Genomic DNA, 112,653 nt, shown 5'->3' on the forward strand with positions numbered 1-112,653 from the left:
GAACCGCGACCTGGCCGACCTGCGGGCGCAACTGGAGGCGGCGCGTGACGCAGGAGCGCGCTTCATCGTCATCGTCACCGACGGCGTCTTCTCAATGGACGGATACATCGCCCCGCTCGCGGAGATCTGCGACCTGGCGGACGAGTTCGGAGCCCTGGTCTTCGTCGACGACTCGCACGCGGTCGGTTTCGTCGGGAAGCACGGCCGCGGCACGCCCGAGTTCTGCGGGGTGTCCGACCGCGTCGACATCTACACGGGCACCTTCGGCAAGGCGCTCGGCGGCGCGTCCGGCGGCTACGTCTCGAGCCGCCGCGAGATCGTCGACCTGCTGCGGCAGTGCTCGCGGCCGTACCTGTTCTCGAACACCCTCGCGCCGTCGATCGTCGCGGGAACCCTCGCTGCGCTCGACCTGCTGGAGCAGTCCGACCATCTGCGGGCGCAGCTCGTCACCAACGCGGAACTGTTCCGGCGGCTGATGACCGAGGCGGGATTCGAACTGCTGCCTGGGGCGCATCCCATCGTCCCTGTCATGTTCGGGGATGCCGCGCTCACCGCGCGCATGGCCGACGAGATGCAGCGCCAGGGCGTCTACGTGACGGCGTTCTCCTACCCCGTGGTGCCGAAGGGCCGCGCGCGCATCCGCGTGCAGCTGTCGGCCGCGCACACGGAGGAGGAGATCCGCCGCTGCGTGGATGCGTTCGTCGCGTCGCGGGAGGCCGTCGCCGCGTAGGACGAGATTTGCGCCAAATCTCCGTTATGAGCGACGGATAACCGAGATTTGGCGCAAATCGTGAGGGGGTGGGCTCAGTCGTCGAGCGACGCGCGCGGCCGGCGCAGCGTCACACCGCGGCGGGCGAAGAACAGGCCGAGCGTGATGATCAGGAACACCGCGAGCACCGACAGGTCGACCATCGCGACCGTCCCGCCGACCGCCGCCGCCTGCGTCAGGCCGCACGCCCGGCCGGTCTGGTCCGCGGCACACAGGAACCGGTCTCCCTGGCCTGTCGCGCCGGTCTTCACCCACGATCCGATCAGCTGGTTGTAGCCGGTGGCCAGGCCTTTCACGAGGGTCGGACCGGAGTGGCCTTCGCCGGGCACGGCCCAGTAGGTGACCTTCCAGCCGGCGTTCTCGGCGGCGGTCGCGGTGTCTTCGACCTGCTGGCGGAAGTGCCGGTCCTCCGCGCCGGCCACGAAGATCCCGACCGTCGGCCGGGGGTAGTCGTTGGCGGCGAGGACGTTCGCCGGCCAGGTCTTCTCGTACGCCACCTGGTCGCCGCCGAAGTAGCGGTCGCGGGTGACGGTCGGCCGGTACTCGCCCGGCTTGTCGGGCCCGGAGACGTCGATGACCGCACCCCACGTGTCCGGGTACTTCGCGCCCAGGTACGCAGCGCACTCGCCGCCGTGCGAGAAGCCGGCGATCACGCGGTCGGCGCGGTCCGGCGACGCGGGGAGGTTCGCGTCGATCCACGCGGGGACATCCTGCGACAGGTACGTGTCGAGCTTGCCCGCGGAGGTGTCGGCGCACGGCGGGTTCTTGTCGACGGCGCCGAGCTGGTCGACGACGAGCACGAACGGCGCCTGGTCGAGCCGCTGCTGCCCGAGGCTGTGCAGGGCGTCGAGAGTGGCTCCGAGCGTCGGGTTGCCGGGCTGCCCCATCATCATCTCGACGACCGGACGCGTGCCCGACGGGTCGCGCAGCCACCCGGGCGGCACGAACAGGTGCGCGGCCCGCGCCTCGAAGCCGGAGCGGGTGGCCGGGATGCGCACCGCCAGCTGGTAGCCCTCGGCGAGGGTCTTCGCCGTGACGGGGATGCTGCGGCCGGCGACGATGGGCCGGGCCAACGCCGGCTGCACGGTGACACCGACCACTCCGACCGTCAGTACGGCTGCGACCGCGGCGACAGCGATGCGCGCACCCCGCTGCCCGGCCGACTGCAGCACATCCCCGATCGCCAGCGGCAGCACGGTCGCGGCGAGCAGCACGGCGAACCAGCCGGCACCGGTCAGATCCGGGCGGGGCAGCAGTACGACGCCGAGCACGACGAGGGCGAGTCCGACGAGCTGCCCGGCGATCACCGCGATGACCGTCGCGGTCGCACGGAACCGCCAGGCCCGGCGGGCGAACCGGTACGTCGGGTACGCGCCCACCACGACGAGGGCGGCGGCGAGCCAGGCGAGCGCGGACATCCTTGTCAGTCTAGGTGCGCCCGTGTCCGTGGTCCGGGAGGAGCCTGCGTCGGGCGTACGGTTGCTCAAGAAGGAGGCGCGATGATCGTCGACAACGCCGTGTACGTGGACGGCGTCCGCACCGAACCGCCGTCGCTCGAGGAGACCAGCGAGACGGTGCGCGACCGCGGAGGCTTCGCCTGGATCGGGCTGTACCGGCCCAGCGAAAGCGAGCTGTCCGCCGTGGCGAAGGAGTTCGACCTGCCGGCGCTCGCCGTCGAGGACGCCCTCTCCGGTCACCAGCGCGCCAAGATCGAGAAGTACAGCGACATGCTCTTCGTCGTCCTGCGGCCGGCGAGCTACGTGGACGAGACGGAGAAGGTCGAGTTCGGCGAGGTGCACGTCTTCCTCGGCGACGACTTCGTCATCACCGTCCGGCACTTTGAGACCCCCGATCTGGCGCGGGTACGCAAACGGCTCGAGGGGGACGCCGCGCTGCTGGCGCACGGTCCGATCGCGGCGCTGTACGGCATCCTCGACGAGATCGTGGACGAGTACGCGCCCGTCGTCGCGGGCCTCGAGGACGACATCGACGAGATCGAGGACCAGCTGTTCTCGGGCGACCGCGGTGTGACACGGCGCATCTACGAGCTGTCGACCGAGGTGATGCATTTCCAGCGCGCGGTCGACCCGCTGAAGGATGTGCTGCGCAGCCTGCGCGAGGGCCTGATCGCCCACGAGGCGGACGAGGGCCTGCGGGATAGGTTCCGCGACGTCGAGGACCACGTGATCCGCGTCACCGAACGCGCGGACGGCTTCCGTCAGATCCTGCAGAACGCGCTCACCGTGCACACGGCGCTCGTGGGCCGACAGCAGAACGACGAGGTGAAGAAGATCTCCGGCTGGGCGGCGATCCTGTTCGCCCCGACCCTCGTCGGCACGATCTACGGCATGAACTTCCGCGTCATGCCGGAACTGCACTGGGCCTTCGGCTACCCGTTCGCGCTCCTGCTGATGCTCGGGATGGGCGTCGGCCTGTACGTCGTCTTCAAGCGGAAGGGCTGGATCTAGCCCCGCGTCATCCCACCGGCATGCGCACGCGTTCGTAGCGCACACGCAGGCCGTCGAGCAGGGCGGTGAGCCCGATCTCGAACGCCGCGTCCGCGGGCGCCGTCGCGCCGAGCGCCCGGTCGCGCGCCGCGTAGGCCGAGCCGAACGACGGAACCTGGTCCTCCGCTCCGGACGGGTCGAACATGTCGGCGGGTGCGATCGCGTCGAGCGCCGAGCCCAGGATGAACGATTCGACCGCGACGATCGTCGGCAGCACCTCGGGTTCCGGCCACCCGGCGCGCACCATCGCCTGGACGACCGTGTCGTACATGTGCATCGTGCGCAGCGCGCCGGTCAGCGGCAGGGTGGCGAGGAGGGCGATCGTCGGGGGATGCGTCGCGAAGGCGAGGCGATACGAGTGCGCCCAGTCGAGCATCGCGGCATCCCACGGCAGGGTCGCGAACGCGCTGACGTCGATGCGGTCGGAGATGAGCTCCCGGACGCCGGCGATGACGTCCTCCTTACCGTCGACGTGGTTGTACAGGGCGCTGGGCCGCACGCGGAGGGCCTGCGCGAGCCGCGCCATCGTGAAGCCCTCAGCGCCCGATTCGTCGAGCAGGCGGAGGGCGGCCTCGGCGATGAGATCGCGGGTCAGCACCGTCGTCTTCGGGCGCCCCACCCGACGCGCCGGGCGATCGATCTCGGCCATGCTCTTCCCCTCCGGCTCGATCACACCCTAGTATCTGACGAAATAAAAGAACGCCGTTCATTTTTCTGTAACACGGAGGCTGTATGAGCACGACCGTCTTCACCGGTGGCACCATCCTGAGCAGCTATCGCTCCGACGCCGTCGAGCACGCCACGGTCGCGGTGGAGGACGGTCGGATCATCGCCATCGACGCGGAGGCCCGCGGCCTGAGCGCCACGGCGGACGAGACGGTCGACCTGCTCGGCGGTGTGCTCGCTCCCGCCTTCGGCGACGGTCACGCGCATCCCCTGCAAGGTGGGCTGGAGAAGCTCGGCCCCCAGGTGCGGAGCTGCACATCGGTCGAGGAGATCGTCGCGTGCGTCAAAGCGTGGGCGGACGCGCATCCCGAGCAGGAGTGGATCTACGGCGGAAGCTACGACGCGACCCTGGCGCCCGACGGGATGTTCGACGCGCGCTGGCTGGACGCCGCCATCCCCGACCGCCCGGTCGTGCTGCGGGCGTGGGACTACCACACGGTGTGGGTGAACTCGGAGGCGCTTCGGCGGGCCGGGATCGACGCGAGCACGCCCGAGCCGGCGCTGGGCCGCATCCCGCGCCGGTCCGATGGATCTCCGCTCGGCATCCTGCAGGAGCCCGGAGCGGTCGACCTCCTGATCCCGGCCGAGCCCGGGCGGACGCACGACGAGCGTGTCGAGGCCCTGCGACTGGCGACCGCCGAGTACGCGGAGCTCGGGATCGCGTGGGTGCAGGATGCCTGGGTCGAGCCGGCCGAGGTGGAGGCGTACCTCGAGGCGTCCACGCGAGGTCTGCTGTCGACGCGGGTGAATCTGGCCCTCCGCGCCGACCCCGTGCGCTGGCGCGACCAGGTACCCGAGTTCGTCGAGTCGCGCCGCCGCGTCGAGGAGCTCGGCGATCCGCTGCTGACCGCAGCCACCGTGAAAGTGTTCGTGGACGGCGTCATCGAGAACCACACGGCGGCCATGCTCGCCGACTACACCGATACCCCGGGCGACCGCGGACTCCCCAACTGGGATGCGGCCGAGCTCACCGCGGCGGCCGTCACCTTCGACAAGCTCGGCTTCCAGCTGCACCTGCACGCGATCGGCGACGCCGCGACGCGCACCGCCCTCGACGTCTTCGAGGCGGTCGAGAGCACCAACGGCGCGCGCGACCGCCGTCCGGTGATCGCGCACGTCCAGGTCGTCGACCCGGTCGACCTGCCCCGCTTCGAGCGCCTCGGCGTCATCGCCAACTTCGAGCCGCTCTGGGCGCAGCTCGATCCGATGATGCTCGACCTGACCATCCCGCGCCTCGGCCCCGAGCGCGAACGACTGCAGTACCCCATCCGCACCCTGCTCGAGTCGGCGAGCGTCTCCTTCGGGAGCGACTGGCCGGTCAGCAGCGCCGACTGGCGCCCCGGCGTCGCGACGGCGGTGACCCGCCAGACCGAGCAGCGGGTTCCGGAGGCCGGATGGACCCCTGCCGAGCGCATCCCGCTCACCGACGCGCTGGAGGCCTACTCCTCCGGCGTCGCCCGCCAGGCCTTCGCGCAGCGTGCGCGCAGCGAGCTGCGTCCGGGGTCGTCCCCGGACCTGGTCTGGCTCGACACCGACCCGCGCCACGTGGACCCGCACGACCTGCGATCCGTCCGCGTACTCGGAACCTGGGTCGCCGGCGTCCGCCGCGCGACCACCGTACGGAGCTGATACCCACCCCCGATTGCACCACTCCATCCCAGAGAGGCAGCACCACATGACCACGACCGACCTGCCGCCGCAGCCGCGGCTCAAGAGGGCGCTCGGCCCGACAGCCCTCGTGCTGTTCGGCCTCACCTACCTCGCCCCTGTCACCGTCTTCACGACCTACGGCATCGTGACCCAGTCGACCGACAACCACCTGCCGTCCGCCTACGTCGTCGCGCTGGTCGCGATGCTGTTCACGGCACTCAGCTACGGCGCGATGGCGCGTGCGTTCCCGGTGTCCGGTTCGGCGTACACGTACACCCAGCAGACATTCGGCGGCCACATCGGCTTCCTGACCGGGTGGACGCTGATGCTCGACTACCTCTTCCTGCCGATGATCAACTTCCTGCTGATCGGGCTGTACCTCAACACCCAGTTCCCGGACATCCCGGGCTGGGTGTTCGCCCTGGCGTCGCTGCTGCTCGTGCTGCTCTTCAACGTGCTCGGAATCACCCTGGTCAACCGGCTCAACGTGGCGATCGTGGCCCTGTCGGTGCTTCTCGTCGTCGTGTTCGCGGTGCTCGCCATCAAGGAGCTGCTCACCAACCCGTCGTCCGAGACGCCGAGCCTGATCGAGCCGTTCCTGCCCGGGAAGGGCGGCCTGGGGCCGATCTTCGCGGGCGCCGCCGTGCTCGCCCTGTCGTTCCTCGGCTTCGACGCGGTCTCGACCCTGTCGGAGGAGGCGAAGAACCCGAAGCGCGACATCCCGCGCGCCATCCTTCTGACCACTCTCATCGGCGGCGCGATCTTCATCGTCGTCTCCTGGCTCGGCGCCCTGGTGTACCCGGACTGGCGCGACTTCGCCCAGGTCGACTCGGCCGGCGTCGACCTGATGGCCAAGGTGGGCGGCACGTTCCTGACGTCGTTCTTCGTCGCCGTCTATGTGGTCGGCGCGTTCGGATCGGGGATGACGACCCAGGTCAGCGTCTCGCGCATCATCTACTCGATGGGCCGGGATGGCGTGCTCCCGCGCATCTTCGGCACCCTCCATTCACGGTTCCGCACCCCGTGGGTGGCGGCGCTCGCGGTCTCCGTCGTGTCGCTGCTGGCCCTCGTGCTGACGCTCGATCAAGCCGCGACGATGATCTCGTTCGGTGCGCTGGCGGCCTTCTCGATGGTCAACCTCTCGGTGATCAAGCACCACCTCTTCCCGAAGGGCGGCCGCACCGCGCCCTCGGCCGGGGAGTGGGTGCGCTACGGCGTGCTGCCCGCGATCGGTTTCGTCCTCACCGTCTGGCTGTGGACGTCGCTCACGGCCACCACGTTCATCGTCGGGCTCTCGTGGATGCTCGTCGGCGTCGTCTATCTCGCCGTGTTGACCCGCGGGTTCCGTCGCAAGCCTCCGATGATGGACTTCTCGGAGAAGGAGGAACTGGAGGAGGAGGCCGCGCGGGCCTCCTGAGCTCCCGGCCACCGCATCCCTGCGGATGTCACCCCCTCCGGTCGCCTCTGATTGACTGGAGGGCGTGACCTCCGCAGCCTCCGACTTCCCATACGACCGCCTCCGGCGGCGTCCGGACGTCGAGGCGCCGAACCTGTTCGCCGCGGACGCCGCCGACCGCCTCCTGGCCGACATCGCCGGCGATGCGCTGCAGCAACCGGGTCTGGTGGTGATCGGCGACGGCTACGGAGCGCTGACCCTCGCGGCCGCCGCCCGTGGTGCGCGCGACATCCGCGTGCACCAGGACGCCCTGACCGGCGAGCGCGCCCTCGACGCGAACGCCGCCGAGCTGGGACTCACCGGCACGTACGAGCACCGGCCGCTCGACGAGACGCTCGTGCGCGGTGCGCGCACCGTCCTGCTCCGACTGCCCCGCAGCCTGGACGCCCTGCAGGAGATCGCGACACTGATCGCGGAGCACGCGAGGGCCGATGTCGTCGTCTACGCGGGCGGGATGCTGAAGCACATGACGACGGCGATGAACGACGTGGTCGGCGAGGTCTTCGGCTCGGTGGAGGCGTCCCTCGCACGGCAGAAGGCGCGCGTGCTGACCGTGCGCGCCCCCCATCCCGCCGCCGCCACCGTGCTCGACCGCTGGCCGGAGCGCGCCCGCGACACCGCCACCGGGCTGTGGGTGTGCGCGCACGGCGCGGCGTTCGCGGGGACGTCCATCGACATCGGAACGCGCTTCCTGCTCGGCGTTCTCGATGCGGCCGTCCCGGAGGCGCGCACGGCGATCGACCTCGGCTGCGGGACGGGCGTGATCGCGTCGGCGCTCGCCGTGGCGCGTCCCGGCCTCCGCGTCATCGCCACCGACCAGTCGGCGGCCGCGGTCGCGTCGGCCGCTGCGACCGCGACGGCCAACGGCGTCGCGGAGCGGGTCACCGTCGTCCGGGATGACGGGCTGTCGTCGCAGCCCGACGCGTCCGCGGACCTCGTGGTGCTGAATCCGCCGTTCCACATCGGGGGAGCCGTCCACACGGGGATCGCGCAGCGGCTCTTCGCCGACGCCGGCCGGGTGCTGTCCCCGGGCGGGGAGTTATGGACGGTGTGGAACTCGCACCTCGGCTACCGCGCGGCGATCGAGCGTGCGGTCGGCCCGACGCGGCAGATCGCCCGCAACCCGAAGTTCACGGTCACCGCGTCGCGCAAGCCGGCCTGACGGAACGACTCAGCTGCGCAGGACCTCGCGCACGCCGGAGACGACCATCCCGCCGGCGCCCAACCCGAGAGCTTTGTCGGCGGCCGCACGCGACGGGACGATGTGCGCGAGCACCGGCTTGCCGCTCCCGATGAAGGTCCGCCAGGCATCCTCGCCGCCGTTGTAGTCGAGCCCGAGCCAGCTCCAGCGCTCGGCGGTGGAGGCGAACAGCTGCGGGTCGGAGGCGAGTTCCGCCCCGTAGTAATACCCCCAGGTGCGGAAACCGCGGCCGCGCGCATCCACGGGCCACTCGCGTGCGGTGCAGTAGCCCTTGGCGACGAACGTGTTGGTCGGGTGGTCGACCGTCGCCATGAGCGCGAACAGCTCGCCGAAGTGCTCGACGGGGACCACCTTCGGGTCGACGAAGATCGTGTGCGTCGCGGCGTAAGCGGCGATGAGCTCCTCGAATCGGAGATACGGCTGGGCAGGCTGGCGTGGATCGTTCGTCTCGGCGGCCGAGATGCGGTGCTGCCGGACCTCCTTCCAGGTGTGCTCCGCCGCGACGAATCCCGAGGTGCCGGAGGTGCGGTCGAGCGTCTCGTCGTGCAGCCCGAACCAGACGCCGTCCGACGTGCGGGCCAGCGAGATCTCCAGGGCGTTGACTCCGGCCGCCACCGAGTTCCGGTACGCCTCCATCGACATCTCCGGCCAGTCGAGGGAGCCGCCGCGGTGGGCGACGGTGAAGCCCTTCCGGTCGGTGAGGCGGTCGACCAGGAGGCCGTCCTCCGCTCCGCGGAAGATCCGCGGCACGACATACGCACCGCCCGCGACGGCCGCCGCGCCGAGGATGCCGCCGGCGACCCCGCCGATGAGGGCTCGCCGCGAGATGCGTCGGGCAGGCGGGGCGGCGGTCTCCTCGTCGTCGGGCATGCGCAACCCTAGGCATCCCGGTCGTCCCCGATCAAGCGACCCGCTCGGGGGTGGAGCGTGGCGTCCGGCATGCGTGGCAACCCGTTCCGTTGCGGATATGGATATTCACAACGTTTTCAGGGCGCAATCAGCAAATCGGCAACCGAATCCGTCGTCATTCGCTTGTCCTTCGGGCCGGATGTTGCTAACGTCCCCCTGTCGCACACCGACGTCGCGCCCCCGCCCGTCGACCCGCGACCCTCGAAGCCAGGGAGAGCAATGACGCAGACCAGTTCCCGGCCGGATGCCTCGCACGAAGGCGGCGCCGACCAGCACCGGGGAGACCACCACGGCCTAGCGGCCGATGGCGTGAGCGCCGCCGGGTCCATCGTGATGGCCGTCGCGGGCAGCGCACCCGCCTACTCGATCGCGGCCACCACCGCGACGCTCGTGGGAGCAGCCGCGCTCGGCGCGCCCGCCGCGCTCCTGTGGTGCGGCATCCCGATGCTCGGCATCGCCTGGGCGTTCCTGTACCTCGGACGGCTCGACGTGAACGCCGGCGCCGCCTACTCGTGGGTCGCGCGGGCGCTCCACCCCATCCTCGGCTTCCTCTCGGGCTGGGCGCTGGTCATCTCGGCGACGATCTTCATGGTCGCAGGCGCCCTGCCCGCCGGGGCCATGACGGTCACGCTGTTCGCTCCGGAGCAGGCCGAGAACGTTCCGCTCATCACCGGTGTCGGCGCGCTCTGGTTCCTCGTCATGGCGGCGTGCGTGCTGTTCGGCGTGCACGTCACCGCGCGGGCGCAGTGGATCATGTCGGTCATCGAGGTCGGCATCCTCGTGCTCTTCGCCGTGCTGATGATCGTGCGGGCGGCGACGTCCGCCCACGCCGGGCCGTCGTTCTCGTGGGATTGGCTGGGCTTCCAGCACCTCACCGGCCAGGGCGTCTTCGTGTCGGCCGCGCTGGTCGCGGCGTTCTACTTCTGGGGCTGGGATGTGTCCGCCAACCTCAACGAGGAGACGAAGGACGGCCACAAGAACGCCGGGTCGGCGGGCATCATCGGCGTCATCATCGTCTTCCTGCTGTTCGAGATCTTCACGATCGCGACGCTGGTGATCCTGCCGCAGAAGACGATCGAGGAGCACAGCGCCAACGTGCTGTCCGTGCTCGGCGACGCCGTGTGGCCCGGCATCGGCGGAAAGGTGCTGGTGATCGCCGTCGCGCTGTCGACCATCGCGACGCTGGAGACCACGCTCATCCAGGTCACCCGGACGCTGTTCTCGATGGGACGCGACAACACCATCCCGAAGGTCTTCGGCCGCATCCACCCGAAGTGGCGCACGCCGGCCTTCGCGACGCTCGTCGTCGTCGGAGTGTCGATCGTGCTGTTCGTCGGATCGAACTTCGTCGGCAATGTCGGCGAGATCATGAACAACGCCATCCTGTCCATCGGCATCCAGATCGCGTTCTACTACACGCTCGCCGGGGTGGCCGTGGTGGTCGCCTACCGGAAGGTGCTGCTGAAGTCGGTGAAGAACTTCCTCCTCATCGGGCTCTGGCCGGCGGCCGGTGCGGTGTTCATGGGGGTGATGTTCGTGATGGGGATCATGCAGAACTTCCAGGACGACGCGATCGTCGTCAACATCCTCGGGCTCGGGCTGATCGTCCTCGGCGTCGTGCCGATCGCGCTCTTCTACCGCAAGGCGCGCGGCTACTACACGCGCCGCCCGCTCGAGCTCCCCGACGAGCTCGACGCCGCCGCCCCCGCGAACGTCGACGACCGCGACCCCGCCGCTCGCTGACCCGTCCCGCCCCCCGTCGAGTACGCACAAATTGCACGTCCCCGGAGCCGGGAGCGTGCAATTTGTGCGTACTCGACGGTGGGGGTTAGGCGGGGGCGACGGTGGGGGACGGGAGGGGACGCGGGCGGAAGGTGAGGATGGCGGCGGCGGCCAGAAGTGCCGCGAGGGTGATCGTCCAGCCGGCGGCGAGGAAGACGCCGTCGGGGCGGACGATCGACTGGCCCGCGAGCGCTTGCACGGTGACGAGCGCGAGCACGGCCCCGTAGGCCGCGGTCGCCACGACGACGAGGCGCGTGCGCACCCGGTCGTCGGCCAGCGGGCGCCAGCGCCGGCCCAGCCAGCCGAGCAGCACCGCGAGCAGCGGCAGCAGCTGCAGGGCGTGCATCCCGATGAAGTGCGGGATGCGGAGGTCGCCGCCGACGGTGCTCCACCCCAGCACCGGGAGACCCGGTCCGCCGTCGGCGAGACCGACCGTGTGGGCGCCGGCGATGCCGCGGAAGTCGGCCAGCTGCGCCGCCGTCGGCCCGGTCATCAGGTAGGCGAGCCCCATCCCGGCCAGCGCGATCACGGCGCCCGCGCGCACGGCGAGGGTCGTCGACCGGGTGCTCAGCCGCAGGAAGAACACGGCGATCGTCGTGAGGAAGGTGCACACGTAGAGCGTGGTGATCGAGATCGCCATGACGCCCCAGACCGCGCTCGCGAGCGGGGACGAGACGTTGAAGTGGCTGGTCGTCCCCGCGGCCGCGGCACCGATGATCAGCACCTGCTCGACGATGAGGGCGACGGCGACGACGGTCCCCGCGGCGTGGGCGATCCGGTGCCATTTCGGCAGGTGGGCGATGAGCCACGCCCAGGTCACGCTGTACAGCAGGATGGACAGGGAGAACTTGAGCGGCTTGGCCCACGCCTCCATCCCGGTGATCTGACGCGGGTCGACCAGCAGCCCGACCAGGCAGACGATCGTGCTGACGATCATCAGGGCGGCGACCGTCATCAACGGACGATGCCAGGCGAAGACGGTCTTCATGAGCTTCTTCTTCTTTCTTCGGTGACGACGGCCTGAGCCATGCGTCGCAGTCCGAGCGAGAGGGTGTCGCCGAGCACGGTGCCGATCACCATGAGCTCGGTCATGCGCGACGGGTCGGGCAGGGTGGCGACCGCGCCCAGGTCGGCTTCGGCGTGGATGCGCGCGGCGGCGGCGTAGCGGTCGAGATAGTCGTCCGGGAGGGGGAACCCCGAACCGGCGAACGCGTCGATCACGCGCGCGGCGATCTCGCGGCCGATGTTGTCGTCGCAGTCCGTCCATCCAGCGCGGGCGGCCGCTGCATCCACTCGCGCCAGTGCCTCGGGTGTCGGTTCGGCGACGTCCGAGACGGCGGAGCGCGAGAGCGCCTGCTGGGCGACGTCGAACGTGTGGGCGATGGGGGCGCCCGGCTCATCCAGTGCGTTCAGGATGGTCTTGACGGAGGCGATGGACAGCTTGCCCACCTCGAGCATGGCGCGGATCAGCCGCAGCCGACGCTCGTGCTCCTCGCTGTAGATGGTGCGGTTGCCGCCCACGCGTTCGCCCGCGGGCAGCAGCCCTTCCCGCACGTAGTACTTGATCGTGGCGGCGGGAGTCGAGGAGCGTTCGGCGAGTTCGGTGATCAGCACGCGCTGATAGTAACACTACCGGTAGCATCACTACCAGTGCTTTATCTGCTCGACCGCTAGCGTAAGGGCAGCGAAAGAGGAGGGGCATCGTGGGCAAGACCGTGCTGTACGCATCCGTGTCGGTTGACGGCTTCATCGCCGACGACGGCGACCAGCCCGGTCCGCTGTTCGACTGGCTGCTCGGCGGCGACGTGCCGCTGGACGACAGCGGCGTGCTGAAGGTGTCGCAGGCCTCGTACGACTACGTCCGGCCCTACTGGGATGAGATCGGGGTGACGATCGTCGGCCGCCACGTCTTCGACATGACCGACGGGTGGGACGGGACGCCCCGGGCGGCGTCGAGCACGTCGTCGTCGTGACCCACCGGGGCAGGCCGGAGGGCTGGTTCCCCGACGCTCCGTTCACGTTCGTCGACGGCATCGAGGCCGCGATGCGCACTGCTCAGGAGCTCGCGGGCGACCGCGTGGTCGAGGTCGCAGCGGGAGATGTCGGCGGCCAGGCGCTCGCCGCGGGTCTGATCGACGAGGTCCGGATGGATGTGGCACCTGTCGTGCTCGGCGCCGGGAAGCGCTTCTTCGGGTCCGTCGCAGCGCAGCACCTCCTCGAGGGGCCGGAGGAGATCGTCCAGGGGGACGGCGTGCTCCACCTGCGCTACCGCGTACGCCAGTGACGCTGCGCTGACCCGGAGCCGGACGCCCCCGTCACGCCTCGTCGTGCTTGCGGCGCGACGGCGAGTCGAGCAGGGACAGGACGAAGAGCAGCGCCAGCAGGGCGAAGATGCTGAGTGCCGCGATGAGGTCGCTCCAGGTGAAGGGGATGAGCGCCCCGTCGATCGAGAGGACGAACACCGTCTCGACGACCCCGAACGCGACGAAGAACAGCCCGAGCAGCACGCGGGTCGTCCGGACGTTGTGGCCGCGGCGGTGCACCTCCACGCGCCGCAGTTCCACCATCAGGGTCAGCAGCAGGAGCGGCAGCACCTGGGCCAGGGTCGCGGCCGTCTGGCTGTCCATCAGCACCACGCGCAGGTCGGCCGGATCCACCATGGCGACAGGCTACCGCTCCGTGGGTGTCGCGGCGCCGGGCTGAGGCACCATCACGGGCGCGCATCCCGCCAGGATGCGGTCGATCGCGTCGTGCTCGGCGGGCGCGACCCACAGGTGGTACCGCGCCTTGACGGCGACCTGCGCCGCCACGTACTCGCATCGGTACGGCTTCACCGGCGGCAGCCAGGTGGCGGCATCCCCGTCGGATTTCTTCGCGTTCGTCGGGCCGTCGACGGCGACGAGGTTCAGCGGGTCGTTCGCGAACTGCCGGCGTTGCTCGAACGTGAGCTGCTGCGCGCCGGTCTGCCAGGCGTTCGCGAGCGGGACGCGGTGGTCGATCTGCACCTCGGCCGAGGTCGCGACGCCGCGGCGGAAGCTGATCGTCTTCCCGGTGTACGGGTCGTGGAGGGTGCCGGAGGTGACCTTGCAGGGGCCGTCCCGGACGATGTCGGTCAGGTCGCGGGCGAGGATGAGGTCCCGCGTCGAGCAGGCCTGCCCGGGCAGATCCCACGCCGGCCCGAAGTCGCCGACCCGGTCGTAGCCCGTCTTCGGCGCCTTTCCCTTGACCGGGAGCGTGGCCAGCAGGGTTCGGGCGTCGATCGAGCCGGCCGGTGCCGCCGACGCTGGCACGGTCGCCGGCGAAGACGCAGGCGGAGTCGCGACCGTGCTCGCCGGCTCCGCGGCGCTCACGACGACCGAGCATCCGGCCAGGAGCAACGCGGCGACCACAAGCGCGGCGGCGGACAGCCTCCGCCTCGTCCGTTCCTGATCCGTCTGGCGCACGAGATGCGATCCTATGCGCCGCCTCCGACACCGGACGGAGGCACGCCAGGGGCGGACGCGAAGCCTTTGCCGTGCCAGAATGCGCGGCATGGATGCCGAACCAGCAGAGGACCGCGCGGTCATCGAGGAGCGCTACCGGCACTACCTCGACCGCTGCAACGAGCACCGCTTCGGCGAGTTGGATGCGTTCGTCGCGCCGGACGTTCACGTCAACGGCGTGCGCGTCGGCATCCACGTGTACGGCGGGGGGCTGGCCGGCGGACTCATCGCGGAGGCCTGGGGAGACCTCGACCGGTGGCGCCTGGACGCGGCCCCGGATGCCGGTGAACCGACGAAAACAGCCTCCTGAACCGGAATATCCCCTCGCCAATCAAAGTTGAGCCTAGTAGACTCAAGTTTGCCCACAGAGAAATGGGAAAGGAACCACATGGCGAACATGCAGGGTGCGCCCTCCACGCAGGAGGAGGCGAAGAGCGCTCTCGAACAGTACGGCGTGAACCTCACGGAGATCGCCAAGAGCGGCAAGCTCGACCCGGTCATCGGGCGGGATGCCGAGATCCGTCGTGTCAGCCAGGTGCTGACCCGGCGCACCAAGAACAACCCCGTGCTCATCGGCGAGCCCGGCGTCGGAAAGACCGCGGTCGTCGAAGGCCTCGCCCAGCGCATCGTCGCGGGGGACGTGGCCGACTCCCTGAAGGGGAAGCAGCTGGTCGCGCTCGACCTGTCCGCGCTCGTCGCCGGCGCGATGTACCGCGGCCAGTTCGAGGAGCGGCTGAAGGCCGTCCTCAAGGAGATCAACGACGCCGAGGGCCAGATCATCACCTTCGTCGACGAGCTGCACATCCTGATGGGTGCCGGCGGTGGCGAGGGGTCGGTCGCGGCCTCCAACATGCTGAAGCCGATGCTCGCCCGCGGTGAGCTGCGCCTGATCGGCGCGACCACGCTCAACGAGTACCGCGAGTTCATCGAGAAGGATGCGGCCCTCGAGCGCCGTTTCCAGCAGGTCTACGTCGGCGAGCCGTCCGTGGAGGACACGGTCGCGATCCTCCGCGGTCTGAAGGGCCGCTACGAAGCCCACCATGGGGTGACCATCGAGGACTCCGCGCTCGTCGCCGCGGCATCCCTCTCGAACCGGTACATCACCGCCCGGCAGCTGCCGGACAAGGCGATCGACCTGATCGACGAGGCCGCTTCCCGGCTGAAGATGGAGATCGACTCGGCCCCGGTCGAGATCGACACCCTGCAGCGCCAGGTCGAGCGCATGAAGCTGGAGGAGTTCGCCCTCAAGAAGGAGAAGGACGACGCCAGCAAGGAGCGCCTCGCGCAGCTCCGTGAGCGCCTCCACCAGCAGGAGGACCAGCTGGAGGAGCTGCAGGCGCGGTGGCGCGCCGAGAAGGCGTCGCTCAACCGCGTCGGCGAGCTGCGGTCGCAGCTGGAGGAGGCCAAGACCCGGCGTGACGTCGCGCTACGCGACGGCCGGTACCAGGAGGCGTCGCGGATCGAGTACGAGACCATCCCGGGCATCGAGCGAGAGCTGGCGGAGGCCGAGCAGGCCGAGCACGAGCACCCGCGCATGGTGAACGAGCAGGTCACGGCCGACGACATCGCCGCCGTGGTGGCGGCGTGGACCGGCATCCCCGTCGACCGCCTCACCCAGGGCGAGACCGAGAAGCTGCTCAACCTTGAGCACGAGCTGGGCCGCCGCATCATCGGCCAGAAGAAGGCCGTCCAGGCGGTGGCGGATGCGGTCCGCCGCACCCGGGCCGGCATCTCCGACCCGGGTCGCCCGACCGGCTCCTTCCTGTTCTTCGGGCCGACCGGCGTCGGCAAGACGGAGCTCGCGAAGGCCCTCGCGGCGTTCCTGTTCGACGACGAGAAGGCCATGGTCCGCATCGACATGAGCGAGTACGGCGAGAAGTTCTCCGTCTCGCGCCTCGTCGGTGCGCCTCCCGGGTACGTCGGCTACGAGCAGGGGGGTCAGCTGACCGAGGCTGTTCGTCGCCGTCCGTATTCGGTGATCCTGCTCGACGAGGTCGAGAAGGCGCACCCGGAGGTCTTCGACGTGCTCCTGCAGGTGCTCGACGACGGCCGGCTGACCGACGGCCAGGGCCGCACGGTCGACTTCCGCAACACCATCCTGGTGCTCACCTCGAACCTCGGCAGCCAATTCCTCGTCGACCCGACGCTGACCCCGACCGAGCGCGAGGAGGCGGTGCTGCAGATGGTGAGGCAGGCGTTCAAGCCGGAGTTCGTCAACCGTCTCGACGACATCGTTGTCTTCTCCGCGCTCACGCAGGAGGAGCTGGGCGAGATCGTCGAGCTGGGCATCGACCACTTGATGCAGCGCCTCACGGAGCGACGGCTGGAGCTGGCGGTCACCCCGGATGCGCGGGCGTGGCTGGCCGAGCGCGGGTACGACCCGATCTACGGTGCCCGCCCGCTCCGCCGGCTGATGCAGCGCGAGATCGAGGACCGTCTCGCCACCGCTCTGCTCGCCGGCGAGATCCGTGACGGCGACCTGGTCCGGGTCGACCTGGACCGCGAGGCCGACCACCTGACGGTCGCCGCCGTCCGCGAGTAGTCCGCACGACGAAGGGCCCCCACCCGATCCGACGATCGGGTGGGGGCCCTTCGCGTAGGCTCGAAGCATGCGTGCTGCTGTCATCCACGGAGAGCGCGATGTGCGCCTCGAAGACGTCCCCACTCCCACCCTCTACACAGGCTCCGGGTCCGACGGCCTCGACGCCGTGGTCCGCGTCGTCGCCGCGTGCGTCTGCGGCAGCGACCTGTGGCCGTACCGGGGCGTGACCCCGACCGACGAGCCGCGGCGGATCGGCCACGAGTTCGTCGGTGTGGTGGAGCAGGTGGGCGAGAACGTCCGCACCATCCGGCCCGGCGACTTCGTCATCGCCCCGTTCTACGACTGCGACATGACGTGCGTGAACTGCCGCAACGGCGTCAGCACGTCGTGCCTGCACGGCGGCTGGTGGGGTTCGCAGGACCGCATCGGCGGCTTCGCCGACGGCGGCCAGGGCGAGTACGTGCGCGTTCCGCACGCCGACGGCTCCCTCGTCGCGACCCCGGAGTACCCGCGCGCCGAGCTCATCCCGAGCCTGCTGACGCTGTCGGATGTGATGGGCACCGGCCACCACGCCGCGGTCTCCGCCGCGGTCACCGAGGGGAGCACGGTCGTCGTGGTCGGCGACGGCGCAGTCGGACTGTGCGCTGTGCTGGCCTCTGCCCGGCTGGGGGCGTCGCGGATCGTGGCCATGTCGCGGCACGAGACGCGCCAGGCGCTCGCCCGCGAGTTCGGCGCGACGGACATCGTCGCCGAGCGCGGCGACGCCGGTGTCGCCGCCGTGAAGGAGCTGTTCGACGGGATCGGGGCGGACTGCGTGCTCGAGGCCGTCGGAACCAAGGAGTCGATGGATCAGGCCATCCGCTCGGCCCGCCCCGGCGGCATGGTCGGCTACGTCGGCGTGCCCAACGGCGGCCCAGAGCTGCCGGTCCGCCCGCTGTTCCAGAGCAACATCGGCGTCAACGGCGGGGTCGCGCCCGTGCGGAACTACGTGGAGGACCTGCTGCAGGACGTCTGGTCGGGCGCCATCGAGCCGGGTCGCGTGTTCGACCTCGAGGTGCCGCTGACCGACATCGCCGAGGCGTATGCGGCGATGGACGAGCGCCGCGCCATCAAGACGCTCGTGCGGCCGTAAGGGTCGACGCAGACAGAACGGCGCCCGCCGGGGGATGAACACATCCCGGCGGGCGCCGTGTCGTTCGCGGTCCGGAGCGGATCAGCCGTGCACTTCGGCGATCTCGTCGAGCGGCCGGCGGGTGCGCGGCGCGGCCTCGCGCGTCCGCAGCGGCTCAGGCAGCGTCTCGGCGTCGCCGAGCACTCCCAGTGCGGTGACGGAGACCGGCACGAAGCGCTCGCCGAGCTGGAAGGCCTCACGCAGTGCGTCGGCGTCGAATCCGCCCATCTGGTGCGCGTGGAGCCCGTCGTGGTGCGCCTGGATCGTCAGGTGCGCGACGGCCTGACCGAGGTCGTAGGTCGCCCACCGGCGCTCCTTGCCCTCCTCGTCGACGACCTCGGCGGCCGCGACGATCAGGACGGAAGCGGATCCGGCCCACACGGTGTTGAAGCCGGCCAGGTTGGCGACGATCGTGTCGAAGGCCTCGGTGCCGCGCCGGGCGACGATGAAGCGCCACGGCTGCGTGTTCGCGGCCGACGGCGACCAGCGCGCCGCCTCGAGGGCGGAGCGCAGCGTGATGTCGTCGATCCCGATCGACGGGTCGAAGGCACGAGGGCTCCAGCGCTCGGCGAGCGCGGGCAGCAGCGGGGCGGACGTCTCGGCGACGCGCGCAGTGGCTTCGGCGATGGACATGGAACTCCTCCGGGGTGTAGGTACGGGGTCTACCGGCTCCATTGCCTGGCTATACGCATGTAAACGCATCGGATTCGAGGAAATTCCCGCTGTCTATCCGCGACGACGCAGCGCACGCGATGCTGTGCTCGACCGCAGGTTGGGTGGTCCAGATCGAGAGGTGGATGCGATGTCCGAGGTGCAAGTCCGTTCCGGATGGGTGGGTTGGGCGCTGTTCGCAGCGGTGCTCCTGCTCATCGCCGCGATCCTCGATGTGTTCTACGGGATCGTCGCGCTGCTCGGCCCCTCGACCGGCTATTTCGTGTCGTCGTCGGGCATCCAGACGTTCAGTCTCACGGCGTGGGGCTGGTGGTCGATCGTGCTCGGTCTGCTGATGCTGATCGCCGGCCTGTCCCTGATGCGCGGTGCCCTGTGGGCCCGCATCTTCGCGGTGTTCGTCGCGGCGCTGCACGCCATCGGGCAGCTGATCGCGTTCCCGGCCCAGCCGTGGTGGTCGATCGCGATGGTGACCGTCGACCTCCTCATCATCTACGCGGTGACGGTCCACGGCAGGGAGCTGCGGCGCGACTGACCCGGGGGAGACAGGGGGGGAACGCCCGTCGGCACACAGGTGCCGACGGGCGTTCCGTGTGAACGGCACATGTCGCACGTGTAAAAGTTCGTAACATTCAGAGTGCCCCCCAACGCCCCTCCTCCGGGGTACAAGATTCGAGCATCCCGGGCGTGCCGCGCTTCACCCTGGGGTGAAGTCGAGTTGCATGCATTTCTGTCCTCTGATCGGCCTCTCTGCCTCGCGCCTCCCGTCGAGACGCGCTCATCCCGCATGCCATTCCGGCTGTCCGCGTGTCTGCGGACACCACCCCGAGGGGGACGGCGCGACACGCTGAGGATGCCCGTTCCACCCCCACTTGCGGGGGCGCTCCCACGCCCCGTAGAACTGACCTCACCCGAACCCGACCAGATCCCCAGTGCTGTGGATGCCACCCCCACCCCACCGTGAGAGGTCCCGTCCGTGTTCATCTTCCTGTTGCAGCTCCGCCACATGCTGGGCGGGCATCCCGAGTTCTACCTCTTCGCGATCTACTCGGCACTGATCTGGGTCATCTGGATCGTCAAAGTGCTCATGTCCCGCCGCTACCGCGCCTACACCGGCGAGTTCCACGGGACGACCAGCGTGGTCGTCCCGGTCGTGGACGAGCCGCTCGACCTGTTCCGCGACGTCCTCGGCCGCATGGTCGAGCAGAAGCCCGGCGAGATCATCGTCGTCATCAACGGCGCCCCCAACCCCGAGCTCGCCGAGGTGTGCGAGGAGTTCGCGCCGCTGGTGCGCTGGGTCCACACGCCCATCCCGGGCAAGCGCAACGCCGTCATGATCGGCACCAAGATGTCGACCGGCGAGATCACGGTCCTCGTCGACTCCGACACGATCTGGACCGAGGGAACGCTGGCGGAGCTGGTCAAGCCGTTCGCGGACGACCGCGTCGGCGGCGTGACCACGAAGCAGCGCATCCTGGAGCCCACCCGCAGCTGGATCACCCGCTGGGCGGACTGGCTGGAGAACTCGCGGGCCCTCTACTCGATGCCCGCGCAGAGCGTCGTCGGCCAGATCGGCTGCCTCCCCGGCCGGACCATCGCCTTCCGCCGCTCGATCCTGATGCGGGTCATGGACAAGTTCATGACCGAGAAGTTCCTCGGCGTCTTCCTCGAGGTCTCCGACGACCGGACGCTGACGAACCTCACGCTGAAGGAGGGCTACCGCACCGTCTACCAGCACACCAGCCTCGTCTACACGGACGCCCCGCTGAAGGTGAAGAAGCTCTTCAAGCAGCAGCTCCGTTGGGCGCGAGGCAGCCAGTACAACACCCTCCGCATGCTGCCGTGGATGCTCGGGCACGCCCCCGTGCTGGCGTTCTTCTTCGTGATGGACATCATCCTTCCGTTCATGCTGGCCGGCGTCATCGGCGGCTGGATCTACCGCTCGATCACCGGCGGCGGCTACAACTTCTACGAGGGCTTCCTGAAGTCCTACGGGATCGAGGGCGGCATCCTCACCGTCGTGGCCCTGATGGTCGCTTCCTCGGTGATCAGCATGTCCATCCGGCAGATCCGCCACCTCTCCGAGAAGCCCAGCGACTTCTTCCGCCTGCCGGTGTTCATCATCGTGTCGACGTTCTTCCTCATGCCGATCCGCCTGATCGGGTTCTTCCGGATGGCGCACGCCAGTGGATGGGGCACCCGCGCCGGTGCTTACGCCGGCGGTCCGGGCGAGATCAGCTCCGAGGAGGAGATCGCGGCGCACGCCACCGCGGGCGCTCCGTCGGGTCATACGCCCGCCGTACTGCCGGACTCCGTCGGCGGCATGACCACCGCGACCGCGCTGGCCACCCGCACGCAGCTCGCGACGCGGGCCGAGGTCAAGGCGGCAGCCACCGCTCCCGCCCCCAAGGCCAAGAAGGCCAGCCGCCGCAAGCTCAACCCGCTCGCCGCCATCCCGTATCTGATCGGAATCGCGATCCTGACCCTGGAGGCTCTCTTCCTTGTCTGACCAGACCGCCCCCGCACGGGCCGCCGCCTGGTGGTCCCAGTCCAAGTCCCGCTCGCAGGCGACCGCCGTGGCCGCCCTCGTGCTCACGGCCGTCCTCGTCGGCATCTCCGCCTACGTCTGGGTCTCGCCGACCGGTGCTCCGCTCCGCAAGGCCGTCGACCAGGCGGCAACGGCCGTGACGCCCTTCGCGGCCCAGAACGCCGAGCTCAAGCGCAACCTCGACAAGGCCACCGAGACGATCGCCTCGCAGAAGGGCAAGCTGACCGCGCTGCAGAAGGCGACGCTGGCGGCCCAGGCCGCTGCAGCCAAGCAGCTCGCCACCGCCCAGCAGAAGGCCGCCGCAGCCGAGAGCCAGCTCGCGAGCGTGAAGGCGCAGCTGTCCGCCGCCCAGGCGAAGGGCACCTCGGGCTCGACGGCGTCGGGCTCCACCGCCTCCGGCCACAGCGGCTCCGGCTCGTCCGGGTCGTCCGGCGGGGACGCCGCCGCGCCGATCACCGCGCCGGCCCGCGCCGACCTGCTCAATCCCGCCAAGCGCTACTACGGCATGTACACCGAGCAGGCTCCGTTCAACTGGGCCACCTTCGACGCCACCAGCTCGAAGGTCGGCGTCTCGCCCAACATGGTCGGCTACTTCAGCGGCTGGGATGAGACCTTCCGTGCCAACGCGGTCACCCGTTCCTGGCAGCAGGGCCGGATGCCGATGATGACGTGGGAGTCGCGTCCCATCGACGCGGGCAACGACACCGTGGATGCGCCGGCGTACTCGCTGCCGAACATCATCCGCGGCGACTTCGACTCGTACCTGCACCAGTACGCCAAGGACATCGTGGCCACCGGACTGCCGCTGGCGATCCGCCTCGACCACGAGATGAACGGCGTCTGGTATCCCTGGTCCGAGACCGACGGCCAGGGCAACTCGATCAACGGCAACAGCGCGGGCGACTACGTGAAGATGTGGCGTCACGTCCACGACGTCTTCCAGCAGGAGGGCGCCAACAATCTGGTCGTCTGGGTCTGGGCGCCGAACATCGTCAACAATCTGCCCGCCACGCACAAGGCGCCCGGCTACCTCGAGTCGCTGTATCCGGGCGACGCGTACGTCGACTGGGTCGGACTCTCCGGCTACCTGCGCCCGCCGTACAAGCCCGACAACGACTTCAGCTTCGACTACACGTTCAAAGCGAGCCTGAACGAGCTGCGCTCCATCACGAGCAAGCCGATCATCCTCGCCGAGGTCGGGGCGTCGGAGACGGAAGGCCACAAGGCCGCCTGGATCACGTCCTTCTTCCAGGCGCTCGCGAAACCGGAGAACGACGACATCATCGGCTTCTCCTGGTTCAACCTCGCTGTGACCAGTTACGTCGAAGGCGTCCGCGCCACCAACGACTGGCGCATCGACTCCCGGGCGGACTCGCTCTCCGCCTTCATCACCGGCCTGACCAGACCTGAGGGCGACTTCGCCCTCACTCCCGCTCCCTGACCACCAGAAAGGACGATCGCCATGACCGCTCCCAAGAAGTCCAAGGACCAGCCCGCTCCCCGCATCAGCGTGATCGGCACCGGCTACCTCGGCGCCACCCACGCGGCCGCCATGGCCGAGCTCGGCTTCGACGTCGTCGGCGTCGACACCGACCCGCGGAAGGTCGAGGAACTGAAGGAGGGACGCGCTCCGTTCTTCGAGCCCGGCCTGCCTGAGCTCATCCGCCGGAACGTCGCCGCAGGGCGCCTCACGTTCACGACCGACCTCGCCGAGGCCGTCGCCGTCTCCGATGTGCACTTCATCTGCGTCGGAACGCCTCAGCAGTCGGGCTCGTTCGCGGCCAACCTCTCCTACGTGGAGGCTGCGGCCCGCGGCATCGCCGAGAACCTCACGCACGATGGGCTCATCGTGGGCAAGTCGACGGTGCCGGTCGGGACGGGCGCGCGGCTCCGCGCGATCATCGCGGACGCCGTGCCCGCAGGGATCGACGTCGAGCTCGTCTGGAATCCCGAGTTCCTGCGCGAAGGCAAGGCGGTGGACGACACCCTCTCGCCCGACCGTCTCGTGTTCGGAGGGACCTCCGCGAAGGCCGAGGCCACCCTCCGCCGCATCTACGAGAAGCCGATCTCCGAGGGCTGCCCGGTCCTCGTGGCCGACCTGCCGACGGCGGAGCTGGTGAAGGTGAGCGCCAACGCGTTCCTCGCCACGAAGATCTCGTTCATCAACGCGATCGCCGAGGTCTGCGACGCAGCCGGGGCGGACGTCTCGCTGCTCGCGGACGCCCTCGGTCATGATGTGCGGATCGGCCGCCAGTTCCTCAACGCCGGCCTCGGCTTCGGCGGCGGGTGCCTGCCGAAGGACATCCGCGCTCTCATGTACCGCTCCAACGAGCTGGGAGCGCACGCCGCGGTCGGCCTGCTGCAGCAGGTGGACGAGATCAACATGGGTCGCCGTCAGCGGGTCATCGACCTGGCGCTGAAGGCGCTCGGGGGTTCGGTGCTCAACCGTCGTATCGGCGTGCTGGGTGCGGCCTTCAAGCCGCACACGGACGACGTGCGCGATTCGCCCGCCCTCAACGTCGCCGCCGCCCTGCACCTCCGCGGTGCGCAGGTCGTCGTCTACGACCCGCAGGCCCGCGAGACCGCCCAGCGGCTCTATCCGACCCTCGGGTATGCCGACTCGATGGACGAGGCGCTCACCGGAGCCGACCTGACGGTCGTGCTGACCGAGTGGGACGAGTTCACGACTGCCGACCCGGCCGCCCTGCGCGAGCTGGTCCGGGGCCGGACGGTCATCGACGGCCGCAACTGCCTCGACGCCGCCGCCTGGAACCGCGCCGGCTGGAGCGTGCTCGCGATGGGCACCGTGCCCGAGCTCGCCCCGCTGGCCGACGACCTCGCCGCCCTCGCCCCCGTCCGCTGACCCGACCTCGCCCCCACCTTTCGTCGAGGTGCACGTTGTTGCGCAGTCGCACGGCGTGTCGGCCACAACAACGTGCACCTCGGCGAGGAAGACAAGGAGAACGACCAATGACCAGTTACGTGACGAAGGCGGTTATTCCGGCGGCGGGATTGGGAACGCGCTTCCTGCCCGCGACCAAGGCCATGCCGAAGGAGATGCTCCCGGTGGTCGACAAGCCGGCCATCCAGTACGTCGTCGAGGAGGCCGTCACCTCGGGCCTCAACGACGTGCTCCTCATCACCGGCCGCAACAAGAACGCGCTCGAGAACCACTTCGACCGCAACGCGGAGCTGGAGGACGCCCTCGAGAAGAAGGGCGACCGCGACAAGCTCCTCAAGGTCAGCTACTCGACCTCCCTCGCCGACATGCACTACGTACGGCAGGGCGACCCGAAGGGCCTCGGTCACGCGGTGCTCCGCGCCAAGATGCACATCGGGCACGAGCCGTTCGCCGTGCTCCTCGGCGACGACATCATCGACGCGCGCGACCCGCTGCTCGCGCGGATGCTCGAAGTGCAGCACGCGCTCAACACGACCGTCGTCGCCCTGATGGAGGTGCCGCCGGAGTCCATCCACCTCTACGGCGCCGCCGCGGTGGTCGAGACGGACGATGACGACGTGGTGCGGATCACCGGCCTCGTCGAGAAACCCAGTCGCGAGAACGCGCCGTCGAACTACGCGGTCATCGGGCGGTACGTCCTGCGGCCCGAGATCTTCGACATCCTGGAGAAGACGGAGCCGGGCAAGGGCGGCGAGATCCAGCTGACGGATGCGCTCGAAGGGCTCGCGACCGCTCCGGCCTGGACGGGCGGCGTGCACGGCGTCATCTTCCGCGGGCGCCGTTACGACACCGGCGACCGGCTCGACTACCTGAAGGCGATCGTGCAGATGGCCGTCGCCCGCGAGGATCTCGGGCCCGAGCTGCTGCCATGGCTCAAGGAGTTCGCCACGAACGCGGGGCCGGCCGAGACCGCGCCGATCCCGACGTTCCCCGCGCTCCCGGTCGCCGTCCCGGCACCCGCGGCCGCCGCAGCCGCGACGCCCAAGCCGCGGGTGAAGACCGCGGCCGCCAAGGTCGCGCCGACGCGCGAACTGGTCCCCGCCCCCGTCGCCTGACGGCCGAGGGCGCCTTCGTACCGGCCCGAGTCGTGACCAGCTGTCACGACTCGGGCCGAGTCGCGACGGGGTGTCGCACTTCGGCTAGTCGAGGCCGAGCCGCTTGAGCGTGTGCTTCTCGCTATGCCCCGGGTCGGTCTCGATCTCGTCGATCGCGATCGGGATGCTGGGCCCGACGGCCAACCAGACGAATCCGTCGCGGTGCAGCAGCGGGACGAGATCCGTCGTCCCGTCGCGAAGCAGGGTGCGGACGCGCTTAAGCAGCGCATAGCCTTCGGACGGCTTGGTCACGTAGGTCTTGCGCCGGTAGTGGATGACGTGGGCGACGGTCTTCGCGCTCAGCCCGGCGATCTCGCTCTCGGTGAGTGGTTCCGCGGCCGGGCTGTCGGCCGGGGTCTCGGTTCGGGTGTCGGTCATGCCGCGCACGGTACGCCGCCTGCGCTAGCGTCGACAGGTGCTCCTGCCTGACGCCGCCTCCCTCGACCGCCTCGCCGACCACGGCTGGCCGGCGCTCGAGCGCGAGCAGGTGGACGGGTGGACGCTGCGCGCCTCCTCCGGCGTCACCAACCGAGCGAACTCGGTGCTGACCTCCGGTCCCGTCGACGACCTCGACTCCGCGGTGGATGCCGCTGAGCGCTGGTACGCGGCGCGCGCTCTCCCTCCGGTGTTCCAGGTGAGCCCGGCCTCGCATCCTTCGCTGACCGATGCACTCGGTCGACGCGGGTATCGCGACCACTCGCCGACCGACATCCTCGTCGCCGACCGTGCCGCCGCCGCGGTGGCCGCGGTCGATCCCGCGGTGCGGATCACCGGTCGTCCGGACGACGCGTGGCTCGGCACCTGGTGGTCCGTCGACGGCCGGGGCGGAGCCGCCGAGCGCGATGTCGCCGCGCGCATCCTCCGCGGCGGACCGGCGCTGTACGCCGCCCACGGCGAACCGGCCGCGCCGGATGCCGTCGCGCGGCTCGCGCTCGTGGGCGAGTGGGGAGGGCTCTACGCAGTCGCGACGCGCCCGGAGGCCCGCCGCCGCGGGCTCGCCCGCGCGCTCGTCCAGACGCTCGCCGTCGCATCCGCCGAGCACGGCGTCAGTGGCCTGTGGCTGCAGGTGCTCGCGGGCAACGCCGCGGCCCACGGCCTGTACGCGTCGCTCGGCTTCCGGCCGGCATCGCACTACTCCTACTGGTCCTGACCCGAAGATTCGGCACGAATGTGCGGTATGGCCGCGGCTACCCGCACATTCGGCACGAATCTGCAGGGGCAGGGAGGCGCTACACCTCCGCCGCGCGCTCCGGGCGGTAGGAGGCCAGGAAGGTCCCGGCGTACAGCGCGGCCGCGACGAGGAAGCCGACGGCCATCACGTACGAAGCCCAGTCGCTGCCGATCGCCATCGTGAGGACACCGGCGAGGAACGTGATCACCATCACGATCAAGCCCCACAGAGCGAGACGTTCGCCGACGCCGGCCGCCCGGGCCGCGAGCAGGACGCGGATGCTCACGACGACGAGCCCGATCGCGATCAGGATGTGCAGGATGACGATGATCGTGTCGACCACACGGACGAAGGTGCTGTCCGGCTCGCCGATCAGGTTGGCCGCCATGCCGAGCAGGTACTGAACGGCGAGGGCCGTCAGTGCCTCGCGGGAGCGGCGGCGGAGGTGCGCGGCGGGAGTCACCGCTGCGGCGGATTCGGACATGAGCGCTCCTCGAGGAGAGACGGTTACGGCGTCGGCGTCATTCTGCTCTTCCCCGGCCCCGCGGCACCAGGGGCGGTCACGCGCCGAAGATCGCCCGCAGCTCCTCGATCGGCGCCTTCGGCCGGCGGTCCTCGAAGACCAGTCCGTTCGTCTCCTGACCGGTGTCGGCCAGCTGCGTGTAGCAGTAGCCCGCGAGGGGAGCGGACGACCGCACCGCGCCGACGAGGGCGCGCAGCCGCTCCACCAGGTCCGCCGCGCTGGTCGCCGTCGAGTAGCCCCAGGCGTCCTCCGGCCCGTTCTCGGTGTACGAGATGCCGCCGAACTCCGTCAGCATGATGGGGGCGTCGAGCCGCTGCTCAGCGTCGACCACCAGGCGACGGCCCGGGAGGGTGAACGGCGCGCCGAGGATGCCCTCGCGCGTCGCATACCGCTCGCGGACCCGCTCCGGATCGTGGTCGTAGTCGTGGATGGACAGGATGTCGGACGCCGCGTGCTCCCAGCCGTCGTTGGAGATGACCGGCCGGCTCGGGTCGACCGTCTTCGTGAGGTGCACGAGCGCCTTCGCGTACGACACCATCCGGGGGTCGTGGGCGAGGTGCTGCACGCCCCAGCTCTCGTTGAGCGGCACCCAGGTGACGATCGAAGGATGCGACCGGTCGCGGTCGAGGATTGCCGACCATTCGGCGAAACTGCGCCGCACGGCCTCCGGGCTGAACGCGTACGCCGCCGGCGCCTCGCCCCAGACGAGCAGACCGAGCTTGTCGGCCCAGAACAGGAAGCGGGGGTCCTCGTACTTCTGGTGCAGGCGCGCCGCGTTGAAGCCGAGGTCGAGGATGAGCTGGGCCTCTGCCCGCAGGGCGTCCGCGCTCGGCGCGGCCGAGTGCGACTCCGGCCAGTAGCCCTGGTTCAGTACGGAGCGCAGATAGAGGGGACGGTCGTTGAGCAGGAACCGGCCGCCCTCGACGGCGGTCGAGCGCAGACCGAAGTACGACGCGACGACGTCGCCCGCGCCCTCCGCGTCGTTCAGCGCGACGGTCGCATCCAGCAGCGTGGGATGCGCCGGCGACCACAGCAGCTCCTCGTAGGCCTGCCCGTTGGTCTGGCGGTGGATGCGGAACGGGATCTCCACCTCCCGCCCCGCGATCGCGGTCTCGACGCTCGCGAGCGGTTCGCCGCCGAGCTGCACGGTGATCCGCGCGGTCGTGCCCGCAGGCGCCGACCGGCTCAGGCGGAGCTGCGCCGTGACCTCGCCGGCCGGCACGTCGGTCAGCCAGTGCAGCTGCTCGACCCGTAGCGCGGGCGCGGCTTCCAGCCACACCGGCTGCCAGATCCCGGTGGTGCGGTGGTACCAGATGGAATGCGGGTGATGCCGCCAATCCTGCTTGCCGCGCGGCTGCGCCACGTCGGCGGGGTCGTCCTGCGCGCGGACGGTGATGGAGAAGTCGCCGTCGCCGATGAGGTCGGTGATGTCGAGGGCGAAGGGGGTCGAGCCGCCTTCGTGCCGTCCGGCCGAGCGTCCGTCGATCCAGACCTCGCAGGCGTGGTCGACCGCGCCGAAGTTCAGCAGCAGACGCTCGCCGGCCGGGACCTCGTCGCGCAGGACGGTGCGCTGGTACCAGACGACCGGATGGAAGCCGGTGTCGCCGACGCCCGAAGCGTCCGACTCGAACGGGAACGGCACCTGGATGACACCGGCCAGCGACCGGGACGACTCCCAGTGCTCCCGCAACCCGCGGTCGTCGTCGTCGAACGCGAACGTCCACGGACCGGAGAGGTCGAGCCAGTCGGCCCGGACGAGCTGCGGCCGCGGGTAGCGGCCGTCCTGGGCGGTGGCCGCATCCGTGCGGCGTTCCTCGGTGAGCATCCCATTAGCATGCACGATTCGTGCAGCGCTGTAAAGTCGGAAATCCGCTGCTTCAGGGGAGGGCGGGCGCGCTCTCCCGGGTGACCAGCGAAAAGGGCGCCAGCTCGTGGCGACCCATGCCGTCGAAGCCGCCGACGCGCTCCAGGAGCATCTCCACCGCCCGCGACGCGAGCCCGCGCATGTCCGGCGCGACCGAGGTGATCGACGGGTAGGTGACCGCCGTCATCGGCGTGTTGTCCCATCCCGTCACCGCGACGTCGTCTGGCACGTGGATGCCGCGCTCCTGCAGGGCGCGCAGGGCGCCGATGGCGGCGAGGTCGTCGCGGCAGACCAGGCCGTCGAACCGCAGTCCGGCGTCGAGGGCGGCGCCGACCGCGCGCACCGCGTTGCCCGCCGAAACGGCGATGCTCGAGATCAGCAGCTCCGGCTCCGGCGTGATGCCCGCATCCTCGAGCGCCTGCTGGTAGCCGGCGATGCGGAGCTTCGACGTCCGCGTCGGGCGCGCGCTCTCGTGGCCGGCGAACGCGATCCGCTTCCGGCCGAGCGACAGCAGGTGCTCCGTCGCCGTCCTGGCGGCCTCCACGTTGTCGATCATGATGCGGTCGACGGTCAGCGGGGCGGCGTTCTCGCCCAGGACGACCAGGGGGATGTCGGTGCGCGACTGCGCCAACTCGGCGGAGTTCATGACGCTCGGCTGGAAGATCATTCCGTCGACCAGGCCGGACTCGCCCGCGGAGACGACCGCACGCTCGCCCTCGATCGTCCCCTCGGTCTGCTCCAGCAGCACGCGGTAGCCGCGGCGCTCCGCCTCGTCGGCGACCACACGCGCGAGCTCGGCGAAGTAGGGCAGCGTCACGTCGGCGAACGCCAGGGCCAGAAGCCCGGTCCGGCCGGTCGCGAGGCGGCGTCCCATGATGTTGGGGCGGTAGCCGAGCTCGTCGATCGCGCGCTGCACACGCTCCCGCATCGCCGGGCTGACGTGCGCGTAGTTGCGGACCACGTTCGAGACGGTCTTCATCGACACGCCCGCGTGCTCCGCCACATCCTGAAGCCTCACGGCCATGGCGCCTCCTTCCGCATCATCGATCGGGTGCCTGCGGGGTCACTCTACAGGGAGCCAACCAATGCAGACATTGTGAGGTTGACACGCTCTGTTCAGCGCTGTAAATTCGCCAAGCATGCCGAGTGTATCCGGCTCCAGCACCACCGATCACGCCGCCGGCCCGATGGAAGGGCTGCGTGAAAGGCTCACTCAAGGGAGAGATCACATGAAGAAGCGATTCGCCGCACGTGCGATCGCAGTGGCGGTCACCGCGGGCCTCGGGCTCGCGCTGACGGCCTGCGGAAGCAGCAGCTCCGGAGGTGGCGGAGACGTCTCCTCCGCCGACTACACCGGACCGAAGGTCACCATCAGCTTCTGGAACGGCTGGACCGGCGGCGCCGCTCCCGTGCTCGTGCCGAAGCTGATCGACAAGTTCAACTCCGAGCACAAGAACATCGTCGTCAAGGATGTTCCGATGGAGTGGGCGGACATCGCCCGCAAGATGCCCCTGGCCGTGAAGGCGGGCAAGGGCCCGGACGTCGCGGTCGGCCACGGCGACGACATCGCCACCTACGCAGCGCAGGGTCTCGTGCTCAAGGCGGACAGCATCGTGAAGTCCCTCGGCTACAAGGCCGACGACTTCCCGGAGGGGCTGCTCGACGCCGGCAAGTACAACGGCAGCCAGTACGCCGTGCCGTGGAGCATCACTCCGCTCGGCCTGTACGTCAACAAGGACGTGCTGCAGGCGGCCGGGGTCGACCCGAACAGCATCCCGCAGGACAAGGACTCCTACCTGGCGGCGCTCGAGAAGCTGAAGGCCGCGGGCGTCCAGGGCGAGTGGGTCGACGGTTACGTCTTCACCGGGACCTTCGAGTTCGAGAGCCTCCTCTGGCAGTACGGCGGAGACCTCTTCAACAAGGACGTCTCGAAGGCGACCTTCAACTCGGACGCGGGCGTCAAGGCGCTCACCTGGATGACCGACCTGATCAAGAAGGGCTACAGCCCGGCCGACGTGGCGCAGGACGGCAACATCAACGCCCTCATCGCCGGCAAAACCGCCTTCAACTGGAACGGTGTCTGGCAGACCACCAACACCGCGTTCGACAAGCTGAAGTGGCAGGCGGTCGCCGTGCCGCAGATCGGTGACGAGAAGGCCGTCTGGTCGAGCTCCACCCACTGGATGTTCATGAACAACAAGGGCCAGGACAAGAACAAGACCGCCGCCGCGGCGACGTTCGTCAAGTGGATGAACGACAACTCGGCCGACTGGCCGAAGACCGGTGAGCTGCCCGCCAAGAACTCGGTTCGCGACGACCCGAAGCTGGTGCAGACCTACCCGAACCTGAAGCCGTTCCTCGACGAGCTGCCCTACGCGCACTACGAGCCCATCGCACCGGGCATCACCACGGTGGAGGCGACGATCACCGTCGCGGTGAACGAGGCCATCACCGGCAAGAAGGACCCGAAGCAGGCTCTGGATGACGCGGCTGCCAAGGCCGACACCCTGCTGAAGCAGAACAAAGAGAAGTACGGTGACTGACACCGCTTCGATCGTGGCGCCCCGGGAGACCGGGGCGCCACGCCCGTCCCGCTCCGGCAGGAAGGCCGGCCGACGGCCCGGCGCACCCCGGCGCACCGGCGTCGCCTACATCTTCCTGGCGCCGTTCCTCATCCTCTTCATCGTGTTCGTGCTGGCGCCCGCGGTGTTCGGCCTGTGGATCAGCCTCACGAACTGGAGCCCGTTCCGGGCCACCCAGAAGTTCATCGGGCTGCAGAACTACATCGATCTGTTCACCCCCGGCAGTGCGACGTCGGGCGACTTCTGGCAGTCGATGGCCGCCACCGGCATCTTCACGCTCGCGAGCGTCCCCTTCCTCCTGATCATCCCGCTGCTGATCGCAGTGCTGCTCAACCAGAGGATCCGCGCCGGCTCGTTCTTCCGCGGTGTCTTCTTCGCCCCCTACGTGCTGGGTGTCGCCGTCATCAGCGTCATCTGGAAGTACCTCCTCGACACCCAGTCCGGCATCATCAACCACCTGCTGGGGATGATCGGCCTGCCCGACAACCTGCCCTGGACGGTCGACGTACCGTGGGTGTGGGTCACGCTGGCCGGCGTCACCGTGTGGTGGACCATGGGCTTCAACACGGTCATCATCCTGGCCGGCTTGAAGGGCATCAGCCCGGACCTCTACGAAGCCGCCGCGCTCGACGGAGCAGGAGCCTGGCGCCAGTTCATCAGCGTGACGCTGCCGGGTCTCCGCCAGGTCATGACCTTCGTCATCACGATCACCATCCTCGCGAGCGCGAACATGTTCGGGCAGGCGTTCCTCATCACGAAGGGCGGTCCGGGCAACACGACACGCACGGCGATCATGTACATCGCCGACCAGGGCCTGTCGCAGAACAACCTGGCCGCCGCGGCGGCGATGAGCTACGTGCTGTTCGCCTTCCTCGCGATCATCAGCATCATCAACTTCCGCCGGCAGCGGGAGCGGGCAGAGAAGAGCGCCTCATGACGACGACGGCCCCCGAAAAGACCGAGACGCCCCGGACTATCCGCGCGCGGCGCAAGCAGACGCCGCAGGCGGCAGCCCGCAAGACCCTGCTCTACGCCGTGCTGATCGTGCTGGCGCTGGTGGTCATCCTGCCGCTGGCGTGGATCCTGCTGACCTCGTTCAAGACGGACGGCGACGCCATCCGCAACCCGTACTCGGCGTTCCCGAACCCGTTCTCGACCGAGGCGTACACGACGCTGTCGAGCGGTCAGCAGCCGGTGTTCCGCTGGTTCCTGAACAGTCTCGCGGCCGCCGCGCTGCAGACGGTGCTCATCCTGGTCACGGCGAGCATGGCCGCCTATGCGCTCGCCCGCCTGGAGTTCTGGGGCAAGCGGATCGTCTTCGGCCTGATCATCTCCACCCTGCTCGTCCCGCCGGTCATCTTCCTCATCCCGAACTACCTGATCGTGCAGAACCTCGGCTGGCTCGACACGATCTGGGCGATCACCATCCCGGGTGCGGCGAGCGCGTTCGGCGTGTTCTTCCTCCGGCAGTTCTTCGTGGGCCTTCCGGCGGAGATCGAGGAGGCGGCGCGGATCGACGGCGCCGGCGACTTCCGGATCTTCCTCCAGATCGTGCTGCCGCTGGCCCGCCCCGCGCTCGCGACGCTCGCGGTGCTGAGCTTCCTCGCCAACTGGAACGACTTCCTGTGGCCGGTCTACGTGCTGCTCAGCCCGGAGAACCTGACGCTCCAGCCCGGTCTGTCGCAGCTGCAGGGCGCATACTCCACGCACTACGCCATCGTGATGGCGGGCGCCGTGATCGCGTCGGTGCCGGTGCTCATCCTGTTCTTCTTCGCCCAGAAGCAGATCGTCGAGAGCGTCGCCACCAGCGGGGTCAAGGGGTGAGGATGCGCCGCGCGGCCGCTGTCACGGCGACGGCCATCGCTCTGGCGGCGGCGCTCGCGGGATGCTCGGCCGGCTCGGAGCCCGGCGCGTCGCCGTCGAGCGAGGTCGCGCCCTTCCAGATCGACAGCGACTTCCCCGATCCCGGCGCGCTGGTGGTCGGCGACCGGGTGTACGCGTACGCGACCAACACCGCCGCCGTGAACGTCCAGGTCGCCACCTCCGACGACATGAAGACGTGGACGCTGAGCGACGAGGATGCGATGCCCGAGTTGCCGTCGTGGGCCGTGAAGGGCAAGACCTGGGCCCCCGGCCCGGCGGAGCTCGCCGACGGCCGGTTCGCCCTGTACTTCACCGCGTCGGACGCGGCCAGTAAGTTCCAGTGCATCGGCGTCGCGTTCGCCGACCGGCCGGAGGGGCCGTTCACCTCGACGGCGGACAAGCCCCTGGTCTGCCCGGAAGATGAAGGTGGCGCGATCGACGCCAGCGTGACCGCCGACGAGAACGGCCAGCGTTACCTGGTCTGGAAGAACGATGGCAACTGCTGCGGCTACGACACCTGGATCTCCGCTCAGCCGCTGTCGGCCGACGGCGCCTCGCTGACCGGGCAGCCGACCCGGCTGATCAAGCAGACCGAGTCGTGGGAGGGCACGCTCGTCGAGGCGCCGGTGATCGTGCGCCACGACGACGAGTACGTGCTGCTCTATTCGGCCAACGACTACGCCAACTCCTCCTACGTGACCGGTGTCGCGACGGCGAAGAGCCTGCTCGGGCCGTACACCAAGGAGAAGGAGCCGCTGCTCTCGACCCCCGGCTCGAAGGGACGGTACCTCGGGCCCGGCGGCGAGGACCTCGTGACCTTCCATGGCAAGGACTGGATGCTCTTCCACTCGTGGGACGAGGCGTTCGCCTACCGTGGCATGCACGCCGTCCCGGTGACGTGGAAGAGCGGCCTGCCGGAGCTCGCGCCGTGACCGGTGCCCTCCTCCACGTGGACCGGCATTGGGGTCCGGTCTGGGAGGGGTACTTCGCCGACCCGTTCGTGCTGCGTCTGCCCGACGGCGGGTACGTCGCCTACGGCACCCACCCGGGCAGCGGTGGCGACCGCGTGTTCGAGGCGCTGCGCTCGCCCGACCTGGTGCAGTGGGAGAGCGCCGGGGCCGTGCTGGAACGCGTCGACGACACTCTCGGGGCGGACTACTGGGCGCCCGAGGTGGCCTACGCGCACGGCGCCTACTGGATGTACTACTCGGTCGGCCGCGGCATCGAGGGCCACCATCTGCGGGTGGCGCGCTCCGACTCCCCGGTCGGACCCTTCCGCGACCTCGGCGTCGACCTGACCCCGGGCGAGGTCTTCGCGATCGACGCGCACCCGTTCCAGGACGTCGATGGCCGCTGGTACCTCTACTTCGCGCACGACGTACTCGACCACGAGCGCCCGGGCACCCACCTCGCCGTCGCCCCGCTCGACGAGGGGATGACGACCCTGGACGGACCGCCGGTCCCGGTGCTCGCCCCCGACGCCGACTGGCAACTGTATGAACGCGACCGGCTCATCCACGGTCGACGGTTCGACTGGCACACGCTCGAAGGGCCCGCCGTGCTGCATCGCGGCGGGCGGTACTGGTTGACGTACTCCGGCGGCGCCTGGACGGGGCCCGGGTACGCCGTCGGCGTCGCCGCTGCCGAGCATCCACTCGGACCGTGGAGCCATGTGGACCAGCCGGCGCTGCTGAAGAGCGGAGGCGACCTGCGCGGTCCCGGCCACAACTCGCTCACCGTCGCGCCGGACGGGACGGACGTGATCGCGTTCCACTCCTGGAACGCGGACGCGACCGCACGTCAGCTGCACCTGGGCGCCCTGCGCATCCGCCGTGCTGTGCTTCCGCCGTTAAACCACGATGCCGGGCTGTGGGAAGACTAGGGTTTCTTCACACGGCCCGGCATACGTTTCGGGGTTACGCCGGATGGATATTCGGGTTCCTCCGCCGCTCTTCGAGACTACAGGAAAAGTCCCCATTGTGTAGGTTGAATGGAGGACAATTTTGTACCCCGGTCTGGCCCCAGTGCGAGGGGTAAGCGTCGCTCAGGCCTTCAGTTCCTGCGCGAGTGCGGCCACGAAGGCGTCGATGTCCTCTTCCGTGGTGTCGAATGCGCACATCCAGCGCACCTCGTTGTTGGCCGCATCCCAGTCGTAGAACCGGAAGTGCTGCCGCAGCCGGTCGGCGACGCCGCTCGGGAGGGTCGCGAAGACTCCGTTCGCCTGTGTCTTCTGGCTGAAGCCGACGCCCTGGATGCTGCCATCGGCGATGCCTGCCTCCAGCGCCGTGCGCAGCCGAGTCGCCATCGCGTTGGCGTGCGAGGCCGAGCGCAGGTACAGGTCGTCGGTGAGCAGCGCGATGAGCTGTGCCGAGATGAACCGCATCTTCGACGCCAGCTGCATGTTCAGCTTGCGGAGATAGATCATCCCCTCCGACGCCTGCGGGTTGAGCACGACGACGGCCTCGCCGTAGAGCATGCCGTTCTTGGTCCCGCCGAAGCTGAGCACATCCACGCCGGCATCCGTCGTGAAGGCCCGCAGCGGGACGCCGAGGGTGGCCGCCGCGTTGGCGATGCGGGAGCCGTCCATGTGCAGCTTCATGCCGAGCGCGTGGACGTGGTCGGCGATCGCGCGGACCTCCTCCACCGTGTACGCGGTACCGAGCTCGGTCGTCTGCGTGATCGACACGACCAGCGGCTGAGCGCGGTGCTCGTCGCCCCAGCCCCACGCCTCGCGGTCGATGAGCTCCGGCGTCAGCTTGCCGTCGGGCGTCTCGACCGGGAGCAGCTTGATGCCCGCCACCTTCTCGGGCGCACCGGCCTCGTCGGTGTTGATGTGCGCGGTCTTCGCGCACACGACGGCGCCCCAGCGCGGCAGCATCGACTGCAGGCCGACCACGTTCGCCCCGGTCCCGTTGAACACCGGATACACCTCGACGCCCTCGCCGAAGTGCTCGGCGAAGACCTCGTGCAGGCGCGCTGTGTAGACGTCCTCGCCGTACGCGATCTGGTGGCCGTTGTTCGCGGCCGCGATGGCGTCGAGGATCTCGGGGTGCACACCCGCATAGTTGTCGGAGGCGAAGCCGCGGAGGGTGAGGTCGTGGAGTTGAAGCGTCACGACTCCATCTTCCCAGGCTCGAGGGGGATGCGTCGGCCGTTGACCGCCGCCGCGTCCTGCTCCCACAGGCGCACGACCTCGTCTCCGAGCTGCGGCTCGAGGCCCTCCAGGGTCTTCACGACGAAGACGGTCGCCGCCGACTGGGGCGCCTGCTTGGCGAAGCCCTGCGCGATGGCGCGCACCCAGGCGTCGGCTGCCGCCTTCGCTGCAGCGTAGTTCGCGCCGCCCGGGTACGGCTTCTCGACCGCGGTCGACGAGACGATCGCCAGCCGGCCGGCGGGCGAGGCGACGAGGTCGTCGAAGAAGATGCGGGTGGTGTTGCGGAGGGTGCGGAAGGCCCGCTCCAGGAACTCCCAGTCCTCGTCGCTCTGGCCCGCGATCCCGCCGCCGCCGCGCCAGCCGCCCACGAGGTGGATGAGGCCGTCGATGTGGCCGAACTTCAGGTGGATGCGCATGGCCAGCTCGGCGACTGCATCCCGGTCGGACAGATCGCAGGGACGCGTCTCGACGCCCGGGACCGCCGCGGCCAGCGCATCCAGCGCCTCCTGCCGGGTTCCGACCGCCAGGACGGTCGCGCCGGCCGCGACCAGCGCGCGGGCGACCGCTTCGCCCGACGCGCTGGTGGCGCCGGCGATCAGGACGAGCCGGCCGCGGACGGTGTCCGCGCCGAGCGGCCCGGCCTCCGAGGAGGGCCGGGCCGCCTGGTCCGCCGAGGGGGCGTCCGTCATGCCGCGTCCGTCGTCCCGGTGATGCCGGCCGTCGACTCGATGACGGTCGCCATCTTCTTGTTCAGCGCCTCGTAGAACATCGAGAGCGGGAACTCGTCGTCCAGCACCTGGTCGGTGTAGCCCTTCGGCGGTCCGGCCAGGACCTCGTCCGACAGCCCGCGCGCCCAGTTGGAGGCGGGGTGCGGGGTGAGGGTCTCGGTGAGCATCTCGTAGGCCGCCAGCCAGTGCGCCACCTTCGGCCGGTCGATCGAACGCCAGTACAGGTCGTTGATCCGGTCGCTGAGGGCGATGACCACGTCGGAGACGTTCTCCCAGTCGATGGTGAGCTGGGTGTCCGTCCAGTGCAGCACGTCGTGCTGGTGCATCCACGCGAACAGCAGCTGGCCGCCGAGTCCGTCGTAGTTGCGCACGCGGCTGCCGGTGATCGCGAACCGGAAGATGCGGTCGAAGATCACCGCGTACTGCACCAGGTGCGCGTGGTCGCGGATAGCGCGCTGCGCCTCCGAGAGCTCGGCGTCGGGCAGGGCGCTGAGCTCGCGCTCCAGCTTCACCGACTCGCGGAAGGCGGTCAGGTCGCACCGCAGCTCCTCCAGCGAGTAGAGGAAGAACGGCATCCGCTGCTTGATCATGAACGGGTCGAACGGCAGGTCGCCGCGCATGTGGCTGCGGTCGTGGATGATGTCCCACATCACGAAGGTCTCCTCCGTGAGGTGCTGGTCGTCCAGCATCGCAGCCGCGTCGTCCGGCAGCTCCAGCTTGGTGATCTCGGCGGCGGCGCGCACCACCCGGCGGTACCGGGCGGCCTCGCGGTCCTGGAAGATGGCACCCCAGGTGAACGCGGGGATCTCGCGCATGGCCACGGTCTCGGGGAACAGCACCGCCGAGTTGGTGTCGTAACCGGGCGTGAAGTCCACGAACCGCAGGGCGACGAACAGCTTGTTGCCGTAGTCGCCGGCCTCCAGCTCCGCCACGAACTCCGGCCAGATCACCTCGACCAGCAGGGCCTCGACGTGACGGTCGGGGCTGCCGTTCTGCGTGTACATGGGGAACACGACCAGGTGGCCGAGCCCATCCACGCGGTGCTGCTGCGGCTGGAACTCGTTCAGCGCGTCGAGGAAGTCGGGGACGCCGAAGCCCTCGTCCGCCCAGCGCGTGAAGTCGCGCTGCAGCGCGGCCAAGTAGGACGCGTCGTGCGGGAACGCCGGTGCGAGTGCGGCGATCGAGTCGACGATGGTGCGGACGTGCTCTGCGGCGGCCGGGCGGTCGGACTCCTGCTCGACCGAGCCGTCCTTCACCTGGAGGGCCTGCAGCGCGACGGCGGCGTCCTTGAGGCGCAACCAGGCGGGGTCGTTCGCGACCTCGCGGACCGGGCGGCCGTCCTCGACGACCTCGGGCTCCCCGACAATGGCGTCTGCGGTGAAGTGCTGGACGAATTGAGACATGACGAACCTCCCGTCGTTGGTCGGCCGCTCGCACGCGGCAGGGTGTGGATGTGACGAGCCTATCCGGGGATCGCGAGCGTTTTGTTGTCTCTTCCGGCGGAAAACTGCGCCGTCCCGCTGCGATGCGCAACAAACCCTTCCGTCGCCCCCACCGTCGAGTCCGCACAATTTGCACACGAAACGCCGCGCGGGCGTGCAAAGTTTGCGGACTCGACGGTGGGCCGAGGCCGGAGGCGACGGGAGGGACGGACGCTGCGATGATGGGGGGATGGCGAGAACGGTTCGCGGGGCGCGTGTACTCATCACCGGCGCGGCCTCGGGCATGGGGCGGTTGTACGCCGAGCGCGCCGTGCTCGAGGGCGCGCGAGCGGTCGTGCTCTGGGACCGGGACGAGGCTGCGCTCACCGAGCTGACGCACCGGTTGCGGCGCGAGGTGCTCGCCGGACGCACCGCCGCTGCCTGGGGAGCGCCGCCACGGTCACCGAGCTCGGCGGCCGGGAAGGCATCCACCAGTGTGCTGCCCTACGTCGTCGACCTCGCGGAGCTCGGCGCGATCGCGCAGAGTGCGCAGGCGGTGCGCAAGGAGCTCGGCGGGATCGACGTGCTCATCAACAACGCGGGCATCGTGCGGGGCAAGTACTTCTGGGAGCACGACAACGGCGACGACACCCGCCCGACCATGCAGGTCAACGCTCTCGCCCCGATGTACGTGACGCGGGAGTTCCTGCCCGGGATGCAGCAGAGCCCCCGCGAGGCCCGCATCGTCAACATCGCCTCGGCTGCCGGGACGATTTCCAACCCGCGCATGAGTGTCTACGCCGCAAGCAAGTGGGCGGTGATCGGCTGGAGCGACAGCGTCCGCCTCGAACTGCAGCAGCAGGGCTACGGCCACGTGAAGGTCACGACGGTCGCGCCGAGCTACATCGACACGGGGATGTTCGAGGGCGCCCGCGGGCCGCTCCTGACCCCGGTGATGAGCCCCGAGTACGTGGTCGACCGGGTCTGGCGGGCGATGCTCGCGGGCCGTCCGATGCTGATGCTCCCCTGGACGGTCGGGCTGGCCCGGACCCTCCGCGGCGTGCTCCCTACCCGTGCGTGGGACGCCGTCGCCGGCCGCGTCTTCGGCGTCTACGACTCGATGGAGGGGTTCACCGGCCGCCAATAGCCCGCGTCGGTACTCCCATTTCTGTGAGAACTCACATACAGTGGCTCCCCGAGCGAACGTCGAAGGGAGCCGACCGTGAGCGATCCGTCGTGGACCCAGGTGGTCAAGACCGTCGAGCCGGAACAGCCGGAGCTGAAACGAGCCCTCGGGCCGGGACTGCTGCTGTTGTTCATCGTCGGCGACATCCTCGGCACGGGCGTGTACGCCCTGACCGGTCAGGTCGCCGCGGAGGTGGGCGGCGCGGCGTGGCTGCCGTTCCTGCTGGCGTTCGCCGTGGCGACCGTGACCGCCTTCTCCTACCTCGAGCTGGTCACCAAGTACCCGCAAGCCGCGGGCGCCGCTCTGTATACGCATAAAGCGTTCGGCATCCACTTCTTCACGTTCATCGTGTGCTTCATCGTCATGACGTCCGGCATCACGTCGGCGTCGACGGCGTCGCGCGCGTTCGCGGTGAACCTCACGGTCGGCTTCGGCATCCCGGATGACAACGTCACGACGCTGCTCATCGCCCTCGCCTTCATCGTGCTCATCATGCTGGTGAACCTGCGCGGCGTTTCCGAGAGCGTGTGGCTCAACGTCGTGCTCACCCTCGTGGAGCTCTCCGGTCTGCTGCTGGTGATCTTCATCGGGCTCTGGGCGATCGGCGGCGGCAACGCGGACTGGTCGCAGGTGGTCGCGTTCGAGACGCCGGAGGACAAGGGCGTTCTGCTGGCCGTGAGCACGGCGACCTCGCTGGCGTTCTTCGCCATGGTCGGCTTCGAGGATTCGGTCAACATGGCCGAGGAGACGAAGGAGCCGAGCCGGATCTTCCCGAAGATGATGCTGAGCGGACTCGGCATCGCGGCGGTCATCTATGTACTGGTGTCGATCACCGTCGTCGCGCTGGTCCCGATCGGCCAGCTGGCCGGCAGCGAGACCCCGCTGGTGCTGGCGGTCGAGGCGGCGGCGCCGGGCTTCCCGATCAACGACCTGCTGCCGTTCATCTCGATGTTCGCCGTGGCCAACACCGCTCTCATCAACATGATGATGGCGAGCCGCCTGCTCTACGGCATGAGCCGCCAGAACGTGCTTCCGCCGTTCCTGGCGAAGGTGTCGCCCAAGCGCCGGACGCCGTGGACGGCCATCCTGTTCACCACGGCGCTCGCCGTGGCCCTGATCATCTACGTGTCGCTCGACCCGAAGGGCTCGATCGTCGCCCTGCTCGGAGGCACGACATCCCTGCTTCTGCTGGCGGTGTTCGCGGTCGTCAACGTGGCCGTGCTGGTGCTGCGCAAGCAGCCGGTGGACCACAAGCACTTCCGGTCGCCGACGGTGCTGCCGATCATCGGTGCGATCACCTGCCTGTATCTGGTGTTCCCGTGGACCTCCGGCCGCCCGGTCGGCCAGTACACGATCGCGCTCGGGCTCCTCGGCATCGGCATCCTGCTGTGGATCGTCGAGCGGATCTACTCCGCGGCCGCCCGCCGGCGCTTGGCATCGGAGAAGGTCGACTCGACCCGCTGACCCGCGTGCGACGCCTGATCGCCCGCGTGGTCAGGCGTCGCCGGCTCGGTGACTCGGGTCGCCGCGCTCGACGATCGCGGCGGGGTCGAGGTCGTCCTCGGGCGGGACGGGGATATCTCCCACGTCGTCGGGGCCGCCGGTTCCCGGGCGCACGGCGGCGCCATCCGACTCCTCCTGCTTGACCTCGGTCTCGCGCACGCTCGCGGGGCTGTACGAGCGGTCCTTCGCGGTCTGGTCGGCGTCGCTCTGGTGCTCGTCGGGGGCGTCCGGTGTCGCGTTCATTGGAGGGACGGTACGCGCAGATCCCGGGACGCCCAAGCCCCGACGCAGAGAACGGCGCCGGTGCAGATCGCACCGGCGCCGTTCTCGTAGCTCTGGGGGAGGAGCGGACGGATCAGACCGTGTCGCCGCGGTCCACCTCGCCGCGCCAGGCACCCGTCTCGGTGCCCTGCGACTCGATGAACTTCTTGAAGTTCTCCAGGTCCTTCTTCACGGCGTGGTCGTCGAGGCCGAACACGGACCCGATCTTCTCGAGCGCGTCCGACGGCGCCCACTCCAGCTGCACCGTCACCTTGGTCTCGGTGTCGGAGAGCCGGTGGAAGGTCACGACGCCCGCGTGCTCCGTGTCACCCGCGACGGACTTCCACGCCACCCGCTCGTCCGGAAGCTGCTCGGTGATGACCGTGTCGAACTGCCGCTCCGCGCCGCCGATCTTCACGCGCCAGTGGTTCGTGGTGTCGTCGACCTGGCGGATCTCCTCGACCTCGTCGAGGAAGTGCGGGAAGGACTCGAACTGGGTCCACTGGTTGTACGCCGTCGAGACCGGCACGTTGACGTCGATGGACTTGGTCACTGCAGCCATTACGGCTCCTTTCGCTGTCATCTGGGTTCCGGGACGACGGTAGGCCCGGCAGCGAATGGGTATAGACCCTGGACTTCACAGGTGGATCGTGCGACGAGGCTCAGCCCCAGCGGCGGGCCGTCCACCGCTCGAACAGACCGAGCAGCGAGTCGGTGATGATGCCCAGGATCGCCAGCAGGATGATCGCCAGGAAGAGGCGGTCGGTCCGACCGTTGTTCTGCGAGTCGATGAGCAGGAAGCCGAGTCCCATCGACGACGCGATCAGCTCTGCGGCGACGAGGAACAGCCACGCCTGCGCCATGGCGAGTCGGAGACCGGAGATCACCGACGGCAGCACGGCGGGGAGTTGGACGGTCGTCAAGAGCCGGACGCCGTTCAGCCCGAACGCGCGTCCCGCCTCCACCAGCTGACGGTCGACGTGCTTCAGCGCAGCGCCGACCGTCGTGTAGACGGGGAAGAACGCGCCGATCGCGATCAGGATGATCTTCGAGTCCTCGCCGATCTTGAACCACAGGATCAGCAGGGGCACCCAGGCGAGCGACGGAACCGCCCGGATGGCGGCGAGCGTCGGGCTGAACAGCACATCCGACCAGCGCGACAGACCCACCAGAGCCCCGAGCAGGAGGCCGAGGCCCGCGCCGAAAGCGAAGCCGATGAGCACCCGCTGGGTCGAGATCGCCACGAACTGCCCCAGCAATCCACGCTGGGCGAGGTCGACCGCGGCCTCCCACACCATCGCGGGCGACGGCAGCTGCGACGACGTGAACGCACCGGAGGTCGACGCCACCTGCCACACGGCGAGCAGCACGACGGGGATGACGAACCCCGCGGCGATCCTCACCCCGCGGCGCGACAGCACGGACGTGCGTGCGGCCGCCGTCGTGACGACCTCCGGTGCGTTCTGGACGGTCATGGGATGCGTCAGCCTCCGATGGCGCTCGGGTCGGCCTTCTTCGCGAAGGTCGGGTCGAGCAGCGAGTCGAGCGCCTTGTCGATGTCGGTCTGGGACTTCACGTCGCCGGACTCGACGAAGATCGGGCCCACCTTCTTCAGCACGGCCAGCTGCGCGTTGCCGGGGATGTTCGAGACGTCCAGGTTGGTGCGCTCGGTGATCACCGTGGTGGCGACGGCGGGGTCGATGCCGGCGACATCCGAGAGGATCTTCGCGGTCTCCTCGGGGTGCTTCTCGGCCCAGGCCCGGGCGTACTCGTAGGTGTTCACGACGGTCTGGGCGACATCCGGCTTCGAGTCGAGGAACGACTCCGTGGCGTTGAGGAAGCCGTAGGTGTTGAACTTCACGTTGCGATAGATGAGCTTCGCGCCCGACTTCTCGGCGTTGGCCATGATCGGGTCGAGGCCGCTCCACGCATCGACGGAGCCGTTCTGCAGGGCGGCCCAGCCGTCGGCGTGCTGGAGGTTCTGGATGGTGACATCCTTGGCCGAGAGACCGTTCGCCTCGAGCGCCTGCAGCAGGAAGAAGTACGGGTCGGTGCCCTTCGTGGCCGCGACCTGCTTGCCCTTGAGGTCCTTCACCGACGTGATGGTCGAGTTCGGGCCGACGACGATGGCCGACCACTCGGGCTGCGAGAAGATGTCGATGGTCTTGATCTGCGATCCGTTCGAGCGGGCCAGGAGCGCGGCCGAGCCGGCGGTCGAGCCGACGTCGATCGCGCCGGAGCGGAGCGCCTCGTTCGCCTTATTGGACCCGGCGGACTGCACCCAGTTGACCGTGATGTCCTGCTTCTTCAGGGCCTTCTCCAGCCAGCCCTCCTTCTTGATGACGAGGCTGAGCGGGTTGTAAGTCGCGAAGTCGATGTTGAGCGTTCCGCCCTTCGTCACTCCGGCGGAGTTGGTGGCGCCGGACGCGGAGCCCTCGCCGGCGACGCAGCCGGTCAGCAGCAGGCTGGCGGCCGCGACGATGCCGGCGGCGGCGGTCAGGATGGTGGGTCTGCGGCGCATGATGCCTCTCTCGGGGGTGTGTGGGGGAGCGGGTGGTGCGGCTGTGGCGGTGCTCTGGTGCGGGTGGTGCGGTTCAGTACGGGAAGACGGGGACGGTCGCCCGCTGCTCGTCGCGGGCGCGGCCGTGGCGGTCGATGCCGAGCCCGTCAAGCAGCTCGGCCCGCAGCTGGGCGAGTTCGGCGGAGCCGCGGTCGCGCGGTCGGGTGCCGGGCACGGTCGTGACGCTGCGGATCGTCGAACCCGGCCGGCCGTCCTCTGCGCCGAGCAGCACGACGCGGTCGGCGAGCTGCAGGGCCTCGTCGACGTCGTGCGTGACCAGCAGGATGGTGGCGGGCGCCGCAGCGTGGATGTCGAGCAGGAGGTCCTGCATCTTCAGGCGGGTGAGGGCGTCGAGAGCGCCGAACGGCTCGTCGAGCAGGAGGACGCCCGGGTTGCGGGCCAGGGCACGGGCGAGCGACGCACGCTGCGCCATGCCTCCGGAGACCTCACGGGGCCGGAGCGTCGCGGAACCGGTCAGTCCGACGAGCTCGAGCAGCTGCGCGACCCGCTGCTGCCCGGCGGCGCGTTCGAGGCCGCGCGGCAGACCGAGCGCGACGTTGTCGGCGAGCGAACGCCACGGCAGCAGCCGCGGCTCCTGGAATCCGACGGCGCAGCGGGCGTCGAACCCGGCGACCGCGGTTCCGTCGATGAGGGCGGCTCCGCCGGTGGGCGCGTCGAGGCCGCCGGCGATGCGCAGGAGGGTCGACTTGCCGCATCCACTCGGGCCGAGGATTGCGACGACCTCGCCCGCGCGGATCCGGAGGGACACATCCCGAAGCACCGTGCGCGTGGTGGGGGCCGACGCCTCGCGCCCGCGATCGCCCTGGGTGCGCTTCCCGGAGCGCCGGTTCGGCGCCGGGAACGAGCGCGCGACGCCGGAGAACTCGACGGGGTAGGCGGAGGACGAGGCGGTCATGGTGCTCTGAAACTACCGACGCGGGCCCGGCGCTCGCTGGCCCGGCGCAACGCTTCGTAACGAAAGTTGGCCCGGCCGGTCCGGATGCGGTGGAGGAACGCGACTAGAGGGATGCGCCAGGCACACCGGAGATGACGAGCGCCGCGCCGCCGACCCACACGCCGACGGCGAGCAGGATGCCCGCGATCGGAACCCAGAAGCTGATCCGCCGGACGATCAGCAGCACCACGGTGACGACCACCGTGATCAGGGTGACCACGCCGGGCCCGAAGAGCGCGATGACGAAGCCGACGCCCATGCGATCGGTGTCGCACACCGTCGACGCCCCACAGGGGTCGCTCGCGAACGCGAGGAAGAACGCGGCGAACGTGAGGATGGCGGCGACGACGACGGCGAACACCAGCAGGATGATCGAGGTCACCAGATCCCAGACGACCACCGGCCGGCGTGCAGGCACGGGCGGCGGGAGACCCGGCTGAACCGGGTATCCGGAGTAAGGCGGAGGCGGCGTGCTCATCGGGTGTCTGTCAGCCGAAGATCATCGGTCGGTCGTCGTCATCGTCGGCCGCGGCGATGGGCGCGAGTTCGACGAGCACGGGCACGTGGTCGCTGGGGGCGTCGCCCTTGCGCTCGTTGCGGTGGATGCTCGCATCCACCACCCGGTCGGCGAACGCGCGGGAGCCGAGGATGAAGTCGATGCGGAGCCCCTCGTTGCGTGGGAACCGCAGCTGCTTGTAGTCCCAGTACGTGTAGCCGTCCGGCACGATCGGCCGGACGACATCGGTCAGCCCGGCCTTCTCGAAGGCCGCAAAGGCGGTGCGCTCCGGCGGCGAGATGTGCGTCGAGATGCCGGGCACCAGGCTCGGGTCGCCGACGTCGGAATCGAGCGGCGCGACGTTCCAGTCGCCCATGAGCGCCAGCTGGAGGGCGGGATCGTCGGCGAGCCAGCGCTGCGTGTCGGCGGCCAGCGCGGCCAGCCAGTCGAGCTTGTAGACGTAGTGCGGGTCGGCGAGCGATCGGCCGTTGGGCACGTACAGGCTCCAGAGGCGGATGCCCTCGACCGTCGCGCCGATCGCGCGCGCCTCCTTCGGGAGGTCGGGCCCGTCATGGTCTTTGAGGAATCCCGGCATGTCGGGGAAGCCGATGGTCACGTCCTCCAGCGGCAGGCGGCTGGCGATGGCGACGCCGTTCCACTGGTTCAGGCCGTGCAGTACGACCTCGTAACCCGCGTCTTCGAACGGCTGGTAGGGGAACTGCTCGGGCTTGCACTTGATCTCTTGCATGGCGAGCACATCCACGTCCTCGCGGACCATCCAGTCGACGACGCGGCCCACGCGGGTGCGGATCGAGTTCACATTCCAGGTCGCGACGCGCATGCTCCGATCGTATCGGCCGCCGCCGACGTCGCCCGAGCCGGGAGGCGTCCGTGGAACAGGGATGCCCTGTGGAGAACTCCCGGGGTCCGGCGGGTTCCCCTCTAGAATCATGGATGTGACCGACGCACGACAGCAGCTCATCGACTACATCGCCGCCGAGGCCGTGTTCCACGGCGACTTCACGCTCACCAGCGGCAAGAAGGCGAGCTACTACGTCGACCTGCGCAAGGTCAGCCTCGACCACCGCGTCGCACCGCTCATCGGCCGCGTCATGATCGACCTCGTCCGCGACATCCCCGACGTCTTCGCCGTCGGCGGCATGACCATGGGCGCCGACCCCGTCGCCGCGGCGATCCTCCACCAGGGCGCCGCTCAGGGCCTCACCTACGACGCGTTCGTCGTGCGCAAGGAGCCGAAGGACCACGGCCGCGGCAAGCAGGTCGAGGGCCCCGACCTCGAGGGCAAGCGCGTGATCGTGCTCGAAGACACCTCGACGACCGGCGGTTCCCCGCTCAAGGCCGCGGAGGCGCTGCGCAAGGTCGGCGCCGAGATCGCCGCCGTCGCCGTCGTGGTCGACCGCGACACCGGCGCCCGTGAGGCCATCGAGGCCGCGGGCTACCCCTACTACGCCGCCATCGGCCTGAAGGACCTGGGGCTGGCATAGTGTCCGACGAGCGCGGGCGGGGCGCTGCGGACGACGAACGTCCGTACGAACGACGGGATGCGCCCGAGGTCCCGGCCGAACAGCCGGAGGCGGAGGAGCCCGAGTTCGGCAGCGCCGACTGGCTGCTGCAGCAGCTGACCGGCGGGCGTCATGTCGATCGTCCCGCCGATGCGCCAGCGGTGGCCGAGATGCCCGAGGTCCCGGCAGACGACGCGGAAGAAGAAGCGGACGCGGGACCGGCCGCCCCCACTCCTCCGATCGAAGTGGATGCGGCGCCCGCGACTCCGTCGGACGAGCCGTCGCCGTTCGACGAACTGCTGGGCAGCGCCATCGAGGAGCCCGAGGTCGTCGAAGAGCAGCCGACGGAGTTCCCGGTCGCGTTCAACTGGAACCTGACGCCGGGAGTCGGCGGCGACCCTCTGGTCGAGCAGGAGGAGGCGTCCCGTCCGGCGGAGGAAGAGACGGCTCCGTTCGCTGCGGCGCCGAGCGAGCCGGTAGCGACGGCGAGCGAGCCGGCGCCGACCGACTCGACGCCGACCGCGCTCTTCGAACCGCTCGGAGTCGAGACGCCGTCCGACGAGCCGGCCGCACCTGCGGAGCCGGTTGCGTCTGCGGAGTCGGCTGCGGCCGCCGAGCCCGAGCCCGAGCCGGAAGCCGATGCCGCGCCTCCACTCGTACCGCCCGTCTTCCGTTCGACGTTCGTGGAGCCGAAGGCACCCAGTTCGGCCGGCATCTTCGCCCCGTTCGCCGCGCCCGAGGAGCCGTCGCCGGCCGAGCCGTCGGCGACCGAGCCGTCGGCGACCGAGCCGTCGGACGAGGAGCCGCCTGCCGTCGTCCGCTCCTGGGTGATCGAACCGGCGCTGCCGACGCCCGCGCCCGAGCCGGAGAAGCCGCGGACCATCTTCGACGCGCCCGAGATCCCCGCCGACGACGAGGATGAGTCGGACGAGCAGGAGGGCCACGGCCTCGCCGCGCTGCTCGGCTTCGGGGCGCCTGAGTCCGATGTTCCGTCCGGCCGATCCATCATCGGTGACACGACGAGCGTCATCCCGATCGACCCGTCCGCGTTCACCCGGCCGCCCGCGCCGACCGAGCCGCCCGCCACGCCCATCGCCGATGCGATCCTCCCCCCGGCCGAGGAGCCGCTCACGGCCTCGTCGTCGTTGCACCAGCCGGTCCTTCCCCCGATCGACGCGGCAGCGCTCTTCGAGCCGCCGGTCGAGACGCCGGAGCAGCAGGAGGATGCGGCGGAGATCGCCGACCTCCTGCGCGCGTCTCACGAGGAGCCGGGACTCGCCGCACCGCCCGCGTCGCCGTCGGCATACGAGCCGCCCGCAGCGTTCGACGCCCCGGACGTCGTCGACACCCCGACGCAGCAGCTCGACACATCCGAGATCGCCGCGCTGCTGCGCGACGAGCCCGTCGAATCCCTTCCGCCTGCTCCGGCCTTCCCCGCCGCCGAGGCCGAACTGGCGATGGGTGGCCTGCCGTCGCCGGCCACCAGTCCGATCGACGCCGAGAGCATCGCGAGCGCGTCAGAGCCGGAGCCGTTCGCCACGGACCCGTTCGCCACGGAGCCGTTCGCCACGGAGCCGTTCGCCACTGAGCCGTCGGCCCCTGAAGCCGCTGACGAAACTGCAGCCGACGACGTCGAGGCGGAGGAGTCCGACGGACTGGCCGAGCTGTTCGGCGAGGTGGATGAGGAACCCGGGACCGGCCCCGCATCGCCGATCGTTGCCGAACCGCTCGCGGAGCCGGGCGACGAGAGCACGGACGAATCGATCGACGAAGCGCCGGAACCCGCGGCCGGAGTCGAGGGTCCGCAGCTCACTGCGACGACACCCTTCGCGTTCACGCAGACCGTCCCTGTCGACACCACCTCCGCCCCGCCCACTGCACCCGAACCGTCCGCTGTCCCGGCGTGGGAGCTTCCCACCGCCGCGGGCGCCTCGGCCGCAGCCGCCTCCGCTGCGGCCGTCGGAACCGGCAGTGCCGCTACCGTTTCCGCGTCCACGGCCGACGGCGCAGCAGGCGCCACCGCCGCACCCGCCTCACCGACCGGTGGCGACTTCTGGAACTCGCGCAACAACCGCATCCTGCTCATGGTCGGGGGCGCCCTGGCCGTCGTGCTGGTGCTCATCGGCCTCTTCGCGATCGGGACGCGCATCCCGTCGTGGCTCGGTGCCGCCAAACCCGCGCCGGTGGCGGCCACCGCGTCGGCCTCCGCGAAGCCCACCCCGACACCGACCCCGACCCCCACCCCGGTGCCCACCGTGACGCCCAAGCCAGCCGCCGCCGTCGGCGCCGGCACGCACCCGTGGGATGCGCTGGGCGGCGGCGAGTGCATCCAGCCGTTCACGACCGTGTGGGCGGAGGAGTTCACCGTCGTCGACTGCGCCGCTCCGCACACCGCGCAGCTCGTCTACACCAACCTGCTCTCCGCCGACCCCGCGGCGCCGTATCCCGGCGCAGACGCCCTCGCGCAGCAGATCCCCGGCCTCTGCACGGCGGGTGGCGTTGTCGATCTGGGTGCCGCAGGCGCATACCCGGACCTCCAGGTCACCGGCTCGTTCCCGGCCACGGAGCAGCAGTGGAAGGACGGCCAACGCTCGTACTACTGCTTCGCCACCCGGTCGAGCGGCCAGCCGCTCACCTCGTCGGTCGCCGGTCCCGGCCCCGCCGCCTGACCCGCACCGGTCAGCCCTCCGCGCCTCCGGGCGCCGCCAGGTCGGCCTCATACCGCACGAGCGCGCCCGGCGGGTTGATCCGTCGCGCCGACGCGAGCAGATCCGCCTCCGTGTCGTGACCGGGGGTCGTCACGTTCAGCACCACCGCATCACGGGAGGCTCCCACACCGAAGAACCCCTCCGCGTCGAGATCCGCGAGCGCTCCGACCATGGCATCCAGCAGGTCCGCGTTGAGCTCGGAAGAACGCTCGTACGGGCCTCCGAGCGCGTCGAAGAGCGGCTCGACCTCGGCGAACAGCCGGTCGCCGAACAGGTCGTAGGGGGAGTCGTTGACCGCCCAGCGCAGCTCGTCCGCATCCACCGCCACGCCCTCCGCGCGACACCGTTCGACCGCGAGCTCCAGACCCTCGAGCGAGCACGCCGTCGGAGCCGGTCGGTGGGCGAGCGGCGTCGTCCAGAGACCGAAGTAGTAGAAGGTCTCCGAGGGGCGTTCGGCACGGAGCGCGGTCCACGCCGAGCGGGCCGCCGCGCGGAGGGCGGAGCGGATGTGCGCGACGTCGTCCACGGTGGAGCTCAGAGTCCGTGCGCCGGGCGGCTCAGAGCTCGGTCTCGATGGGTTCCCGCACGACGAGTTCGTCGACGCCCCGGAGCACCTCGTCCGGCCGGAACGGGTACCGCTCGATCTCGCTGCGGTCGCTGATGCCGGTGAGCACGAGGATGGTGTGCAGCCCGGCCTCGATGCCGGCCACGACGTCCGTGTCCATCCGGTCGCCGATCATGGCCGTGTTCTCGGAGTGCGCGCCGATACGGTTCATCGCCGAGCGGAACATCATCGGGTTCGGCTTGCCGACCACGTACGGGTCGCGGCCGGTCGCCTTGGTGATCATCGCCGTCACCGCGCCTGTGGCGGGCAGCGGACCCTCCGCGCTGGGTCCGGTCGCGTCGGGGTTCGTGGAGATGAACCGCGCGCCCTTGCCGATGAGGCGGATCGCCTTGGTGATCGCGTCGAAGGAGTAGCTGCGTGTCTCGCCGACGACGACGTAGTCCGGGTTCGTGTCGGTCATGATGAACCCCGCCTCGTGCAGGGCCGTGGTGAGCCCGGCCTCGCCGATCACGTAGGCCGTGCCGCCGGGCATCTGCGACTTGAGGAAGTCGGCCGTCGCCAGTGCCGACGTCCAGATGGACTCCTCGGGCACATCGAGGCCGGAGGTGCGCAGCCGTGCCGCCAGGTCGCGCGGCGTGAAGATGGAGTTGTTGGTGAGCACGAGGAACGGGGTGCCCTGATCGCGCCACTGCTGGATGAGGTCGGACGCTCCGGGCAGGGCCTGGTTCTCGTGGACGAGGACGCCGTCCATGTCGGTGAGCCAGCATTCGATCTCGTCGCGACGCGTCACGTGGGACCCCTTTCACCGGGAAGCGGATGCGTCCAGCTTAGGGGCCGCGCCTCTCTCGCGGTGAGGCGGGCGGCCGCGGTGGATACGCTGAACCTGTGGATGAGACGGCGAACCCGACGCACGAGCTGACGACCAACGGTGTCGGTCCGTGGCAGGGCGAATGGCCGGGCGACCCGCGTTACGACGCCGAACTGCTGCGCCACGGCGACACCCGCAATGTGATCGACCGCTACCGGTACTGGACGATGGAGGCGATCGTCGCCGACCTCGACGAGCACCGCCACCCGTTCCATGTGGCCATCGAGAACTGGCAGCACGACATGAACATCGGCTCGATCGTCCGCAGCGCCAACGCGTTCGCGGCGGACACCGTCCACATCATCGGACGGCGTCGCTGGAACAAGCGCGGCGCCATGGTCACCGACCGCTATCAGCACGTCGTGCACCACGACGATGTCGCCGGGTTCGTCGAGTGGGCGCGCGGTGAGGGCCTTCCCGTGATCGCGATCGACAACGTGCCGGGGTCGGTCCGGATCGAGACGTTCGCGTTTCCGCGGGAGTGCGTCCTGTTGTTCGGTCAGGAGGGTCCGGGTCTGTCGCCGGACGCCCTTGCCGCGGCGGATGCGGTGGTCGAGATCTCGCAGTTCGGCTCGACGCGCTCCATCAACGCGTCGGCGGCCGCGGCCGTCGCCATGCACGGGTGGATCCGCCAGCACGTCGCTTTCGACTAGCGGTTGATCCGCCGCCAGACGAGCTTGAGCCCCGACCAGTCCTCGTCCACCGCCGCCACTTTCACGTCGACGAGTCCGCGCTCGAGTGCGGCATCGCGGATGAGGTTCTCCGTGATGTCGCTGACATGCCCGGCCGCTTTGCGCGGCCAGGCCGCCCACACCATCCCGTCGGGACGGATGCGTTCCCCCAGCTCGTCGAGTTCGTTGAGGAACACCGACGCCTCCCGGTAGAACGCGAGGATGAGTCCGCTCGGCGCCTCGTCGGTCCAGTCGACCTCGGGTGCACCGTCGAGCGGGATGCTCCAGCCGGGATCGGCGTGGAGCACGCTCACGCGCATCCCGGCTTTCAACCCGAGCTTCTTCCAGAGCGGTGTGCCCGAGTAGCCGGCGGGCGTCACCGTCGCCATCCGGCGTCGTCGGAGATGCGCTGGATTGCGGCCGCATCCAGGTCGTACACCGTCTCGCCGTCGTCCGGCGCCGGCGCAGACACCAGATGCGCTCGGATCGGACCGTCGTCGGGCAGCTGCACCCACGCGAACCCCGCGCCCCGCACGGCACGCTCCCGCGGCGCCGGCCAGAGCACGTCGGTCGTGTTCGCGACCGCCGGCGCGACGACGACGGGGATGCCCGCCGGCCCCGCCTCCGTGAGGAGGCCGTGGTGGTAGTGCCCCGCAAGGATGAGCCGCACATCCCCCTCGCTGAGCGTGTCCAGCAGCGGCTGGGAGTCGACGAGCCGAAGCGACTCGAACAGCACGGTCGTCGGCGTCACGGGCGGGTGATGGAGGACGACGATGGTCCCGCTCTCGGACGGCGTGGCGAGCAGGTCGCGGAGGCGGTCCAGCTGTGCCTCCTCGACGCGGCCGTACCCCGCGAGCGGCACGCTCGTGTCGACGGTCACCACGCGGAAGCCGCGCACGGTCGTCTCGGTCTCGCGCGCGCCGAGCACCTCCTCGAACCCGTCGGGGAGGTCGTGGTTGCCCATCGCGTAGACGACGGCCGCACCGCGCTCGGCCGCCCACGGCTCGAGCGTCGCCTTCAGCTTCCGGTACGACGCCGCCGAGCCGTCGTCGGACAGGTCTCCCGACGCGACGATGAGGTCGACCGCCTCGAGCGACGACGCACGCGCCAGCACGCGATCGAGCGCGGCCAGTGTGTCCACGATGCCGTAGTGCAGCCGGCCGTCGCCGTACAGATGCGTGTCGGAGAGGTGGAGGATGCGCAGCGTATCGGTCACGCCGCCACCCTAGCGCCGGCCACCGTCGCCGGACGCCGTCGCCTGCGCCGCCGCGCGGGCACCGTCACGTCACTCGGTGTCGAGCGCTTCGATGATGGAGTCGACCGCCGTCACCAGGTTGTGCAGCGCCTGGCGCTCGATCGAGTCCTCCGGCAGCTTCTGGATGTCGTAGCTGGCGGCGCTCGCCGCCTGCCGGGCTTGCGCGATGGCTGCCTGGACTTCGAGATCGGCCATGTCGTCCTCCTCGGTTGCGGGTGCTGTCTGCCGCCACCCTAGTGCGGGCGGCGGCCCGACCACCAGAGGTGCGCTGCCCCTCCGGGTCCGCCTACCCGATGAGCGACGGGCGCAGGTCGCGCAGCGTCCGGAAGTGCGTCATCCTCGTCACGCCGATCGCCGCGATGAGCAGCGCGATCAGCATCCACAGCGCGAGCACTCCCGCGTCCGCCCAGGCCGTCGCCGGGTTGCCGCCGTACATCAGCTGTCGGATGCCGTCGACCGCGTACGACATCGGCAGCACGTGGTGTAGCGACGCCAGCGGGCCGGGGAGGGTCTGCCAGGGGAACGTGCCGCCCGCGGTGACGAGCTGGAGCACCATCAGCACGAGGCCGAGGAACTGCCCGACGCTGCCGAGCCAGACATTGAGCGCGAGGATGATCGCCGCGAACGTGACGGATGCCAGACCCATCAGCCCGTACATCCCGACCGGGTTGTCGATGCGGAACCCGAGCGCGCCGGAGACGATCGCGAACAGCCCGATCATCTGGATCGCCCCGAGGAGCCCAGGGGTGAGCCAGCCCGCGAGGGTGATCTTGACGGGCGAGTGCAGCGCGGTGATCGCCCGTCGCGACACGGGCTTGACGATGAGGAACAGCGCGTAGATGCCGATCCACGCGGCCAGGGCGACGAAGAACGGGGCGAGGCCGGCGCCGTACGTGCCCGCGGAGGTGATCGAGTCGTTCTTCAGGTTCACCGGGTCGGCGATGGTGGACGCCTGCTTCTTCTGCAGGCTCGGAGAGTTGTCCGGGATGCGGTCGACGCCCTGCTTCAGTCCGTCGCGCAGCTGCGTGGTGCCGTCGTGGAGGGTCGTCAGCCCGTCGCGCAGCTGGGCTGCCCCGCTCGCGGCGGTCGAGGCGCCGGAGGCCAGCTGGGAGGCGCCGGACGCGGCCTGCTGCGAGCCGGACGCGACCTGCGAGGCCCCGCCGGCCACCTGGTCGGCGCCCGCGGAGAGCTGGTTGATCTGACCGACGGCGCCCTGGATCTGCGCGTTGCCGGACTGCACCTTCGTGTCGAGGTCGCCGAGCACCGCCTTCACCTCGGCGAGTTGCGCCTCCGTGGCCCCTGCTGCGGTCAGCCGGTTCAGGAGGTCCTGCTGGGCTGCGGGCGCTTCCGCGGCGATCTGGGCTGCCGCGGCACCCGCCTCGTTCGCCTTCGCGGCCAGCTGCTGGTTGCCGGCGGCCACCTGGGCCGCGCCGTCGCTCACCTGCTGGGCGCCGGACGCCAGCTCTCCGAGCTTGCTCGACAGCTCCTGAGAGCCGGAGGCGAGCTGCGACGTGCCGTCGGCGAGCTGCGAGGCTCCCGACTGCGCCGTGGCGCTGCCGTCGACCAGATGGTTCGCGCCGTCGACGGCCGTGACCAGGTTGGATCGGATGTCGGCGAGCCCGACGAGGAACTGCTTGGCAGCCTGCTCGTTCACCTGCTTGACGATCGACGTGCGGATCTTCTCCGCCGCCTGCGTGCCGATCGTGGAGGCGAGGTAGCTGTTGGTGTCGTTGGTCGTCAGCGTGACGACCGCGCGATGCGGGCTGGTGCCGGAGGCGGAGGCCAGCGCGGAGGAGAAGTCCTTCGGGAAGGTGATGCTGAAGTCGTACTTCGAGTCGTCGACCCCGCTCGCGGCGGAGCTCTTCTCGACGCGGTGCCACTGGAACGAGCCGTCCTCGATGAGCTGGTCGGCAACGTCCTCGCCGTAGTTGACGGTCTTGCCGTCGACGGTCGTGCCCGCGTCATCCACAACGATGGCCGCCGGGATGCGGTCCAGGTTCGCGTACGGGTTCTGGTTGGCCCACAGGTAGAGGCCTCCGTACAGGACGGGGACGCACATCAGTGCGATGAGCGCCACGATCGACATCGGGCTGGCGGTGAGACGGCGGAACTCCGCCGCGATCATCTGCGGGATCTTCATGCGCCTTCTTCATTCGGCTGGGTCACGATCAGGTCCGGGAGATCGTCGGTGTCATCCCGGCCGGGGTCTTCGTCAAAGGTGTCGGGGCCGGTCTCGTCCATTCGGGAGACCAGGGAGGCGGCGGCGATGGCCGCGGCGGAGGCGTCGCCGGCGACGATGAGCACGGCGATGTCGCGGCCGGCCAGCTCGCGGGCGAACCGCCACCATTCGACCGGGTCGCCTCCGTGCCGGTCGGGGGAGACGATGACCAGCGCATCCACGCCCTTCCGGAGCAGTGCGAGCTCGGCCATCAGCCGGATGCGCACGGTCGGCGGCACGGTGCCGATCGAGGAGCGCGCCCACTCGGAGGCGCCGAGTTCCTTCAGGCAGCGGGACACCGCGACGGGATGCGACGCCCGCCCGGCGAACATCAGCTCCTCGGCGACGATGCCGGCGACGGTCACGTCGGAGGCCGGCTCGGAGACGTCGGGGGCGTCGATGAGCGCGATCCTCCGGCGCATCGCGGCGTAATCGGTGCTGCCGTCGATCGTGACGCTGCCGGCGTCCGGCCGCATCCGCCCGGAGGCGATCAGCCCCAGGACGGTCGGCCGCTGTTCGGTCTCGGCGCGGGCGAGGGACGCGCGGCCGGTCTCGAACGTCGCGGACGTTGGCGGGAGGGCCGCTCCCTTGGTGACCTGATCGAGCACGACCTTCATCGCTGCGCACCTCCGTCGTTCGTCTCCGCGGGCGTGAACGCCAGCTCGGGGGTGGAGGCGATCAGCTCGCCCGCCTCGCGCCAGCTCATCCCTGCCGCGCCGAGCCCCGCCAGCATGACCAGGCGGTGGCCGGCTTCGGGGCTGAGGCGGGCGCGGGTGGCCTCGTCGAGCACCGACACGGCGGCGTTCTCGATGAGGCGCGTCGTGGTCTCGCGGTCGAGGTCGGTGCGGATGCGGCCCGACTCCATCCCGCGCCGGACGGTGTCGCGGAGGCGCTCGCGCGCGGGGTCGAGGGCGGTGCCGACCATCTCGCGGTGCGGGCCGCGAACGGCCAGCGCCGCGCTGACGCGGACATGTTCGACCTCGGCCCAGAGGGTCGCGCCGAACAGCGCGATCTCGACGAGGGGGTCGGGATGCGACACCGGGTCGAGCAGGGCGGCGAGCCGACGTGCGCCGCGGGTGAACACCTCGACCAGCAGCTCGTCGCGGGTGGCGAAGTGCCCGTAGACGGCGCGGCGGCTGAGGCCGGCGCGTGCGGCGATGTTCTCGAGCGACGCGTCGATGTCCTCATTGAGGGCGATGGCGGCGGCTCCGAGGATGGCCTCGCGGTTCGCCGTGGCGTCGCGTCGCGGTGCGCGGGTGGAGGGGGTGGGCATGCATCCAGTGTACGCCCTTCTTGCACAGTTGTGTGCAACTTTACGGGTCGCGATAGGATCGAGTGCGACGGTCGTCCGCGTGGCGCCGACGTGTTCCAACCACCGAGAGGACGTGAAACGTGCCCGCGATCGTGATCATCGGCGCCCAGTGGGGTGACGAAGGCAAAGGCAAGGCGACCGACGTCCTCGGCAGCCGGATCGACTACGTCGTCAAGTTCAACGGCGGCAACAACGCCGGGCACACGGTCGTCGTCGGCGACGAGAAGTACGCCCTGCACCTCCTCCCCTCCGGCATCCTGACCGAGGGTGTCACGCCCGTCATCGCGAACGGTGTCGTCGTCGACATCGAGGTGCTGTTCGAGGAGCTCGACGCCCTGATCGCTCGCGGCGTCGACGTCTCCCGCCTCAAGGTCAGCTCGAACGCGCACGTGATCACCTCGTACCACCGCACGATCGACAAGGTGACGGAGCGCTTCCTCGGCAAGCGGCAGATCGGCACCACCGGGCGCGGCATCGGCCCGACGTACGCGGACAAGATCAACCGCGTCGGCATCCGCATCCAGGACATCTTCGACGAGAACATCCTGCGGCAGAAGGTCGAGGGCGCCCTCGACCAGAAGAATCACCTGCTGGTGAAGGTCTACAACCGCCGCGCGATCACGGTCGACGAGGTCGTCGAGCAGCTGCTCGAGTACGCCGAGCGCCTGCGCCCGATGGTCGTCGACAGCTCCCTCCTGCTCAACCAGGCGCTGGAGGAGGGCAAGTACGTGCTCTTCGAGGGCGGCCAGGCGACGATGCTGGATGTCGATCACGGCACCTACCCGTTCGTCACCTCCTCCAACTCCACCGCCGGCGGCGCTGCGACCGGCTCGGGCATCGGCCCCAACCGGATCGACCGCGTCATCGGCATCGTCAAGGCGTACACCACGCGCGTCGGCGCCGGTCCGTTCCCGACCGAGCTGTTCGACGAGTGGGGCGAGTTCCTGCGCGAGCGCGGCTTCGAGTTCGGCACCACCACGGGCCGTCCGCGCCGCACCGGCTGGTACGACGCCCCCGTCGCCCGCTACACCGCGCGCGTCAACGGTGTGACCGACTTCGTGCTCACCAAGCTGGACACGCTCACCGGCATCGACCGCATCCCGGTCGCGGTCGCCTACGACGTCGACGGCGTGCGCCACGACGAGGTGCCCGCCTCGCAGAGCGACTTCCACCACGCGAAGCCGATCTACGAGGAGTTCCCCGGCTGGACCGAGGACATCAGCGGCGCCCGCACGTTCGAGGACCTCCCGAAGAACGCGCAGGACTACGTGCTCGCCCTGGAACGCCTCTCGGGCGCCCGCATCTCCGCGATCGGCGTCGGCCCGGCCCGCGACCAGATCGTGGTGCGCCACGACCTGATCGACTGAGTCAGGCGCGGGCCGCGCGGCCCGCGATCCGGCGATCCAAGGCGCTGAGTTCGTCGATGATCGCGGTGACCGCCCAGACCCGATTGCGCTGCCGGTTGGTGATGGGGTGGATGATTCCCGCCTTCTCCAGCCGATCGAGCGCGTCGTAGACCGTCGAAGTCGGGCGGCCGATGCGATCCTCGGCGGCCTCCGCGTCGAACACGGGGTGCTCGAGAAGACCGTCGACGAGCGCCGCGAGCGCGCTTCCGGGTCGGGGCGTCACCATCGTCGACCACTCGCTCGGCAGCTCCCGGATCGCCCGGATGGAGACGAGGGATTCCTCCGCCGCGATCCGGGTCGCGCGCGCGAGTTCGCGGACGATCGGGCCGGCGTGACCGGCGCGGTACTCGGTCAGCAGATCGAAGTAGCGGCTCTGCTCTGCGGCAAGTGCAGAGGCGATGGGGGGTGTGGCGACAGTGGTGAGGCCGCGCCGGCGGAAGATCGCGCCGATGAGCGCGCGGCCGATGCGGCCGTTTCCGTCCGTGAACGGGTGAATGGACTCGAACTGCGCGTGCGCGATGGCGGCCTGAGTTATCACCGGAACGTCGTCGCGGTTGGCGAAGTGTAGAAGGTCGGCCATGAGGGTGTCGAGGCGTTCGGGAGTCGGCGGCACGTGCACGGCGTCGATCGGCGAGAAGTCGCTTCCGCCGATCCAGTTCTGCATATCGCGCATCCGACCGGCGTAGGCGCCCTCTGCCGGGTCGTCGACCATCAGTGCGCGGTGGGCCGTGAGCAGCGACTCCATCGAGATGACACCGGTGCGACCGGCCTCCGCGGTCATCGCGCCGATCGCTCGCGCTGCGGAGACCATCGCGCTGGCGCTGCTGTTCGCGCGGACACCGGCCAGGGCGCGAGCGAAGTCCTCCGTCGACGCGTCGATGTGCTCGATCTTCGAGGAGGCGATCGACTCGGTCCGGATCAGGAAGGTCGAGATCGCCGTCGCACCCGCTCGGGAATCGGCGTCCAGCTCGGCAAGCGCCCTGATGGCGCCCTCCTGGTCGACTTGTGCCGCGGGGTCACTCGTCAGGGCCAGTCCGCCGATGAGCGGTGGGACAGTCGCGTCGACCGAGGCCAGCGTCCGATCGGCGCGCGATCCTCGGCCACTGCGATTCCGCCACGGCACCGTCTCCACGGCGTGAGCGGGCCAGTCGTCATCCATGTTCCGAATATATGGCAGAAACCGGAACAACGAGGGACTTATTCCGGTTTGGCGGCCCTATTTCGGAATAACCAAGGGCTATTCCGGGCTACCCGACCGCGACGCCCGTCAGAACCAGGTGCTCAACCGCGGCGGGACGGCCGTGCGGAAGAGGCGGTCCAGCGCATCCACGTCGCCCTGGATGCGACCCGCCAGGCCGAGCCCGCGTGCCAGGCCGTGCCCGAGGTAGACGCTGCCGAGGGACGCGACCGGCAGGGTGACATCGGCCGCGTCATCGGTCGGGGAGACCTCCGCGCGTCCGTCCGTCACGGTGAGCCGGAAGCGGCCGGCAGCGAGGCCCAGGTCGTCCGTCACGTCGAGCACGAGGGAGCCGTCGCGTTCGTACGTCCGCGCCTGTAGAGCTGCGGGGACGTCGAGGATGCGCACCCAGAGGTGGTCCTCGAGGTCGGTGACCCGCGCGCCGCGGATGTCGGAGACCAGGGTGGGAAGGGGCTCGTCGACCCCGCGGGTCCACACCTTCACCGTGGCGACCAGGTCGAGGTCGAGCAGGTAGCGCCAGAGGGCGGTGAGTGCCTCATCCGTCGCGGCCGCCAGGTGGTTCACCTCGACGGTGTGGCGCGTGAAGTCGTCGTCGCCCTTGACCACGTACGAGACGAAGCCCTCGGGCTCGCCCGACGGGGAGTCGTAGCGCACGAGGCGGTACTTGTCGGCGTCGGGGCTGCCCTTGAGCGGACCGATCAGGCGGTGGGCCAGGTACGGCTCCAGCCCGATCTCGCCGGGCCGGCCGGCCATCACGGCGTCGAGCACGCGCTCGCCGGTCTCGCGATACTCCTCCGGGTCGGTGAACGACAGGCGGCCCGGCGTCTCGCCGCCCGCCCAGCGCACGCGCTTGGTGTCCACGTTCCAGGCGGTCGCGAACGTTGCGGGGCCGAATCCCCATCGCCCGTAGATGACCGACTCGGAGACGGTGAGGATGGCCAGCGGTACGCCGAGAGCATGTGCCGCGCGCAGCTCCCCGCCCAGCAGCGCACGGGCGATGCCGCGCCGGCGGTGGGTGGGCGCGACGGTGACCGAGCTGATCGCCCAGGCGCCGACGCGCTGGCCGCCCGGAACGGTGAGCGGTGCGACCCAGGAGTTCACGGTGCCGACCGGCTCGCGGGAGGGGATGGCGTCGTCGTAGACGCCGGTGGTGCGGCGGCGGCCCAGGTAGCCGCGCGCCTCCTCCAGCACCTCGTCCTTCGGACGTTCGCTGTGGAAACCGCGGAAGTCGGCGCGGATCCAGCCGTCGAACGCGGCGGGGTCGGAGGTGTCGACGAGGGTCAGGCGGAGTCCGCCCGCCGCGAGGTCGTTCTCGGAGGTCGGATCGATGGGCTGGGTGAGGTAGTCCATCCCTTCACCGTATCGGGCCGGTCGTGACAGCGGCAGGTCTGGGGTCAGCTAGCGTTGAGGCATGAAGGTGCGCGGTCTCATCCAGAGCAGCGAGACGCAGGAGCTGACGGCGGAGGCGGACGACGCGCAGTCGGCCCGTGCGCTCATCGAGGAGCAGGTGCCCGAAGGGTTCGACCTGCTGCAGGTGCACAACGCCATGCCCCGCGGCGGTCGTGTGATCGCGAAGGCGATCATCCGCGAGGCCGCCATCGAGGAGATCGAGGCGGAGGGCGCCGACTACGCCGCCGCTCGGGACGCGCTGCGCGCCCGAGTGCCGTCCACGCACCGCCTCCTCTCGATCGTCCCCTTCGACTGACGCCCTCGCCCCCTCACCCCCACCGTCGAGTCCGCGAATTTTGCACGCTCGGGGGCTCCGAAGCGTGCAAAGTTCGCGGACTCGACGGGGGGCGGAAGCGGCTCAGAGGGGGAAGGGCTGCTCGGCGGCTCGCTCGAAGAGCGGCCAGAGCGCGGCGCCGAGGCGCGGCGAACGGGATGCGCGCGTCGCCGGCGCGTGCACCGGTGCGCCCTTCGTCCACAGCGCGGGCCCCAGGTAGTCGCCGCCGCCGATCGACGGGTCGAGCACCGCGCGGACCGGCGCGTGCGCGCCCTCGTCCTTGCCCTGCGTCCACGCCGCCTGCAGGTTGTCGGCGAACCGCTTCAGCCGTGACGGCTGATTGACGCCGCGGATTCCGGGCGTCCGCCCCGAGGTCGAGTAGCCGGGATGCACCACGATGCTCTGCACGTCCGACCCTGCCGCGCGCAGCCGGCGATCGAGTTCGAACCCGAACACCTGCGCCGCGATCTTCGAGCCCGCGTAGGCCCGCCACGCGGTGTACGAGCGCTCCAGCTGGAGGTCGTCGACACGCACGCGGCCGAGCCGCGACGCCAGCGAACCCAGCGTGACGATGCGCGATCCGGGGGTCCGCTGCAGAGCCGGGATGCTGCGGGCGACCAGACGGAAGTGTCCGAGCACATTCGTGGCCAGCACCAGCTCGTTGCCGTACTCGTCGGTCTGCCGGGTACGCGGCGGGTGGACGATCCCCGCGTTCAGCACCAGCGCATCCACCCGCTCGTAGGCGAGGAGGGCGTCCGCCGCTGCGTCGATCGACCGCCGGTCCGTCACATCCAGCGGCAACGCCTCGACGCGGGCACCGGGCACGCGGCGGCGGATGGCCGACACCGCCGCCTCCGCGCGCTCCGGGTCGCGGCAGCCGAGCACCACCCGGGCGCCGGCCGCCGCCAGCTGCTCCGCGGTGAAGTAGCCGACGCCCGCGTTCGCACCGGTGATGACGACCGTGCGTCCGTGGGCGTCCGGCAGGGCGGATGCGTCCCAGCCCATGCGCTATCTGCCGTTCTCGCCGGCGATGCGCTCGTGGTGGTGGATGACCTCCGCGATGATGAATGTGAGGAACTTCTCCGCGAACGCGGGGTCGAGGTGACTCTCCTCGGCCAGCGCGCGGAGACGCTGGATCTGCTCCTTCTCGCGCTCCGGGTCGGCCGCCGGGAGCCCGTGCTCGGCCTTCAGCGCACCCACCTGCTGCGTGAACTTGAATCGCTCCGCGAGCATGTGGATGACCGCGGCGTCGATGTTGTCGATGCTCTGCCGGATGCTGTGCAGCTGCTCAAGCGCAGCCGCCACGTCGCTGTTTTCGGGCATGCTTCGACCCTACTGGGTCACAGACTGGGGGACGGTTCCGCGAGCACCCGCGTGAGAACCGGCCGCGTGGCCCGCAGGGCCGCCCACACGAGCAGCACACCGGCGGCGAGGCACGCCGCCACCGTCACCAGCGTGAGCGGGGACAGCAGGAGGCTCATCCCGGTGAGCGGCAGCACCACGACCGCCGCCGTGACCGCCGACCCGATCGCGGTCACCCGCAGGGGGGAAAGGATGGCGCGGCTGCGCGCGGCGTTCATCTCGGCGACGGGCATCCCGATCCGGTCGAGGCTCACGTAGAGGTCGCGGCGGTCGAGGATGGCGGCCGCCTGGTTCACTCCGGCCGAGCACGCGACCATCAGGAACGACGCGATGATGGTGATGAGCACGCCGGTGCGGATGTCCGCGACCAGCAGCCGCGACTGCGGGTCGCCCGAGTCGCCCGCCGCATCCATCAGGGCGACGCCGACGCCGGCGAACACCGCCATGAAGCTGGTCATCGCGACGCCGGACACCTGCCGCCAGGCGGCCTTCGGCGATTCGAGCACCGCCCGAGCAGCCAGCAGGCGTCGAGCGGTCCGCGCCCGGCGGGCCTGCCCGGAGGCGACCAGCCGCAGGACCCACGGCCCGATGAGGTTCAGAACGGCGATGCTCCCGCCGAACCCGACGGCGAGGACGACCATCACGATCCCGACGTCGGCCACGGCCCGCAGCGCGGTCATGGCGACGGCGACGAGGGCCACCACTCCGACCGTGATCAGGACCCGTACCCAGTGCACCCGCGGCGCCTGCTGCCGCGTGCGCACGCCGAGGGGAGACAGGGTGACGCCGCGCAGTCCGACGACCGCGCTCACCGCGGCCAGTGCCCCGATACCGGCCACGGCCACCGCCACCCACAGCGGGGACAGCAGGATGGACATCCCGAGCGGCTCGCCGCGGAACGGGATGAGCGCCACCAGGGGCGACACGAGCAGCGCCACCAGGGCACCCGTGATCGCCCCCACGAGCGCGAGCACGGTCGACTCGATGACCGTCAGGGCGGTCACCAGCGCAGGCGTCGCGCCGAGCAGCCGAAGGCTGGCCAGCCGGTCGTCCCTCCGTCGCGCCGAGAGCCTCGCAGCGGAGCCGCCGAGCGCGACGAGCGGCACCACCAGCAGCGAGAGCGCGATGACAGCGAGCACCTGGTAGAGGCCGGCGATGTCGTCCGTCCAGGAGAAGAACGCCTGCGCTCCACCCGCGACGATCAGCAGCAGCGCCGTCACGACGGCGAAGGCCACGACCGGCAGGATCACGGTGGAGCGGGCGGAGACACTGCGTCGGCCGAAGAGCCACGCGAGCCGCAAGGTCGTCATCGGGCGCTCACCTCGTCCACGATGCGCCCGTCGGCGAGGCGGAGGACGCGCAAGCACCGTGCGGCGACGGTCTCGTCGTGCGTGACCACGACGAGCGACCGGCCGCGGTCCGTCGTCGAGCGGATGAGCGCATCCATCACCTCGGCGGACGTCTGCGAGTCGAGGGCGCCGGTCGGCTCGTCGGCGAACACGACGGCGGCTCCGGTGGTCTGTGCGCGGGCGATCGCCACGCGCTGCGCCTGACCGCCCGAGAGCTGGCCGATGCGACGTGTCTCGTACCCGGCGAGGCCGAGGGCGGCGAGCCACATCGCGGCCGTCTGCTCCGCGGCGCGGCGATCCGTCCCGGTCAGCATCAGGGGGAGGGCGACGTTCTCGATCGCCGTGAGCTCGGGCAGGAGCAGCCCCTGCTGGAACACGAACCCGAACGCTTCGCGCCGCAGTCGCGAACGACCGGCCTCATCCAGCGTCGTGATCTCGAGCGGGCCGGTCGCGGTCGCCAGCGACACCGATCCGCTGTCGGGCGTGATGATGCCGGCCAGGCAGTGCAGCAGGGTGGTCTTACCCGAGCCGGACGCGCCCATGATGGCGACCGACTCGCCGGGAGTGACCCGGAAGTCGACGCCGGCGAGCGCGACGGAGGGGCCGTAGGACTTGGTGAGCGCGGTGGCGACGATGGCCGGGGGCGCAGCAGCGGGAACTGAGGTCATGCCTCCAGCCTGGCCGCGGGACGGAAAGCAGGCATCGGCCGGGAGGCCCATCGCTGCGCGGGCGGGTCATCCGGAGGATGTCATCCCGCGGTACCACGTCAGCCTGCGGCGACCCGGCCGACCTTCTCCGTCTTGTCCCAGCGCGCCTCCGCGCCCGCGAGCTCCTTGAGGTACGAGTCGAAGGTGATCGCGCACAGCAGGGAGCCGTATCCGGCCAGGTAGATCAGCGCGGGCGACAGCCAGCGGCCGGCGCGGACCTTCTCCGCCTTGCGAGCGAGCCAGGCGACGACCATGGAGAACGGGATCCAGATGTAGATCGCGAGCGTGATGGTGAACAGGGCCGGCTCGCTCAGCGTCACGCCGAACAGCCCGGGCAGCCACACCAGCATGACCGGCGGGAAGAGCGCGGTGATCATCACGAGCATGTTGATGATGCCGGGGAACAGCAGGACGTGACCCAGCTCGTGCCTGGTCGACCTCCCGTCGGTCTGCGATCCGAGGATGAGGACGAAGAGGTAGGCGAGCGCGGCCGAGATCCACAGGATCCGGAACACCGTCGTCGCGACCCCGTCCTGCAGGAACAGAAGCCCGGCGAGCCCGATCGACGACAGGATCATGATGAGGGGGAGCAGCCAGAGGCTGAACCAGACGATGCCGAAGCTGATGCCGCCCAGGTGGTGGAGGCGGGACGGGCGGAACCACACCTTGGAGTACCGCGCGGTGACGGTGACGTTGCCGCGCGCCCAGCGGAGACGCTGCTTCCACAGGGCGTCGACAGCGCGGGGCTCCTCGGCGAGCACGTGCGCGTGCGGTTCGAAGACGACCTTCTTGCCGAGCAGCTGGGTCTCGAACGTGGTGATCGTGTCCTCCGCCAGCGACGACGTGTCGATGCGGCCGCCGATCGCGAGCAGGTTCTCGCGGGTGTGCAGCTGCGCGCCGCCGGCGAGGCACGCCTGCGCGCCCAGCACGTTCTGCGCCCGGCGGGCGGCCGGCTGCGAGAGCACGTACTCGACGCTGATGAACTTGGTGAGGTAGTTGCGGTCGCTGCTGCCCTCGCTGATGTACGCCGACACGGCGCCCACGTCGGGGTCGGCCAGGTGCCGGGTCATGCGCCGCAGCGACTCGGGGGTGTAGATGACGTCGGCGTCCATGATGAGGAGCGCCTCCATCCAGTCGTCCTCCAGCACCTTCGCGATGCCGTGGTTGAGCGTGTGCGCCTTGCCCTGGCCGCCCTGCTCCCGGCGGAGCAGGTGGACGTTGCCCGGGTACAGTTCTGCTCGACCCCGGACGACCTCGGGGGTGTCGTCGGTGCTCGCGTCGTCGACGACGTAGATGCGCAGGGCGTCGCGCGGGTAGTCCAGTTTCATCAGCCGGTCGATGGATGCGCCGATCACCGCTCCCTCGTTCCATGCCGGAACGACGATCGCGACCCGCGGAAGGTAGGGGGCGGCTTTCTTGTAGTGGTTGATCCAGGCGTGGAAGGGGATGACGACGAAGGTCGCGGCCGCGGCGACGACCGGGATGAGCCCGGTGAGCGCGAGGATGAGGCACACGACGACGCCGATCGTATGCAGCACGCTGAGAATGTCCAACCCCGAGACCTCCCTGTTCTACCCAGACCCTATCGCCCCTGCCTCGCGGGGCCGCGAGCCGCAGGACGGGTGGCGCGGCGGCGTGTTCGCGAGGGGAAAGGCACGCGGCCGTGCGGGACGTTGATCGGGCTCCGGTCGCTCGTTAGGGTGGGGTCGAGTCGAGTCGAGTCGAGTCGGTCCGGGTTTCGGGTGCAGAGGGCCGGCCTCAGGGGGGCGTCATCCAGTCATGAGCGGTGCGACGACGCTTCGGCCGACGGACGAAGCCCTGCTCCGCGTCACGACGCTCGACGAGAGCGACCGCCCGGTGCGTCTTCTGACGGACGACTGGAAGTTGGTCGACGAGCTCGATGTCGCCGTCGAGCGGGCGCGCTCGCCGTTGCGTCGCGCATCGATTACCGCGCGCCTCGGCGACGCGGCGGTCATTCTCATGGCGTTGGCCGCCTGCATTATCGTCGGCATTTCGGCCGTTCCGAACCCAGCGAAACGGCCGATCATCGTCGCCGTTTTCGTGCTGGCGGCGGGTATTGAACTAGTCCGCCTCGAGTATCCGGGCTACCGCAACAAGCGGGCACGGATGCGGGGGCCGAGCATCGCGCGTCCGGTCTACTTCGCGGGCGGTTCGCCCTACTCCCGCCGCCGGCTCGTGCTCGGTCGGCGTTGCCTCTTCCTGATCTCGGAAGACGGTCGCATCTCCCAACTCCCGTGGAGCGACATCTCGGTGGTCGGGCTGGATTTCCGCATGTCCGGAGCCGTGATGGTGGTGGCGGTGGACGGTCGATTTCTCCCGCTGGCGACCTCCGGGCGCGTCGGCGGTGCGCTATCGCTGGTGTGGGGCGGAAATTGGTGGGGTCGGCACGAGCAGTTCCGGACGTCGCTGAAGGACGACCTGGAACGCACCGGCGTACCCGTCGCCGTCATCGACTGGTCGGCTGTCGCGATCTGAGCCTTGCCTGGCCGCACACGACGACGGGCCCCGGTCGCCCGGGGCCCGTCGTTCCGTTCTGCTGCTACTTGCGCGCGCCCGGCAGCGTCCCGCCCGCGGCGAGGCGCATGAGGTCGGAGCCGAGGTCGATGCCCAGCTCGTTTCCGCCGGCCGAGCCGAATTCGTGCTGGTAGCTGTCCCACGACGTGTCCGTGATCTTGGACTCGACCTCGGACTCCATGAGCACGACCAGTTCGCGGGCGGCGCGGTCGATGCGCTTGCCGAGGGCCTTGTCCTGCCAGTCCTCGGTCGATGCGAACACCGAGGTCGGCGTCGTCATGGTCCGGAGGAAGGCGAACAGCGATCGCATCTCGCCGTCGACGACGAGCGCGTGGCGGGCGGTGCCCGCGGTCGCACCGAGCACGACAGGCTTGGCGATCAGCAGGTCGTTGTCGAGCACCTGGAAGAACGAGGTGAACAGCCCGCTCGGTCCCGCCTTGTACACCGGGGCGGTCGCGATGATGCCGTCGGCCGACTTCAGCGCCTCGATCGCCTTGGTGAACTTCGGCCCCAGGTGCCCGGACGCCAGGGCCGCGCCCAGCTCCGGCAGGAGCTCCCGCAGGTCGAGGTTGAGCGTCTCGACCGTGCGGCCGTCGCGCTGGGCGGCCGCCTCCACGCGCAGGGCGAGGCGGTCGGCGAGCATCTTGGTGGACGACGGGTCGCTCACGCCCGCGTTCACCACGACGACGCGGAACGGCCGCAGGTCTGATGTGTTCATGGTCTGTCCTTGTCTCGATCGATGGTCGGTGGATGCCGCCGGGCGTCAGAGCGCCGGGTAGCTCACCTCGACCTGCTCGTCGGTGTCCTGGTAGGGGGACGCGCCGGTGACGTTGTCGCCGCGGTTCGCGTTCGGGCGCGGCTGGCGCGGGTCCGCGTCGCCGTACTTCGCCTTCACGAGGGACGCGTGGGTGGGGGCGTCCGGCGTCTCCGGGTCCTTGCGCGCCTCGGTCTCCTTGCGGAGGACGGGGATGACGTGCTCGCCGAGCAGGTCCAGCTGCTCGAGGACCGTCTTGAGCGGCAGGCCGGCGTGGTCCATCAGGAACAGCTGGCGCTGGTAGTCGCCTGCCCACTCGCGGAAGGTCAGCGTCTTGTCGATGACCTCCTGCGGGCTGCCGACGGTCAGCGGGGTCGCATCCGTGAACTCCTCCATCGTCGGCCCGTTGCCGTAGACCGGGGCCTCGTTGAAGTAGGGGCGGAACTGGTTCTTCGCGTCCTGCGAGTTCTTCGCGATGAAGGCCTGGCCGCCGAGTCCGACGATCGCCTCCTTCGCGGTGCCGTGGCCGTAGTGCTCGAAGCGCTCACGGTAGAACGCGATCAGACGCTGGAAGTGCTCCTTCGGCCAGAAGATGTTGTTGGCGAAGAACCCGTTGCCGTAGAACGCGGCCTGCTCGGCGATCTCCGGGGTGCGGATGCTGGCGTGCCACACGAACGGCGGCACGTCGTCGAGGGGGCGCGGCGTGGAGGTGAAGCCCTGCAGCGGCGTGCGGAAGCGTCCCTCCCAGTCGACGACGTCCTCGCGCCACAGGCGGTGCAGGAGGTTGTAGTTCTCGAGCGCGAGCGGCAGGCTCTGGCGGATGTCCTGGCCGAACCACGGGTACACCGGGCCGGTGTTCCCGCGCCCGACCATGAGGTCCATGCGGCCCTTCGACAGGTGCTGGAGCATCGCGTACTCCTCGGCGATGCGCACCGGGTCGTTCGTGGTGATCAGGGTGGTGGATGTGGTGACCGTGAGCCGCTCGGTGAGAGCGGCGATGTGGGCCAGCAGGGTGGTGGGCGACGAGGAGAAGAACGGCGGGTTGTGGTGCTCGCCGATGGCGAAGACGTCCAGCCCGACCTCCTCCGCGTGCTTCGCGATCTTCACGATCGCGTCGATGCGCTCCGCCTCGCTCGGCGTCTCACCGGACACGGGGTCGCGGGTGATGTCGCTGACGGAGAAGATTCCGTACTGCATGACTGGCTCCTCAGGTTTGTTCTCGCCGTTTCTATGCAAACGCATACAACGCGACAGGGGGCGAGGTATTCCCATCCTGGCGCGCGCGGTCGCATGGGGGTAGGCCGGCGGTGTGAAACCGCAGGTCAGAGGGCTTGCGGATCGAGGTTCAGCGACTGATTCTCGAGCAGGTTGAGGCTGCCGTCGTACGCGCGACCGCTCGGGTTCAGCCAGAGCAGGTCCTGCGACGTGATGCCGAACCGCTGCGCGACGCCGTCGAACGTGTCCCCGGCCGCCACGACATAGCGCGCGGGAGCGCCGGAGGGGGTCGTCTCCGGGACGCTGCCTGCCGCACCCGCACGCGCACCGCCGTCGACGGGATGGACGTTGGTCGCCCGCTCGGGGATCGACCAGCGGACCGTGTTCACCGCGAGCACCTTGTCCGGGCCGAGCTCGACGGGCACGCCGTCGGGCGACGCGACGGACGAGTAGGTCACCAGGGCGCCGAGGTACGACGGGTTGCCGATGTAGCCCAGCGGGACCGTCGAGGCGGCGGCCGCGGCGGCCGTGGGTCCGCCGAGGGCGTGGTCGGCGACGCCATGCCAGGTGAGGCCGTCCCCGACCTGCGGCGGAACGTCGATCAACGTGACAGAGACAGGTACCGGGACGCTCGAGGTGAAGCCGCTGTATTGGATCGAGTACGTGTTGTCGCCGTTCGACACGATCCGGTAGTGGAAGTGGATGCTGCCCTTGGGCGACGCGACACTCGCCTCGGCGACGGTGGTGCCCGACGGGACCGGAGTGAGTGTCGGTGGCGGAGGCGGCGGTGTCGTCGGCGTCGGCGTCGCGCTGGGCGTCGGCGTCGGCGACGCGGAGTGCGTCGGCTTCGGCTTCGCCGTCGTGTGCCGCGCCACCGGCTTCGCCTGCGCGCCTCCGTCGAAGAGCGCGCAGCCGGACAGTGCGATGGCGAGCGCGACGAGCATCCCCGCGGCCGCAGCGGTGCGGACGCGCCTGTTCGTTCTGTACATGGTTCCCCCCTCGGGGAACGCTACCAAATACCGGCTGGCCGGATCTCATCCATCCGTGTCCGATTCCCGCGCGCGCCGGGTCGGGGGCACCCGCTAGCGTCGACAGGGTGAAGGTCGCTCTGCAGTTCGTCGCCATGGGTCTCGTGTGGGGCGCCAGCTTCCTCTTCATGAAGGTGGCGCTCGAGGGCGTGAGCTTCGGGCAGGTCGCGTGGGCGCGGCTCGTGTTCGGGGCACTGACTCTGGGCCTCATCGCGCTGATCATGCGCGTGCGGTTGCCGCGCGAGCCGATCGTCTGGGTGCACTTCGCGGTCGTCGCGGTCACCTACTGCGTCATCCCGTTCCTCCTGTTCGCCTGGGCCGAGCAGTACGTCTCCTCGAGCCTCGCGAGCATCTACAACGCCGTCACGCCGATCACGACGGCGATCCTCGTCACCGCCGCGTTCCGGGTCGAGAAGCTCAACCGCGACCAGGTGCTCGGCGTGCTGATCGGTGTCGTCGGCGTCGTCGTGGTGGTCGGGCCCTGGGCGGTGGATGCGCTGGCCGGTAGCCTCTGGGGCCAGCTCGCGTGCCTCGGGGCGGTCACGTGCTACGGGTTCAGCTTCGGCTACATCCGCAAGTTCATCAGCCCGCGGGCGGTGTCCGCGACGACGAGCGCGTTCATGAACATCGGGTTGGCGGCGGTCATCATGATCCTTCTGACGCCCGTGGTGGCGTGGCACCCGATCACGTTCAGCTGGCCGGTGCTGCTCTCCCTGCTGGCGCTCGGGGCCCTCGGGACGGGCGTCGTCTACATCTGGAACATGAACGTGCTGCGCGCGTGGGGTCCGACCGCGACGTCGGGTGTCACCTACGTGACGCCGGTGGTCGGCGTGGCCCTCGGCATCCTCGTCCTCGGCGAACACCTGACGTGGAACGAACCGGTGGGCGCCGTGATCGTGTTCGCGGGCATCCTGCTCACCCAGCAGCGCGTCCGGCTGTTCACCCGGCGTCAGGCCGAGCTGGCCGCCCAGGAGGCCGCGGCGCGTTAGCTGTGGGCGCGGAGGAAGGCGATCGTCGCATCCAGCGCCGTGTGCGCCTCCGCGAACTTCAGATGGAACTGGTACTCGTGCGGCAGCGCGGGCTCGTGGTCGGCGGGCCAGAACAGCTCGGTCACGTCCACACCCTTCGTGCGGAGGGCGGCGGCCATCGGGACGGACTGCGTCCAGGTGAGTCCGTCGCCGTTCCCGCCGGAGATGTAGGTGGGCGGGAAGGCGGAGGTGACGTGCTGGATGGTCGACATGGTCGATCCGACGTAGGTCTGCGACCAGTCCTTCGTACCGCTGTACGACCACAGGGCGGTCTTGAAGCCCCAGCCGTCGATCCCGGTCAGGCTGGCGAGCGCGTCGAGGTCGTAGACGCCGCAGTTGAGGACGACGGCCGACAGCTGGTCCGGCTGGAGTGCGGGTGCGATCCCCATCAGGTTCGCGTACTCGGGGCTGGTGGTCAGGACGGCCAGCTGGCTGGCGAGCTGCGACCCGGCGGAGTCGCCGGCGAGGATGATGCGGCTGGGGTCGATGCCGAGCGTCTCGGCGTGCGCGTCCAGGTACGCGAGCGCGTCGTTGAGCTGTCGCACGGCGGTCGGGTAGGTCGCCTCGGGTCCGACGGTGTAGTTGAGGCCGACGGTCGTGAACCCCTGGTCGGCCAGGATGCGCAGGTACGGGTCGACGTCGGAGCTGACGCCCGAGATCCAGGCGCCGCCGTGGATCCAGACGACGGTCGGGAGCGGGTCCGTCGCGCTGTCGGGGCGGAAGACGTCGAACGTCGTGTCGGGCGATCCCGGCGCGTAGCGGAGCCCGGTCTGTGCCGTCACACCGGTGGTCGGCACGAACGGCTTCATCTCGGCGACCGTCTCGGCGGCGCCCTTCTCGAAGACGCTGCGGATCACCAGCGCGGACGGCCACGGGGACGACGACGCGAGGCTGGCGAGGATGAGCAGGCACAGCAGCACGATGGCGGTGACGGACACGACACGGCGCGCGCGCCGCGAGAGGAGTGGAGGCGTCGGCAGCTCGTCGGCGCGGGCACGGGTCATGCCCTCACCGTAGCGACCCCCACCGCCGGCTCCTGAGTTTTTCGGCCTCCGACCGCGTGTCGGGGGCGAAAAACTCCGGAGCGGATGGCTGGGGAGGTGGCGCGGGAGGCGGGGGAGTTACGCGACCGTCGGGCCGAAGTGCTCGGGGAGCGTGGAGCGGTGGACGCCGCGGAGCTCCTCCAGGCCGATCGTGAAGAGGTCCTGCACCTCGAGCACGGGCTGGGCGCCGACCTCGGCGTCCGTCACGCCGATGCGGAGCGCGGGGATGCCGCGGCCGGCGCACAGGCCGCGGAACTTCACGTCGTCCTCGCGTGGGACGGTGACCAGGACGCGCGCGGTCGACTCCGAGAAGAGCGCGGTCGCCGCGTCCACCCCGTCGCGCTCCTCGATCTCGGTGAGCCAGACGCGGGCGCCGACGCCGAAGCGGATGACGCTCTCGGCGAGCGCCTGTGCCAGGCCGCCGTCGGCGAGGTCGTGCGCGGACGAGACCAGACCCTCCAGGGAAGCCGCGTGCAGCGCCTCGGCGAGCGAGCGCTCGGCGTCGAGGTCGACCGCCGGCGGGTGTCCGCCGAGGTGACCGTGGATGGTGCCCGCCCAGGCCGAGCCGTCCAGCTCCTCGCGGGTGACGCCGAGGAGGTAGATGTTCTCGCCCTCGTCCTGCCAGCCGCTCGGGATGCGGCGGGCGACGTCGTCGATCACGCCGAGCACTCCGACCACCGGGGTCGGGAAGATCGGGGTGTCGCCGGTCTGGTTGTAGAAGGAGACGTTGCCGCCGGTGACCGGGATCTCGAGCTCCAGGCAGGCGTCCGAGAGCCCTTCCACGGCCTGCGAGAACTGCCACATGACCTCGGGGTTCTCCGGGCTGCCGAAGTTGAGGCAGTCGGTCACCGCGACCGGCACCGCGCCGGAGGCGGCGACATTGCGGTACGCCTCGGCCAGCGCCAGCTTGGCGCCCTGCTTCGGGTCGAGCTGGCAGTAGCGGCCGTTGGCGTCGGTCGCGATGGCGAAGCCGAGCCCCGACTCCTCGTCGACGCGGATCATGCCCGCGTCGTCCGGGAAGGCGAGCGCGGTGTTGCCGCCGACGAAGTAGTCGTACTGGTCGGTGACCCAGCCCTTGTCGGCGAGGTTGGCGCTGCCGAGGAGGGCGAGCGTCTGCTCGCGCAGCTCATCGCCGGTCGTCGGGCGCGCGAGCACGGAGGCCGAGTCGTCCTGCAGGGCGTCGATCCAGGTCGGGTAGGCGACCGGACGCTCGTACACGGGGCCGTCGACCGCGACGGTTCGCGGGTCGACGTTGACGATCTCCTCGCCGTTCCAGTTGATGACGAGGCGGCCGGTCTCGGTGACCTCGCCCAGCACGCTGGTCTCGACATCCCACTTGGCGGTGACGGCGAGGAAGGCGTCGAGCAGCTCCGGCTTGACGACGGCCATCATGCGCTCCTGGCTCTCCGACATGAGGATCTCCTCAGCGGTGAGACTCGGGTCGCGCAGGAGCACCTTGTCGAGCTCGATGAACATCCCGCCGTCGCCGTTGGAGGCGAGCTCGCTGGTCGCGCAGGAGATGCCGGCGGCGCCCAGATCCTGGATGCCCTCGACCAGCTTGTCGCGGAACAGCTCCAGGCAGCACTCGATGAGCACCTTCTCGGCGAACGGGTCGCCGACCTGCACGGCCGGACGCTTGGTCGGGCCGCCCGCGGAGAAGGTGTCGGACGCGAGGATGCTGGCCCCGCCGATCCCGTCGCCGCCGGTGCGCGCACCGAACAGCACGACCTTGTTGCCGGCGCCGGACGCGTTGGCCAGGTGCAGGTCCTCGTGGCGGAGCACGCCGACCGAGAGGGCGTTGACCAGCGGGTTGCCCTGGTATACCGGGTCGAAGTAGGTCTCGCCGCCGATGTTCGGCAGGCCGAGGCAGTTGCCGTAGAAGGAGATGCCGGAGACGACACCGTGCACGACGCGCGCGGTGTCCGGGTTGTCGATGGCGCCGAAGCGCAGCTGGTCCATCACCGCGACGGGGCGCGCGCCCATCGAGATGATGTCGCGCACGATGCCGCCGACGCCGGTCGCGGCGCCCTGGAACGGCTCGATGTAGGAGGGGTGGTTGTGCGACTCCACCTTGAAGGTGACCGCCCAGCCCTCGCCGACATCCACGACGCCGGCGTTCTCGCCCATGCCGACCATGAGGTTCTTCTTCATCGCCGGGCTGACCTTCTGCCCGAACTGCCGCAGGTAGATCTTCGACGACTTGTAGGAGCAGTGCTCCGACCACATCACCGAGTACATCGCCAGCTCACCGCTGGTGGGGCGGCGGCCGAGGATCTCGCGGATCCGCGCGTACTCGTCCTCCTTGAGCCCGAGCGCCGCGAACGGCTGCTCCCGCTCCGGGGTCTCGATCGCGTTCGCGACAGTGTCGACGACGTGGGCGGTTGCGGTGTCGGTCACGCGGGCACTCCAGGCTGGGCGGGGCTGGGCGGGGATGTGCTCCAGTCTACCGGGCTGTGGAGACGGTCAGGCCGGGCAGTGCTCCTTGGGCATGACTTTCACTGTCGCCATCCCCAGGGGTCGGAGCATCTCGTTCCCGACCTGGAAGCCGTCGACCACTCCGTCTTTCACCGAGAAGACAATCCAGCCACCTCGACCGTCCGTGATGGCGTATTGCGTCCTCCCATTCGGGCTTTCGTACGTCTTCTCCATCGACGGGTAAGCGTCGAGGAGCTCGTCGAAGGTCGAGCCGATACCGATGTCCTCTGGGGTTCTCGGCGTATCCCGAGGGTCCGCGCCTGGCGTGCCCAAGGTGGTGATCTCGATGGTTGCTGTTCGATCCGAGCCGTCGACCGGGCCGTGGATAAAGAAATAGAGCCCGGACGACGATCGAGCTGTCCTCTGCGATTCAGAGCAGAGCGACTCTGTTTCGTCGGTGAAGCTCGAGGGAAGGCGGCTCTGGAGGGCGGTGAGAGGCTGATTCAGCGACAACGGTCCGACGCCATCGAATCGGATGACCCACGTCGAGGGATCGGCTGGGTCTTCTGCCGATGCTGTCGGGGTGAGGGGGGTCGGCGTCGGTGTGGGGGTCGGCGTCGGCGTCACGGTCGGCGTCGGGCTGGGCGCCGCGGCGGGCGTCAGGTCGATGAGGCCGGTGCCGAGCGCGTAGGCGACCGAGCCGCCGGAGATGGTCAGGGCGAGCACAACCAGCGTCGCCACCAGCGCAGTGCGCTTGCGGCCGCCGGCGCGTCCGGGGTGGGCGGCCGCGTTGTCGACCACCAGTTCGCGGATCGCCGCCTTGCGTCGCGGGTCGAAGGTGGGCTCGTCGCTCATCGCTCGCCTCCGTTCATCAGTTCTGCGAGTCGGGACTTGGCGCGGGACAGGCGCGACTTCACGGTTCCGGGCGCGATCCCCAGCGCCTCGGCCGCCTCTGCTGTGCTGAGTTCTTCGAGCACGCAGAGCGTCAGGATGTCCTGGTCGCGTCTCGGCAGTGTCGCGAGCGCCGTGCGCAACGCGGCTCGGCGCGCATCCCGGTCGATGCGGTCGTCCACGGCGGCCGCATGATCGGGCGAGTGCTCCGGGGGTGGCAACTGCTGCAGGCCGTCCCGGTAGCGGCGTGAGGCGCGTGCAAAGTTGCGGAAGACGAAGTTCGTCATCACCAGCAGCCAGCCGATGACGGAGCCGTTCACGACCCGCATCGAATCCCGCCGGCGCCACGCCTCGAGGAACACGACAGCGGTCACGTCCTCCGCGTCGTGGATGGACGCGGTCAGCCGAACGGCCTGGCGGAACACGCGGTCGTGATGCAGGTCGAACAGTGCCCCGAACGCATCCGGATCACCGGCGTTCACGCGTTCGAGCACGTCCGGCTCGTCGATTCGGATACCCCTCACATCTATGAAGTGTCCACGACGGAGGTCGCGGTTCCCGAATCCCCTCAGCCGACGCGCGTGAACGGGTCCGGGATGGCGGCCCGCAGTTCATCCCTCCTGATGGCGACGGATGTACCGATCCATACCCGGGACGGTGAAAGCGACCAACCCGCGTTCCGGAACGAAGATGTGCCCAGCATCGATGAGACTGCGTCTCACGGGCGAGAGGGGTACCCGGCGGCGTGATCCACGACCGCAGCAAGTGCGTCCGGCTGCCAGTCCACCCCTTGCGCGCGTGCGGGCACGGAAAACGCCTCCCGGGCGGCCTGCTCGTCGAGAAGTCCGATCGAATGGTAGTCGTAGAGGCGTTCGGCCTAGCTGGTGGCGTCGGCCAAGACGGCCGGGAGGGAGGGAAGCCCCGCGCCGATGAAGACCACGGACACAGAGAACGGCTCTCCTTGGAATCTACGACAGTCTAAGGTTTTCTAACGTATCTCGGTTAGAAAACCTTAGAAAGCGGTAGCAACCCCTCCCGAATCCCGTCAGCCGACGCGCGTGAAGGGGTCCGGGATGGCCGCCAGAAGCTCCTTCGTGTAGGGATGCGTGGCCCGGTCGATCACCTGCGAGGCCGTTCCCTGCTCCATCACCCGCCCGCCTTCGAGCACCGTGACGTCGTCGGCGAGGGCGCGTGCGGAGAGCAGATCGTGGGTGATGTAGAGCATCGCGATGCCGCGTTCGGCCACCAGGTGCTTGAGGAGTTCGAGGATCTCGGCGCGGATCGACACATCGAGCATCGAGACCGGCTCGTCCGCGATGAGGACGACCGGGTCGGCGGCGAGGGCGCGCGCGATGACCACGCGCTGGCGCTGACCGCCGGACAGCTGGTGCGGCAGCTTGTCGACGAACCTCTCGGCCGGGGTCAGACCCACCTGCTCCAGCAGCTCCAGTGTCCGCGCTCGCACCTCCGACCGGGCGACGCCGCCGTAGTTCCGCAGTGGCCGCGACAGAGTGTAGGCGACCGTGTTGGCGGGGTTGAGGGAGGAGAACGGGTCCTGGAAGACCAGCTGGGCCGTCGCGCGGTACGCCCGGAGGCGTGCGCCGTGGAGTTCTCCGACCGAGACCGGCGCGGCCCCCGGTGCGGTGAGGGTGACCGGACCGGTGTCCGGTCGCTCCATCCCGAGCAGGAGGCGCGCGATCGTCGACTTGCCCGAACCCGACTGCCCGACGAGCGCCGAGACGCTCCGGCGGCGCAGCGTCAGCGAGACGTCCTGGAGGGCGGTGACCGTGCGGCGGGTCTTGCCGCGTCCGACGCGGTAGCTCTTGCCCACCCCCTCCATCGTCAGGATGGGCTCCTCCAGTCGCTCGGATTCCGCCTTGGCGACGCTGCCCGAGCTGACCCGGTACGCGTCGAGCAGCAGCTCGGTATAGGGATGCCGTGCTCCGGCGAGCAGATCGCGCGGGGTCCCCTGCTCCACCAGCTCGCCGTCGAGCATCACCATGACGCGGTCGCTCAGCTCCAGGACGGTCCCGATGTCATGGCTGATGAAGAGGACGGCGAACCCGAGCCGCGACTGCAGTTCGCGCAACCGGTCCAGGATGCGGCGCTGCACCAGCACATCTAACCCGGTCGTCGGCTCGTCGAGCACGACCAGCTTCGGGTCGAGCGCGAGGGCGAGCGCGAGAGCCACGCGCTGCTTCATGCCGCCGGAGAGCTCGTGCGGGTACGCGTCCAGCTCATCGGCGTCGAGGTCGACCATGCGCAGCAGCTCGGCGGCCCGCTCCCGCGATGCCGGCACCCGGTGCGCCGTGAACGTGTCCTTGAACTGCGCGGCGACGGTCAGCACGGGGTTGAGCGAGTTCATCGACGACTGGAACACCGTCGAGAGCGAGACCCAGCGGATCCCGCGCAGCTGGTCGTCGCTCAGGCCGTCGAGGCGGCGGCCGTCGAAGACGATGGATCCGCCCTCCTGGTAGGCCGGCCGGCTGAGCAGCTGAAGCACGGCGTTTCCGAGCGTGGACTTGCCCGAACCGGACTCGCCCACCAGCCCGACGAACTCGCCGTCGTCGATGGTGAAGCCGACGTTCTTGACCGCCTGGTGCGCTGCATGGTCGCGCGGACGGTACACGACGGACAGGTCGGTGACTTCGAGGAGCGCCATGGTCATCCCTCCCTCAGCTGCGGATTGCTGAGCGTGTCGATGCCGAAATTGATCAGGGTGAAGCTCGTGATGAGCAGAGCGAGGGCGAGACCGGGCGCTACGAGCCAGGCGAACTGTCCGGTCAGCAGGGCGCCGCCGATGTTGGCCTGGTTGAGCATCCCGCCCCAGCTGACGGTCTGCGGGTCGCCGAGGCCGAGGAACGAGAGCCCCGCCTCCCCGCCGATCGCGCCGAGGGCGGCGCCCATGAAGCCGACCACGATGAGCGAGGTCATGTTGGGCATGATCTCCCGCACGATGATGCGGGGCGTGCTGTCGCCGGCCAGTTTGGCGGCCGCCACATAGTCGCGGGTGCGGAGGGAGATCACCTGCGAGCGCTTGATCCTCGCCCCGTACGCCCAGCCGGTGATGCTGATGACGAAGATGATCATCCCGATGCCGCGGACCGGCGAGTAGGACGCGAGCGTCACGATGAGCGGGAGCACCGGCACGACCAGGGCCAGGTTGGTCAGGAACGAGAGGATCTCGTCGACGACGCCCTGGCTGTAGCCCGAGACCAGTCCGATGATGAGCCCGATCACCGTGGAGATCAGTCCGGCGACGAGTCCGACGAGCAGCGAGGTCCGTGCGCCCCAGATCAGCTGGCTGAACACGTCCTCTCCGCTGTCCGTCGTGCCCAGCCAGTGCTGCGCGCTCGGTCCTTCGCTCGGGCCGCCGACGGCCGCACGCGGGTCGTAGGGTGCGATCCACGGGGCCAGGATCGCCGTCAGGAGGAACACGGCGAGCAGGATGAGGCCGATCCGGCACTTGGGGTCGCGCCAGAGGAGGACGTACCAGCGCGGTCCTCGCCCGCGCTCCGTCCCGGCGGGTCGGGTGGCCGTCGTCGCGGCCGGGAGGCTCGTCGCCGCGCTCATGCGGTTGCCGCCTTTCGGACTCGGGGGTCGAGGACGCCGTACAGCACGTCCGCCGCGAGGTTCGCGACGAGTACGCCGACGGTCGTCAGGAGGAAGATCGCCTGCAGCAGCGGGTAGTCGCTGTTGCCGACCGCTTCGAACAGCAGGCGTCCGAGGCCCGGATAGTTGAAGATCGTCTCGACCAGGATGGTGCCGCCGAGCAGTCCGCCCAGCGCCAGTGCGAAGCCGGTCACCGAGGGCAGGATGGCGATCCGCGCTCCGTAGTTCAGCGCGATCTTGCGCTCGCCGAGTCCTTTCGCCTTCGCCAATCGCGAGTAGTCCTCGCCCAGCGTCTGGACCATGTTGTTGCGCATCGCGAGGATCCAGCCGAGCGGGCCGGTGATGAGCAGCGCGATCATCGGCAGCGCCGCATGGGAGATCGCGTCGCCGATGAACGGCCAGTTCCATCCCGGGACGGTGTCGCCGTAGCCGCCCGACTCCGGGAAGACCTGCCAGGTGAAGCAGAACAGGAAGATCAGCATCAGGGCGATCCAGAAGAACGGCAGCGTGCCGAGGAACGTCGAGCCGAGCGTGAGGACCGAGTCGACCCGCGACCCGCGCCGATAGGCGGCCCAGGACCCGAGCAGTGTTCCGACGACGAAGGACACGATGGTCGTCACGCCGACCAGCACGATCGTCCAGGGCATGGCCTGGGCGATCACATCCGTCACCTTGTAGGGGAAGTAGGTGAACGAGACGCCGAAGTCGCCGCGGACGATCGCCCCCAGGTAGTCGAGGTACTGCTGGAACAGGTTCTTGTCGCTCACGCCGAGCATGAGACGCACCGATTGCAGCTGTGCCGGGTCGATGGAGGCGTTCCGGCCGACCAGCTTGCGCACGATGGCCTCCGCCGGATCCCCCGGCTGGAGCCGGGGGATCAGGAAGTTGAGGGTGATCGCCGCCCACAGGGTGGCGACGAAGAACCCCGCTCTCCGGAGGAAGTACCGCATGGCCGGGCTCCTACTTCGCCGGCTTCAGGTGGGTGAGGATGATCGGCATGTTGCTCGGCTTCGCGTACGGGTCGCTCGCGCTCGGCCAGCCGACCGCGCGCTTGGTCGAGTACTCGAACCAGCTCGCGCCGTACCAGAGGGGGATGTACGGCTTCTTGTCGTACATGATCGTCGCGAGCTCGCCGACGGTCTTCTTCTGGGCCGCCGGGTCGGACTCCTGCCGCAGCTGGTCGATCAGGGAGTCGGTGGTGCCGTCGCGCCAGCGCACCTCGTTGGTCTTCGCGGCCTCGCCGATCGGCGCGGTCTCGCTGCTGGCGAGCGGCTCGAGGAAGTTGCGGTACATGTCGCAGCTGCCGCCGCGCACGCCGAACGTCAGGTCGTACTGCCCGGTGAGGCGGTTCTGGCCGTGCACCTCGGGGGTCGGGTTCTGCATGTCGACCGTGATGCCGAGCGCCGCGAAGTCCTTCTGCACGATCTTCGCCGCCTGGATCCAGTCGTTCCACCCACCGGGGATCTGGATGGAGAAGCTCAGCGGCTTGCCGTCCTTGCCGAGGCGCTTGCCGTCGGAGTCGAGCGTGTAACCGGCCTTGTCGAGGGTCGCCTTCGCCGCCTTCACGTCGTAGGAGATGTATCCGTCGTCCGGGATGCCGGCCGGCAGCCATTCCTTCGCGTTGGGCAGCACCAGGCTGGTCTGGCTGGCCGCCTTCACGTAGCCCTGCTGGGCGTCCTCGACGATCGAGTCCTTGTCCATCGCCTGGGCGACGGCGTCGCGGAACGCCTCGTCGTCGAACGGCTTCTTGTCGAGGTTCATGTACAGGCTGATCGGCGACCCGGCAGGGAACCAGTACTTGTTGTGCTTCGGGTCCTTGGCCACGTACGACTTGTCGATGTCGGGGATGTACATCGCGTTCGAGTCGTAGTCGCCGCGGGCGAGCTTCAGCTGCTCGACCTGGCCCTGATCCGAGTTGTTGAACTGGATCTTGTCGACGCGGATGCTCTTCGCCTGCCAGTAGTCCGGATTGCGCTTCAGCACGAGCTTCGTCGGCGTGAAGCTCTCGGTCATCATCGGGCCGGTGCCCACCGGCTTGGTGTTGGTGTACGTGGTCGGGTCGTCGACCTTCGACCAGAGGTGCTTCGGCACGATCAGCACACTGTTGACCGCGACCAGGCTGCTCGATCCCGGCCCGTCGAAGTGGAACGTGACCGCGTCGTCTGCGGTCTTCTCCACCGACTTCAGCGAGGCCCAGGCGCCGCGTGTGTCGAGGGCCGGGTACTTCTTGAGCATGTCGAACGTGAAGACCACGTCATCGGCCGTGAACGGCTTCCCGTCGGAGAACGTCACGCCGTCGCGCAACGTGTACTTCAGGGTCGAGGGGTCGGCCCACTCCATCTTCGTCGCGAGCCAGGGCTCGTACACGCAGGAGTACTCATTGAGCATCATCAGCGGCTCGTAGAGGTAGTTGCCCACGCTGAGCGCCGTGGCCAGGTACGGGTTGTAGTTCTCCTTGGGGTTGGAGCCGCCGCCGAAGCCGCCGAAGTTGAGGACGGGGATGCGGCCGTCGGAGCCTGCGGCACTCGAATCGCCGCTACCGGAGCAGCCGGTGAGGGCGAGGGCGGCGACAGCGGTCGCCGCGAGGACGGTCGTGAGCCTTCTGCGCGTCTTCGAGATCGGGCGTGGTCGGTCCATGGTGGACACCTCCTTGTGTCGGGGGATGGGTGGTTCTGTGCGAGAGGTGGATGGGGGGACGGAGCGTGATCCGCGCTACGAGGGGCAGCCGCAACTGCCGCGGCGGATCACCTGGGACGGCACGACCGCGCTCTGGGCGGGCCGGCCGGCGATGAGATCGAGGAGGAGGCCGGCGGCGATGCCGGAGAGGTCGCGGAGCGGCCGGGCGAGGGTGGTGAGGCCCGGGCTGACGAGCGACGACATCGGCACGTCGTCCACACCGGTGAGGGCGAGGTCGCGGCCGGCGATGAGGCCCTCGCTAAGAAGTGCGAACATGAGACCGAGGGCGAGCTCGTCGTTGGCGGCGACGACGCCGTCGATCTCGCCGGCACGCAGAAGGTCGAGGATGCGCGGCGCCGCGAGCACGCCGTCGGCCTGGGCCAGCCACGCGTTGATGGGCGTGGCCGGCCGGAGTCCGGCGTCGCGGAGGGCCGCGGCGTAGTGGTCGTAGCGGGACTGGATGTCCGGCGAGTCGCTCGGGCGGCCGAGGAACGCGAGCCGGGTCCGTCCGTGGTCGTGGATGAGGTGGGCGACCAGGTCCCGCATGTGGGAGTGGTCGCTGCGCACCTGGAGCGCGCCCTCCGGTATTCCGGCTCCGTCGGGGTCGCCGCCGATGACGACGACCGGGACGAGTTCGGCCAGGCGGCGGATGGTCTCCTCGTCGACGACGCCGGCGTGAACCGCCAGCCCATCGACCCGCTCGGTCATGGCTTCCAGATCGGCGGCGGTGTCGCGCAGGGCGTGGGTGCCGAGGATGTTGACGCTCACGCCCGCCGTGATGGCGGCGCGGTCGAAGCCCTCGATCAGCTCGCCGAAGTACGGCCCGCTGAGGCCCGGGAAGACGATGCCGAGGGTGCCGTTGCGGCGGTTGGCGAGGGCGGTGCCGAAGTGGCTGGGGCGGTAGCCGTGCTCGGCGATGGCGCGGGAGACACGCTCGCGCATCTCCGGCGAGACCTGGCCGATCCCGCGGTAGACGCGGGAGACCGTCGCCGTCGACACGCCGGCCAGCTCGGCGATCTGGCGCACGTTGAGACGGTCGCCTTCGCGTTTGCCGCTGCCCACATCCACTCCTTCGTCGGTGCCGGAGACTGCCGGGCGACTTCTCGAACGGGAGGGGTTGTCCTCCGCGGACGATTTGATACGCTCGCCAGTAACCGGTTGCAGTAATCGGTTACAGAGACCATAAGCCCCAGGTCGTCAGATCACAACCCCACCGAAAAGGCCGATGATGTCCATTCCCACCAGACTCGAGCGCGCGCGCATCCTGATCGACGGAGAGCCGCGCATGGTGCTTGCCGGCGAGATCCACTACTTCCGGCTGGCCCGAGAGGATTGGGAGGACCGCATCCGGGCAGCCGTCGATAGCGGACTGAATGCGGTCGCCAGCTACATCCCCTGGATCTGGCACGAACTCCCCGACGGGACGATCGACGTGACCGGCGAGACCCGGCCGGAGCGCGACCTCGGAGCGTTCATCGACCTGTGCGCGGAGCACGGACTCTGGTTCATCGCCCGCCCCGGCCCGTTCCAGATGGCCGAGCTGAAGAACGAGGGGCTGCCGCACCGGCTGCGCCGCGAGCATCCCGAGATCCACCCGGTCGGCTGGGATGGGTCCCCGGCGCCGACCCGCACGGTCGACTACCTGGCCCCCGCCTTCCTCTCCGAGGCGGAGCGCTGGTACGACGCGGTGCTGCCCCCGCTCGCGGAGCGTCAACGCGAGCACGGCGGGCCGGTCATCGCCGTGCAGCTGGACAACGAGGTCGGGATGCTGGACTGGGTCTCGAACACCCCGACGCTCACCGACCAGGCCGTCCGTGAGTTCGCGGCGGCAACAGGCGTCGAGGTCGACCCGCGCGGCGGCGCGGCCGGCACGGACGACGAGCTGGCGCTGCACGCCGCGCTCGGCCGCTTCACGCGCACCCGCTTCGCGCGCTACCTCCAGACGCTGGAGCGCTGGGCTCGGGAGCGGGGCATCACCGCGCCGCTGCTCGTCAACATCCATGGAACCGGGGGCGGCCGGGGGCTGACGTATCCCATCGGCGTGAGTCAGCTGGCGCCCGCCTACCGCGGCCGCGCCGGCGTCACCGGCGGAACGGACATGTACCTCGGGGAGCTGACCGTCGGCAACGTCGCCGACCTGTACCTCGGCAACGCGTTCACCGCGTCCGTTCAGGGCGAGGATCAGCCGCTGACCGCGCTCGAGTTCGACGCGGGCGACGGCGATTACGGTGAGGACCTCGCCGCCCTGACGTCGCCGGAGGCGACCGTGCTCAAGACGCTGCTGGATGCGGCCCAGGGGGTGAGGGGGATCAACTACTACCTCTTCGCGGGCGGCATCAACCCGCTGCTCGATGCACCCGTCGGCGACGGCGACGACCGTATCGGCTTCACCGGCGAGCGGCACGGCTTCGCAGCACCGATCGGGCCGGAGGGGGAGCGGTCGCCGGCCCTCGAGGGTGTGGCGGAGGCCGCGGCCGCGGTCCGTGCGCACGAGAGGCTGTTCGCCGAAGGGGCGCAGGTCACCGACGACGTGGTGCTGGGCTTCGTCGCCGACCACTACCTGACCGAGTACGCGCATCCGGCCGCCCGCCACCGGGCCGAGCAAGTACGCGACCTCGAACGGCACCGCGGCTTCGGCGCGCGCCAGACCCTCGCCCGCGCGCTCGTGCTGGGCGGCTGGAGCTTCGGGGCACTCGACCTGCAGGCGGCCGCGGGAGGCGACTCCGAGTGGAGCGCCGGCGCCGCTGCCGACGACCGCGATGGGCGCGACAGGGAAGTCATCGTCCTCGCGACCGGCGAGGAGCTGGGTCGCGGGGTGCAGGAGTTCCTCGTCCGGCACGTGCGGACCGGCGGCCGGTTGCTGCTCGTCGGCGACCTGCCTGCGAGAGACGTCGACGGGAGGCCGTGCACGGCGCTCGCCGACGCGCTCGGCGTGACGAGTGCCGGCCGCGTCGAGGAGCGGGTGGATGCGGACAGCGAGTACCACCCGACCGTGCGAGCGGTCGGTCCCCTTGCGGAGCATGGCGCCCGCGAGGTCCGCGTCGGCGGTGCCCAGCTCTTCGCGGGCGCGGGAGAGGAACTCCTGCGCGAACGAGCCAGCGGACTCCCCGCGGCGGTCCGGATCGAGCTGGACAGCGGGGGAGTCGCGGTGCTGCTCGGCGCCGACTACCCCGTCCACCCGGGATTCTGGCGCGATCTCCTCGCGCTCGCCGGCGCGCGGCCGCGTCTGAAGCTGAACGCGGACCGCCCGGGGGTGGTGGCCGTCCCGGTCGCCACCGAGCGAGAAGCAGCCCTCGTCGCGATCAATGTCGCGCCCTACCCGGTCACGTTCGCGCCCGAGTTCGACGGAACGCCCCTCCCCGACGGGCCCGTGCTCCTCGCGTCGCGCGGCCATCGCATCCTCCCCCTCCCCGTCCAACGCCTGACAGTTCCGACCACCGACCGAACGGAGACCTTCGCGTGACCCCCGACTACCACACATCCGACGACGGCGTGCTCTACCGCGACCTCAACGGCAATGGGCGGATGGACCCGTACGAGGATCCCCGCCGCAGCGTGGAGGACCGCGTCGCCGACCTCCTCGGGAGGCTGAGCCTCGAGGAGAAGGTCGGCCTCATGTTCCAGACGGTCATCGAGGCGGGCCAGGACGGCACGCTCATCGAGACGGCCGGCGCGATCTCCAAGTCGCCGACCTCCGCAGTCGTCGTGGACAAACGCATGAACCACTTCAACGTCCATCAGCTGCCCGACGCCCGGCTCTCGGCCCGATGGAGCAACGCACTGCAGAAACTGGCGGAGCAGACGCCGCACGGCATCCCGGTGACCGTGTCGACCGATCCACGCCACGCGTTCGTGGAGAACTCGGGTGTCTCGTTCTCGGCCGGGCACCTGTCGCAGTGGCCGGAGCCGCTGGGTCTGGGGGCGATCGGCGACGAGGAGGGCATCCGCCGCTTCGCGGACATCGTCCGGCAGGAGTACACGGCGATCGGCATTCGCGCGGCGCTGCATCCGACGGTCGACCTCGCCACCGAGCCCCGCTGGGCGCGCCTGCCCGGCACGCTCGGCGCCGACCCGGAGCTGGTCACGCGTCTGGCCGGCGCCTACCTCGACGGGCTGCAGGGTCCGGAGCTGGGGCCGCAGTCGGTGGCCTGCACCACCAAGCACTTTCCGGGCGGCGGCCCGCAGAAGGACGGTGAAGACGCGCACTTCCCGTACGGCCGGGAGCAGACGTACACCGCGGGCCGGTTCGAGGACCACCTCGAGCCGTTCCGCCTGGCCATCGCCCGGCGGACGAGCGCGATCATGCCCTACTACGGCATGCCCATCGGCCTCGAACTCGACGGCGAGCCGGTCGAGCCGGTCGGGTTCGGCTACAACAAGCAGATCGTGACCGGCCTGCTCCGCGAGAAGCTGGGATACGACGGCGTCGTCGTCACCGACTGGGAGCTCGTCAACGACAACCACGTCGGCGATCAGGTGCTGCCCGCGCGCGCCTGGGGCGTCGAGGATCTCGGGCCGGAGGAGCGCATGCTGCGCATCCTCGAGGCCGGCGCCGACCAGTTCGGTGGCGAGGAGTGCGTCGACCTGCTGCTCGGTCTTGTCCGCTCGGGGCGGGTTTCGGAGGAACGGATCGACGAGTCCGCCCGCCGCCTGCTGGCCGTCAAGTTCCAGCTCGGGCTGTTCGACGATCCTTATGTCGACGAGGATGCCGCCACCCGGATCGTCGGCCGCGCCGACTTCCAGGAGGCGGGACATCGCGCGCAGGCCGAGTCGCTGACGCTCCTGAGCGTGGCCGACGACGCCCTGCCGCTGCCGGAGGGGATCCGGCTGTACGTCGACGGGATGGATGCGGCGGTGGCGTCGCGCTACGGCATCGTCGTGGAGGCGCCGTCGGCGGCCGATGTCGCGATCGTCCGCGTCAACGCGCCGTGGGAGCACCGCGACGACCTGTTCCTGGAGGCCTGGTTCCATCAGGGGTCGCTGGACTTCCCGGAGGCGGAGGTGTCGCGTATCCGGTCGATCGCCGAGCAGGTTCCGGTGATCCTGGTCGTCACCCTCGACCGGGCGGCGATCCTCACACCGTTCGTCGGCATGCCCGGGATCGTTGCGCTGGCCGGCGTCTACGGGGCCAGCGACGCCGCAGTCCTCGACGCCCTCAGCGGCCGCATCCCCCCGCGGGGCCGGCTCCCGTTCGAACTGCCGTCCTCCATGGCGGCCGTCGAGGCGCACGCACCGGACGAGCCGGGCGGTTCGGCCGACCCGCTGTTTCCGCTCGGCCACGGGCTGGTGCTGGAGGGTGTGCGCGGAATCTGAGGAGCGCACGGCGCGGGGCGTTGTGGGGTCTGTGCTCGCCGCAGCGCCCCGCGCTATCGTGTCCCGCGAGGAGGCCGCCATGCACGTTCCGCGCCCGTCGAAGGAGACCGAGGAGCTGTTCCGCTCGGTGGTGCCTGAGGCGCCCGATGTGCGCATCCGGCCGATGTTCGCCAACCTGGCCGCGTTCGTGAACGGCAACATGTTCGCCGGGCTGTTCGGCGACCAGGTCGGGGTGCGCCTTCCCGACCAGGCGGTGCGCGACGAGCTGCTGGCGATCGACGGCGCCGGCCCGTACGGACCGCCGGAGCGGCCCATGGGCGGGTACGTCGCGATGCCGGAGGCGTGGAAGTCGGAGCCCGACCGGCTGCGCGAGTGGATCGGCGTGGCGCTGGGTCAGGTCCGGGCGATGCCGCCCAAGGCGGCGCGGGGGGCCGCGGCGAAGTGAGGCGTTACGCCTCGACGAGCGCCGAGCGGATGACGGACGTGAAGAAGGTGAGGCCGTCCGTGCCCGAGCGCATCGCGTCGGGGGTGTCCGGGCCGAAGCCGGGCTCGACCGCGTGCTCCGGGTGCGGCATGAGGCCGACCACGTTGCCGCGCTCGTTGCGGACACCGGCGATGTCGTCGAGCGAGCCGTTCGGGTTGACGTCCTTGTAGCGGAAGACGACGAGGCCCTCGCCCTCGAGTCGCGCCAGCTCCTCGGCCGACGCGATGAAGCCGCCCTCGCCGTTCTTCAGCGGGATGACGATCTCCTGGCCCTGCTCGAACCCGTTCGTCCACGGCGTCTGCGTGTTCTCGACCGTGAGGTGCTGGTCGCGCCGGATGAAGGTGCCGTGGTCGTTGCGGATCAGGCCGCCGGCGACGAGGTGCGCCTCCGCGAGCATCTGGAAGCCGTTGCAGATGCCCAGCACGGGCATCCCCTTCTCGGCCGCATCCACGACCTCGGTCATGATCGGCGAGAGGGAGGCGATGGCGCCGCAGCGCAGGTAGTCGCCGTAGCTGAAGCCGCCCGGCAGCACGAGGGCGTCGACGCCCTGAAGGTCGTGCTCGCCGTGCCACAGCGCGACCGGCTCGGCACCGGCGAGACGGACCGCGCGCAGTGCGTCGCGGTCGTCGAGCGAGCCGGGGAAGGTGATGACGCCGATGCGCATCAGGCGTCCACCTCGGCCGGGTAGTGGATGCCCACCACGTCTTCGATCACGGAGTTGGACAGGATCTCGTCCGCGATCCCCTGCACCGCCGCGCGGACCGCGTCGTCGATGGGGCCGTCGACGGTCAGCTCGAAACGCTTGCCGACACGCACCCCGCTGACGACACCGCGACCGGTGCGGGCGAGCGCTCCGGCGACCGCCTTCCCCTGCGGGTCGAGCAGCTCAGCCTTGGGCATCACTTCAACAACGATCGTCGGCACGGGGACACTCCGCTCACTCGGGCGCAAAGGGTGGGGGTTTCGCATCGATTCTACCGTGCGGAGACGGGGATGCGGTCCGGTGCCGCGACAGCTGCGGCATGGGCGACCGCGCACTCCTCCAGGTCCGCGCGGAGCCGGCGGAACAGTTCCGCGGAGGCGGCGCCCGGCCAGTCCGGCCCGAGTGCTGCCGCGGGGAGTCCGGGATCGCGGTACGGGATCACGCGCCACTCGTCGAGGGCGCGCATCCACGTCGCGAACGCCTGGGCGTCGTCGAGGGGATGCGGCAGGTCGCCGAACCGTGCGAGGAACGACTCGTGCGCGGCGCGGATGGCCGGGAGGTCGTACCAGCGGGCGAGTCCCGCGGCGAGATCTCCGCGCGGGGCGGCGTCCGCGAACATCGCCACGACCGGCGAGCCGGACGGATGCACGTCGGCCGACGTCACCGACACGGCGGCCGTCAGCTCCGCCTCCAGCTCTCCCTCCAGCGCCGCTGGCGCGATCCACAGGCCGTCGGCGACGGTGCCGCAGCCGAGTGCGGCGAGGCGGCGGCGCAACCGGTCACGCGAACCGCGCGCCCGTTCCGGGAAGGACAGCGAGAGCAGCAGCCAGCGGGATGCCTCCACGCGCTCGCCGAAGATGCGGGCGTCCCCGCGCTCCAGCATCGGAACGGCGGCGGGGTCGAGAGCATACCCGGCGACGCCGCCCCGAGGCTCCCGTCGCAGGACGCCCCGCGCGCACAGCCGCGCCAGGCTCGACCGGGCGGTCGCCGCGGGCACGCCGAGCGCATCCATGAGCCGGACGGCTCCCGCCGCGCTCATCCAGCCGTCGATCGGGCGCAGGACGCTGCCCACCACGGTGCGCAGCAGCGCCGTCGCGCTGCCGCTGGCGGCCTCGGGGTCGTCGCGGACGACACGAGTGGCGAGCTCAGTCATGGGTCAGCTCGCCGAGGGCGTCGCGCACCACCGCCATCCCGGCGCAGACCTCCTCGAAGCTGGTGCTGAGCGGCGAGAGGCCGACGCGCAGGCCGTCCGGATCGCGGTAGTCGGGGATGACGTCGCGCTGCCACAGCAGCGCCGTGACCTCGCGCATGGCCGGGTGGCTGAGCGTGATGTGACCGCCGCGGCGCTCCGGGTCGCGCGGCGACGCGAGGGTCACTCCGAGCGGGGTCAGCCACTCGTCGGCGAGGGCGACCGCGAACTCCGTCAGTGCGACCGACTTGGCCCGCACCGCGGCGATCCCCGCCTCCTCGATCATCGCGACGGTGTCGCGCATCGCGAGCATCCCGACGATGGGAGGCGTTCCGCTGAGGAAGCGCCGGATGCTGTCGGCCGGCACGTATTCCGGGCCCATCAGGAAGACGTCGCCGGCGCCCATCCACCCCTGGATCGGCTGGGCGAGGCGCGGGATGAGCCGCGCGTTCACGTAGCCGAAGGCGGGCGAGCCGGGGCCGCCGTTGAGGTACTTGTACGTGCAGCCGACGGCGAGGTCGACGCCCGCCTCGTCGAGCTCGACCGGCACGGATCCGGCGGAGTGGCAGAGGTCCCACAGCACCAGCGCTCCCGCATCGTGGACGATGCGTGTGATCGTGTGCAGCTCGGCCAGGAAGCCGGACCGGTAGGCGACGTGGCTGAGCACGACGAGAGCGGTCTGCGGTCCGACGACCGCAGCGACCTGCTCCGGCGTCACCCCCGCCTCGGTGTCCGCCTCGATCCACACCAGGCGCAGGCCGCGCTCGCGCGCGATGCCGTCGAGCAGGTAGCGGTCGGTCGGGAAGTTGTCCGTGTCGAGCACGATCTCGCTGCGCTCCGGGAGGCTGTCGACGGCCGCCCGGGCCAGCTTGTAGAGGAGGACCGTGGTCGAGTCGCCGATGAAGGTCTGGCCCGGCGCTGCGCCGAGCGCCGCACGCCCCAGGTCGTCGCCGATGGCGAACGGCAGCTCCATCCACTCCTCGTCCCACCCGCGGATGAGCCGGTCGCCCCACCCCTCGACGAGGAAGCGCTGGATGCGCTCGATGCTCGCCCGCGTCGGGCGGCCGAGCGAGTTGCCGTCGAAGTAGGCGGTCACCGTGCTCGTGCCGTCGTCGATGCCGGCGAAGCGCGTGCGGAAGGCCGCGAGCGGGTCGGCTGCATCGAGGGCGCGTGCAGCGGTCAGCGGATCGGGCGACAGAGCGGCGGGAGGGGCGATGTCGAAGTCGGTCATGCGTGATCCTCGGGGGTGGAGGGGCGAGGGGATGCGGTGGGAGCGTCGGTGCTCAGGGTGCCGTCGGCCGCCGCTCGGGTGAGCGCGCGGGCCGTCAGCCCGCGGGCGGTGGCGAGCCAGCCGGGGAGGGCGTCCGGCTCAGCAGGGGGCGGCGTGGGCAGCCAGGCCAGGCGCGGGCCGACGGTCGGCACGACGTGGTCGTCGGGGCGGCGCAGGCCGGCGATGGACCGGATCAGGGCGTCGGGCTCGACGCCCGCGTCGAGCATCCCGCGCAGCTCCCGCTCGTTCACGCCGACGGCGAGTGGACCGTTGCCGAGATCGGTCCCGTAGAGCACGAGGCCGCCCGCGCGCGCGAACCGGCCCAGGTTCTCAGACGCGATGCCGTGCTGCTCGGTGGGATCTCCCCATCCGTGGATGTCGAGGGTGCTGACCCAGCCGATGCCGCGGAGGACGCATTCGGCGATGAGCTCGTCGTCGATGCGCTCGGTGAACGGCGTGTGGGCGAGCTGGTCGGCGCCCGCCCGGACCGCCCGCATGGTCTGACCTTCGCCCTGCACGTGGACCGTGACGGGAACGCCCTGCGCGTGGGATTCCGCGACGATGCTGTGGAGAACGTGATCATCCACAGTTTCGCCGGCCTCGGTGTTGAGCGTGACCTTGATGCGGGAGGCTCCCATCATGATGTTCGCCCGAACCGCAAGCCGCGCCTCCCGCTCGCCGCCGACCTCCGTCGAGGAGTCCGGCGGCCCCCACCCGGCGTTGACCGGGTAGCCGCCCTCGCAGGTGATCAGCGATCCGACGATCGCGACGGCCGGGCGCGTAAGGTCGTCGGCGAGCCAGCCTGCGGCGACGCTCGGAACCCAGCCGAGGTCGATCGCGTGCGTGATGCCTCCGGCGAAGACGGCGTGCTGATCGGTCAGCCCGACGTGCGTGTGGTGGTCGGTGAGCCGAGGGAAGAGCGTGCCGCCGAGGTCGTGGTGCGGTGCGCGCGACGGGATGTCGTCGACCGGGTGGAGGCGCTCGCCGTCGCTGCGGAAGGTGGTGGGGCCGAGGAAGCGGTGGCCGTTCCAGACGGCGTCGACCGTGAGGTAGGCGTCGGTGCCTGTCGGTTGGGCGGTGCCGCCGGGGTAGGCGGCGCCTGCGGACTGCTCGCTCATGCGGGTGCTCCGATCTCGGTGCGGACGGCGTAGAGCTCGGGAAAGAAGGTGAGTTCGAGCGCCTTCTGCAGGAACGCCGCTCCCGTCGACCCGCCGGTGCCGGTCTTCATGCCGATGGTGCGCTGCACGGTCTTCAGGTGACGGAAGCGCCAGAGCTGGAAGTTGTCCTCCAGGTCGACGAACTCCTCGCAGGCCTCGTACTCGGGCCAATGGTCGTTTGCGTGCTCGTAGATCTCGCGGAACACCGGCACCAGCTCCGGGGTGAAGACGTGGGCCTGTGTGACGTCCCGCTCCAGCAGCGAGGTCGGCACGGCGAAACCGGCCCGCGCCAGGTAGCGCAGGAACTCGTCGTAGATGCTGGGCGCATCCAGCAGCTGCGCGAGGAGGGCGTGGGCGACCGGGTCGCTCTCGAAGACGCTCAGCATGCGGCGGTTCTTGTTGCCGAGCACGAACTCGACGGCGCGGTACTGGTACGACTGGAAGCCGGACGAGTTGCCGAGGAAGCCGCGGAACTCCGCGTACTCGGTCGGGGTGAGGGTCGCGAGCACCGACCACTGCTCGGTGAGCGTGCGCTGGATGTGCTTCACGCGGGCGATGCGCTTGAGTGCGGGCGAGAGGTCGTCGGCGCGCAGAAGGTCGCGCGCCGACTCGAGTTCATGGAGGACGAGCTTCAGCCACAGCTCCGTCGTCTGGTGCTGGATGATGAACAGCAGCTCGTCGTGATGTTCCGGGCGGCTCACCGGTCGCTGGGCGCTGAGCAGTGTGTCGAGCTCCAGGTAGGAGCCGTACGACATCCGCTCCCGGAAGTCGGTGACGATGTCGGGATCGAACTCTCGGGTGTTGTCGCCGTCGGCCATGCTGCAATTCTGCGCCGACCGTCGCGGAAGTGCAACAGCCTGGTCCGAACGCTTGTCGGCGCACCCGCCGTCCGCACCCCGTTCACCCCCGCGTTACCTCCAGTTGCGACGACCGTCGCACCGGGCTCCTAGCGTTGCGCACTGACCCACGAACAAGGCACGCGGTGAGCGGGGACGCAGGGAGGCTCCGGATGGGCAGGCACTACGACCTCGCGGTGGTCGGCGCCGGGATCGTCGGCCTCGGACATGCCGTCGCCGCGCTCCGGCGAGGACTGACCGTCGCCGTGATCGACCGGGCGTCCGGCGTGCAGGGCGCGTCCGTCCGCAACTTCGGCCATCTCGGCATCACCGGGCAGGAGGGCGAGGCCCGCGCCTACGCCGAGCTCGCCCGCGAACTGTGGCTGACGCTCGCACCGGAGGCCGGGTTTTGGCTGCGCGAGTCCGGCAGTGTCGTGGTGGCACGGGCGGACGACGAGCTCGCCGTGCTGGAGGAGTTCCGCGAGCGGCGGGGCGGCCACGATGTCCGGCTTCTCACTCCCGCCGAGGTGCGGGAGCGCGTCCCGGTCGCCGACGGCGTCGCGGTGGGCGGCGCGCTGCTCCCCTCCGACCTGCAGATCGACCCGCGGGAGGCCGCGGCGGCGATCGTCCGCTGGCTGGATGCCCACGGCGTCGACTTCTTCTGGCAGACCGCGGCGGCCGGCGTGGAGCCGGGACTGGTCCGCACGCCCCGCGGACGCGTGGCCGCCGACGCTGTCGTCGTCGCCGTCGGGCATGACGTCGACCACCTGTTCCCGGGCATCGCGGAGGCGCACGGCATCGAGCGCTGCGGCCTGGACATGATGCTCGTCGAGGCCGCGCTCGACCTCCCGCTTGCGGCGCCGGTGCTTACCGGATGGTCCCTGGTCCGCTACTCCGGCTTCGCCCGGACGCCCAGCGCCGAGGCTGTGCGCGAGCGGCTCGCCGTTGAGCAGCCGGTGCTGGCGGCGATGGACGTCAACCTCATGTTCACGCAGCGGCCGGACGGCACGCTGATCGTCGGCGACACCCACGCGCGCGGGGCGGATGCGTCGCCGTTCCAGCACGAGGAGGCGTTCGCCCTCCTGCTGGAGCAGACGCGCGAGCTGTTCGGCGTCGCCGACCTCAGGGTGCGGGAGCGCTGGCAGGGCGTCTACGCCGCCGCACCGGACGAGTTCCTGGTGGCCGCCCCGGCACCCGGCGTCCGGGTCGTGTCCGTCACGACCGGCATCGGGATGACCACCGGTCTCGGCCTCGCCGACCGCGTCGTCGATGAGCTCTTCTCCGACGCCCCCGGCGCGCTGATCCCCGCGGGCGCCGCCCGCGTCCGCTAGACCGCACCATCGCAACGAAAGGCACCATCGTGACCCCAGACGGACGCATCACCAGCGAGTTCGACGACGTGACGGTCGACATCGAGCCGGTCCGCGGCGGGATTCCTGCGGCGGCCGGGCTCTCCGACGAGGAGTGGGACGACCTGGACGACCTGGAGGACGGCCTGGACGAGGGCGACGCCGACGATCGCGATGAGGACGACCTCGCCGATCTGGAGCTGGTGGTGCTCGATCTCGCGGGCACGACCGTCCTCGACGACGGCCTCGTGCAGCGTGCCTTCGAGCGTGCCGTCGACGCCGCGGGCCTCGCGGAGACCCCGGACCAGCGGGCCGCCGCCCTCGACGTCGTCCGCGAGACCATGGGGCAGTCGAAGCTCGCGGTGTTCCGCTCGTTGAGCGCGGACGAGGACCAGGCGCAGCACGCGGACGCCGTCTTCGAGTCGACGTACGCCGAGCTGATCGCCGCGGAGGGGCTGCAGCCCGTCCCGGGCGCTGAGGAGCTCATCCGCCGGTTGCGCGCGACGGGCGTCAAGGTGGCGCTGACCACAGGCTTCTCGCGGCGCACCCGCGATGTCGTCCTCGACGCCCTCGGCTGGCGTGACCTGGCCGATGTGACGCTGACGCCGGCCGAGGCAGGCCGCGGTCGCCCGTACCCCGATCTGCCGCTGACGGCTCTGCTGCGCACCGGCGCATCCAGCGTCGAGGGGATGGTCGTCGTCGGCGACACCGCGAGCGACATCGCCTCGGGCATTGCCGCGGGCGCGGGCCTCGTCGTCGGCGTGCTGACGGGCGCGCACGACGAGCAGACCCTGCTGGACGCCGGCGCCGACGCGGTGCTCCCGAGCGTCGCCGACCTGCCGGAGCTGCTGGGCTACGACGTCCAGCGCGACACGGCATCGGGACACGGCATCCGGTGACGATCAAGGCGGTGACCCCGCGCGTCGTCGAGCCGCCGGCGCGCCTGGGGATGGGGGTCAGCGTGTATCCGTCGGCCACGGCCATGGTGTGGCCGGGCGACGCTCACACGCACGAGGCGGTGGCCGTGCCCGGCGTGCGCCTGGCGCCGGGTGACGTGCTGGTCGAGGTCGAGCTGGCGACGGTCTGCGGCACCGATGTGGAGGCGGTGCTCGGTCATCGCCGGACGCAGGCGCCGCTCGTGCTCGGCCACGAGCAGGTCGGCCGTGTGGTCGCGCTCGGCCGCGGTGGCGCGAAGACGACGGACGGACACCGCGTCTCGCTGGGGGAGCGGATCGTCTGGTCCGCCGCCGTCCCGTGCGGACGCTGCGTGCGCTGCCGCCGAGGCCTGCAACAGCAGTGCCTGAGCCTGCAGAAGTACGGACACGAGCGGATGCGCCGCGGCTGGGAGCTGTCGGGCGGCTTCGCCACGCACACGCACATCCTCGACGGCACTCCGCTCGTTCGCGTCCCGGAGGACATCCCGGCCGAGGTCCTCGCCCCGGCGTCGTGCGCGACCGCGTCGGTGGCGGCGGCGATCGAGGCGGCCGCCGAGCTCGTCCCGCTGGAGGGCGCCCTGGTGCTGATCGCCGGCGCCGGGATGCTCGGGCTGACCGCCACGGCGATGGCCGTCGAGGCCGGTGCGCGCGTGGTCGTGAGCGAGCCGATCCCCGAGCGCCGCAAGTCCGCCCTGGCTTTCGGCGCGTCGGGCGCCGCAGACCCGGCCGCGCCCGCGGGGTCTCCGACGGGATTGGCCGCCGTGCTCGCCAAGACGGGCGGCCGCACGCCGGCGCCGACCGTGGCGCTCGAACTCTCCGGCAGTCCGGCCGCGGCGCGCTCCCTGCTCGACGCGCTCGACGTCGGCGGCGTCCTGGTGCTCGTCGGCCAGTCGGTGCCAGGGCCCGACCTCGGCATCGCGCCGGACGCCCTGATCCGGCGGCTGATCACCATCCGCGGGGTCCACAACTACGCCTCCCGCCATCTGGAGCAGGCCGTGCGGTTCCTGGCCGACGCGTGGCAGCGCTACCCCTTCGCCGAACAGGTCGGCGAGACGTTCGCGCTCGCCAACGTGGATGCGGCGCTCGCCGCCCGCACGCATCCGCGCGTCGCGGTCCGGCCGTAGCCTGGGGTGGTGTTCGACCGATTCTTCGACATGATCCGCGCCGTCCCGGTGCCGGACGACGCCGAGCTGCTGTACGGCGACGACGACCTCGGCCGCCTGCGGGAGCGCAACCTGCGCCGCTACCTCGCGGTGCCGCACGCGCCCATCCTGCTTCTCGGCGAGGCTCCCGGCTGGCGCGGGATGACGGTGACCGGAGTGCCGTTCACCTCGGTCCGCGAAGTGGATGCGGGCGTGCTGCCCGGTCTGGAGCTCCCGCCGGATCCGCAGGCGCCGTGGGAGGCGTCCAGCCGGGTCGTCTGGGAGACGATGCGCGACTGGCGCGGGCCGCTGCCGTTGTCGTGGCCGATCTACCCGCATCACCCGTTCGTCGCCGGCAAACCGCAGACGAACCGCACCCCGCGCTCCTCGGAGGTGCGCGAGGGGGCGCCGGTCGCGCTGGAGCTGATCCGGGAGCTGGGCGTCGAGACGATCGTCGCGGTCGGGCGGAAGGCGCAGGGGGCGCTCGCGGAGGCGGGCATCGAGGCGCCCGCTGTGCGGCATCCCGCGCAGGGCGGAGCGCGGATGTTCTCCGAGCAGCTGATCGCGCTCAACCGGGCGATGCTCGACGCCGGCTGAGCGCATCCCGCGGGGTCGGTCGGTCAGTCGAGCGCGACGGCCTCGCGGTGCTGCCGCGTCTTCTCGAGGTACACCGCGGCGTTCTGCGCGATGCCCTGCAGTTCGTCGTCGGTCAGCTCGCGGCGGACCTTCGCAGGAACTCCCGCGACGAGCGACCGCGGCGGGATGTCGGCGCCCTGCGTGACGACGGCTCCGGCGGCGACGAGCGATCCGGTCCCGATGCGGGCGCCGTTGAGGATGGTCGCGCTCATGCCGATGAGCACGTCGTCCTCGATCGTGCAGCCATGGAGCACGGCGTTGTGGCCGACGGAGACGCGCTCGCCGACGGTGAGCGGGAAGGCCGGGTCGACATGGGCCGAGACGTTGTCCTGGAGGTTCGAGTCCCGTCCGATGACGATCGGCGCGTTGTCGGCACGCACGACAGCGCCATACCAGACGCTCGCTCCGGGATGCAGCGTGACGTCGCCGACGAGGGTCGCGCCGGGCGCCACCCAGGCGTCCTCGGCGACCTGGGGCGAGCCTCCGTCGGGGAGGGCGAAGAGCATGGGATCTCCTTCCGGCCGTCGTGACCACGGTACTTGACGCTTATTCACCCATGCCGTATATTCCAAGTGGAATAATCAACCGAACAACATCGAGAGCATGTCCGAACCTCGCACCCTCACCCCCCTCGCCGTCGCCGCGCTCGCGCTGCTCGCCGAGGGCCCGTCGCATCCGTACGAGATGTACCAGACGCTCATGCAGCGTTCGGAGGACCGGCTGGTCAAGGTGCGGCCCGGCTCGCTGTACCACACCGTCGACCGGATGGAGGCACACGGGTTCGTGCGCGCCACCGGCACCGAGCGCGAAGGCAACCGGCCGGAGCGCACCACCTACGAGATCACCGACGCGGGCACCCGTGCGCTGGGGGAGCGCATCACCGAGATCATCGGAACGCCCACCAACGAGTACCCGGAGTTCCCGCTCGGCCTCGGCGAGGCGCACAACCTCCCCGTCGAGACCGTGATCGCGTTGCTCCGCAAGCGCGTGGCCTTGATCCGAGCCGACACCGGGGTGCTGGATGGCGCTATCGCCGATCTGACGCAGCGCGGGGTGCCGGCCAAGTACTGGCTGGACGTCCGCTACCAGCGGGCGATCACCGCCACCGAGGCGGACGTGCTCGAAACCCTGATCGCAGACCTCCAATCGGGCACCGTCTCGTGGTCCGAAGAAAAGCATTGAGAGAAGACTCATGGAACGTCAACTGAAGCCGTGGCCCGCCCTCTGGGCGCTCGTCATCGGGTTCTTCATGATCCTGATCGACACCACCATCGTGTCGGTCGCGAACCCGTCGATCATGGAGGGCCTGAAACTCGGCACCGACTACAACGCCGTCATCTGGGTGACGAGCGCGTACCTGCTCGCCTATGCGGTGCCGCTGCTCATCACCGGCCGTCTCGGCGACCGGTTCGGCCCGAAGAACCTCTACCTCATCGGCTTGGTGGTGTTCACCCTGGCATCCGCCTGGTGCGGTTTCGCCGGATCCATCGGCTTCCTGATCGCCGCGCGCGTGGTCCAGGGCCTGGGCGCCGCGCTGATGACGCCGCAGACGATGGCCGTCATCACCCGCATCTTCCCGCCCGAGCGCCGCGGTGCCGCCATGGGTCTCTGGGGCGCCGTCGCCGGCGTCGCCACCCTGATCGGCCCGCTGCTCGGCGGCGTGCTCGTCGACAGCCTGGGATGGGAGTGGATCTTCTTCATCAACGTCCCCGTCGGCATCGTGGCGTTCATCCTCGCGATGCGTCTCGTCCCGAAGCTCCCGACGCACTCGCACAGCTTCGACGTGCTCGGCGTCATCCTCTCGGGCGTCGGCATGTTCCTGCTCGTCTTCGGCATCCAGGAGGGCAGCACCTACGACTGGGGCGTCATCTGGGGCCCGATCTCGGTGTGGGGCCTGATCATCGCTGGCATCGTCGTGCTCGCCGCCTTCGTCGTCTGGCAGGCCTTCAACAAGAAGGAGCCGCTGCTGCCGCTGCCGCTGTTCCGCGACCGCAACTTCTCGCTGTCGAACGGCGCCATCACCACCGTCGGCTTCGCCGTGACCTGTATGGCGCTGCCGCTGGTGTTCTACTTCCAGACCGTGCGCGGCCTGACGCCGACCGAGTCGGCTCTGATGCTGGCGCCGACGGCCATCTTCTCCGGTGTGCTGGCGCCGTTCGTCGGCCGGCTCATCGACAAGGTGAACCCGCGCAACATCGCCACCCCGGCGCTCGTGCTGTTCGCGTTCGCGCTGTTCCTCTACTCGCGGATGCTGTCGCCGGACGTGAACATCTTCCTGCTCCTGATCCCGAGCGCCCTGATGGGCATCGCGATGTCCGGTGTCTGGGGACCGATCTCCACCACGGCGACGCGCAACCTGCCGATGAACCAGGCGGGCGCCGGCTCCGGCGTGTTCAACACGACCCGCCAGATCGGCGCGGTGCTGGGAAGCGCATCCATCGCCGCCCTGATCGAGGGACGCCTCGCCGTCGACCTGCCGAAGATCCCCGGCGGCGCGAACGCCAGCGAGGCGGCCGCGGGGACGGAGCTGCCGCAGGCGCTACACGCCGGCTTCACTCAGGCGATGTCGGAGGCCCTGCTGCTTCCGGCGGCCGTCGCCTTCCTCGGCGCGCTGGTCGTCGTCTGGTGGGAGCGGCCGAAGCCGCCCGCGTGGGCGCGTCAGGCCGGCGGCGCCGGTGCCGGTGCGGGTGCCGCTGCGGGTGCTGGTGCGCCTGCCGCTGAGGGGGCACCGGTCGCCGCGGGCGCGACGGCCGAGTCCGCCGCGGCGCCCACGCACGGCGCGCATGCCGCCCCGGTCCCGGTGGATGCGACACCGCACGGTGCGCACGCCGCTCCGGTGCCCCCCGCGACGGACCTCGCCCCCGGCGACGAGCCGCCGCACGGACTCCACGCGGCGCCCGTCACCGACTGACGGCGACCAAGGACCGACACAAAAAGGGAGGAGGTCGCAGCCACTCCGGCTGCGACCTCCTCCCCTTCGCGTTCTTTTCGGCCGCTCAGGCCGAGATCTCCTCCGTTTCCGTCACCACACGGACCGCGTTCGACCACGGATCGTCGAAGCCGAGCGACCGGCCGTCGTCGCGGGTCTGCACGCCGTAGTGCCGCATCCGCTCGGCCAGGGCGCCGACATCGTCGGACGACGGCAGCTTCAGCTGCACCTCGCCGAGGCCCAGGGCGAGCCGGCGGCGCCCGGCGCCGCGGCTGTTCCACGTGTTCATGGCCATGTGGTGGTGGTAGCCCCCGGCGCTGACGAACAGGGCCGAACCGCCGAGGGATGCGGTGGCCTCGAACCCGAGCCGGTCGACGTAGAACTCGCGGGCCGTCGCGACGTCTCCGACCGAGAGGTGCACATGACCGACGGAGGCGTCGCCGAACACCGGCGTCCCGTTCGAGGCGGCGGCCGCCTCCGCGAGCGCGACGCCGCGCTCCGTCAGGTGTTCGTTGAGGAAGGCGTTCGGGTCGAGGTAGAGCGTGTCCATCTCGACCTGGCCGTGCGTCCAGCTCCACAGCGAGCGGTCGCGGTCCCAGTACAGCTCGACGCCGTTCCCCTCCGGGTCGCTGAAGTAGAACGCGGTGCTGACCAGGTGGTCGGCGCTGCCGGTGAAGGTGCCCGGTGCGCGGCGGGCGACCGAGTACACGGCGGCGGCCAGCGTCTCGGGGGTGTCGAACACGATCGCGGTGTGGAACAGCCCGGCCTCGCCGGGGCCTGCGTGCTTCAGCTCGGGTGCGTGCTCGAGCACGACCGCAGGGGTCGCTCCGCGCCCCAGGACCACGCGGCCGCCCTCGGCGGCGAGGACGCTCAGGGTGACGGCGTCACGGTAGTACGCGGTCATCCGGTCGAGGTCGGCGACGCGGAGGGTCACCGCGCCCATCGCGGAGTCGGCGGGGAGGAGTTCAGTCATGATGAGCACAACGCCCCAGGTCACCGGGGTATTTCTCGCGTTCGCCGAGAGCGGTTCTGGGCGTCAGGTCTCGATCGCTCCGCCGGTCTCGGCCAGGTACCGGCGCAGGGTCAGGGCCGGGTCGTCGGCCTGCATCCGGCGGTAGCGGGCGAAGTCGAGCTGGTCGCGCAGGGAGGCGCCCGAACGCATCCGCTCGGCCTGCGCCCCCTCGACCGATTGGATGCGCGCCGCCTCGGCGAAGAGCACATCGCGGTCCGCGGCGCCGATCACGAGCACTCCGTCGTCGTCGGCCACGATCCAGTGCTCCGGCGTGACCGCCACCCCGTCGAGGAACGCCGACCGCATCGCGGAACCGGCCGGCGGCACGCGGCGAGGACCGAAGGGATGCGCACCACGGCTGAACACGGGCAGTCCGATCTCGCGCAGCTGGGCGGTGTCGCGGTGACGTCCCCAGATGACCGCGCCGGACATCCCGGCGGTCGCCGCCTCCAGCAGCATCAGGTCGCCGACGCACGCCTCGTCGTCGCGGCCACCGTTGTCCACGACGAGCACGGCGCCCGGGGGAGCGTCGTCGATCGTCTCCAGCAGCACGTCGACGCTGCCCAGATGCGTCACGGGAGCGGCGGGACCGGCGAAGGGCCGGCCGGGGAGCAGGGCGACGAGGTCGACGGGAGCCGTCCCGACGGCGATGCCGAGACGCACGGCGGCGTCGGCGATCGCGGCGGTCGCGGGAGGCGCGGAGGAGGGGGCTGCAGCATCCATGTCGCGACGCTATACCGCGGGGCATGCGTGGTCGGGCATGCGAGCGTCCGAGCCGATGGGCGGCGCGTGCGTCCTACTCGCCGGTGAGCCGCTCCAGCAGCTCGCGGTAGCGCGCGGCCGTCCGCTCGACGATGTCGGCGGGGAGCTCCGGCGGCGTGCCCGTCTTGTCCCAGTTCGCGGCCAGCCAGTCGCGCACGATCTGCTTGTCGAAGCTGGCCATCCGCTCCTCCGCCGTGGTCCCGGTCGCGTACGCGGAGGCATCCCAGTACCGGCTGGAGTCGCTGGTCAGCACCTCGTCGGCGAGCGTGATCTCGCCGGTCGTGCGGTCGGCGCCGAACTCGAACTTGGTGTCGGCGATGATGATGCCGCGCGCCTCCGCGATCGCGGCTCCGCGCGCGTACACGTGCAGGGAGAGGCGCCGAAGCTCCTCCGCGACCTCCGGCCCGACCAGCTCGACTGTGCGCTCGAAGCTGATGTTCTCGTCGTGCTGCCCGATCGGCGCCTTCCAGGCGGGCGTGTAGAGCGGCTCGGGCAGCCGATCGCCGTTCTGCAGGCCCGATGGCAGCGGGATGCCGCACACGCTCTGCGACGCGCGGTACTCCGCCCAGCCGCTCCCGGTGAGGTAGCCGCGGACGACGCACTCGATCGGGAACATGTCGAGCGGCTTCACCAGCATCGAGCGTCCGGCGACCTCGGCCGGGATGCGCTCGACGACGGTGTCGCCGACGAGCGTGTGATCGGGGATGAGGTGGTTCGGCACGTCATCCAGCTGGTCGAACCACCACAGGCTCAGCGTCGTGAGCAGCTCGCCCTTGGCCGGGATGCCGGGCTCCAGCACGTGGTCGAACGCGCTCACGCGGTCGCTCGCGACGACGAGCACGCTGTCCGTGTCGGCGAGGCTGGAGGCGCCCTCCGGCACGTACAGGTCGCGCACCTTGCCTGAGTAGACGTGGACCCATCCCGGAAGTTCGCTCACCCGTCCATCGTAGAGCGAGCGGCGAACCTCCCGGGCGGGGTCGTCAGGCCGCTACGTCAGCAGCTTGGCCTTAGCGGCCGAGAACTCCTCGTCGGTGAGCACGCCCTGCGTGTGGAGCGTGGCCAGCTGCTGCAGCCGCGTCATCAGGTCGTCGGCCGGAGCCGCCTGCTGCTGCGCCGCCGCCTGCTGCGCGGCCGCCTGCTGGGCGGCGGCCTCCTGCTGCGCCTGCGCCTCCTGGGCCTGCTGCGCCGCCTGCTGCTGCTCGTACTGCTCCTGCTCGTACTGGTTCTGGTACTTCTGCTGCTGGTGGTGCTGGACGCCGCCGGCAACCGCCGTCGCGGTGCCCGCGACGACCGCCGTGCGCGCCGCCATCCCGATCAGTCCCGGGCGTCCCATTCGTCTCAGTGGCATGGTGTTCTCCTCAGCCTTCCGTGGTCTCGAGCTCGTCGTAGGCGTCGGCCGCGACCGCGTTGAGCACCGGCGCGGGGATGCGCTCGCTGTGCAGCACGACGCCGCCCGACTGGAAGAACCGGCTGGCCAGATCCTTCGCCCAGAGGTGCTCGATCACGAGGATCGCCCCCGTGGATCCGGGCTCCAGGAGCTCGGCGATCTGCTGAACGTCCTCGTCCCCGGCGAGCCCGGTGGCGTCGAGTGTGATGTCGGTCATCCCGATCTCGTCGCCGATCTCTTCCAGCTCGATGATGTCGACGCTGCCGTCGTCGTGGCGTTCGACGAACACCAGGTCGAGCAGTCGCACCGTGCCGTTCTCGACCAGGTCGAGGATCGCTTCGACGACGCCCGCAGACGGTCGATCGGTGTCGAACTGGGCGACCATGAACTCCGCCGGACCGTACTCGAATTCGGCCATTTCATCCTCTTCTCCGCGGCCCACCCCGCTGTCACGCGCACCATACTGCCGCGCGGAGAGGCCCGGCAATGCACCACTTCCGCGGATCGGGGAGTGGCGTAATGTGCCCGGTCACATTTCCTAGAATGGGGATGTCGATCGGAGCGGATGGCCGCCCGACGACCAACCGGGAGGACCTCGATGGCCGAGAAGAACTGGGCGGGCAACTACGAGTACCAGGCCGAGCGCATCGCCCGGCCGGACACGATCGACGAACTGCGCGACCTGGTGCTGAGCGCCCCCGCGGTGCGCGCCCTCGGCAGCAGGCACTCCTTCAACGACCTCGCCGACACCCCCGGTCTGCTCATCAGCACGGCCGGCCTGCCCGGCGACATCCGCATCGACGAGGCTGCCCGCACGGTCACCGCCGGCGGCGGCGTCCGCTACGGCGACCTCGCGCGCGAGCTGCAGGAGGCGAGATGGGCGCTGCACAACCTCGCGTCCCTCCCGCACATCTCGGTCGCGGGCGCCATCGCGACGGCGACGCACGGTTCGGGCGACCGCAACGGCAACCTGTCCACCGCGGTGGCGGGCCTGCGCATCCTCACCGGCTCCGGCGACGTGGTCGAGCTGCGGCGCGGCGACGAGGGGTTCGAGGGAGCCGTCGTCGGTCTCGGCGCGCTGGGCGTCGTGACGGATGTGACCCTCGACATCCGGCCGACCTACGATGCACGTCAGCGACTCTTCGGCGGTGTGCCGTGGGAGGCCGTGATCGACCGCTTCGACGAGGTCACTTCAGCGGCCTACAGCGTGAGCCTGTTCACGACGTGGGATGAGGAGGCGGTCTCGCTCGCCTGGCTGAAGGAGCTCGACGGGGTCGAACCGCTGATCGAGGACGACTTCTTCGGGGCGCCCGCGCTGACCGAGCCGCGGCACATGATCCAGACGATGGATGTTCGCAACACCACGGAGCAGCTCGGCGTGGTCGGGCCGTGGAGCGAGCGCCTGGCGCACTTCCGGTTCGAGTTCACGCCGTCGAACGGTGCGGAGATCCAGTCGGAGTACCTGGTGCCGCGCGCCCGCGCCGTCGAGGCGATCGAGGCCGTGCGTGCGCTGGCTCCGGTGGTGGCTCCGCTGCTGCAGATCTCGGAGATCCGCACGGTTGCCGCCGACGACTTGTGGCTGTCGAGCGCGTACCAGACGGACGCGGTCGGCCTGCACTTCACGTGGTTCCGCGACCAGGCGGGCGTGGAGGCGGTGCTCCCACAGCTGGAGGCCGCCCTGCTTCCGCTCGGCGCGCGTCCGCACTGGGGCAAGCTGTACGTCGACCGCGACCGCGTCGTCCCGTCCCTCTACCCGCGCCTGGCCGACTTCGCGGCGCTCGCGCAGCGCTTCGATCCCGCCGCGCGCTTCCGCAACCCGTTCCTCACGCGCCTCCTCCCCTAACCCCCCCCCCACCGTCGAGTCCGCACAAATTGCACACGAATCGCCGTTGAGGCGTGCAGTTTTTGCGTACTCGACGGTGGGCGGGAGCGGTGGAGGGGAGGGGTCAGGAGACGCGGGCGGCGATGTCGGTGCGGTACTGGGCACCCTCGAGGTGGATGCGGTCGAGCGCCGCGTAGGCACGGGAGCGCGCCTCGGCGAAGCCGGTGCCGCGCGCGACGACCGACAGCACGCGTCCTCCGGTCGCGATCAGCTCCCCGGTCGCCTCGTGGCGCGCGGTCGCCGCGTGCGCGATGGTCACCTCGGGCACGGCCGCCGCTTCGCCGAGGCCCGTGATCGGCCGGCCGGTCTGCGGCGCCTCCGGGTACCCCTCGCTGGCGAGCACCACGGTCACGGCCGTGTCGAGCGCGAACTCCGGGCGGGGCAGTCCGCCGAGGCCGCCGGTCGCCGATGCGAGCAGCAGCGTCGACAGCGGGGTCACGAGCCGCGGGAGAACGACCTGCGTCTCCGGGTCGCCGAACCGGGCGTTGAACTCGATCACGCGGATGCCGCGGTCGGTCAGGATGAGCCCGCAGTAGAGCAGGCCGATGAACGGCGTCTGCTCCCGCGCCATCGTGCGGACGGTCGGCAGCGCGATCGTGTCGATGACCTCGTCCACGAAGCCCTCCGGCAGCCACGGCAGCGGCGAGTAGGCGCCCATCCCGCCGGTGTTCGGGCCGGCGTCGCCGTCGAGCAGCCGCTTGTAATCCTGCGCGGGCGAGAGTGGCAGCACGTCGTGCCCGTCGCTGAAGAGGAACAGCGAGACCTCCTGCCCGTCGAGGAACTCCTCGACCAGCACACCGCCGTGCCGCAGCCAGTGCGTCGCGTGCTCGACAGCGGCATCCCGCTCCTCGGTCACGAGCACGCCCTTGCCGGCGGCCAGCCCGTCGGCCTTGACGACGTAGGGCGCACCGAACTCGTCGAGCGCGCGCTCCGCCTCGGCCAACGTCTCGGCCCGCACCGCCCGCCCGGTCGGCACGCCGGCCGCATCCATGATGCGCTTCGCGTACGCCTTCGAGCCTTCCAGCTGAGCGGCCGCCTTGCCCGGTCCGAACACGGGGATGCCGCGGGTGCGCAGCGGGTCGGCGACGCCGGCGACGAGCGGCGCCTCGGGGCCGATGACGACCAGTTCGATGTCGTTCTCGAGCGCGTACTCGGTGACAGCGACGCCGTCGAGCGGATCGAGCGACGTCTCGACCCGGACGTCCTGTGCGATCCCGGCGTTCCCGGGCGCCGCCACGATGTCGTGGCTCACCTCCTCGGCGAGCAGCGCGGTGATGATGGCGTGCTCACGGGCACCGGAACCGAGGACGAGAATCTTCACGCCACCATGCTAGAGGGAGTGGATGCGGCGCTCCGGCTCCAGGCGTGCGCGGTGGAAGGATGGATGCCATGGCGAGAGCGAAGATCGCGGACGAGGTCGGCGGGCCGGCCGTCCGGGCGGCCGTCGCGGGCGGCGCCGACCGCAACACCACGGCGACGGCGGTCCGGTACCTGCTGCAGCTGCTGGCGGAGCGCGCGCCGGGCAACACCGTCGAGGTGCGCGTGCCGCCGTTCGGAGCGGTGCAGTGCATCCCGGGTCCGCGTCACACGCGTGGGACGCCGCCGAACGTCATCGAGACGGATGCCGCCACATGGCTTGCGCTCGCCTCCGGTTCGATGACGTGGGACGAGGGGATCGCGTCCGGCGCGGTGCACGCATCCGGCCAGCGGGCGTCCCTCCAAGGGCTCCTCCCGCTGCGCTACTGAGCCGGGGGCGCGGCCGGCGTGCCGTCAGTGCATGCCGCCCAGCACGCCCACGATCGCGGCGACGACCAGCAGCAGCGCGAAACCCGCCCGCCACCGCCGGGCCGAGTGCAGCGGCGATCCGGGATGCGGCTGCCGGGCTCTTCGAGGTGCTCATACCCATTCAGACGGCCGGGACGACGGGTCATGACGGCCGACGGCCGCTCAGGTTCGATCTGGGAGAATGAAGGCATGAGCGACACCCCCGAGGACAGGCAGGTCACCGACCCGCAGGTCACCGACCCGCAGGTCGAGGAGACCGTCACACCCGCCGAGGTCCGCGTGCGCCGCTCCCCGCGCTACTTCCGCTTCATGATCACCGGCGCGATCCTCTTCGCCATCGTCGCTCTCATCCTCACCTTCTCCTTCCCGGAGAACCCGACGTACGACCGCGGTTCCGTGTTCGGCTTCCTGCTCGCGATCGGCGTGACGGTGGGCGTCGCGGTCGGCGCCGTCGTCGCTCTGGTGCTCGACCGGGTGACCGCCCGTCGAGCGCGCAGCGTCCAGGCGGATAGAATCGACGTGCGCGTCCCCGAGCCCGGGTCGTCGCCCGTGCGGCACGAGGGCTCGCAGCCGGAGCCCGGCACGAACGACAGCAGCACGAGCGACACCCAGAGCTGAACATCCCGACTTCCTGAAAGGGGTCCGCTGTGGCCGGAGGCGACGGTCTTCTCAGTCACGATCTGCTACCCGGCGAGAAGGGGCCGCAGGACGCCTGTGGTGTCTTCGGCGTCTGGGCTCCCGGTGAGGAGGTCGCCAAGCTCAGCTACTTCGGGCTCTACGCGCTCCAGCACCGCGGCCAGGAGTCGGCAGGCATCGCGACGAGCGACGGCGACAAGATCCTGATCTACAAGGACATGGGTCTGGTCTCCCAGGTCTTCAACGAGAACGCGCTGAACTCGCTGCCCGGCCACATCGCCGTCGGCCACACGCGTTATTCCACCACCGGCGCATCCAGCTGGCAGAACGCGCAGCCGACCCTCGGCTCCACGGCGAGCGGCACCGTCGCCCTCGGCCACAACGGCAACCTGACCAACACCGCCGAGCTGATGCAGCTCGTCCACGAGCGCTACCCGCAGCACGACGGCGAGCTCAGCCGGGGCAACACGACCGACACCGCGGTCGTCACGGCGCTCCTCACCGGCGACCTGGACCACACGCTCGAGGCGACCGCCCTGGAGGTGCTGCCGCGTCTGCGCGGCGCCTACTGCCTGGTCTTCATGGACGAGCACACGCTGTACGCCGCCCGCGACCCGCAGGGCGTCCGCCCGCTGGTGCTCGGCCGCCTGGAGCGCGGGTGGGTCGTCGCCTCCGAGACCGCAGCACTCGACATCGTCGGCGCCAGCTTCGTGCGCGAGGTCGAGCCGGGCGAGCTGATCGCCATCGACGAGAACGGCCTCCGCAGCCAGCGCTTCGCCTCCGAGAAGCGCGCGGGATGCGTCTTCGAGTACGTCTATCTGGCACGTCCCGACACCACCATCTCCGGCCGCGGCGTCTACGAGGCCCGCGTCGAGATGGGCCGCCAGCTCGCTCGCGAGCACGCGGTCGAAGCCGATTTGGTCATCCCGACGCCCGAGTCCGGCACCCCGGCGGCCATCGGCTACGCGCAGGCGTCCGGCATCCCGTTCGGTCAGGGCCTCGTCAAGAACTCGTACGTCGGCCGCACGTTCATCCAGCCGTCGCAGACCATCCGCCAGCGCGGTATCAAGCTGAAGCTGAACCCGCTGAAGGAGGTCATCAAGGGCAAGCGCCTGATCGTGGTCGACGACTCCATCGTTCGCGGCAACACGCAGCGCGCACTGGTGTCGATGCTCCGCGAGGCCGGTGCGGCCGAGGTGCACGTCCGCATCTCGAGCCCGCCCATCACCTGGCCGTGCTTCTACGGCATCGACTTCGCCTCGCGCGCCGAGCTCATCGCCACGGGCCTGGGGGTGGAGGAGGTGCGCCAGTCGATCGGCGCCGACAGCCTCGGCTACCTCTCCGAAGACGGCATGATCGACGCGACCGAGCAGCCGCGCGAACTGCTGTGCACGGCGTGCTTCACGGGCAAGTACCCGATCGAGCTCCCGGACGCGCACCACCTGGGCAAGAACCTGCTCGAGCGTCCGGAGGTCAGCCCGACGGACGACGGCTCCGACGCGACGTCCGATGGATGCGAGCCCGGCCCGGACTCGGAGCTCGAGCCGCTGCTCAGCTTCGGCGACCCCGGCCGCCAGGAGTAGGGGCGCTTTTCCGCTGCCAACGGCCCCCGGATACGATGGACCGGTGACCGACTCCGCAGCCTCCTCGTCCGCTTCCTACGCCGCCGCCGGCGTCGACACCGCTGCGGGCGACCGGGCCGTCGAGCTGATGAAGGCGGCCGTCGGCCGCACCCACGGGCCCGAGGTGCTGGGCGGCGTCGGAGGGTTCGCCGGCCTGTTCGACGTCTCGTTCCTGAAGGACTTCGACCGCCCGCTACTGGCCACCTCCACCGACGGTGTCGGCACCAAGGTCGCCATCGCGCAGGCGCTCGATAAGCACGACACCATCGGTCAGGACCTGGTCGGGATGGTCGTCGACGACATCGTCGTGGTCGGAGCACGCCCGCTGTTCATGACCGACTACATCGCGTGCGGCAAGGTCGTCCCGGAGCGGATCGCCGCGATCGTCGCGGGCATCGCGACCGCGTGCGCGGAGACCGGCACCGCCCTCGTCGGCGGCGAGACGGCCGAGCACCCCGGTCTCCTGGGGCCGGACGACTACGACGTCGCGGGCGCAGCGGTGGGAGCGGTCGAGGCGGATGCCGTGCTCGGCGCCGATCGCGTGCGACACGGCGACGTCGTGCTCGCGATGGCGTCGTCCGGTCTGCACTCCAACGGCTACTCGCTGGTCCGCCACATCCTCGCCGCGCGCGGCATCGGGTTCACCGACCAGTCCGCCGAGTTCGGCGGTGTCGTCGGCGAGGCCCTGCTCGAGCCGACGCGCCTGTACACGGGCCCGCTCCTGCGCGTGCTGCAGGACCCGGCGCTCGACGGCGCCATCCACTCGCTCAGCCACGTCACCGGCGGTGGCATCGCCGCGAACCTCGCCCGCGTCCTCCCGGTGGGCTCGTGGGTCGAGGTCGACCGGTCCAGCTGGTCGCCGACGCCGGTCTTCCGCATCCTGAGCGATCTCGCGGGCAGTTCGCTCGAGTCGAGCGAGGGCACCTGGAACCTCGGCATCGGGATGTTCGCGGTCGTCGCGCCGGAGGCCGCGGATGCGGTCGCGGCGGCGATCACGGCCGACGGCATCCCCACCTGGCGCGCCGGCGTCGTCTCGACGTCCGCGCGCGACCTGACCGGGTTCGAGCAGGGCGCCAAGGGCGTCGACGGCGGCGCCGTGCGCCTCGTCGGCTCCTACGCCGGCTGACCTCACGTCACCCTTTTTGGTCGGAGCGCGGTCGGGCGTCCTCCCGCTAGAGTGACGCGTGTGAGCCGACCGACCGCCCGCTTCCGCCTGGCGTCGGCGCTCACCCTTCTCGCTCTTTCCGGCCTCGGGGTCGTGGCCGCTGCCTCTCCGGCGCTGGCGGATCCGCCCGTCTCCGTGCAGCCCGCGCCGGCCGATGCGCTCACCCCGCTGGTCGACTGTGTTCAGGATGCGCCGCTCGGCACCGTCGCGGCCCGCACGGTCGTGCTCGGCTACCGTTCGACGGCGTCCGTGCCGGTCTCCGTCCCCGCGGGAGGCGGGTCGAACGACCTCACGACCGGTGCCGTCGACCGGGGCCAGCCGTCCGTCTTCGAGCCGGGCGAGCATCACGGTGTCTGGCTTCTGACCGTGGATGCCGCTGCCGAGCCCACGCTCGGCTGGCGCCTGGGCCCGACCACCACCGATTTCGCCGCCGCACCCGCCTGCACGGCGGCGACCGCTGTCACTCTCAGCACGCCGGCGAAGGTCGCGGCCGGCGGCACGGCTGCCGTCTCGGCGACGGTGACCCGGATGCTGCTCGCGGCTCCCGGATCCGGCACGGTCGCCTTCGCCCTCGACGGAGGGGCGCAGGTCGTTGCGCCCGTCTCCGCGTCCGGCGTCGCGCGCGCCGACCTTCCGGTGTCCGCCACGGGCACGCACACCGTCACGGCGACGTTCCAGCCCGAGCAGGCGTCCGGGCTCCTCAGCGCGGTCGGAACCGCGACCTTCACCGCGACGGCACCGAGTGCCCCGCTGACCGTCGCGACCGACTCGGTCGTTGCCGGAAGCACCAGCGTCCTCGTCACGGTCTCCCGCTCGTCCGGCGCGGGCGATGCCACGGTCGACGTCATGACCGCCGACGGCACCGCCCGCGCAGGCGCCGACTACACGGCGCTGGCCACCACGGTCGCTCTGGCCGACGGTCAGACGACGGCAACGGTCCGGGTGCCGCTCGCCTCCCGCCCTGCGGGATCGCCCGCCGCAACCTTCTTCGTGCTGCTGCAGCGCGCATCCACCTCGGTGACGACGGCCTCGGCGACTGTGGCGCTGCCTGCCGTCGCCGCCGTGGCGCCCGCGACGGCAGCGGCCGCAGGCACGCATGGCGGTAATGCTGCGCCGGCGGCGGTCTCGTCCGTGCTCCCGCCGGACGACCCGACGGCCGCCGGCCCGGGCGCGACGACGGCCGCCGGACAGGACCTCGCCCTGCTGTTCGGAGGCATCCTGCTCACCGCGGGCGGCATCCTCGGCGTCCTCGGGCTCGTGCGTGCGGCCGGGATGCGCGAAGCACGGGCATGACAAACGTCACCCGCAGATCCTGACACCCGCTCTGCTCTGCGCCGGACGCCGGTCGGCACTCTGGAGAGGTGAACGAGACACCCGCCATCCACCTGTCCAGCCTGCGCAAGACCTTCGGCGCGCTGACCGCCGTCGACGGCGTCGATCTGTGCATCCGCCCGGGCGAGGTCGTCGCCCTGCTCGGCCCTAATGGGGCCGGCAAGTCCACCACCATCGACCTCGCGCTCGGGCTCGCGCGTCCGACCGCGGGACGGGCTGAGCTGTTCGGCGCCGCGCCACGCCAGGCTGTCGCCGCCGGCCGCGTCGGCGCCATGCTGCAGGGCGGCGCGCTGCTGCCCACGCTGACGGTCGCCGAGTCGGTGGCGCTGGTCGCCGCAGCCCACCGGCACCCCCTCAGCGTCGCCGAGGCCCTCCAACGCGCGCGGTGCACGGAGATCGCGCGTCAGCGCGTCTCCAAGCTGTCCGGCGGTCAGCTCCAGCGCGCACGGTTCGCCGTCGCCGTCGTCTGCGACCCGGACCTCCTGTTCCTCGACGAGCCGACGGCGGCGATGGATGTGGAGGCGCGCCGCACCTTCTGGCAGTCGATGCGCGAGTTCACCGACGCCGGGCGGACGGTCGTGTTCGCCACTCACTACCTCGACGAGGCGGACGAGTACGCCGACCGCATCGTCATGATGGCGCGCGGACGGATCGTGGCCGACGGCACGCCCGCCGAGGTCAAGGCGGTCGTGTCCGGTCGCCGCATCCGCGCCACCGCTGCTTTCCCGGAGACCGGTGCCGGCACCGCAGCGCTGAACGCGCTTCCCGGAGTGCGCAGCGCCGAGCGCCGCGGCGACGTCCTCACCCTCGTCAGCGACGACTCCGACGCCACCCTGCGCGCACTGCTCGCGACGCACCACGACATCCACGACATCGAAGTGACCGCGCACACCATGGACGAGGCATTCCTCGCCCTCACCGAGGCGCGCGACACCGAAGGAGCACTCTCATGAGCATCGCCTACCTGGGGCGCGAGTCCCTCCGCCAGCTGAAGAACATGCGCGCGATGATCTTCACCCTCGCCGTTCCGCTCGTCATGCTGTTCGCCTTCGGGGGCACGTTCGGCGGCGCCGGGCAGGTCGATTCGACGACGCACCTGCCGTGGATCGTGGTCACGACGATCCAGGTCGCCGCCTACGGCGGGATGATGTCGGCTCTGTCGCAGGCATTCCAGATCGTCACCGAGCGCTCCATCGGCTGGAACCGGCAGCTGCGGATCACGCCGCTGAGCGGCACGGGCTACCTCGTGTCGAAGCTCGTCGCCGCTCTGGCGCTCGCCCTGTTCAGCATCGTCGTCATCATCGGCGTCTCCATCGCGCTGTACCATCCT

Annotated in this window: 107 protein-coding genes and 2 pseudogenes (2 of these 109 running past the window's edge); 47 read left to right on the top strand and 62 right to left on the bottom strand. The window is 70.3% G+C overall.

Features of this window, described 5'->3' with window-relative positions:
* Window positions 1-730, top strand: the 3' portion of a protein-coding gene (locus tag AXZ95_RS12660; RefSeq protein ID WP_018192444.1) for a glycine C-acetyltransferase. 458 nt of this gene lie to the left of the window's left edge; only the last 730 of its 1,188 coding nucleotides appear in the window; its start codon lies off the left edge, out of view; the stop codon is at window positions 728-730.
* Between the two features lie 74 nt (window positions 731-804).
* Here the strand turns inward: AXZ95_RS12660 and AXZ95_RS12665 are convergent, their stop codons facing one another.
* On the bottom strand, window positions 805-2,187 hold the full coding sequence (locus AXZ95_RS12665) for an alpha/beta hydrolase-fold protein (protein ID WP_018192443.1): 1,383 nt from the start codon (window positions 2,185-2,187) through the stop codon (window positions 805-807).
* A gap of 81 nt (window positions 2,188-2,268) precedes the next feature.
* Here AXZ95_RS12665 and corA point away from each other — a divergent pair, with 81 nt between their 5' ends.
* The gene (gene corA / locus AXZ95_RS12670; protein ID WP_018192442.1) at window positions 2,269-3,237 is read left to right on the top strand and encodes a magnesium/cobalt transporter CorA; all 969 of its coding nucleotides are present in this window, start codon (window positions 2,269-2,271) and stop codon (window positions 3,235-3,237) included.
* 7 nt (window positions 3,238-3,244) lie between these two features.
* Here the strand turns inward: corA and AXZ95_RS12675 are convergent, their stop codons facing one another.
* Entirely contained in the window at window positions 3,245-3,925 is a 681-nt protein-coding gene (locus tag AXZ95_RS12675; RefSeq protein WP_043742622.1) for a TetR/AcrR family transcriptional regulator C-terminal domain-containing protein, read from the bottom strand.
* 83 nt (window positions 3,926-4,008) lie between these two features.
* Between AXZ95_RS12675 and AXZ95_RS12680 the strand changes: the two genes are divergently transcribed.
* The 3 genes from AXZ95_RS12680 (at window position 4,009) to AXZ95_RS12690 (ending at window position 8,270) form a co-directional block, all read left to right on the top strand.
* A complete protein-coding gene (locus AXZ95_RS12680) occupies window positions 4,009-5,631 on the top strand; it encodes an amidohydrolase (RefSeq protein ID WP_018192440.1) in 1,623 nt (540 codons plus the stop codon).
* A 46-nt stretch (window positions 5,632-5,677) separates the two neighbouring features.
* Entirely contained in the window at window positions 5,678-7,069 is a 1,392-nt protein-coding gene (locus AXZ95_RS12685) for an APC family permease (protein ID WP_018192439.1), read from the top strand.
* Window positions 7,070-7,133: 64 nt separating this feature from the next.
* On the top strand, window positions 7,134-8,270 hold the full coding sequence (locus tag AXZ95_RS12690; protein ID WP_018192438.1) for a methyltransferase: 1,137 nt from the start codon (window positions 7,134-7,136) through the stop codon (window positions 8,268-8,270).
* Between the two features lie 9 nt (window positions 8,271-8,279).
* Here the strand turns inward: AXZ95_RS12690 and AXZ95_RS12695 are convergent, their stop codons facing one another.
* Window positions 8,280-9,179 (bottom strand): glycerophosphodiester phosphodiesterase family protein, encoded by a 900-nt coding sequence (locus AXZ95_RS12695; protein ID WP_026307313.1) that lies wholly within the window; start codon window positions 9,177-9,179, stop codon window positions 8,280-8,282.
* Between the two features lie 258 nt (window positions 9,180-9,437).
* Here AXZ95_RS12695 and AXZ95_RS12700 point away from each other — a divergent pair, with 258 nt between their 5' ends.
* Entirely contained in the window at window positions 9,438-10,961 is a 1,524-nt protein-coding gene (locus tag AXZ95_RS12700) for an APC family permease (protein WP_018192437.1), read from the top strand.
* 85 nt (window positions 10,962-11,046) lie between these two features.
* On the opposite strand, the gene AXZ95_RS12705 is transcribed toward AXZ95_RS12700, so the two are convergent.
* Window positions 11,047-11,988 (bottom strand): hypothetical protein, encoded by a 942-nt coding sequence (locus AXZ95_RS12705; RefSeq protein WP_018192436.1) that lies wholly within the window; start codon window positions 11,986-11,988, stop codon window positions 11,047-11,049.
* Entirely contained in the window at window positions 11,985-12,614 is a 630-nt protein-coding gene (locus tag AXZ95_RS12710) for a MerR family transcriptional regulator (protein ID WP_018192435.1), read from the bottom strand. The genes AXZ95_RS12705 and AXZ95_RS12710 overlap by 4 nt, the downstream gene beginning before the upstream one ends.
* Before the next feature lie 89 nt (window positions 12,615-12,703).
* Between AXZ95_RS12710 and AXZ95_RS12715 the strand changes: the two are divergent.
* Window positions 12,704-13,284 (top strand): annotated as a pseudogene (locus AXZ95_RS12715) (dihydrofolate reductase family protein).
* Window positions 13,285-13,315: 31 nt separating this feature from the next.
* Here the strand turns inward: AXZ95_RS12715 and AXZ95_RS12720 are convergent.
* Together AXZ95_RS12720 and AXZ95_RS12725 are read right to left on the bottom strand one after the other, a co-directional pair.
* Window positions 13,316-13,660 (bottom strand): hypothetical protein, encoded by a 345-nt coding sequence (locus AXZ95_RS12720; RefSeq protein WP_018192434.1) that lies wholly within the window; start codon window positions 13,658-13,660, stop codon window positions 13,316-13,318.
* 9 nt (window positions 13,661-13,669) lie between these two features.
* A complete protein-coding gene (locus AXZ95_RS12725) occupies window positions 13,670-14,443 on the bottom strand; it encodes an HNH endonuclease family protein (RefSeq protein WP_231374499.1) in 774 nt (257 codons plus the stop codon).
* Window positions 14,444-14,531: 88 nt separating this feature from the next.
* On the opposite strand from AXZ95_RS12725, the gene AXZ95_RS12730 reads away from it, so the two are divergent.
* The 3 genes from AXZ95_RS12730 to AXZ95_RS12740 all read left to right on the top strand — a co-directional run bounded on the left by AXZ95_RS12730 (window position 14,532) and on the right by AXZ95_RS12740 (window position 18,156).
* Complete coding sequence (locus AXZ95_RS12730; RefSeq protein WP_018192432.1) at window positions 14,532-14,792, top strand: hypothetical protein; 261 nt, start codon at window positions 14,532-14,534, stop codon at window positions 14,790-14,792.
* Window positions 14,793-14,870: 78 nt separating this feature from the next.
* Window positions 14,871-17,024, top strand: coding sequence for an AAA family ATPase (locus AXZ95_RS12735; protein ID WP_018192431.1), 2,154 nt, complete (start codon window positions 14,871-14,873; stop codon window positions 17,022-17,024).
* Window positions 17,025-17,091: 67 nt separating this feature from the next.
* Window positions 17,092-18,156 carry a zinc-dependent alcohol dehydrogenase family protein gene (locus AXZ95_RS12740; RefSeq protein ID WP_018192430.1) on the top strand — a complete coding sequence of 355 codons (1,065 nt, stop codon included), beginning with the start codon at window positions 17,092-17,094 and terminating at the stop codon, window positions 18,154-18,156.
* An 81-nt stretch (window positions 18,157-18,237) separates the two neighbouring features.
* Here the strand turns inward: AXZ95_RS12740 and AXZ95_RS12745 are convergent, their stop codons facing one another.
* Complete coding sequence (locus AXZ95_RS12745; RefSeq protein WP_018192429.1) at window positions 18,238-18,828, bottom strand: nitroreductase family protein; 591 nt, start codon at window positions 18,826-18,828, stop codon at window positions 18,238-18,240.
* 169 nt (window positions 18,829-18,997) lie between these two features.
* On the opposite strand from AXZ95_RS12745, the gene AXZ95_RS12750 reads away from it, so the two are divergent.
* The 5 genes and pseudogenes from AXZ95_RS12750 to galU all read left to right on the top strand — a co-directional run.
* On the top strand, window positions 18,998-19,399 hold the full coding sequence (locus AXZ95_RS12750) for a hypothetical protein (protein ID WP_018192428.1): 402 nt from the start codon (window positions 18,998-19,000) through the stop codon (window positions 19,397-19,399).
* A gap of 441 nt (window positions 19,400-19,840) precedes the next feature.
* The gene (locus tag AXZ95_RS12755; RefSeq protein WP_018192427.1) at window positions 19,841-21,373 is read left to right on the top strand and encodes a glycosyltransferase family 2 protein; all 1,533 of its coding nucleotides are present in this window, start codon (window positions 19,841-19,843) and stop codon (window positions 21,371-21,373) included.
* Entirely contained in the window at window positions 21,366-22,853 is a 1,488-nt protein-coding gene (locus tag AXZ95_RS12760) for a glycosyl hydrolase (protein ID WP_018192426.1), read from the top strand. Before AXZ95_RS12755 ends, AXZ95_RS12760 begins: the two co-directional genes overlap by 8 nt.
* Before the next feature lie 21 nt (window positions 22,854-22,874).
* Window positions 22,875-24,275, top strand: a complete 1,401-nt coding sequence (locus AXZ95_RS12765) for a UDP-glucose/GDP-mannose dehydrogenase family protein (protein WP_018192425.1) — start codon at window positions 22,875-22,877, stop codon at window positions 24,273-24,275.
* 107 nt (window positions 24,276-24,382) lie between these two features.
* Window positions 24,383-25,261, top strand: a pseudogene (gene galU / locus AXZ95_RS12770) (UTP--glucose-1-phosphate uridylyltransferase GalU); the annotation flags it as partial.
* A gap of 252 nt (window positions 25,262-25,513) precedes the next feature.
* Here galU and AXZ95_RS12775 read toward each other — a convergent pair.
* Window positions 25,514-25,846 carry a hypothetical protein gene (locus AXZ95_RS12775; protein ID WP_043742615.1) on the bottom strand — a complete coding sequence of 111 codons (333 nt, stop codon included), beginning with the start codon at window positions 25,844-25,846 and terminating at the stop codon, window positions 25,514-25,516.
* A gap of 37 nt (window positions 25,847-25,883) precedes the next feature.
* On the opposite strand from AXZ95_RS12775, the gene AXZ95_RS12780 reads away from it, so the two are divergent.
* Window positions 25,884-26,618, top strand: coding sequence for a GNAT family N-acetyltransferase (locus tag AXZ95_RS12780; RefSeq protein WP_018192422.1), 735 nt, complete (start codon window positions 25,884-25,886; stop codon window positions 26,616-26,618).
* Window positions 26,619-26,697: 79 nt separating this feature from the next.
* Here the strand turns inward: AXZ95_RS12780 and AXZ95_RS12785 are convergent, their stop codons facing one another.
* The 3 genes from AXZ95_RS12785 to AXZ95_RS12795 all read right to left on the bottom strand — a co-directional run bounded on the left by AXZ95_RS12785 (window position 26,698) and on the right by AXZ95_RS12795 (window position 30,050).
* Window positions 26,698-27,123 (bottom strand): hypothetical protein, encoded by a 426-nt coding sequence (locus AXZ95_RS12785; protein WP_018192421.1) that lies wholly within the window; start codon window positions 27,121-27,123, stop codon window positions 26,698-26,700.
* 76 nt (window positions 27,124-27,199) lie between these two features.
* Window positions 27,200-28,987 carry a sugar-binding domain-containing protein gene (locus AXZ95_RS12790; RefSeq protein WP_018192420.1) on the bottom strand — a complete coding sequence of 596 codons (1,788 nt, stop codon included), beginning with the start codon at window positions 28,985-28,987 and terminating at the stop codon, window positions 27,200-27,202.
* Window positions 28,988-29,039: 52 nt separating this feature from the next.
* Complete coding sequence (locus tag AXZ95_RS12795) at window positions 29,040-30,050, bottom strand: LacI family DNA-binding transcriptional regulator (protein ID WP_018192419.1); 1,011 nt, start codon at window positions 30,048-30,050, stop codon at window positions 29,040-29,042.
* Between the two features lie 205 nt (window positions 30,051-30,255).
* Between AXZ95_RS12795 and AXZ95_RS12800 the strand changes: the two genes are divergently transcribed.
* Genes AXZ95_RS12800 through AXZ95_RS12820 form a run of 5 tightly spaced genes read left to right on the top strand, consistent with a single transcriptional unit; the run spans window position 30,256 to window position 35,353 of the window.
* Entirely contained in the window at window positions 30,256-31,569 is a 1,314-nt protein-coding gene (locus AXZ95_RS12800; protein WP_018192418.1) for an ABC transporter substrate-binding protein, read from the top strand.
* The gene (locus AXZ95_RS12805) at window positions 31,562-32,545 is read left to right on the top strand and encodes a sugar ABC transporter permease (protein WP_018192417.1); all 984 of its coding nucleotides are present in this window, start codon (window positions 31,562-31,564) and stop codon (window positions 32,543-32,545) included. The genes AXZ95_RS12800 and AXZ95_RS12805 overlap by 8 nt, the downstream gene beginning before the upstream one ends.
* Window positions 32,542-33,432, top strand: a complete 891-nt coding sequence (locus AXZ95_RS12810; protein WP_018192416.1) for a carbohydrate ABC transporter permease — start codon at window positions 32,542-32,544, stop codon at window positions 33,430-33,432. The genes AXZ95_RS12805 and AXZ95_RS12810 overlap by 4 nt, the downstream gene beginning before the upstream one ends.
* Before the next feature lie 2 nt (window positions 33,433-33,434).
* Complete coding sequence (locus AXZ95_RS12815; RefSeq protein WP_018192415.1) at window positions 33,435-34,403, top strand: glycoside hydrolase family 43 protein; 969 nt, start codon at window positions 33,435-33,437, stop codon at window positions 34,401-34,403.
* The gene (locus AXZ95_RS12820) at window positions 34,400-35,353 is read left to right on the top strand and encodes a glycoside hydrolase family 43 protein (protein ID WP_018192414.1); all 954 of its coding nucleotides are present in this window, start codon (window positions 34,400-34,402) and stop codon (window positions 35,351-35,353) included. Before AXZ95_RS12815 ends, AXZ95_RS12820 begins: the two co-directional genes overlap by 4 nt.
* Window positions 35,354-35,515: 162 nt before the next feature.
* On the opposite strand, the gene AXZ95_RS12825 is transcribed toward AXZ95_RS12820, so the two are convergent.
* From AXZ95_RS12825 to AXZ95_RS12835, 3 genes are read right to left on the bottom strand one after another with little or no spacing between them, the layout of a single operon-like run.
* Window positions 35,516-36,586 (bottom strand): low specificity L-threonine aldolase, encoded by a 1,071-nt coding sequence (locus AXZ95_RS12825; RefSeq protein WP_018192413.1) that lies wholly within the window; start codon window positions 36,584-36,586, stop codon window positions 35,516-35,518.
* A complete protein-coding gene (locus AXZ95_RS12830; RefSeq protein WP_018192412.1) occupies window positions 36,583-37,314 on the bottom strand; it encodes an SDR family NAD(P)-dependent oxidoreductase in 732 nt (243 codons plus the stop codon). Before AXZ95_RS12830 ends, AXZ95_RS12825 begins: the two co-directional genes overlap by 4 nt.
* Complete coding sequence (locus AXZ95_RS12835) at window positions 37,311-38,756, bottom strand: DUF6421 family protein (RefSeq protein WP_018192411.1); 1,446 nt, start codon at window positions 38,754-38,756, stop codon at window positions 37,311-37,313. Before AXZ95_RS12835 ends, AXZ95_RS12830 begins: the two co-directional genes overlap by 4 nt.
* Window positions 38,757-39,024: 268 nt before the next feature.
* Between AXZ95_RS12835 and AXZ95_RS12840 the strand changes: the two genes are divergently transcribed.
* Together AXZ95_RS12840 and AXZ95_RS12845 are read left to right on the top strand one after the other, a co-directional pair.
* Window positions 39,025-39,921 (top strand): SDR family NAD(P)-dependent oxidoreductase, encoded by an 897-nt coding sequence (locus AXZ95_RS12840; RefSeq protein ID WP_018192410.1) that lies wholly within the window; start codon window positions 39,025-39,027, stop codon window positions 39,919-39,921.
* Window positions 39,922-39,996: 75 nt separating this feature from the next.
* Window positions 39,997-41,424, top strand: a complete 1,428-nt coding sequence (locus AXZ95_RS12845; protein ID WP_018192409.1) for an APC family permease — start codon at window positions 39,997-39,999, stop codon at window positions 41,422-41,424.
* A gap of 30 nt (window positions 41,425-41,454) precedes the next feature.
* On the opposite strand, the gene AXZ95_RS12850 is transcribed toward AXZ95_RS12845, so the two are convergent.
* From AXZ95_RS12850 to AXZ95_RS12880, 7 genes are all read right to left on the bottom strand, one after another.
* On the bottom strand, window positions 41,455-41,706 hold the full coding sequence (locus tag AXZ95_RS12850; RefSeq protein WP_018192408.1) for a hypothetical protein: 252 nt from the start codon (window positions 41,704-41,706) through the stop codon (window positions 41,455-41,457).
* A 112-nt stretch (window positions 41,707-41,818) separates the two neighbouring features.
* Window positions 41,819-42,286, bottom strand: a complete 468-nt coding sequence (locus AXZ95_RS12855) for an SRPBCC family protein (RefSeq protein WP_018192407.1) — start codon at window positions 42,284-42,286, stop codon at window positions 41,819-41,821.
* Between the two features lie 100 nt (window positions 42,287-42,386).
* Complete coding sequence (locus AXZ95_RS12860) at window positions 42,387-43,199, bottom strand: ABC transporter permease (RefSeq protein WP_018192406.1); 813 nt, start codon at window positions 43,197-43,199, stop codon at window positions 42,387-42,389.
* Window positions 43,200-43,207: 8 nt separating this feature from the next.
* On the bottom strand, window positions 43,208-44,245 hold the full coding sequence (locus tag AXZ95_RS12865) for an aliphatic sulfonate ABC transporter substrate-binding protein (protein WP_018192405.1): 1,038 nt from the start codon (window positions 44,243-44,245) through the stop codon (window positions 43,208-43,210).
* Between the two features lie 73 nt (window positions 44,246-44,318).
* A complete protein-coding gene (locus AXZ95_RS12870; RefSeq protein ID WP_018192404.1) occupies window positions 44,319-45,200 on the bottom strand; it encodes an ABC transporter ATP-binding protein in 882 nt (293 codons plus the stop codon).
* A gap of 103 nt (window positions 45,201-45,303) precedes the next feature.
* Complete coding sequence (locus tag AXZ95_RS12875) at window positions 45,304-45,717, bottom strand: hypothetical protein (RefSeq protein ID WP_231374498.1); 414 nt, start codon at window positions 45,715-45,717, stop codon at window positions 45,304-45,306.
* 10 nt (window positions 45,718-45,727) lie between these two features.
* Entirely contained in the window at window positions 45,728-46,576 is an 849-nt protein-coding gene (locus tag AXZ95_RS12880; protein WP_018192402.1) for an exodeoxyribonuclease III, read from the bottom strand.
* Window positions 46,577-46,685: 109 nt separating this feature from the next.
* Between AXZ95_RS12880 and pyrE the strand changes: the two genes are divergently transcribed.
* Both pyrE and AXZ95_RS12890 read left to right on the top strand, forming a co-directional pair.
* Entirely contained in the window at window positions 46,686-47,240 is a 555-nt protein-coding gene (gene pyrE, locus AXZ95_RS12885; RefSeq protein ID WP_018192401.1) for an orotate phosphoribosyltransferase, read from the top strand.
* On the top strand, window positions 47,240-49,927 hold the full coding sequence (locus tag AXZ95_RS12890) for a hypothetical protein (protein WP_026307311.1): 2,688 nt from the start codon (window positions 47,240-47,242) through the stop codon (window positions 49,925-49,927). The genes pyrE and AXZ95_RS12890 overlap by 1 nt, the downstream gene beginning before the upstream one ends.
* Before the next feature lie 10 nt (window positions 49,928-49,937).
* On the opposite strand, the gene AXZ95_RS12895 is transcribed toward AXZ95_RS12890, so the two are convergent.
* On the bottom strand, window positions 49,938-50,492 hold the full coding sequence (locus AXZ95_RS12895; RefSeq protein WP_018192400.1) for a DUF4303 domain-containing protein: 555 nt from the start codon (window positions 50,490-50,492) through the stop codon (window positions 49,938-49,940).
* Window positions 50,493-50,523: 31 nt separating this feature from the next.
* Window positions 50,524-51,321 (bottom strand): HAD-IIA family hydrolase, encoded by a 798-nt coding sequence (locus AXZ95_RS12900; protein WP_018192399.1) that lies wholly within the window; start codon window positions 51,319-51,321, stop codon window positions 50,524-50,526.
* A 95-nt stretch (window positions 51,322-51,416) separates the two neighbouring features.
* Between AXZ95_RS12900 and AXZ95_RS12905 the strand changes: the two genes are divergently transcribed.
* Entirely contained in the window at window positions 51,417-52,052 is a 636-nt protein-coding gene (locus tag AXZ95_RS12905) for a TrmH family RNA methyltransferase (protein ID WP_018192398.1), read from the top strand.
* Here the strand turns inward: AXZ95_RS12905 and AXZ95_RS12910 are convergent.
* The 6 genes from AXZ95_RS12910 to AXZ95_RS12930 form a co-directional block, all read right to left on the bottom strand.
* Window positions 52,049-52,459 (bottom strand): DUF3052 family protein, encoded by a 411-nt coding sequence (locus AXZ95_RS12910; protein ID WP_018192397.1) that lies wholly within the window; start codon window positions 52,457-52,459, stop codon window positions 52,049-52,051. The genes AXZ95_RS12905 and AXZ95_RS12910 overlap by 4 nt on opposite strands.
* Window positions 52,447-53,286, bottom strand: a complete 840-nt coding sequence (locus tag AXZ95_RS12915; protein WP_018192396.1) for a metallophosphoesterase — start codon at window positions 53,284-53,286, stop codon at window positions 52,447-52,449. The genes AXZ95_RS12910 and AXZ95_RS12915 overlap by 13 nt, the downstream gene beginning before the upstream one ends.
* Before the next feature lie 69 nt (window positions 53,287-53,355).
* Window positions 53,356-53,520: a hypothetical protein gene (locus AXZ95_RS19625; RefSeq protein ID WP_018192395.1), complete on the bottom strand. Its 165-nt coding sequence runs from the start codon at window positions 53,518-53,520 to the stop codon at window positions 53,356-53,358.
* A gap of 91 nt (window positions 53,521-53,611) precedes the next feature.
* Window positions 53,612-55,465: a YhgE/Pip domain-containing protein gene (locus AXZ95_RS12920; protein WP_018192394.1), complete on the bottom strand. Its 1,854-nt coding sequence runs from the start codon at window positions 55,463-55,465 to the stop codon at window positions 53,612-53,614.
* Window positions 55,462-56,160, bottom strand: a complete 699-nt coding sequence (locus AXZ95_RS12925; protein WP_018192393.1) for a hypothetical protein — start codon at window positions 56,158-56,160, stop codon at window positions 55,462-55,464. Before AXZ95_RS12925 ends, AXZ95_RS12920 begins: the two co-directional genes overlap by 4 nt.
* Window positions 56,157-56,816, bottom strand: a complete 660-nt coding sequence (locus AXZ95_RS12930) for a TetR/AcrR family transcriptional regulator (protein WP_018192392.1) — start codon at window positions 56,814-56,816, stop codon at window positions 56,157-56,159. Before AXZ95_RS12930 ends, AXZ95_RS12925 begins: the two co-directional genes overlap by 4 nt.
* 119 nt (window positions 56,817-56,935) lie before the next feature.
* Between AXZ95_RS12930 and AXZ95_RS12935 the strand changes: the two genes are divergently transcribed.
* On the top strand, window positions 56,936-58,222 hold the full coding sequence (locus AXZ95_RS12935) for an adenylosuccinate synthase (RefSeq protein ID WP_018192391.1): 1,287 nt from the start codon (window positions 56,936-56,938) through the stop codon (window positions 58,220-58,222).
* 1 nt (window position 58,223) lies between these two features.
* On the opposite strand, the gene AXZ95_RS12940 is transcribed toward AXZ95_RS12935, so the two are convergent.
* Both AXZ95_RS12940 and AXZ95_RS12945 read right to left on the bottom strand, forming a co-directional pair.
* The gene (locus AXZ95_RS12940; protein WP_018192390.1) at window positions 58,224-59,420 is read right to left on the bottom strand and encodes a Fic family protein; all 1,197 of its coding nucleotides are present in this window, start codon (window positions 59,418-59,420) and stop codon (window positions 58,224-58,226) included.
* 108 nt (window positions 59,421-59,528) lie between these two features.
* Window positions 59,529-60,809 carry a GNAT family N-acetyltransferase gene (locus tag AXZ95_RS12945; protein WP_018192389.1) on the bottom strand — a complete coding sequence of 427 codons (1,281 nt, stop codon included), beginning with the start codon at window positions 60,807-60,809 and terminating at the stop codon, window positions 59,529-59,531.
* A 61-nt stretch (window positions 60,810-60,870) separates the two neighbouring features.
* On the opposite strand from AXZ95_RS12945, the gene AXZ95_RS12950 reads away from it, so the two are divergent.
* A complete protein-coding gene (locus AXZ95_RS12950; protein WP_018192388.1) occupies window positions 60,871-61,164 on the top strand; it encodes a hypothetical protein in 294 nt (97 codons plus the stop codon).
* Between the two features lie 102 nt (window positions 61,165-61,266).
* Here the strand turns inward: AXZ95_RS12950 and AXZ95_RS12955 are convergent, their stop codons facing one another.
* The 5 genes from AXZ95_RS12955 to AXZ95_RS12975 all read right to left on the bottom strand — a co-directional run bounded on the left by AXZ95_RS12955 (window position 61,267) and on the right by AXZ95_RS12975 (window position 66,138).
* Entirely contained in the window at window positions 61,267-62,187 is a 921-nt protein-coding gene (locus tag AXZ95_RS12955) for an SDR family NAD(P)-dependent oxidoreductase (protein ID WP_018192387.1), read from the bottom strand.
* A 3-nt stretch (window positions 62,188-62,190) separates the two neighbouring features.
* Window positions 62,191-62,505 (bottom strand): chorismate mutase, encoded by a 315-nt coding sequence (locus AXZ95_RS12960; protein ID WP_018192386.1) that lies wholly within the window; start codon window positions 62,503-62,505, stop codon window positions 62,191-62,193.
* 17 nt (window positions 62,506-62,522) lie between these two features.
* Window positions 62,523-63,854, bottom strand: coding sequence for a hypothetical protein (locus tag AXZ95_RS12965; RefSeq protein ID WP_018192385.1), 1,332 nt, complete (start codon window positions 63,852-63,854; stop codon window positions 62,523-62,525).
* Window positions 63,851-64,561, bottom strand: a complete 711-nt coding sequence (locus tag AXZ95_RS12970) for an ABC transporter ATP-binding protein (RefSeq protein WP_018192384.1) — start codon at window positions 64,559-64,561, stop codon at window positions 63,851-63,853. The genes AXZ95_RS12965 and AXZ95_RS12970 overlap by 4 nt, the downstream gene beginning before the upstream one ends.
* A gap of 98 nt (window positions 64,562-64,659) precedes the next feature.
* Window positions 64,660-66,138: a glycosyltransferase gene (locus AXZ95_RS12975; protein WP_018192383.1), complete on the bottom strand. Its 1,479-nt coding sequence runs from the start codon at window positions 66,136-66,138 to the stop codon at window positions 64,660-64,662.
* A 241-nt stretch (window positions 66,139-66,379) separates the two neighbouring features.
* On the opposite strand from AXZ95_RS12975, the gene AXZ95_RS12980 reads away from it, so the two are divergent.
* Window positions 66,380-67,096 (top strand): hypothetical protein, encoded by a 717-nt coding sequence (locus AXZ95_RS12980; RefSeq protein WP_018192382.1) that lies wholly within the window; start codon window positions 66,380-66,382, stop codon window positions 67,094-67,096.
* 64 nt (window positions 67,097-67,160) lie between these two features.
* Here AXZ95_RS12980 and AXZ95_RS12985 read toward each other — a convergent pair whose 3' ends face one another.
* The 3 genes from AXZ95_RS12985 to AXZ95_RS12995 all read right to left on the bottom strand — a co-directional run bounded on the left by AXZ95_RS12985 (window position 67,161) and on the right by AXZ95_RS12995 (window position 70,093).
* Window positions 67,161-67,853: a CE1759 family FMN reductase gene (locus tag AXZ95_RS12985; RefSeq protein ID WP_018192381.1), complete on the bottom strand. Its 693-nt coding sequence runs from the start codon at window positions 67,851-67,853 to the stop codon at window positions 67,161-67,163.
* 45 nt (window positions 67,854-67,898) lie between these two features.
* Window positions 67,899-69,086, bottom strand: coding sequence for an LLM class flavin-dependent oxidoreductase (locus tag AXZ95_RS12990; RefSeq protein WP_018192380.1), 1,188 nt, complete (start codon window positions 69,084-69,086; stop codon window positions 67,899-67,901).
* Window positions 69,087-69,211: 125 nt separating this feature from the next.
* Window positions 69,212-70,093 carry a LysM domain-containing protein gene (locus tag AXZ95_RS12995; protein WP_231374497.1) on the bottom strand — a complete coding sequence of 294 codons (882 nt, stop codon included), beginning with the start codon at window positions 70,091-70,093 and terminating at the stop codon, window positions 69,212-69,214.
* Between the two features lie 107 nt (window positions 70,094-70,200).
* On the opposite strand from AXZ95_RS12995, the gene AXZ95_RS13000 reads away from it, so the two are divergent.
* On the top strand, window positions 70,201-71,121 hold the full coding sequence (locus tag AXZ95_RS13000) for a DMT family transporter (protein ID WP_018192378.1): 921 nt from the start codon (window positions 70,201-70,203) through the stop codon (window positions 71,119-71,121).
* Here AXZ95_RS13000 and AXZ95_RS13005 read toward each other — a convergent pair.
* From AXZ95_RS13005 to AXZ95_RS13045, 9 genes are all read right to left on the bottom strand, one after another.
* Window positions 71,118-72,164: an alpha/beta hydrolase gene (locus AXZ95_RS13005; protein WP_018192377.1), complete on the bottom strand. Its 1,047-nt coding sequence runs from the start codon at window positions 72,162-72,164 to the stop codon at window positions 71,118-71,120. The genes AXZ95_RS13000 and AXZ95_RS13005 overlap by 4 nt on opposite strands.
* Window positions 72,165-72,281: 117 nt before the next feature.
* A complete protein-coding gene (gene purL / locus AXZ95_RS13010; RefSeq protein ID WP_018192376.1) occupies window positions 72,282-74,600 on the bottom strand; it encodes a phosphoribosylformylglycinamidine synthase subunit PurL in 2,319 nt (772 codons plus the stop codon).
* A 66-nt stretch (window positions 74,601-74,666) separates the two neighbouring features.
* Window positions 74,667-75,473: a hypothetical protein gene (locus tag AXZ95_RS19715; RefSeq protein WP_018192375.1), complete on the bottom strand. Its 807-nt coding sequence runs from the start codon at window positions 75,471-75,473 to the stop codon at window positions 74,667-74,669.
* Window positions 75,470-76,033 carry an RNA polymerase sigma factor gene (locus AXZ95_RS13020; protein WP_231374496.1) on the bottom strand — a complete coding sequence of 188 codons (564 nt, stop codon included), beginning with the start codon at window positions 76,031-76,033 and terminating at the stop codon, window positions 75,470-75,472. Before AXZ95_RS13020 ends, AXZ95_RS19715 begins: the two co-directional genes overlap by 4 nt.
* 521 nt (window positions 76,034-76,554) lie before the next feature.
* Window positions 76,555-78,171, bottom strand: coding sequence for an ABC transporter ATP-binding protein (locus AXZ95_RS13025; RefSeq protein WP_231374495.1), 1,617 nt, complete (start codon window positions 78,169-78,171; stop codon window positions 76,555-76,557).
* 2 nt (window positions 78,172-78,173) lie between these two features.
* Complete coding sequence (locus tag AXZ95_RS13030) at window positions 78,174-79,082, bottom strand: ABC transporter permease (RefSeq protein WP_018192372.1); 909 nt, start codon at window positions 79,080-79,082, stop codon at window positions 78,174-78,176.
* Window positions 79,079-80,071: an ABC transporter permease gene (locus tag AXZ95_RS13035; RefSeq protein ID WP_018192371.1), complete on the bottom strand. Its 993-nt coding sequence runs from the start codon at window positions 80,069-80,071 to the stop codon at window positions 79,079-79,081. The genes AXZ95_RS13030 and AXZ95_RS13035 overlap by 4 nt, the downstream gene beginning before the upstream one ends.
* A 10-nt stretch (window positions 80,072-80,081) precedes the next feature.
* Window positions 80,082-81,758 (bottom strand): ABC transporter substrate-binding protein, encoded by a 1,677-nt coding sequence (locus tag AXZ95_RS13040; protein WP_018192370.1) that lies wholly within the window; start codon window positions 81,756-81,758, stop codon window positions 80,082-80,084.
* Between the two features lie 75 nt (window positions 81,759-81,833).
* Window positions 81,834-82,859 (bottom strand): LacI family DNA-binding transcriptional regulator, encoded by a 1,026-nt coding sequence (locus AXZ95_RS13045; RefSeq protein WP_231374493.1) that lies wholly within the window; start codon window positions 82,857-82,859, stop codon window positions 81,834-81,836.
* Between the two features lie 163 nt (window positions 82,860-83,022).
* On the opposite strand from AXZ95_RS13045, the gene AXZ95_RS13050 reads away from it, so the two are divergent.
* From AXZ95_RS13050 to AXZ95_RS13060, 3 genes are all read left to right on the top strand, one after another.
* Window positions 83,023-85,260 (top strand): beta-galactosidase, encoded by a 2,238-nt coding sequence (locus AXZ95_RS13050; RefSeq protein ID WP_018192368.1) that lies wholly within the window; start codon window positions 83,023-83,025, stop codon window positions 85,258-85,260.
* Window positions 85,257-87,110, top strand: coding sequence for a glycoside hydrolase family 3 N-terminal domain-containing protein (locus AXZ95_RS13055; RefSeq protein ID WP_018192367.1), 1,854 nt, complete (start codon window positions 85,257-85,259; stop codon window positions 87,108-87,110). Before AXZ95_RS13050 ends, AXZ95_RS13055 begins: the two co-directional genes overlap by 4 nt.
* 79 nt (window positions 87,111-87,189) lie before the next feature.
* Entirely contained in the window at window positions 87,190-87,555 is a 366-nt protein-coding gene (locus AXZ95_RS13060) for a TfoX/Sxy family protein (protein WP_018192366.1), read from the top strand.
* A 4-nt stretch (window positions 87,556-87,559) separates the two neighbouring features.
* Here the strand turns inward: AXZ95_RS13060 and purQ are convergent, their stop codons facing one another.
* The 6 genes from purQ to kynA are packed head-to-tail and all read right to left on the bottom strand — an operon-like array spanning window position 87,560 to window position 92,731.
* Window positions 87,560-88,258, bottom strand: a complete 699-nt coding sequence (gene purQ / locus AXZ95_RS13065) for a phosphoribosylformylglycinamidine synthase subunit PurQ (RefSeq protein WP_018192365.1) — start codon at window positions 88,256-88,258, stop codon at window positions 87,560-87,562.
* Entirely contained in the window at window positions 88,258-88,518 is a 261-nt protein-coding gene (purS, locus tag AXZ95_RS13070) for a phosphoribosylformylglycinamidine synthase subunit PurS (RefSeq protein WP_026307310.1), read from the bottom strand. Before purS ends, purQ begins: the two co-directional genes overlap by 1 nt.
* Window positions 88,519-88,568: 50 nt before the next feature.
* Window positions 88,569-89,450 carry a PaaX family transcriptional regulator C-terminal domain-containing protein gene (locus tag AXZ95_RS13075; RefSeq protein WP_018192363.1) on the bottom strand — a complete coding sequence of 294 codons (882 nt, stop codon included), beginning with the start codon at window positions 89,448-89,450 and terminating at the stop codon, window positions 88,569-88,571.
* Window positions 89,443-90,717, bottom strand: coding sequence for an aminotransferase class V-fold PLP-dependent enzyme (locus AXZ95_RS13080; RefSeq protein WP_018192362.1), 1,275 nt, complete (start codon window positions 90,715-90,717; stop codon window positions 89,443-89,445). Before AXZ95_RS13080 ends, AXZ95_RS13075 begins: the two co-directional genes overlap by 8 nt.
* Window positions 90,714-91,874, bottom strand: a complete 1,161-nt coding sequence (locus tag AXZ95_RS13085) for a hypothetical protein (RefSeq protein WP_018192361.1) — start codon at window positions 91,872-91,874, stop codon at window positions 90,714-90,716. Before AXZ95_RS13085 ends, AXZ95_RS13080 begins: the two co-directional genes overlap by 4 nt.
* Window positions 91,871-92,731 carry a tryptophan 2,3-dioxygenase gene (gene kynA / locus AXZ95_RS13090; RefSeq protein WP_018192360.1) on the bottom strand — a complete coding sequence of 287 codons (861 nt, stop codon included), beginning with the start codon at window positions 92,729-92,731 and terminating at the stop codon, window positions 91,871-91,873. The genes AXZ95_RS13085 and kynA overlap by 4 nt, the downstream gene beginning before the upstream one ends.
* Window positions 92,732-92,922: 191 nt before the next feature.
* Here kynA and AXZ95_RS13095 point away from each other — a divergent pair, with 191 nt between their 5' ends.
* Genes AXZ95_RS13095 through AXZ95_RS13110 form a run of 4 tightly spaced genes read left to right on the top strand, consistent with a single transcriptional unit; the run spans window position 92,923 to window position 96,772 of the window.
* Entirely contained in the window at window positions 92,923-94,080 is a 1,158-nt protein-coding gene (locus AXZ95_RS13095) for a TIGR03364 family FAD-dependent oxidoreductase (protein ID WP_018192359.1), read from the top strand.
* Between the two features lie 29 nt (window positions 94,081-94,109).
* Window positions 94,110-94,997, top strand: a complete 888-nt coding sequence (locus tag AXZ95_RS13100; protein ID WP_018192358.1) for a phosphonatase-like hydrolase — start codon at window positions 94,110-94,112, stop codon at window positions 94,995-94,997.
* Entirely contained in the window at window positions 94,994-96,157 is a 1,164-nt protein-coding gene (locus AXZ95_RS13105; RefSeq protein WP_018192357.1) for an alcohol dehydrogenase catalytic domain-containing protein, read from the top strand. Before AXZ95_RS13100 ends, AXZ95_RS13105 begins: the two co-directional genes overlap by 4 nt.
* 9 nt (window positions 96,158-96,166) lie before the next feature.
* Window positions 96,167-96,772 carry a uracil-DNA glycosylase gene (locus tag AXZ95_RS13110; RefSeq protein ID WP_231374492.1) on the top strand — a complete coding sequence of 202 codons (606 nt, stop codon included), beginning with the start codon at window positions 96,167-96,169 and terminating at the stop codon, window positions 96,770-96,772.
* Between the two features lie 23 nt (window positions 96,773-96,795).
* On the opposite strand, the gene AXZ95_RS13115 is transcribed toward AXZ95_RS13110, so the two are convergent.
* The gene (locus tag AXZ95_RS13115; RefSeq protein WP_018192355.1) at window positions 96,796-97,317 is read right to left on the bottom strand and encodes a gamma carbonic anhydrase family protein; all 522 of its coding nucleotides are present in this window, start codon (window positions 97,315-97,317) and stop codon (window positions 96,796-96,798) included.
* A 97-nt stretch (window positions 97,318-97,414) separates the two neighbouring features.
* Here AXZ95_RS13115 and AXZ95_RS13120 point away from each other — a divergent pair, with 97 nt between their 5' ends.
* A complete protein-coding gene (locus tag AXZ95_RS13120; RefSeq protein ID WP_018192354.1) occupies window positions 97,415-97,993 on the top strand; it encodes a PadR family transcriptional regulator in 579 nt (192 codons plus the stop codon).
* Window positions 97,994-98,003: 10 nt separating this feature from the next.
* Complete coding sequence (locus AXZ95_RS13125) at window positions 98,004-99,722, top strand: DHA2 family efflux MFS transporter permease subunit (protein WP_018192353.1); 1,719 nt, start codon at window positions 98,004-98,006, stop codon at window positions 99,720-99,722.
* An 85-nt stretch (window positions 99,723-99,807) separates the two neighbouring features.
* On the opposite strand, the gene AXZ95_RS13130 is transcribed toward AXZ95_RS13125, so the two are convergent.
* The 5 genes from AXZ95_RS13130 to AXZ95_RS13150 all read right to left on the bottom strand — a co-directional run bounded on the left by AXZ95_RS13130 (window position 99,808) and on the right by AXZ95_RS13150 (window position 103,319).
* Window positions 99,808-100,713: a VOC family protein gene (locus AXZ95_RS13130; protein ID WP_196802444.1), complete on the bottom strand. Its 906-nt coding sequence runs from the start codon at window positions 100,711-100,713 to the stop codon at window positions 99,808-99,810.
* A 63-nt stretch (window positions 100,714-100,776) separates the two neighbouring features.
* Window positions 100,777-101,475, bottom strand: a complete 699-nt coding sequence (locus tag AXZ95_RS13135; protein WP_018192351.1) for an RraA family protein — start codon at window positions 101,473-101,475, stop codon at window positions 100,777-100,779.
* A gap of 73 nt (window positions 101,476-101,548) precedes the next feature.
* Entirely contained in the window at window positions 101,549-102,451 is a 903-nt protein-coding gene (locus tag AXZ95_RS13140) for a phosphoribosylaminoimidazolesuccinocarboxamide synthase (protein ID WP_018192350.1), read from the bottom strand.
* Between the two features lie 51 nt (window positions 102,452-102,502).
* Window positions 102,503-102,862, bottom strand: coding sequence for an SHOCT domain-containing protein (locus AXZ95_RS13145; RefSeq protein ID WP_231374491.1), 360 nt, complete (start codon window positions 102,860-102,862; stop codon window positions 102,503-102,505).
* 10 nt (window positions 102,863-102,872) lie between these two features.
* Window positions 102,873-103,319, bottom strand: a complete 447-nt coding sequence (locus AXZ95_RS13150; protein ID WP_018192348.1) for a DUF6325 family protein — start codon at window positions 103,317-103,319, stop codon at window positions 102,873-102,875.
* Between the two features lie 180 nt (window positions 103,320-103,499).
* On the opposite strand from AXZ95_RS13150, the gene AXZ95_RS13155 reads away from it, so the two are divergent.
* Window positions 103,500-104,744, top strand: coding sequence for an FAD-binding protein (locus AXZ95_RS13155; RefSeq protein WP_018192347.1), 1,245 nt, complete (start codon window positions 103,500-103,502; stop codon window positions 104,742-104,744).
* Between the two features lie 103 nt (window positions 104,745-104,847).
* Here AXZ95_RS13155 and purD read toward each other — a convergent pair whose 3' ends face one another.
* Complete coding sequence (purD, locus tag AXZ95_RS13160) at window positions 104,848-106,104, bottom strand: phosphoribosylamine--glycine ligase (protein ID WP_018192346.1); 1,257 nt, start codon at window positions 106,102-106,104, stop codon at window positions 104,848-104,850.
* Window positions 106,105-106,172: 68 nt separating this feature from the next.
* Between purD and AXZ95_RS13165 the strand changes: the two genes are divergently transcribed.
* The 7 genes from AXZ95_RS13165 to AXZ95_RS13195 form a co-directional block, all read left to right on the top strand.
* Window positions 106,173-106,529 carry a sterol carrier family protein gene (locus tag AXZ95_RS13165; protein ID WP_018192345.1) on the top strand — a complete coding sequence of 119 codons (357 nt, stop codon included), beginning with the start codon at window positions 106,173-106,175 and terminating at the stop codon, window positions 106,527-106,529.
* A 228-nt stretch (window positions 106,530-106,757) separates the two neighbouring features.
* Window positions 106,758-107,186 (top strand): hypothetical protein, encoded by a 429-nt coding sequence (locus AXZ95_RS13170; RefSeq protein ID WP_018192344.1) that lies wholly within the window; start codon window positions 106,758-106,760, stop codon window positions 107,184-107,186.
* 29 nt (window positions 107,187-107,215) lie between these two features.
* Complete coding sequence (gene purF, locus AXZ95_RS13175) at window positions 107,216-108,787, top strand: amidophosphoribosyltransferase (RefSeq protein ID WP_018192343.1); 1,572 nt, start codon at window positions 107,216-107,218, stop codon at window positions 108,785-108,787.
* A 43-nt stretch (window positions 108,788-108,830) separates the two neighbouring features.
* On the top strand, window positions 108,831-109,952 hold the full coding sequence (gene purM / locus AXZ95_RS13180) for a phosphoribosylformylglycinamidine cyclo-ligase (protein ID WP_018192342.1): 1,122 nt from the start codon (window positions 108,831-108,833) through the stop codon (window positions 109,950-109,952).
* A 60-nt stretch (window positions 109,953-110,012) separates the two neighbouring features.
* Complete coding sequence (locus AXZ95_RS13185) at window positions 110,013-111,284, top strand: Calx-beta domain-containing protein (RefSeq protein WP_133638908.1); 1,272 nt, start codon at window positions 110,013-110,015, stop codon at window positions 111,282-111,284.
* A gap of 68 nt (window positions 111,285-111,352) precedes the next feature.
* Window positions 111,353-112,276 carry an ABC transporter ATP-binding protein gene (locus AXZ95_RS13190; RefSeq protein ID WP_018192341.1) on the top strand — a complete coding sequence of 308 codons (924 nt, stop codon included), beginning with the start codon at window positions 111,353-111,355 and terminating at the stop codon, window positions 112,274-112,276.
* A protein-coding gene (locus tag AXZ95_RS13195; protein ID WP_018192340.1) for an ABC transporter permease crosses the window boundary here: on the top strand, window positions 112,273-112,653 show its 5' portion. It continues 363 nt past the right edge of the window; only the first 381 of its 744 coding nucleotides appear in the window; the start codon lies at window positions 112,273-112,275; its stop codon lies off the right edge, out of view. Before AXZ95_RS13190 ends, AXZ95_RS13195 begins: the two co-directional genes overlap by 4 nt.

It is taken from the genome of Leifsonia sp. 115AMFTsu3.1 (assembly GCF_004362795.1).
GTDB lineage: Bacteria > Actinomycetota > Actinomycetes > Actinomycetales > Microbacteriaceae > Leifsonia.

Excerpts from the sequence above, each read along its gene's own strand:
- AXZ95_RS13125 (WP_018192353.1), top strand. The coding sequence starts at position 98,004 with ATGGAACGTCAACTGAAGCCGTGGCCCGCCCTCTGGGCGCTCGTCATC.
- AXZ95_RS13025 (WP_231374495.1), bottom strand. The coding sequence starts at position 78,171 with ATGGCGCTCCTCGAAGTCACCGACCTGTCCGTCGTGTACCGTCCGCGC.
- corA (WP_018192442.1), top strand. The coding sequence starts at position 2,269 with ATGATCGTCGACAACGCCGTGTACGTGGACGGCGTCCGCACCGAACCG.
- AXZ95_RS12790 (WP_018192420.1), bottom strand. The coding sequence starts at position 28,987 with ATGCTCACCGAGGAACGCCGCACGGATGCGGCCACCGCCCAGGACGGC.
- AXZ95_RS12840 (WP_018192410.1), top strand. The coding sequence starts at position 39,025 with ATGGCGAGAACGGTTCGCGGGGCGCGTGTACTCATCACCGGCGCGGCC.
- AXZ95_RS13040 (WP_018192370.1), bottom strand. The coding sequence starts at position 81,758 with ATGGACCGACCACGCCCGATCTCGAAGACGCGCAGAAGGCTCACGACC.
- AXZ95_RS12680 (WP_018192440.1), top strand. The coding sequence starts at position 4,009 with ATGAGCACGACCGTCTTCACCGGTGGCACCATCCTGAGCAGCTATCGC.
- AXZ95_RS12880 (WP_018192402.1), bottom strand. The coding sequence starts at position 46,576 with ATGCGCGTCGCGACCTGGAATGTGAACTCGATCCGCACCCGCGTGGGC.
- AXZ95_RS13085 (WP_018192361.1), bottom strand. The coding sequence starts at position 91,874 with ATGAGCGAGCAGTCCGCAGGCGCCGCCTACCCCGGCGGCACCGCCCAA.
- AXZ95_RS12945 (WP_018192389.1), bottom strand. The coding sequence starts at position 60,809 with ATGGACTACCTCACCCAGCCCATCGATCCGACCTCCGAGAACGACCTC.
- AXZ95_RS12850 (WP_018192408.1), bottom strand. The coding sequence starts at position 41,706 with ATGAACGCGACACCGGACGCCCCCGACGAGCACCAGAGCGACGCCGAC.
- AXZ95_RS13005 (WP_018192377.1), bottom strand. The coding sequence starts at position 72,164 with ATGACCCGTGCCCGCGCCGACGAGCTGCCGACGCCTCCACTCCTCTCG.
- AXZ95_RS13035 (WP_018192371.1), bottom strand. The coding sequence starts at position 80,071 with ATGCGGTACTTCCTCCGGAGAGCGGGGTTCTTCGTCGCCACCCTGTGG.
- AXZ95_RS12950 (WP_018192388.1), top strand. The coding sequence starts at position 60,871 with ATGAAGGTGCGCGGTCTCATCCAGAGCAGCGAGACGCAGGAGCTGACG.
- AXZ95_RS12675 (WP_043742622.1), bottom strand. The coding sequence starts at position 3,925 with ATGGCCGAGATCGATCGCCCGGCGCGTCGGGTGGGGCGCCCGAAGACG.
- AXZ95_RS12940 (WP_018192390.1), bottom strand. The coding sequence starts at position 59,420 with ATGGATGACGACTGGCCCGCTCACGCCGTGGAGACGGTGCCGTGGCGG.
- kynA (WP_018192360.1), bottom strand. The coding sequence starts at position 92,731 with ATGGCCGACGGCGACAACACCCGAGAGTTCGATCCCGACATCGTCACC.
- AXZ95_RS12920 (WP_018192394.1), bottom strand. The coding sequence starts at position 55,465 with ATGAAGATCCCGCAGATGATCGCGGCGGAGTTCCGCCGTCTCACCGCC.
- AXZ95_RS12740 (WP_018192430.1), top strand. The coding sequence starts at position 17,092 with ATGCGTGCTGCTGTCATCCACGGAGAGCGCGATGTGCGCCTCGAAGAC.
- AXZ95_RS12800 (WP_018192418.1), top strand. The coding sequence starts at position 30,256 with ATGAAGAAGCGATTCGCCGCACGTGCGATCGCAGTGGCGGTCACCGCG.
- AXZ95_RS12980 (WP_018192382.1), top strand. The coding sequence starts at position 66,380 with ATGAGCGGTGCGACGACGCTTCGGCCGACGGACGAAGCCCTGCTCCGC.
- AXZ95_RS12775 (WP_043742615.1), bottom strand. The coding sequence starts at position 25,846 with ATGACCGACACCCGAACCGAGACCCCGGCCGACAGCCCGGCCGCGGAA.
- AXZ95_RS12815 (WP_018192415.1), top strand. The coding sequence starts at position 33,435 with ATGCGCCGCGCGGCCGCTGTCACGGCGACGGCCATCGCTCTGGCGGCG.
- AXZ95_RS12930 (WP_018192392.1), bottom strand. The coding sequence starts at position 56,816 with ATGCCCACCCCCTCCACCCGCGCACCGCGACGCGACGCCACGGCGAAC.
- AXZ95_RS19625 (WP_018192395.1), bottom strand. The coding sequence starts at position 53,520 with ATGGCCGATCTCGAAGTCCAGGCAGCCATCGCGCAAGCCCGGCAGGCG.
- AXZ95_RS12830 (WP_018192412.1), bottom strand. The coding sequence starts at position 37,314 with ATGACGGACGCCCCCTCGGCGGACCAGGCGGCCCGGCCCTCCTCGGAG.
- AXZ95_RS12665 (WP_018192443.1), bottom strand. The coding sequence starts at position 2,187 with ATGTCCGCGCTCGCCTGGCTCGCCGCCGCCCTCGTCGTGGTGGGCGCG.
- AXZ95_RS12705 (WP_018192436.1), bottom strand. The coding sequence starts at position 11,988 with ATGAAGACCGTCTTCGCCTGGCATCGTCCGTTGATGACGGTCGCCGCC.
- AXZ95_RS12795 (WP_018192419.1), bottom strand. The coding sequence starts at position 30,050 with ATGGCCGTGAGGCTTCAGGATGTGGCGGAGCACGCGGGCGTGTCGATG.
- AXZ95_RS12925 (WP_018192393.1), bottom strand. The coding sequence starts at position 56,160 with ATGAAGGTCGTGCTCGATCAGGTCACCAAGGGAGCGGCCCTCCCGCCA.
- AXZ95_RS12955 (WP_018192387.1), bottom strand. The coding sequence starts at position 62,187 with ATGGGCTGGGACGCATCCGCCCTGCCGGACGCCCACGGACGCACGGTC.
- AXZ95_RS12875 (WP_231374498.1), bottom strand. The coding sequence starts at position 45,717 with ATGAGCACGCCGCCTCCGCCTTACTCCGGATACCCGGTTCAGCCGGGT.
- AXZ95_RS12860 (WP_018192406.1), bottom strand. The coding sequence starts at position 43,199 with ATGACCGTCCAGAACGCACCGGAGGTCGTCACGACGGCGGCCGCACGC.
- AXZ95_RS13080 (WP_018192362.1), bottom strand. The coding sequence starts at position 90,717 with ATGACCGACTTCGACATCGCCCCTCCCGCCGCTCTGTCGCCCGATCCG.
- AXZ95_RS12870 (WP_018192404.1), bottom strand. The coding sequence starts at position 45,200 with ATGACCGCCTCGTCCTCCGCCTACCCCGTCGAGTTCTCCGGCGTCGCG.
- AXZ95_RS13150 (WP_018192348.1), bottom strand. The coding sequence starts at position 103,319 with ATGGCCGAATTCGAGTACGGTCCGGCGGAGTTCATGGTCGCCCAGTTC.
- AXZ95_RS12965 (WP_018192385.1), bottom strand. The coding sequence starts at position 63,854 with ATGACGACCTTGCGGCTCGCGTGGCTCTTCGGCCGACGCAGTGTCTCC.
- AXZ95_RS12765 (WP_018192425.1), top strand. The coding sequence starts at position 22,875 with ATGACCGCTCCCAAGAAGTCCAAGGACCAGCCCGCTCCCCGCATCAGC.
- AXZ95_RS12735 (WP_018192431.1), top strand. The coding sequence starts at position 14,871 with ATGGCGAACATGCAGGGTGCGCCCTCCACGCAGGAGGAGGCGAAGAGC.
- AXZ95_RS12970 (WP_018192384.1), bottom strand. The coding sequence starts at position 64,561 with ATGACCTCAGTTCCCGCTGCTGCGCCCCCGGCCATCGTCGCCACCGCG.
- AXZ95_RS13155 (WP_018192347.1), top strand. The coding sequence starts at position 103,500 with ATGGCCGAGAAGAACTGGGCGGGCAACTACGAGTACCAGGCCGAGCGC.
- AXZ95_RS13170 (WP_018192344.1), top strand. The coding sequence starts at position 106,758 with ATGAGCGACACCCCCGAGGACAGGCAGGTCACCGACCCGCAGGTCACC.
- AXZ95_RS13130 (WP_196802444.1), bottom strand. The coding sequence starts at position 100,713 with ATGACTGAACTCCTCCCCGCCGACTCCGCGATGGGCGCGGTGACCCTC.
- AXZ95_RS13030 (WP_018192372.1), bottom strand. The coding sequence starts at position 79,082 with ATGAGCGCGGCGACGAGCCTCCCGGCCGCGACGACGGCCACCCGACCC.
- AXZ95_RS12835 (WP_018192411.1), bottom strand. The coding sequence starts at position 38,756 with ATGTCTCAATTCGTCCAGCACTTCACCGCAGACGCCATTGTCGGGGAG.
- AXZ95_RS12865 (WP_018192405.1), bottom strand. The coding sequence starts at position 44,245 with ATGCGCCGCAGACCCACCATCCTGACCGCCGCCGCCGGCATCGTCGCG.
- AXZ95_RS13060 (WP_018192366.1), top strand. The coding sequence starts at position 87,190 with ATGCACGTTCCGCGCCCGTCGAAGGAGACCGAGGAGCTGTTCCGCTCG.
- AXZ95_RS12810 (WP_018192416.1), top strand. The coding sequence starts at position 32,542 with ATGACGACGACGGCCCCCGAAAAGACCGAGACGCCCCGGACTATCCGC.
- AXZ95_RS12730 (WP_018192432.1), top strand. The coding sequence starts at position 14,532 with ATGGATGCCGAACCAGCAGAGGACCGCGCGGTCATCGAGGAGCGCTAC.
- AXZ95_RS12700 (WP_018192437.1), top strand. The coding sequence starts at position 9,438 with ATGACGCAGACCAGTTCCCGGCCGGATGCCTCGCACGAAGGCGGCGCC.
- AXZ95_RS13075 (WP_018192363.1), bottom strand. The coding sequence starts at position 89,450 with ATGACTGAGCTCGCCACTCGTGTCGTCCGCGACGACCCCGAGGCCGCC.
- AXZ95_RS13165 (WP_018192345.1), top strand. The coding sequence starts at position 106,173 with ATGGCGAGAGCGAAGATCGCGGACGAGGTCGGCGGGCCGGCCGTCCGG.
- AXZ95_RS13095 (WP_018192359.1), top strand. The coding sequence starts at position 92,923 with ATGGGCAGGCACTACGACCTCGCGGTGGTCGGCGCCGGGATCGTCGGC.
- AXZ95_RS12985 (WP_018192381.1), bottom strand. The coding sequence starts at position 67,853 with ATGAACACATCAGACCTGCGGCCGTTCCGCGTCGTCGTGGTGAACGCG.
- AXZ95_RS13115 (WP_018192355.1), bottom strand. The coding sequence starts at position 97,317 with ATGCTCTTCGCCCTCCCCGACGGAGGCTCGCCCCAGGTCGCCGAGGAC.
- pyrE (WP_018192401.1), top strand. The coding sequence starts at position 46,686 with ATGGATGTGACCGACGCACGACAGCAGCTCATCGACTACATCGCCGCC.
- AXZ95_RS12990 (WP_018192380.1), bottom strand. The coding sequence starts at position 69,086 with ATGCAGTACGGAATCTTCTCCGTCAGCGACATCACCCGCGACCCCGTG.
- AXZ95_RS19715 (WP_018192375.1), bottom strand. The coding sequence starts at position 75,473 with ATGAGCGACGAGCCCACCTTCGACCCGCGACGCAAGGCGGCGATCCGC.
- AXZ95_RS12695 (WP_026307313.1), bottom strand. The coding sequence starts at position 9,179 with ATGCCCGACGACGAGGAGACCGCCGCCCCGCCTGCCCGACGCATCTCG.
- AXZ95_RS12910 (WP_018192397.1), bottom strand. The coding sequence starts at position 52,459 with ATGGCGACGGTGACGCCCGCCGGCTACTCGGGCACACCGCTCTGGAAG.
- AXZ95_RS13135 (WP_018192351.1), bottom strand. The coding sequence starts at position 101,475 with ATGGATGCTGCAGCCCCCTCCTCCGCGCCTCCCGCGACCGCCGCGATC.
- purQ (WP_018192365.1), bottom strand. The coding sequence starts at position 88,258 with ATGCGCATCGGCGTCATCACCTTCCCCGGCTCGCTCGACGACCGCGAC.
- AXZ95_RS12750 (WP_018192428.1), top strand. The coding sequence starts at position 18,998 with ATGTCCGAGGTGCAAGTCCGTTCCGGATGGGTGGGTTGGGCGCTGTTC.
- AXZ95_RS12785 (WP_018192421.1), bottom strand. The coding sequence starts at position 27,123 with ATGTCCGAATCCGCCGCAGCGGTGACTCCCGCCGCGCACCTCCGCCGC.
- AXZ95_RS12685 (WP_018192439.1), top strand. The coding sequence starts at position 5,678 with ATGACCACGACCGACCTGCCGCCGCAGCCGCGGCTCAAGAGGGCGCTC.
- AXZ95_RS12995 (WP_231374497.1), bottom strand. The coding sequence starts at position 70,093 with ATGTACAGAACGAACAGGCGCGTCCGCACCGCTGCGGCCGCGGGGATG.
- AXZ95_RS12855 (WP_018192407.1), bottom strand. The coding sequence starts at position 42,286 with ATGGCTGCAGTGACCAAGTCCATCGACGTCAACGTGCCGGTCTCGACG.
- AXZ95_RS12720 (WP_018192434.1), bottom strand. The coding sequence starts at position 13,660 with ATGGTGGATCCGGCCGACCTGCGCGTGGTGCTGATGGACAGCCAGACG.
- AXZ95_RS13120 (WP_018192354.1), top strand. The coding sequence starts at position 97,415 with ATGTCCGAACCTCGCACCCTCACCCCCCTCGCCGTCGCCGCGCTCGCG.
- AXZ95_RS12745 (WP_018192429.1), bottom strand. The coding sequence starts at position 18,828 with ATGTCCATCGCCGAAGCCACTGCGCGCGTCGCCGAGACGTCCGCCCCG.
- AXZ95_RS12960 (WP_018192386.1), bottom strand. The coding sequence starts at position 62,505 with ATGCCCGAAAACAGCGACGTGGCGGCTGCGCTTGAGCAGCTGCACAGC.
- AXZ95_RS13145 (WP_231374491.1), bottom strand. The coding sequence starts at position 102,862 with ATGCCACTGAGACGAATGGGACGCCCGGGACTGATCGGGATGGCGGCG.
- AXZ95_RS13050 (WP_018192368.1), top strand. The coding sequence starts at position 83,023 with ATGATGTCCATTCCCACCAGACTCGAGCGCGCGCGCATCCTGATCGAC.